This window comes from Mucilaginibacter ginsenosidivorans (genome assembly GCF_007971025.1).
GTDB lineage: Bacteria > Bacteroidota > Bacteroidia > Sphingobacteriales > Sphingobacteriaceae > Mucilaginibacter > Mucilaginibacter ginsenosidivorans.
Genome location: NZ_CP042436.1, coordinates 692059 through 807401, shown reverse-complemented (window position 1 = coordinate 807401; position 115343 = coordinate 692059). Strand labels below are relative to the sequence as shown.

Genomic DNA, 115343 nt, shown 5'->3' with positions numbered 1-115343 from the left:
ATCACTGAAAATCCAGCTATTACGATTAAAGACAGACTCGTCTAATAAATCAAATGTTATAAAGGAAGTCAAGAAAAAACGGTAGTACTACAGCAACTGCTAAATAGCGTAGCCCGACTTTTTGGTTTCTACTAAATATTGTTAAACGTCGAATGAGTTTAAAGCATTGACGAATGATTGAGCACGAATATAATTTCGGGTTAGCTCTGACTTTTAAACCAGTTTGATGAAGAGCAATTAGAAGAAAATGAAAGCCTGCTGTTCTTTCGTCAAGCAGGCCTTACCCCTAACAGTGTTTTAACTAACCAGAGCAACGATAGATATTATCGTTCACTATTTCGGATCGTGTTTTAACCCATTTTACACCGTTTTTTAACGGTATTTGATGTTCCCTATTGCGACCTGCCCTGTGCCTGGCTATCTTTAGGTATGGCTAACCCAATAACATTATTGCCGCAAGACCCTCAAGCTATTGATGAATTACTGGCGGTTACTGAAAAACGTCTTGCCCATTTACGGCAGCGCGTCGAAGAGATTAAACAATTGATGGCAGAAAACAAAGCAACACATCGCCAATTATCTAAATCAACCGCCGCAAAAACTCGTTTGCGATTTGCTTCACAGCCGCCCGTACAACAAGCAGCTCCAGTAGCATCTACCGATTATCGTATTCAAGGGTAACTTCTGCAATGACAATAAAAGACGTACTAACCCGGTTAATCTGGAATGAGATCGGCCCCGAATTAAAGGAAGAATTAGAAGCAGCTAATTGCGTAATGCAAATTGCAGACGACTACGGCGATTACACGTATACAAATCTTACCCCTGAACTGCAAGCCAAGATAGACGCAAAGAAGCAGGAATCATTAGATATGATGGAGCCAGAATCAACCTGAAAATGAGATTAAAGATTGTGTGGTTTATAAGCTGAAAACCAGCCGGAAATTGTTAGCTGACTGAAAGCAAAAATTTCCCGTGCTTTCTTTAAAACTATTTTCCCTCCCTTATCTCTTTCACACCCTGCTGTTATCCTTAACTCATGGAAAAACAGCATCGATTTTTTCCAAATGCATTACGGCTCCACCGACAGACACTTGGGCTCACACAACGCCAGGTGGCAACATTGTTGGACCTGCATGATTCCGTTCCCATCTCACAATGGGAAAAAGGCACGAAGCTTCCCAATGCGATGAACCTCATCAAACTTAGTCTCATTTATCACACGATACCCAATGAGCTATATGACGAACTCTTCCAGGATTTTCGCGAAACACTCCGTCTAAAAGAGTTTGAACAATTTCAAAAGGCCTAGTCAGTGTGGCACACTGAAGTGCGTATTTGGTATGTCCGATAGATAAAGGACAAGATGATGAGAGAGATATTCGAACGAAGCGAAAAAAAATAAAAAACGAGCGACCGAACGATGCAATTAATAGTTAGCATAATCATTTATGAAGCACTTTAAACACTATTCCCACATGTATACCCCCGAACAAATTCAATTGGCCAATGAAATCGCAGAACGGCTGGAAGATCCGGCTGCTCTGACACAATTTTTGCGCTACGCACAAGAATTTCCTCACGATTTTTTACGGCAAGCCCTCAATAAAGCTTGCTCCACACCTGACGCGCAAGTCCTCAAATCGCGTGCTGCCATTTTCGTTAACAGTGTGAACCAATACAAACGATTCGGCGGGTATGGTCATTCTCGGAATTAGCATTGGTACTAGAACCTCAGGGATTGCCATCATCAACAAACGAGGACTGATCGAATGGCGTACCCTTTCATTCAAAAATCCCTGGTCAGCACAAAAGGCTGACGTTATCGTCTCCAGCTATGAACACTATATCAAGCGCCATCGGGTTACCGTGGTGGCGCTCAAGATACCACCCCTGACGCATCAAACGACCGCAATCATGATGCTCCTTGAAAAGCTCGTTGCCCTATTCACCTATCACGGCTGCATGGTGGAATATAAGACTAAAAAAGAGTTGAAAGGTGCGGTACCGCACGCCCGCAATACTAGGCAATTGTTAGAACATGCAGCGCTGTTGTACCCGATGATTGTCCCAAAAGTTTCCAAAGAATTGACGAATCGGAACAAATACCACCACAAAATGGCTGAAGCCGTCTTGGTCGCTCACCATTCACGCTATCGCGACAGTGTCACGCCAGGTTAGTTCTTCTAAACTAATCGTTCCCCCTATAAATTATACCTGCCTCTTGCTATCTTTAGGTAAAGCAAATTCTTTCAACAACTAAACACTTATCAGATGGCAATACAAAAACGAGTTGGCATATGGATACGCGTGAGTACCGATATGCAAGTCAAGGACGATAGTCCCGAGCATCACGAACAACGAGCACGATACTACGCCCAATCGCATGATTGGCAGGTAATGGAGGTGTATCGATTGGATGCTGTGAGTGGGAAATCAGTCATGCAGCATCCCGAGGCACAGCGCATGCTCGCTGACATCAGGAGCGGACATATCACGGGCTTAGTCTTTTCCAAGCTAGCGCGATTGGCCCGGAGCACCAAAGAACTCTTGGAGTTCGCGGAAATTTTCCGCCAAGAGGGCGCGGACCTGGTCTCGCTGTCTGAAAACATCGACACAAGCAGTCCAGCCGGCAGATTGTTTTTCACCATTATTTCCGCAATGGCAGAATGGGAGCGTGAAGAAATAGCCGCCCGCGTCGCCGCATCAGTTCCCATCAGGGCAAAACTTGGCAAATCATTAGGAGGGCAAGCCCCCTTTGGCTACCAGTGGAGCGGCAAAGAATTTGTCGTCAACACGACTGAAGCACCGGTACGAGCACTCATGTATCAACTGTTTCTCCAATTACAGCGCAAAAAGAGTACGGCCCAGGAATTGAATAGGCGCGGCTATCGCACTCGCAATGGCACACAATTTACCGCCACCACCGTTTCTCGATTATTGCGTGACAGCACTGCTAAAGGCGAGCGCCGGGCCAACTATACCCAAACCACCGGCAACAACAAGCAATGGGTGCTGAAACCGCAATCGGAATGGGTTATCATTCCCTGTGAGTCGATTATCTCACCCGAATTGTGGGAGCAATGCAACGGCATCCTCGACAACCAGGAAGCCAAGCGCAGACCACGTGGCCCGAAACCCGTCTATCTCTTATCCGGCTTCGTGAAATGCTCCTGCGGCACCACTATGTATGTCTATCAATCATCGAAAAACTATGCCTGCAAACGCTGCAAAACCCGTATCAGTGTCGCTGATATTGATGAGATATACCAGGTGTATCTCAAAGAGTATCTGAGCGGCATCAACAGAGAAGACTATTTACGACAATCCGACCAGCAATTGCAGGAGAAAAAGCAACTGCTGGAGGTGACGGTAAAGGAGCGGACAAAGCTTGCTAAGCGTATCACCGAACTGGTTGACTTGCGTCTCGACGGCAGCCTCACTAAAGAACGGTACACTGAACAATACACGCCGTTAGAAGAACGGATGCAGCAGTTAGACGTGATTATTCCAGAGCTTGAGGCGGAAATCGACGTGAGAAATATTCAATTGATTTCAAGCGACGTGGTGCTAACAGATGCCAAAACACTTTATGATGAATGGGGTTCTATGAGTCTTGATCAGAAACGCGCAATTGTTGAAGTGATCACGAGCAAAGTGGAAATCACCAAGCAAGACATCACCATCACGCTTGCCTACGCCACCCCTCCTTCGTCTAAATCCAGAGAAAAGGTATCACCACGCCATGGGTTCATGCTCGCGATCAGCATCACATTTGCGGGGTAGTCAACTGAGAATTTGGCACGGGAAACGGTTATACGCCGTTCTTCCAACGGCTGACGCATTACCTCGAGTACCGAACGTTTAAATTCCGGCAATTCATCAAGGAAAAGCACCCCGTTATGTGCCATGGATATTTCACCTGGCTGCGGGTTGCTGCCGCCACCCACCAGGGCAACATCCCTTATAATATAATTGTATCAGTTTTATAAAACACTGATTAAAAGATATTTAACATTTTGAAAATATATCGCGTGTAAGGTTGTTGTATCAGTGATTTCCTTTCCTTGCATAGTTTCTCTTACCTACTTTTGTAACCATCAATAACACTAATCAACAATTAAAGAGCGCTATTTAATTGCTGATTCCGAGGACAAAGAAGAACCCTCGCAAAACCCTACTTCTATTTTTTTAATCAGGTAAAACTTCGTGTAAATAAAAGGAAGTCGCTTGCCACAACTTTAAAAACAATGGAAAAAAAATACGTTCAAGCAAACGCGCAAGTAATTAAAATTAGAAAAGAGTTATTGTCACTGCATCCATTATTAGCTAACATTTACACATATAGTGATGTGTCGGCCGTTGAGGATTTAGCGATAACAATTAAAGAGGTAGGACAACGAGAGCCGGTCATTATTAATCATAATAATCAAATATTGTCAGGAGGCCGAAGATGGATGGCAATAAATCAAATTGATAGCATAGCCGAATTAGATGCAATCGTTATTCATGATAACGGTAAGGACGATGCCTTAAATATTGTTTGCCATAATCAGCAAAGGACGAAGACAAAGGAAGAGCTTGTTAAAGAAGCTGAGATACTGTTACCTCTGTTAATTAAAAGACAGGGACAACGAAATGATTTAAAAAGCAATAACACAACTGATACTTTCAATGTAAAAGGGAAAGACAGATTTGAAGGTGCAGGTAAAATGATAGGTTTATCAGGTTCATCCTTCCGTCAGCTTAGTAATGTCATAGAATTTGAAAAAGAAGCCGAAGAACATAAAGAGCTAAGAATTTTAGATAAGGTCAGAAGTGGCGAAATGTCATTTAGCGTTGGCGATAAACTTGTAAAGAATTACCGAAAATTAAAGAATGAGAGCTGCAACATTGTTACACCATTTTATAAAGATAGCTTGATTGAAGAAAGTGTAAAGTTGTTTAATAAGTCATGTCTAAACATGAATGAGGTTGAGGACAAGAGTGTTCAGGTCGTAATGACCTCAGTGCCATATTACGGCTTACGGAATTACGGAAACGGTGTTGATGGCATTCCGGAGCTGGGTTTGGAATCAACCCCTGAAGAGTTTATCGTTAACCTTGTAAGCCATTTAAAGGATGTTCGCAGGATATTAAAGCAAAGCGGTTCTTTCTTCTTAAATATCGGCGAAACCTACAAGGATAGACAAGCCCTATTGATACCAACTAAATTACTGTTAACACTTTGCCAGGAACAAGGGTGGTATTTGGTTAACGAAATCATTTGGAAAAAGAAAAACCCTATACCACAATCTTTAACTAACAAGTTGCACACGTCTTATGAGAAGATATTTCATTTGGTTAAAGACCCTGATAACTATTTCTATCAAGAATTTAAGATTTGGCATAACAATCCTATCAAACTGGTTAAAGGGCCCGGTTATAGAGATGTAAAAGACGATGGCAATAAAAAAGATGGTAAATGGCTGTTAACCAAGCCTTATAAAAAATTTAAGGATTTCATTGAGGAGCAAAAAGTGCATGACGTTATAGTTGGCAATAATGCCTCCGCTCGTCAAAAAGAATTGCAGCAACTGGATAACACGGTAGATCATCCCGCATTGTTTCCCGATTATTTACCAGTTCTTCCAATACTTACAACATCTAAACCGGGTGACGTTGTTCTCGATCCATTCTCTGGGTCAGGCACCACAGGGCGCGTGGCTTTACTATTGGGAAGAAAGTATATTGGCTACGAATTAAATAAAGAAAATTTTGCCCTAAGCACACTTGACATCAATAAGGCTATTCAGGAAAAATCGGACGGATGTATGACTGAAATATTCCAAATGGCTGCATAAAACAATACCCCGAAAACACTCGCTGCTTCGGGGTATCAACCTAAACCTTATCACAATAGCCACAAGGTTGTGGCTTTGAATATTTAAAAATAGTAAATTTTAAAAATGTGGGGAACTTTTTCACCCTTGGATTCCGCCATTGACGGAAAACTCCTCATAATAGCCTAAACATTAATAATTAAAAACATTCAATCATGCCAGTAGTAAAATCAAAAGAAGACGTAAAAGCAATCTTAGCAACCAAGAGAACAGGCGTTAACAAGCCCGTGCTGTTTGCCGCCGAAATAGAGGCACTTAAGAAAGGTGAAGGACTTTTAATAACCCAGGAGGAATTTACCTTGCGAACCTCAATCCCAGCTTACTACTATGCTAAGTATTCAAAAGGTAAAGAAGTTAAAACTCTTTCTATATCTAAAGTTGATGGTGGCTATCTGCTAACCAAAATTTAGTAATTATCAATACCGGATAAAATAAACTTCCATCTAACGATGGGAGTTTTCGGTAGGCTATAAAGTTTCGTTATTCGCCTCCTTTAGTATCTCCCCAATATTTATCTCCAATCCTTTGCACAGTTCTACTAAATAGAGATATGAGGGGTTAAACTCCCCCCTCTCAAAGCGATGAATTGATTGCCTGTCTTTTCCGATGATCTTTCCCAACTTTTCTAATGACAGTTTCTTTTCTTCACGCACCAGCTTAAACTTCGCTCCTAATTTTATCAGGAGTTCCCTTTCTGCTTCTACATTTTCTTCCTTTCTTTTGGCTGGCATGAACTTCAATGATAGCCATGATGTGGGTAAATAATGTCATCCGTATGATTGACAAGTCGTTTAGATATTTTATGTTTGGTTAAATTTTTAAAATCATGAAAAAGCTAACCTTAATCTTTATTCCATTTTTTTTAATTGCTATTGGCTGTAAAAAAGACGGCACCGGCACACCTACCCAAAACAATCCCCCAACCACAACAAAGACCAATCCAACAGACACAACAACTACACCAGTAAACCCCACACAACCCAAATCATATTCGTTGACAGAAACTTTTGAGAAAGGCACAAAAGATGCTTATGCCCCAGCGAATGTTACGCTTTCTTCCGGTGTATGGTATTTTGATGAAGCCCTTATCGGAAGGACGGACAAAGACATAATAAATGGCAAGGCCTCTGCACGAATGAACTTTGGTCTATGCTGGATAACAATGATGTTTGATGTTAGCGGCCTTAATCAGTTTAGCTTTAAATATTCTCTTGGCATGCCTCATCAAGTGATGATGTCCACTGATGGCGGTAACACTTGGAGCCAATTAAGCAACGAAATTACTACGGGGAATGCGGACACCGGATTTTATACTGCCACCTTTAAAATCACAACGTCTGCCAAAGTTCGTTTCAAGATTGTGCAGCCAACAAATGGCAACAGAGGTAATATTGACGACATTACCTTTGTAGGCAACGGCGACCCCGGCTTTACGCTTAACAATTAAAGAATTAGACATCAATCACCCCAACCTATATTGTAAAAAGGCTTCTGTATAACTACAGGAGCCTTTTTGTTTTGAGATTTATTTTTTCCAAGAAACAATCGAGTGGTTATTGTAGCCAGTTACTAAGTTTAAAGTGATTCGGGTGGTTATAAGACACTTTTTAGACTGAAGCCTTACAATGTATCAACCGAACAAAACGGATTTCTTAGAACCACCCAAATCAAACGGTTTAATAATCTGACCCGAGTATCTCGGAAATGATATAGTGTCTGAATTGCTGAGTGCTCACACTATATCCGTCCACCATAAACGGCGCTTTAATGGATGGTGCTATTTTCGTAATAAATAGGTAGTCGTCTTTCCTTTTAATAAAAGTGTGCAATCTAACGGGATAGTTAACTATCTCCATTTCTGTCCAAAACTTTTCTATTGGGTCTGCTACATTCTGATTACAAGTAATCAGGTCTTGTAACGTTTGTTTCCTTGCTTTCTTAAACATTTTCATTCTCATTTTATTTTATTAGTTCTTTTTTGAACTTGATATTTGGGTATTGGTGCTTGCAATAATTTAACACCATATCGGCATCCTGTTCTTTGACAATCACACAATCATGTATCGGTATTGCGAAATCACACGGTATATTATTCAATATGCCGTCTATCCAAATTTTACTTTCTATACGCTGTAATAATGATCCGCTGTTCTTATAATTTCCACGTTTAATTCCTTTAAGATAAAGAGATACCGTTCTAAAAAGGTTGTGTATCTCAAAGTTTGGAACATAGCCATGGCCATTAATCCAGTGCATAAACAAATCTTTAGCTTCGTTACGCTTATCTTGGTTGGAACCCTGAAAGTTTAACCTGGATGCAACCTCCATATAGAAATCTAAATTGCTTTCAAATATTCGGTTATACTCTGGGTCAACAATTCCTTTTTCTTTAAGGTGGTTATAAAGCAACCGGGGTTGCGAACAAACGGCATCTATGGTATAATAACCTTTAAAGTCTGTTTTGTAATTCTTGATAGCCGTGTGGTGCACACGCCTGCCATAGCTATCTCGTTTAATTTTAATTGGGAACGTTGTTTCCTCTAAACTTTTCTCAATAATTTCATACCACCTGTAAGTTCTATTGGTAATCATATCAACGTTAATTTCGTCGCCGGCTTCAACATTTACGAGAAACCGGTATTTGGCTGTTATGCCCAGTTCTTTGTTATATGCTTTTCGATAAACGGTATTGAAAATATCGTTTTCATCAGTGTAAGCTTTTTTATAATAATCAATGAGTTTCTTTTCTATAAAATATTCCATGATTTTATAGTATCGCTTATTTATAGATGCGAGATAGGCACTTGACACCGGGAAATAACCAAGCGAGTTTTCTAAGTGTTTTTTAGTGAGTAATGCAGCGTATATTTTTAAAGCATTCCTTTTAACGGTGAGGTTAAAGGGCATTTCATTAATAGCCTCTTTAAATTCCTTTGGCAATGTTATTATCATCCATTTTATAATTTTTTATAGTCTATATATTGAAGTGTATAGTCACTTTACCCAGTTATAGGATGGTTCTTCACCTTTGTTTAAAGAATTTAAAAAAGTGAGCAAGAGTATTAATGATAGAGATATATAGATACTCACCGCAACAAAAAAGTCTATACCATTTACCAGTATAGACTTCCTTTAATTTACACGATGTTGTTTCTTGTTAGTTCTTCAAACGTTCCATTCTGATTTGATATTGGTCAATCCAAATTTGTAGCATCCTGATTTGACGTTTTTTAGAGTCCTGTTCAATGGTTAGCTTTTTCCTATTGGTCCTAATCCTGTCATTAAGCATTTGTATTTTATGAATGTTCATTTAATGATGATTCGATTTTATCCAAACCTTTCATCAATTGTTCTTCCATTAAAATAAAAAGCACTTCTTGTTTATATAGGTGTTGGTTTTTGTATTTGATAAAGTCTGCCTTAGCAATTCTCCTCAAATCACGTTGTAGCTTTGACCTATCCATATTTAGCAAATCTTTGATAGTGGAAAAGTCGTAGTAATGATGCTCACCCTCTTTTACTTTGTAAGCTATAATACTCATACTTGTCTTTGATTTTTTTATACTCTAATAAGAGCTTCTCAACCACCTCTTGGTCGGTATCGTCTTCATCATTGGACTGGTCGTCCGAAGACTTTCTATCATCGTCCTTAGAAGCTGTGGCACCGGGGTTAGCAGAATATTTATCAATGATAAATTGGATAAAGTCAGTTTCAATGTTTCTTTTCTTCATTCCCATATAATTAGTTTTTGACCCGATTTAACCGGGTTACTTTATTATATATTGAAATGAAAAAAGTTTAATTGAAACAATGGATTGATTATGGAATAATGCAGTTTACATGCGTTTTTGAATAGGCTATGATATTGATATATTTTTAAAGTCAATCAATTTCATCTGATTTGCCCATGTGTTAATTTATTGTTGTTCAGTCAATTCCAAGTTTTTTATGTATAGCGTGCATTTCCTTTCCAAATTCAATCGTTTCTAATGCCGCTTTTCGCCTGTCTTCTGGTAAGCATTGAATACAAGTTGCATATTGAATGCCTTTGTAATGCTCTTTACATTTTGGACATAATTCCATATTCTTTATATCATAACTAAATGCACATTTTTTACAAGCAGTTATTGTATCAGAGAAGGAAAGATATTTGATGTTATCATCTAAATAAAGTAAAAATGCCTCTTTGCCAATTGTCTCATTGTCTTTGGTTTTTGCCATATTTCTTTGAAACCAATACTTAATATTGGATAAATTAAGCTTGTTTTTCCATTTATCTTTTGAAATAAAACACTTGTCACGAACCTCAATAGCGTCTTCATTTTCATAAAAAATAGCGATGAGTTCCTCCACTGATTTATAAACAGGTTTATCAAATTCGTGTCGGCATACTGCGCAAAGGTATTGTGGAAGTTTTCTTACTCTTTTATTAGGTCGGTTATCTTCACAATTTGGGCACAAAGGAATAGGGACATAATCATAGTCTTTTATTACGTGTTCACTAAATTCAAATTTATCAACAATACTGTTAGAGCCTATGAAAGTTTCAGTATACCTTTTTGTTACTTCTCTTTCGTAGTCATTATATTTTAGGGTGTGAGAAAGATGTTGTAATGTTAAAGTTTCTTTGCTGTCACATATCTCGCATTTGTCTTTAAGGACTTCACTTCGTCTCTTTTTCCAATCATTTGTATGCCATGCCCTTGCCCCTTCTTGAAAATCTTTCCAACATGATTCTTTTGCATATTCTAACGTAACCTCTTCATTAGCCAGCTTTTTCTTTAATTCAATAAGCTCGTTATATGTTAACATATAATTTATTATTAATGTATTTCACTAAAAATAGTTGCCACCGATAATTCTCTCATTCAAATTTTAGATCTAATTCCTCTACATTATCGATGCGATCCAATCTGAACACTCGTTCAGCCATTCTTAAACAACAAAACCCTTGAAGATACTTGTAATCTGCGCCATCCTCTCGTCCTAATAAGATTTTATATTCTTTAATCGTCCGAATGGAAAGAATATCATTTCTGTTTTTATACTTAATCCGAATGTAGTTATGATTAGTGCTAGCATTGGATATTTTTTTCTCTATATCAACCAGTGCTGCATCTTTTGATAACGAGTTTGGGTCTTGTTCCAAATTAAACTCAGGCGCAGAGTGTAATACAAACTTTTCAATTTTTTCATATTTGCTATTATTATCAATTGAAAGTTCAGTAATGCGGTTTAAAACATAATCATAACCTCTTAAAAAATAGTAGCCACTCCGATACGTTATCAATTTGGGCTTAACAAGATATATTTGCTCTTGATTGATAACCCTTAAACAAAAAGCAGAGTTAATTACCTCATTTATTAAGTCTAATAACGTTGGATTTATTGGGTTTACAAGCTTTAAAGCTTCAATAGGAATGACTATTTCTGAGAATTTTTCTTTTAGAGAATTATACCAAAAACACATCACATCTTTCGATGGATGTCTAATTTCCGCTTGCTCAGGTTCCTCATGTTCAATCTTGTTTTTGGGATGCTTCGATTTATGGTCCTTAATGCTTAGGACATGCATTACTGGAGATAAATGGGTAAGTAATGCATTGATAGTGGTATTACTTGCTCCACTATGCAAAGTATTATCTTCCAAACTTAGTGAGGCTTTCCTTTTAGATAATTCATAGTCCATTGTCTTTAAAGTGACCATGGCTCCAGGCTGTAATTCGTCAACAAGTAAATTTGAGTTATCAACTGTTAACTTTCTAACATAGATATGCTTAAATCTTACATATTCAAATGTCTGTAGTTTAGTTGCGAACCAAATACATTTATATTCAAATGAATCAGGACTACCTTCTTCACCTTGCACTTTGTAAATTTCAACTACAGCAAATAGCGGAGGTAAAAATTGCGGCTCTCCGCTTATAACTATAGAGGTTAAATCGTTTAAATATGCGTGTGAGGTTAGGGTTATAATGTCACCCAGGTTAATTACTTCGGTATCCATAATTAAACATACTATAAATATTTTAACAATACTTATATTTGTATAAGTCCTGCAACCTTGAGGATTACAGACAATTAGTATGGGCCGGAAAGTTCATGTAAAAGTGGACTTACTGTTATCTGAAATAGGGTAACAGGGAAGAGATTGCATTGGAAACCATCTATGAGACCAGATATTACCTTGCCTACTACCTCTGCACAGTGCAGAGCCAGTAGTATTGGATGTAGGAACATCATCTTATGGGTGCTTACCGTGTAAGCCTCTAATATACACATTATTGTTTGAACTATCAACATCATTACTGGTTTGGTATGTTTAACCACTGATTTATATATCTTATTGGACAATTACGGTGTGACTCAAAACTGGGTAATGGCCTTATCGCAAGAGTATTATGTTTGTAAACGAAAAATCCGATACACCAAGGGAGCAGGACTTAATTATTGAAAAGCCGAAATGGCTGAAAAATCGTGGTTATCTTCACATAACACCTAAAATCAACGTTAACAAAAAAGAACGGGAGATTATTTCCAAGGTTAAAAGCGAAAAATATGTAGGTAACCATGCATTTTTTCCTTTAATTCACTCAACCATTAAAGAAAGAAAATTCAAAAAACATCCCGAAAATCCTACAAAAAGAGGACATAACTATTACCACAAGGGCGTTTACAAACAAACAGCGAAGCTTCGACCACTACATTACGCTACCCATATTGATGCTTTAATATTTGGCTATTACGGACATCGCCTTTTGGAGTTGTATGAAAAAAAGCTAAAATCAATTGACGAATTATCGGATTGCATAACAGCCTACAGAAAAGTAGCTACGGAAGATAACGCTGAAATAGGTAAGAGCACTATAAATTTTGCAAAAGAAGCATTTAGTGAAATTGAAAAGCGAGCCTGTTCTGAATGTGTTGTTTTAATGTTTGACATTAAAAGCTTCTTTAGCGAGCTTAATCATGAAAAGTTAAAAAGAGCCTGGTGCAAGCTTTTAGATAAAGACCGCCTGCCTAAAGATCATTATAATGTATTTAAAGCTTCCACACAATTTAAATATATTCTGAGAGACGAACTTAGATTAAAGAAATCTACTAATGGAAAAAGGGCAGGGTTTGATGAGCGAATGTTGGCGAAAATTAGAAAAGAGCATGGTATAGAGGCTTTTTTTGAAAATGAAAAGGCCTTTAGGGAAGCTATCAAATCAAAAGAGATAAAAGTCTATAAAAGACAGTTTGTGAAAAATGGTGTTCCCGTTGGCATCCCTCAAGGCCTTCCCCTTAGTGCTATTTTAGCTAATCTTTACCTTCTTGAATTTGATAAGAAAGTTTTTGACTACGTTGTTGAAGAGCATGGCGGTTATTACAGACGTTATTCAGATGATATTTTGATAGTTTGTAAACCAAACCAATCAGATTGCATCAAGAAATTTATTATATCAGAAATAGAGAAAAGTCTTGTATCAATCAGTATAGAAAAAACTGAGATTTATTTGTTCAAACCCTTTCAAATCAGTCCTAATAAGTCAAGAATTGTTTCTATTCAATTATTAAAAGACCAGTGTAAAATTGAAAAACCACTTAGTTATTTGGGATTTGAGTTTTATGGAAATAAGACGCTAATAAAATCGGCTAATATTGGGAAATTTTATAGAAGAATAATTTACTCGGTCAAACGGAAAGCTAGTCGAGCAAAACATATAGCATTAGTGAGCAAATCCCAACCAGTAGTTTTCAAAGGTAGATTGATAAAGTTATATAAGCGTTTGGATTTAGATTCAAATCGTGATACGCTTTTTAAGGTCAAAAGGTTGGTGAAAAATCGTGATGGTGGATTTAATTATAAATCGGTTGAATTAAAACCTAAGGCTGAAACCGAAAAAGATGTAAAGAAGAGTAACTATATATCTTATGTAAATCGTGCGCAACGATTAACTGGCGACCGTAGAATTTATAAACAAATAAATAAAAGACGTTCTATTTTTAATGAGGCTTTAGCAAAACACTTGAAAAAGCATTATTGATCACATTTATTCAAAGTATTGTCTGTAAAACAAAAAGACTGAGTAATTACCCAGTCTTTTTTTATTTAACGCTGTGCTATCCAGCCTTTGTCTGCTAAAAATTGAATGTCCTTGAAAATTATTCCAGTATCTTTCCATTCGTTTTTAAATAATCCAGCCATAGGAATAACACCATCCACAAGTTCTTCGATGCGCACACCGAAATATTTCCCAAATGCAGGAACTAAAAGCACTCCTTTCATTGTGCTGTAATCGGTAAATTTTTTCCCTTTTACAGCGATAAAATCTAATAACAAATACCGTCTGCTTAATTCTATCATCGAGTTATCTATTTTTAAATCGTTACCATCAATTGTAAATACTTCGTATTGTAATACACGTTCAATTTCCTTTTCAACATAGCCCTCTTTTAGCAAATGTTGCTTTGTTTTGTCCAACTGAGCCTCATTAAGCGCCCAGGCATGGATTACTTCTAAAGGTGTAAGATAGCCCAATGATTGGAGTTTACCCCTTAGCTTAATAACCGCAGTCCTTACTTGAAAAAAATCATCGGTATCAGCCATGGCTAATATCTTTTTTAAATCCCCCCACAAGGAACTGAAATATCCAGCGCCATCAATGTATTCAAGAAAGATAGGATTTCCTCTTTTTGTCTTTACATATTCACGAGAAGTTCGGGTTTGGTCTACGTTTTTATGACTTACACTACCGCTATCACCAGCATAGAATTGGCATTGAATGAATATTTTTTGATCCCAGCCCTCAACCTTATAAGGGAGAACAAAATCGTATGCACGAGTTTTGTTTTTGATAGTATCTTCAACTTTCTCGATAACTGTTTCCGCGGTATCCTCGGTTGAAACTTCAACGGTTACCTCTGCTAACTTAGCTGAGGCCTCAACTTCTTTAGTTACTGCCTCTGCTACTAATATGTTTTTGGCATTTTCGCCCTCTGTAGGTAATTCAATTATAATTATATCGGTGTTATTAAAATCAATATTGGGCTTTAGTCCCCATTCTTGCATTCGTTGACGTAATAAGTCCTCCGGCTCGTGGCCACCAGAGGCGCTTACAGATCCGCGAACTTGAAAGATAATCATCGGTTGCAAAAAATCTTTTTCATAACCAAGTTTTTTCATTGCGAAATACGTATTACCAGTAGTCCACAACGATTTGATAAATTGATCCCCGTTTAATATAAAATCTATATATTGTGTCAGAAACTCATATTGTTTTTTAGGAAAATCAGAAAGCTCACAGAATAATTTAGCGATTTTATCGCTTTTAATTTCTCTCGGAATATCCACTTCTGATAATACCTTGGCTGTTTTGGAGCCCGTCACTTTAGGATATCCTGATACACGTGCTACATCTCTCAAAAAAATTGGAAATTGGCACTTGCTATTATTATCAGTTTTTCCTGTTACAAGAAATAGAAAAGTTGCTAATGCTTCTACAATGCCAAGTTTTTCTTTAATAGCAAGACTATCGGTATGAGTAATTATTGCGTCTGCGATTTTTTCAGAATTGATGTCAGTAATAGATGCGAAGTAATTAATTTTCGATCCTATGATTTCGATCAATGAGCAAAGTGAATCCTGAACTTCTTTGTAACGCTCAGACGATCTTATCTCACCAAGTGCGGGAGTAATCCAAAAATCAAATTCTTCAAGCTTTTCACTAAAGGGCAACTGTGGTAAGGTGAGTTTCATGTTTATTTTTAAGGTTCGTAAAATATTCTTTAACAGAGTTTGATAAGCTCTTTGCTAACAATGGAGGAACCGCATTTCCTATTAATCTATACGAATCTTCTACAGATATGCCACTTTCTAAAAATTTAAAATCATCGGGAAAGGATTGTAGCCTTGCACATTCTCTTATTGTAAATGGTCTAACCTTCAATGGATGAGCTAAATATCTTGGGCTATGGAAAACAGTAAGAACAGTTGGACTCGGTTCATTCCAAGATGGTCTTTTGTAAAGGCCGGAGCAGAACATGGCTCCTGTTAAGTCGTATTTGCTATCCCAGGTTCGCAAATATTTTTTTGTGACTAATACATCCAGTTCTTTTTTGCTTATGTCAAGGGTCGTTAAGTCGCTAATCACCTCGATTGATAAAGGATTTCCATTGGGAATGTCCCCATATATTTTCTTTCGACGGTTTTTACCTATAGTTTCAAGTATTTTTCTTTCGCGTTCTGTCGTTTCTCCAAAAACTGATGGAATTTGCCATGTATAAACAGAAGTATCCGAAAATCGCACATTACAAAGTTTTTGACCTTGTTTTATTGATTGAACAATTAGTAAATCATTCTTTTTTAATTTTTCAGTAACCTTATGGTCGGGAAAACTTTCATCCTTTTCTAATAAGTCTTCTATCGCTGCTTTTATTGTTTTAGCAGGTTTTAATGTAGTTTGGTTAAACAGGTCTGAGTGCTCAGTAACATCCCATTCCGTTTTAAATTCACCATTGCGCGTTATTCCATAATGACTTGGATTTGGCCAAGAAAACTTCTGCGTATATGATTTACGGGTCCCTATGAAAATAATTCTCCTCCTGAATTGTGGAACACCATAATTAACGGCATTTAAAATTCGATATTCAACATTGTAACCAATTGCACCAAAGTCGGCTATAATTTTATCGACAAAGCTACCGTTGAAATTTTGAGCCAAGCCGTCTACATTTTCACCAATAAAAATCGCAGGGTTGAGTTGATCCACTGCTTTTAACATCGCCAAATAAAGTTGATTTCGTGGATCATCATTGTTTTTGGGCCCGGCTTTTGAGAAACCTTGACAGGGGAAACCTCCCAATACTATATCGGCTGTTTTAAGTCTCCCTAATTCAATATTGAAGTCTTCAGATGTAACATCTAAAACTTTTGATGGAACCTTTAAATTAAATTGCAAGCATTTAACCGCTGCTGCATCATTATCATAAGCAGCTTTTAACTTAAAAAAATCGTCATGAAAACCCAAGTCCAGACCACCACATCCACTAAATAAACTAACTACTGATACCATTGAACGATTATAGTAAAACACAAATATACTACTTCATGGTTTTGTTTATTGTATTGAAAATGGTCAACAAAAAGTAAACTGATGTCGGAATCAAATCCATACGAAATTATAAAAGGACCAAGATTTAAAGCTTCTAATGGTTTTGAAACAACACCACAGCGTAGTGCTTTGATGTCAAAAATACGGTCAACAAACTCTGTTGCAGAACTATTATTAAGAAAAGCCCTATGGAGTCAAGGAATAAGGTATAGGAAAAATGTCCCCACATTCCCGGGTAAACCAGATATACTAATAAGGAAAAACAGACTGGCTATATTTATCGATGGAGAATTTTGGCATGGTTACGATTGGGATAATAAAAAACAAAAGCTAAAAACTAATAGAGATTTTTGGATTCCTAAAATTGAGCGAAATATGCAGCGAGATAAATCACATAATAAAATATTAGAAACAATGGGTTATACGGTTTTGCGGTTTTGGGAAAAGGATGTAAAAAGAAATACGGAAAGGTGTGTAAATGATATTTTGAAGCTTATAAATCAGTGATTTGTAATGAAAATAAATATTATTAACTTTGACAATAGGGTTCAATAATTTAAAACTCCACATATAACCAAACGCGAACCAAACCTTTTTTCATGAACGATACAAGAAATCTCCTACGTAGATTATTAAAATTATACCCAGTAAAAGTTGTTAAAGAGTATTTTGATCCTGAAAATAGCGGTCAAGCTGACATGATTGATGAAATTGTTGCAAATAATACAGAGGCAGCTATAAAAGCTTTTGCATATAGCAATCATAATCATACAAAACAACATATATTCTTATATCGCTTGAATCAACAGTTTAACATCAATACATTTAATAGACTTGATTTTCCATTTGAAATAGTTAATGAAACAATAACGGACGGCGGTTACCGTTTTAAATTATTACCACTCGTTGATTTTAATGTAGTAATTAAAGCGGTTGATTATGAAGACGCTACAATTAAATTTATACAGCCGGTTACAGTCTACGTAAAAAATCACGATTTAATTATTCAAACGACTATAATGGAAAAGAACATTAGTTCATATTTTCCAGCAAATCAGAGAGTAATTGATGTTAAAAAGGAAAATTCAGAAGATTTCATTATAGACCAGCTATTAAATTATTGGAATAATCAGAATATTGTAAATCAAAATGATGTTAATAGAGGGGTAAAACATCTTTGGGAACATAATCTTATTGATTCAAAATTTGCAAAGTGGAAGAAAGATAGATCTACAACAACTGAGTCAATGGATGAAGAATATACTTTAAAGGAACAATATCCAGATGTATATCAAAATTTGATGAGATCGCCGTTAAACAAAACAGTATTCAAATACAAAGGGGATGATGACGATTTTCCCAAACATTTCACTGCTGACCCATCAAACGGCACCTTGAATTTTGCCACTTATCCAGAAACTCAAAATCAGATCGAAAATGTCATTTCAAAGATTCTATCAAATAATTGAAAAGTCGTTTATTGGGAGGTTCTTGGAGAAACGCATAAACGTCCTGGAACATACTAACCCAGATAGAATTTACGTCGAGAATGTTCGTAGCTTTTACAATATGCCTTTTTGGGCAGCTAAGTTTTTTTGTGAGTTAGCTGTCAAGGAAGGAATATTTAGAAGGCGAATAGGTATAGTATGCCCTAATGATGGAAGAATAATACAGACTATCGATAATCCCTCAGAAATCCCAGAAACGATAACTTGTGTTAATTGTCAACAGCTTGAGATTGATAAATATGAATTTTCAAAATCAGATGTTAAAACTATAATTTATTATCAGTCGCTATTGTAATGGCTTTAGACAAAAAAACAGTAGAAGTATATGATGGATTGACAAATGTTATCCTAAAGTTTCTTTGCGGGTTGGTAGTCATTATCCTTATCACTGTAGTGTTGATTTTATGGATTACAAGCAAAGACCCAAAAGACAATGCCAAATACGCCACAATTGAAAGTGTATTGGGGGTGTTTTTTGGAACCTTGTTAGCTTTTTTCTTCACAACCAAAAAGAAGGCTACCAATCAATCCCGATAATGACTAAAGGAAAACCACCTATTCCTATTTATCTCAGGTAGTAATTTTATTCATGGTTAAATTGACCACAGAAAACTTCCCCACATTCCGCCCAAATATGGGGTGAAACATGGGTTCCTGCCGTATTTTTATTGTCAGATATAAAATACTACAGATGAGAGTTAAATACAATAGAGTTTCGACAATTAGCCAATCAGGTAATCGTTTCACCGCAGATAATGATAATTACGATTTAATTTTACTGGATAAAGTGTCAGGAAGCGTGGCGTTTAAAAATCGTGAGAATGGAGGTAAGTTGGCTCGGATGATTGAAAGCGGACAGGTGAAAGAATTAGTTGTTGAAGAATTTTCAAGACTGGGACGTTCAACTGGAGATTTGGTTTCGGTTTTAGCTTGGTTAGAAGAAAAAGAAGTAAATGTTGTTATCCGGAATGTTGGGCTTCAATCAAGACCTAACGGTGTAAAGAACCCTCTGTGGAATATGGTGTCGTCGCTGATGTCATCAATTTACAGTATGGAGCTGGAGAACATACGTGAACGCACATTAGTTGGTAGAGCGGTATATGTGCAACGGGGTGGTAAACTGGGGCGGCCATCTGGATCATCTGAGAATCAGAAAGCATTTTTAGAAAAACCAAAATCAAAAGAAATTGCAAAAGGTCTAAGAAAAGGTTTAACTATTCGCGAAGTAAGTAAAATCGTTGGTGTTTCTACTAAAACCACTTTGAAAGTTAAAACATTAATGACGGTTTAAATTACTTCCTGTTTTTTACAGGAAGTATCAATTGAGTATTCAATATTTATGCTCGATATTATCTAAAAAACGAGAACCTGTTGTTTGCTCATCCCCTAACCATAAATGTTGCGATAGATTAACTTCGTGAGTTATCTCCCCGGACCTATGTCCATTTGGTTTATAACCGACCTCGACCTTATTGGTCATCTTTAAACCTGTTAATTCATCGAATTTATATTCGATAATGATACGATGCGCTTCCGGATATCTATAGTTTGTCCAAAATAAGCCCCTGTCTAATATTATACGTTTTATAAACGCTCTAATAAAGCTTTGCTTTTGTTCAAACGTTGCTGTTTCCGGTTCGATAAGTTTAAGGTAATTTTTTACGTGAGCTATTAATTTATCCTTACTTCTGTAAACGGAAAGTGCTTTTTCTGCGGTCGCCTTTTTATCTTCATAAATTATAATTTCGTTATCATATTCACTGTTAAGTAATTTAAAGTCTGATTCGCTGATTCTTTCCTCATTAAAATTTCTCAATAACTTCAGTTTTGATTTTTGAATTTCGTCTAAACTTTTATTCGCAAACTCAACATCTGCTAAGTTGTCCTTTATACTTGAATTTCCATTATAGCTATTTTCTTCTTCAAATCGTTCAAAGTGCTTAACTATGGCTTGTTCAATATTTAAGCATTCATTCCAAACCAAATTATTTAGAAAATCTATATCTACTCCTTTATTTCCGCACCATTCATTTTTGTATTTCTGACTTAGACACACATAAGCCTTGTCTTTTAGATCTGCTCTAAGCTTACCGTAAAAAGACTTAAAACACCTACCGCAGACAAGTAAACCTTTTAAAAGAAACTTATTTTTCGTTATCCGATTGGGGTCATTTGAGTTAGGTGGTGATTTGAATTTTTTTCGTTCCGCAAATAACAGTTGCACGCTATCGAATATATTGGGTTCTATGATGATAGGGCAAGGGATTTTTTGGTCATTAAACCGCTTCTCTCCCTTGTATATCGGGTTTTTAAGGATGCTCATTACAACGCTATCTCTCCATTTAAATTCTTTAGGTTGTTTTACTTGCTTATCTTCAATAATTGCTCCATCCTCTATAGTAACTATTCTTTTTTTCCCAATTCTCATTTGGCCGGAAGCCGTGGTATTCCTTTTAGTCGGTATACCCCTGTCATTTAAGTATCCTGCAATAGCGAATGAACCCATGCCACCGATATACAACTCAAAAATGTTTTTAATGACTGTAGCTTCCTTTTCGTTTATATGTAAGACTTTATCAATCCTGTCATATCCATAGGCAACCATGGCCCCGCCTCCAGCATTCTTTCCCTCCGACATGCTTCTTTCAAGTCCACGTTTTACGCGAGCTTTCGTTTGTAAACTTTCATAAGATGCAAAAACACCCTTAATTCGCCCCATCAATTCAATGTTTGGGTCGCTTAAATTAAACTCACCTCCTGGGAAATATATCTTTATGCCAGCCTCCTTTAATTTAGTTATTATATACTGAGGCTCTTCATAGTTAGAATCTCGGCTCCATCGATCTATATCTACTGAATACATTCCACCGATTTTCCTATCTTCAATGTCGTTAAGCATTTTCAACAAGCCTTGTCGATCTTCAATTCCTTTAGTTCCGGATAATCCTGAATCATCATAAAATTCAAAATCCCATCCTAATTCACGGGCAAGTTTTTCACCCCGCATTTTTTGGTCTAAAGCAGAAATGCCTTCTTTTGCTTGTTGTTGTGTGGAAACGCGAATGTATATCGCTAATTTATTGGGAAGAGGTAACTCTATATTCGTTTTTTTGCGTGACATGCTTTATTCAGAAAGGATTGAATTAAAACAAACATACAAAACTGAAACAACTATTTAATAACATCGCTGATAGTATGGTGCGGCGAGCGGAACGGTCTTATCGTGACCAAAGCATCTGTAGTAGAAAGTTTACCTGCCACAGAATGTATCTTGGTAGTCTCAAGCGATTCATACAGGGTCAGGGGTGGCAATATCGATGGCAGCCTGCGCGCCAGCATCGTCTTACCTGCCCCCGGCGGACCGATCAATATCACGTTATGCCCACCGGCGGCGGCTATTTCCAGGGCACGTTTAATGTTTTCTTGTCCCTTTACTTCGCTAAAATCGCTGTCGTAATTACAGAGGCTGTTAAAGAATTCCTCTCGGGTATTTACTATTTCTTGCTGAAGTTGGCCTTCGCCATTGAAAAACCGCGCCACTTCGGTTATATTTTCAACTCCATAAACTTCCAGATCGTTAACTATCGCCGCCTCGCGTGCATTTTGTTTAGGTAATATAAATCCTTTGAAACCATCTTTTCGTGCTTGTATAGCTATCGGCAATGCACCTTTGATCGGCTGAAGGCTGCCGTCGAGCGATAGCTCGCCCATGATGATGTATTTGTCCAGGTCATTCGCTTCCACCTGTCCCGATGCGGCCAGCACAGCGGTAGCGATAGTAAGATCATAGGCCGAACCTTCCTTTTTGATATCGGCAGGCGCCATATTAACTACAACCTGCTGGCGCGGCATACGATAACCTGTATTTTTGAGTGCCGACTCGATACGGAAATAACTCTCCTTGACAGCATTATCAGGCAAACCGACAATAAAGTACTTAGTACCGGCAGCAATATTTACCTCTACCGTAATTGTAATAGCCTGTATACCGAATACTGCGCTGCCGAAAGTTTTAACTAACACCGTGACAAAGTTTAATACGGCGTAAGTTACAGAAATCCGGAAGTTTCCGCAATTGCGCTTACCCGATAGTAAAGATCAAAAAACCACAGATCAGGATCACGTTTACAAGTACTACAACCGACCAGGTGTTTGGGTTGTGCCTGCCAAGCAAACGCATGCGCGCATTGATGTTTTTGAACCATTTATTGTTTAAAAACATGAAATGATTGATCAGCAGCAAAAATGTTGCACCGAATACCAGCGTGGTTTCGGTAAGCGGTGTAGCCGTTATCATCTGCGACCGCAGCATGAGCTGCATGACCAGCAACAGGCATGTTAGGGCGATAATAAGCAAAAAGCTTACGTTGAACAGCGATTTGAAACGGGGTTGATCACCCTGGCCGAAATTTTTGAATGTCCACCTGTAAAGCGATACATAAATGGACTGACATGACTTTAACATAGCGATACGTGTTTAGAGGTTTATCGCTACGAAGCTTTGGGGCTAAGCTTCATAGTGGTTTTGGCTTGTTTATTATAAAACGTATCGCCTTGCGAAAAAGTATATTATTCTGCAATAAGTTTATTTGCCAAACATAATATGATAAACTGTTATAAAAATAGAATAATATACACCATTGGCGTCAATTCCCTTTCTCAAGCTTTATCTCGGCAAGTAAGTTTACATTGGGGTCGAAAATTACATTGGTTGGCGTTCCCTTTACCGGGATCTGCACCGTGGTTAGCTTATTCTTTATTTCAATTTGATGCACTTCGTCACCTATCTGGCACTCAAGGGTAAATTCGTAAAGGTTACTTTGTACCTGCCCCACTTCAATCTCCACCATTTTTTCAGCAGAGTCATAATTCCATTTAGCTGACAGCTGAAGATGACCTGGAGTATACAGCCATTGCTTAAAAAATTGTTCCAGCGGCTGTTCACCGGCTTTTTGCATTACCGCCTGAAAATCGTCGGTATTAGCATTACTGCCATTATACTTTTCATAGTATTCACGTATGCTCTTCCAAAACTTTTCCTCTCCTAGTTTGCGGCGCAGCATGTGTAACACCCACCCGCCTTTTTTATAACTGTTTGGGTTTAACAGTTGCATAAAATCATCCTTTACCGCTGTATCAACAACTGGAGTAAACCGCGTTTTTTCAAACGCAAAAACATCATTTCTGTCGGCTATAAGCCTCTGTTTTAAGATATCTTCACCATATTTATTTTCAAGATAAACATTGGTCATATAAGTCGCAAAGCCCTCGCTTAGCCACAGGTGTACAAAGCTTTTTTCTGTGGCAGCATCGCCAAACCACTGGTGCGCTATTTCATGGGCCATTAGTTCCTCCAGGCTTCTATCGCCTACGGAATTCTCGTAATAAAAAATACAGCCCGCGTTTTCAAGGCCGCCGAACCTTGTTTTGGATTGCACATTTGCTAATTTTTCAAAGGCATAGGGTCCAAATTTTTGTACATAAAAGGGAAGTATCTCTTTTGCATAAGCATAGCCGGCAAAACCTACCTCCTTGTTTTCGGGGTATACATAACTATAAACAGGTACTTTTCCTATATCAGCAACATGGTCTATAGCAAAATCAGCTATGCCGATCACCATAATTTTTGTCGAAAGCGGCTCCGATTCCTTCCAGTGCGTAACTTTCAGGTCGCCGGGTTGGTTTACTTCGCTTACTTTTGCGCCATTTGCAACAACCTGGTAGTGAGCCGGTGCCGTTATAATGAAATCGACCGTTGCTTTATCAGCCGGATCGTCCACACAAGGCATCCAGTTATGTGCGCGGTCGGGCCAGTTATCGCCGAAAAAGCCGCGATGCCCGAACTTATTTTTTGCGATGATCAACCCGTCAGCCGGAATACCCTGGTAAGTGATAATGTAAGTGTGCTTGCTCCCCTCACGCGCCGGCGACAAAATGTTTAACGACTGCTCAGCCTGCTTAAATTCCAGCTGGTTTTTCTTTTCCATTACACTGGTTACTGTCATCCCCTTCCCGCTTTTGTCCGGCCTGGTCAGGTCGAGGTTAAACGATCCCGCCTCCTGCAAAAACCTGACGGTCACTTCGGCCCTGCCATATATCGTATCATTCTGATCATTTACCCGGATAGCGTAACCATAGTGCTGCACATCTATGGTTGCACCTGGTACCTGCGCTTTTACAGGCAGCGAAATTAATAGCGAGAAATATAAGAGATATAAAAACGGCTTGCGCATAAAGGAATATTGAGTAGCCAAAGGTAAATGATTTAGGGAACAAAAAAGCGGCTGCCGCCGCTCTTGAGTTACTTTCGCATATTTCTTATTTCGGCATTCTTCGCATCATATTGGCCATAGCGGCAGGGTTGCTCATCTGCTTCATCACCTTACGCATGTCCTCAAACTGCTTTAGCAGGCGATTCACTTCCTGCATATCAGTCCCCGAACCTTTTGCGATCCGGTTGCGGCGGCTTTGGTTGATCGAATCCGGGTTCTCCTTTTCAAATGGCGTCATCGACTGGATAATAGCCTCGATATTTTTGAAAGCATTATCATCAACTTCAACATTCTTCATCATTTTACCAACGCCTGGTATCATGCCCATCAGGTCCTTCATGTTACCCATTTTCTTGATCTGCTGTATCTGGCTGTAGAAGTCGTTAAAATCAAATTTATTCTTGCGGATCTTCTTTTGCAGTTCGGCCGCCTCTTTCTCGTCAAATTGCTGCTGCGCGCGTTCAACGAGCGATATTACGTCGCCCATACCCAGGATACGCGAAGCCATACGATCCGGGTGGAATACATCAAGTGCTTCCATCTTCTCACCCGTACCAATGAATTTGATAGGCTTATCTACCACCGACTTGATCGATAGCGCCGCACCACCACGGGTATCGCCATCAAGCTTAGTCAGCACCACGCCGGTAAAGTCCAGCCTGTCGTTAAATACTTTGGCGGTATTAACAGCATCCTGGCCTGTCATGGAATCCACCACGAACAATATCTCGTGCGGGTTAACAGCTGCCTTTACCTGTTCTATCTCCACCATCATGGCCTCATCTACCGACAAACGACCCGCTGTATCTACTATTACAACGTTATTACCCTGCTGTTTGGCAAGGGCAACACCTTCTTTTGCTATCGCGATCGGATCTTTCGATTCCAAATTAGCATAAACCGGTATGCCTATTTGCTCACCCAAAACCTTTAGCTGTTCAATGGCCGCAGGGCGGTAAACGTCACCGGCAACCAGTAAGGGTTTTTTATTCTTTTGCGTTTTCAGGAAATTAGCCAGCTTGCCACTGAAAGTGGTTTTACCTGCACCGTTCAACCCTGCTATCAGGATAACGGTAGGTGTAGCCGGAAAATTCAATTCGGCGGTGCTGCCACCCATCAGGGCAGCCAGCTCGTCGTTCATGATCTTGGTCAGCAACTGTCCCGGCGATATGGCAGTCAGCACATTTTGACCAAGCGCTTTCTGCTTTACATCATCGGTAAAAGTTTTGGCGGTTTTATAGTTAACGTCAGCATCCAGAAGGGCCTTGCGGATCTCCTTCATGGTTTCAGCCACGTTTATCTCAGTAATGGTCCCCTGGCCCTTCAGGACCTTGAACGCCCTGTCGAGTTTATCTGAAAGATTTTCAAACATTGTTATTACAAGTAAAATAAGGGTGCAAAGTTAAGATTTTGAAGTGATTTGCTCAATCAAACTTGGGTAAAGCTTATTTGGATTTTCGGATTTGAGTTTCGAGTTTTTTAATAAATGTCTGATAACCGCTGGTCTCCATACTGCTTACCCTGATGATACTGCCACTTTTAAGTTGTAGCTTAACAGTTTCTCCTACTTTCACCCAATCTCTTGTAAATGCACTCCTGCTTATATCGATCTTGTTGTCCTTATGAAATGTCCGCTCTATCTCGGTGAATAAAACTGTCCGCTTCCAAGAAAGCAACGGCCTGGTGATCACAAGTTCTGTTGAAGTCAGGTAGCATATCTTAAATGCGAGAATAAGCCACAAACTGCACAACACAAAAAAGAGGAATCCTCCTAAAATGATCCCGGTAATAATTTCCGACGACTGATCATGCGCGTGGGCGGCGTTCTTAAACATTGGCATCACCAAACTCCCGATAAAACAGAAAAACCCTGCGCTCAACAGATAAATCACCAAATAAACATAAGGAGGTTTGGTTTTATAAACATACTGTTCGGGGGTCATATAGGAATAGCTATTGTTCGGTTTAGAGAAAAATATTCCGCTAAAATACGACAAAGCATCCCTATTAAGGTAAATTTCACGGGAATGTATAAGCTACGCCCATTGATATCCCTTCAGTGGCCTGAGGGTCGTGCGAGGTATTCTTATCATAAAGCAGTGTGGCGTTCATGCTAACGTTGATCAATTTATTAACTTTTGCTGTCAGGGTAGCATCTACGCGGTGCGTGGTATAGGCAAATGGCTGTACATATGGGATAAAAATGGCGTAACGGGCGTTCAAATGCAGATTTTTCATCAGGTCCTTATCCACTGTTGCTACCCCCTGGAATGCCAGCTGGTTATAGAATGTGTGGCCGGGTTTCACACCGTAGTTCTCCGGCAGGTTGTGGTAAATAGTAGTATCGGTTACGAAGGTCTGTTTCGCCGTGCCGGTGCCCAAGCGTATATCGTAATATTTATTGGGCTTGTACTCAAAACCGATGGACTCGGTCAGGTAGCCTGGCGCCATAAAGTTTGAAATGGTAAGTCCCTTCGTCACAGGGTTACCTGCGGCATCAGTATAAGTATACCCTGCGGTAAATTGAGATTCAAAACTTAGCGATCCGAAAAAATACCACTGTTTTGATATTCGCGTTGCCAGTTTGTTATCTAAAAATATACGGTCGTTTGTTTTGCGTGATCCCTGGCCCTTGTTCGCAGCAATGCCATAGATGAGGTTGGTCTCCGTCGTATAGTCGAGCGGCGTTTTGTTGTAATCTGCTTTAAAATCGAAATTTGTCCCCAATGCCACCGAGCTTATCCCACCGGCACTCCAGTTACCGGTAAAAGCCGCCTGGTTAAAGTTGAGTCCCCATACGACACTCTTATGCCAGTAGCTTACCTTGTAATCGAGCAGCTCCACAGGTATTAATTGTTCTGTCACCTGGACAGGTCTTACGTGGCTAGGAAGCGAGTTGCGGGCCGGCTCAAGACGATATTTGTTGAGCAAGTTAGTGTCTGCTTTTAAGGTATCGGTTTTTTGTGCGAAGGCGGACGAGAAAATAAAAGTAAATAGCAATAGTCCAAGACCTGTCTTTAACATAGTGATGCAAATTAAAGCAAAACCCGTTGGTTTTTAAAAGAAAATCCTTTTCTATAACAGGATAATATACATGTTTATTGTCCCCTGTACCACTATTCCCAAAGCCACTTCCGATTGGCGGGATCAGTCTTCTGAAACAGCTTTAGGCGAATCTAATTCGGAATTAGTTTGATGTGACGGTGGCAAGGCATAGGATTTTCTTGATTTCAGGAATCTTCTCAAACTCGTCCGGATATAAACGATAAATTCATATTCGGTATCGTTTGTTACCGTAAAATAGCTTGGCCTGTAGCGATGCATAAACTCAGTAAGGTCCTCGCCATTTAATTTGGTGATATTGCCAACAAATGAGCGGCTGAAGCGATAATCGATCACATTTTGCTCATAATCACCTTGTATCAGCTCCTGCAGGTGTTGCGCGTTCTGCCCGCTTTTACTTAACGAATTGTACAATGCATCCAGGTTAAGCCCTGCCCCGCCACCCGGTGCCGTGCTGAACGGGTCGCTGAAAGCACGGGAACCGTATGCTTTATTATACTCCCTTTTGGTAGCCAGCAAGCGTTGTAACGGTGTGTGAAGCGAATCGCGGATGGTCACTTCTTTCAACATTATCGCCGTGCGCTGCATGTAAATAACCATGCTTTCAGTATTTTTCACCAAAACGGTGTCGGGCAAAAAATCCTCTTTGGTAAACACCAGCTTGTCCCCGATCCGAGCATCTATCTTAAAAGCCCCTTTAAGATCATTGTACCACAGCGCCCCTGTACGCAGGTTCAATATGCCTATTCGGGCCAGGCGTTCCTTCGTATCCTTATCGAATACTATCCCGTCGAGTTGCTTGTCCTGGCCTAGTGCTGTAAACACTTGAATTGCTAATACCGGTAATATCAGCCAAAATTTTTTCTTAAAAAACCTATCTCTCTTACCGGCTTGCATTCGCATTAATTGAATAATTATCCCACTATTTCCCTACCACCAGTTTTTGCCCTATCTTAATATTATTACCGGGCAGGTTGTTTAACGATTTTAGCTGGTCGACGGTTAGTCCAAAACGTCGTGAAATAGAGTATAGTGTATCGCCCTGTGCAACTGTATATGTTTTATTTTGAGTATTTGAGTCAACGGGTGTATCGGTAACAGTCATTTTGGCTACCGTATCCTTCAGCGCAGCTATCGCGTTGGCCTCTATCTGCGGCAGTACGCGATCCTCGCGCTGCTCTTTCTGTACAGGTGTCTCCGGAAGATCATACTGGTCCAGGTTATATTTCTGTATAACGTTGATCAGCAGTTGCGGGTAATTGGGATTAGTGGCGTAACCTGCGGCCTTCAGCCCGTTTGCCCAACCTACATAATCGTTCTTGTCCAGCTTAAATAGATTGGCATATCTCGGCCTTTTCAGGAATTCAGAATGATCGCGGTACGAATCCTCGGCATTGTTATATACCCTGAAGCAGTCGTTGTGATTATCGTCGTCCTTATAATAAGTTTTACCCTGCCATTGACTGTTGCATTTAATGCCAAAATGGTTATTGGCCACACGGGCAAGTTCGCTGTTACCGCTACCCGATTCGAATAATCCCTGCGCCAGCGTAATACTTGCCGGTATACCGTAAAGGTTCATTTCCTGTATAGCAACGGTTTTATAATGATCAATATACTCCAGCGATGTCATTGATCTATAATTAGCAATGGCTTCGCTGTTGTCTTTTTGTACCTGTTGGTTGTTCCGGCGTGCCTCCCGGTTGCTGATAAGATCTTTATGTACAGAGCATGAGCTCAGAAAAATACCTGCAATAAATAAAATGGAAGAGTAAACGATTTTTTGCATGCTCAATAAACCTAAAAATGGAACAGATTATTCCACCCCAAACTTAAGATTTATTAGTCAATTTATGGTGTTGCTGCTGCTAACTGGGCCTGATCAGCGGGGTTTTCGTCGAGAAGGTTGAGCTGGTACTTTTTGATAAGCCCCAAAACCTGGGCGGCCCATTTCCGGCTTGCAGCATACCCGCTGCGCTGAATACCTTTGGCCCAGCCTACATAATCGTAGTGCTTAAGTTCCTGGTTAAGGTGGCTGAATTGCTTGCGTTCGGTCATGATGCGGGCAAAATCCTGGAAAGAATCCATAACCGATTCATACTTTTTGTAAGGTGTAAGCTTTCTCTTTTTTTGCGTGTAAAGGACGTTCATTCCGCTTCCTTTAACACCAAACTGGTTATTGAACTGCTGCGCCAGCAAACTGGTGCCACTGCCTGATTCGTGCATGGCCACTGCAAGTACAATGCTGGCGGGTATACCGCTCTGGTGCATAATGCGGATGGCGTTGTCTTTGAATTTTTCGATGTAGGATGTAGAGGTATTTTGAGCTGAAACTGCGATACAGCTTAGTAAAAGAGCAATAACCAGAATTGTTTTCTTCATAATCTACTTTTTTCGAATGATCATAATGCCGTCGCGTACCGGGAGTATCAATTTTTCCACCCTGGTATCTTTGGCAACGTGATCATTAAGTTCCCGGATCGATCTGGTGTCAGCGTCTGTTTCTTCGCTGTATACCTTACCTTTCCACAAAACATTATCAATTATAATTAGCCCGCCTGATCTTACTTTATCAAATACTAAATTAAAGTAAGATAAATTATTCTTTTTGTCGGCATCGATAAAAACCATATCGAAGCTATCTTCATTTATTTCTACGATAATCTGGGCTGCGGGGCCGAAATGCTGGATTATCTTTTTATCCACATTTGTTGATTTGAAATGTTGGTTAAGCATTTCTTCAAATTCCCTGTCGATCTCTATGGTATGGATCAGGCCATCTTCTGCCAGTCCCTCTGCAAGGCAAATGGTTGAATAGCCGGTAAATGTTCCTATCTCCAGTATACGCCGCGGCTGCATCATTTTGCTCAACATGCTCAGCAACCGGCCCTGGTAATGGCCCGACAACATGTGCGGACGAAGCACCTTCAGGTAAGTATAGCGATTGATTTTTTGCAACTCCGCGGGTTCCGGGTCGCAATGATCTTCGAGGTAGAGCTGAAGGTCATGGGGTAGAATCTCCATGCGGCAAAAGTAAGAAAATTAATTTAATGGAAATTTTGCATCCACGACTGCAATAAAATGGTCGCCGAAATGGTATCTACCAGTTCCTTATTTTGCCTGGCTTTTTTTCCCATGCCGCTTTGAGCGATAGCTGCTGATGCCATTTTAGAAGTGAATCGCTCATCGAGCATTTCTACAGGAATTTCGGGAAAAGTTTTCTTCAGCAGGTTGACAAATCCTTTGACGTGAACGGCCGATTGCGAGGGCGTGTTGTCCATTTGCTTCGGTTCGCCGACAACAAATCGTTCAACGGTCTCGGTTTGCAGGTATTTTTTAAGGTAATCAACAATATCTTTTGGGTGAATGGTATCCAACCCTGTAGCAATGATCTGCATAGGGTCTGTAACCGCTATGCCAATGCGTTTGGTACCGTAATCAAAAGCCATAACTCTCATGCTTTAAGATTTGAAACGTGAGATATGAGATACGAGAGCATAGTCAAAGATACTGGTTAATCTTGTATCCGTTCAATGTAAATTCCGGCCTTGCCGCAGCTATCTCATTTCTCTAATCTCATGTCTAATTACTACCTTGCACCAAATGCAGTTTAAACACATAATAGGGCAGGAAGCTGTAAAGCAAAGATTGATGGCCACGGTAAGGGACAACCGAGTGAGTCATGCGCAATTGTTCCTGGGGCCTGAAGGGTCGGGGAGTTTGGCGCTTGCTGTTGCTTATGCTCAATACCTTTCCTGCGAGGATAAGCAAGACAGAGATTCCTGCAGCGTTTGTTCTTCCTGCCGGAAATATGAAAAACTGGTACACCCCGATCTGCATTTTTCTTACCCCTTTTTCGCCAAAGACAAAAATGACACGGCGCTATCTTTTATCGAGCAATGGCGCGAGGCCTTTTTGGCGAATCCGTACCTGAACCTTGACTTGTGGCGCGGCTACCTGGATGCCGAAAATAAACAAGCCAACATCAATATTGCCGAGTGTCACCAGATCATAAAAAAATTAAGCTTTAAGCCGTTCGAATCGGCTTACAAAGTGCTTATACTCTGGTTGCCCGAATACCTGGAAAAGGAAGGTAATTCGCTGCTGAAGATCATTGAAGAACCACAGCCCAATACTTTGTTTTTATTGGTGGCCCAAAACCAGGACCAGATATTGAATACTATTCTTTCGCGTACGCAACTTGTAAAAATTCCCGCTCTGGCTTACGACGACATTAAACTGGACCTGATGGAAAACCATCATCAAACCGAACTTGCCGCCTCGGAAATAGCTTACCTGAGTAATGGAAACATGACGGAAGCGCTGGCAATGCTAAAGCAATCGGATAAAGGCTTTCACGCTCTTTTTGTGCAGTGGCTAAGGCTTTGCTATGGAAACAAGGGCTCGGAAATAATGGCTTTTGTGGACCAGGCGGCCAAGCTTGGCCGGGAAAATCAAAAGAATTTTTTACGATACGGTATCAGTTTCATCCGCGAATGTTGCCTGTTAATGGCGGGAGCCGGAAGCCTGGTGCATTTACCGCCGCAGGAGCTGGACACAGCTCAAAAAATGACCGGCGTAATGAACACTGCGATGGCCCAGGCCATAAGCGCAGAGCTGGAAAAGGCTCATTACCACGTGGAAAGAAATGCAAATCCGAAAATTCTATTTTTAGATGTATCTTTACAAATTGTTAAAGTTTTAAATTTTAAAACGCTCCCCCTGGGGACTCATTATATACCGAACTAAATTATGGGATGTGGAAGTTGCTCAACGGGTGGTTGTGCCCCCGCTGGCTGCAAAAGTAACGGTTCGTGCCTTACTAATGGTTGCAGCAAATTAGACGTTTACGACTGGCTTTCCGACATGGATATGCCGGCAAACTATAAGCCTTTCGCTATTATCGAGGTTAAATTCAAAGGTTCAAGAAAGGACTTTTTCGTAAATAACGATAATATTTACCTGGAGGCCGGCGAATTGGTAGCTGTTGAAACCGCTACGGGCGGCTACGATGTCGGTCACGTTTCGGTAACCGGCGAACTGGTGCGCATGCAGATGCAAAAACACCGGGTAAAGGAGGAAGACGTTACTAAAAAAATATACAGGAAAGCTACTACAACAGACGTTGAAAAATGGAAGGCCGCTAAAGATCTGGAATGGGAAACCATGCACCGTTCCCGCAAGCTGGCGCTGGAACTGGGTCTGTCCATGAAGATAAGCGATGTTGACTACCAGGGCGATAAAACCAAAGCCACTTTTTATTATACAGCCGAGGGACGTGTTGATTTTCGCGAGCTGATCAAACGTATGGCCGAAGCCTTCAGAATACGTATCGAGATGCGGCAGATTGGGATGCGCCAGGAGGCAAGCCGCCTTGGCGGGATAGGATCCTGCGGCCGCGAACTGTGTTGCTCTACCTGGTTAACTGACTTTAAAACGGTTTCCACATCAGCCGCCAGGTATCAGAATCTTTCTTTAAACACGCTGAAACTGGCCGGTCAGTGCGGCAAGCTGAAATGCTGTCTCAACTACGAACTGGATACTTATATGGATGCCTTAAAAGGCATACCCGATAACGTAAATGTGCTTAAGACCGAAAAGGGCGATGCGCGCCTGCAAAAGACCGATATCTTTAAGAAACTGATGTGGTTTAGCTACCCGATGGAGGATAGCTGGATCCCGCTGGAAATTGACCGGGTAAAGGAAATTCAGCAGCAAAATAAAGACGGTATATTTCCACCCGACCTCGGCGAAATAAAGGAGCTGGAAAGCAAACCTGCTAAAGTATTGGATTATGAGAACGTAGTGGGACAGGATAGCCTCACCCGCCTTGATGAGCGCAATCGTAACAAAAAGAAAAACAAGAACCGAAATAAGAACCAGGGGAACCGTCCGCAGCAACCACAGCCACAGGGAAACGCTGTGAAAGAGCAGCAGCCCAGGCCGGCACAGCAGCAGGTGCGCCAGCCGGATGGCCAGGCAGAAGGGCAGGGTAGCAACAACAACCGGAACAAACGCAGGTTCAGGCCAAATAAGAACAAGCAAAATCGTAATGATAATAAAGGTAACGAAAGCGGCTCGTAAAAAGCTTCTGGTAGCATTGCCCGCAATAATTGTTCTGTTAGCAACAGGCTGCGCCGACCCCAATGCTATTACCGATCAGAATACATCCATCGAAAACCGCAACTGGTCGTACGCAAATACCATCAAAAATGATGTGAAAATAGACGATGCTTCCATCCCCTATAACATTTACATCAACCTGCGGGTGACGGGTGATTATCGTTATTCCAACATTTTTGTACTGCTCAGGCGCAATGGGCCGGGACTGAATTCACTTACCCGCTTCGAACTAAAACTGGCCGAGCCGGACGGTCGCTGGCTGGGGACAGGTTCGGGTAATTTATACAGTTACCAGGTGCCAGTCATTACCAACTACAAATTCCCTGCTAAGGGAACCTATCATTTCCAGATCGAACAAAACATGCGCGATAACCCTTTACACGAAGTGAGTGACGTAGGGTTAAGGGTTGAGAAAGCGCCTGGTAAATAATATCCGTCCTACGAAATTTTTTGTCATCAATCTTCGAAATTTCATACCTTCGTTTTGCTAATATTTTTATCAAATGAGTGTGGCTTTTCTGATCGTTTCTGTTGTTATACTGCTTATTGCTGTTTTCTTTTTCCTGAAAAAACCAAAGACTGCTGAAGGGATATCGGCTGACGAGGTTGCGAAACTGAAGACGGAAAACAATCAACTTCAAATTGGATTGGCTAAGGTTGAAGAAAGGGCCACGGGCCTTGCTGCCGAACGCGATAAAGCTGATCGAACTCTGCAGGAAGAGCGTCTCCGTTTAGAAGAAGTTGTTAATGCGTTAAACCAGGAACTACTTGCCGAGAAAAGCCGTATGGTAAAAGCAGAAGAAGCTTTTAGGGCACAACGGGAGCGCCTGGCGGACCAGGAAAAATCTATACAGGAAATTCAGCAGAAATTTCAATTGGAATTTCAGAATATAGCCAATAAGTTGCTCGACGAAAAATCACAAAAATTTGTGGAGACAAACCGGGCGCATTTGGATATTTTGCTCAACCCATTGAAAGAGAACATCAAAGCTTTCGAAGAAAAGGTAGAGAAGGTATATAACATGGAAGCTGCCGAACGGAACACCTTAAAGGGAGTAATATCGCAGCTGATGGAACTGAATAAATTGATCAGCAACGAGGCCCAAAATTTGACAAAAGCTTTAAAGGGTGACAGTAAAAAACAAGGTAATTGGGGAGAAGTAATACTGGAACGGGTGCTTGAACGTTCAGGCCTGGTTAAGGATCGCGAATACCGTCTCCAAGCTAGCCTTATAACGCCCGAAGGTAATCGTTTACAGCCCGATGTGATAGTTGACCTGCCGGATGAGAAACACCTTATCATCGACGCTAAGGTATCCCTGTTGGCTTACGAACGTCTGGTTAACTGCGAAACAGAAGAAGAGCGTAAATTGTACTCGAAGGCTCATGTGGAATCGATAAGAAATCATGTACTTGGCCTGTCCTCAAAAAACTACCACGACCTGTACCAGATCAACTCTCCCGATTTTGTGTTGCTTTTTGTTCCGATCGAATCCTCTTTCAGCTTCGCCGTACAATTAGATGCGGAGCTATTCAGTTATGCCTGGGAAAAAAAGGTTGTTATTGTGAGCCCGTCTACTTTACTCGCTACGCTGCGCACTATTTCCAGCATCTGGAAACAAGAACGCCAAAATCGCAATGTACTTGAGATTGCCCGCCTTAGCGGCTCTATGTATGATAAATTTGTCGGCTTCGTCGGTGATATGGAAGGCATAGGTAAAAACCTCAAGCAAAGCCAGAATGCCTATGATAGCGCCATCAATAAACTTACTGAAGGCAATGGCAACCTAACCAAAACAGCAGAAAGAATAAAAGGCCTTGGAGCAAAAGCCAACAAACAACTGGATCAGAAATATTTAGACGAAGAATAACCGCAGTCGCTAGTTTATCATCGTATTAGAATTCGTCGTGACAACAGCCTTACCGTCGACATTTAACTTATCGGATGTCACTTTGATGTCGAGGTTAAAATTCCCATTATTTGACAGCGGGAAATTGTCCTTTATACTATAAATCATTTTCCCAAGGCCAGTTCCCGACATACTGATATTCATTGTTTTTATAGCAAAATTCATAGAGAAATTTGGTACCACATCAAAATAAGCTTTCCCGCCTGCAACACTTATCAGCTTATAGGTGATGCTGTAATCCATGTGTATCTTATTCGTGCTATCCTTTCCTATGGGTATATTTAACGGCATGGTTTGTGTAAAAGATTCGCCGGGTTTAAGTCCTTTCTCAGGGAATTTAATTTGCTTCTGGAACAAACTCATCATTTGTTTCATATTCTTTTGGGTCGAGTCGTTTGTCTTTTTTCCTGCAACGGAATCAATCATCATAGACAGGCCGTCCAAGCCTGCCCGTCCGACAATTTTGGCGCTTTTCTCCGATATGTTTGGTGGGATTGGCGCCTGTTTTCCATTTGCTATTACAGACAAACTGTCGACCCTTACCTCCATATTTAAAGGGATCATATTATCGCTGCTTACAGCGCCCGTTTTGGTATCGGCATGCATCCCGAATTGAAAATTAACAGAAACAGGCTGTGTTATACCTTCCGCATTCAGCTTGTCTATTAACGACTGGTCGCCTTTTAATGTCGCATCGATCTTCATGCCCATTGAGACCGCCATTTTATATTCGTGATTGGGCAAATATTTAACTTTAAAAACAATCGCTTTTTGGGCCTTTAGCTGACCAACAGCCAAACACAACAGAGCCAACAGGCATACTTTTTTCATGATAAGATCGATTTTAAATTTTTACCTTTTAAATGCGTTCCAGCCTTGTGCTTTTAATTCGTGAACAGTACCACTTTTTGTAACCAGGTTGCGCCCCGCGGATGCTTCTGTAATATAGCCTATAAAACTTATATCAGCAAGATTTTTCATCTTGTCATAATCGGCTTGCTTTATAGTGAATAGCAATTCATAGTCCTCGCCTCCGCTCAAAGCGCAAACTGTGGGGTCGAGGTTAAATTCCCGGGCAGTTTCATAAGTCATTGGGTCGATGGGTATTTTTTCCTCGTACAAATTGCAGCCTTTGTTGCTTTGGCTGCAGATATGCAGCACTTCAGAGGCCAGTCCGTCGGAAACGTCGATCATGGCGGTTGGCTTTACGCTGATATCCTTTAATAATTCAACGATATCCCTTCGCGCCTCGGGCTTTAACTGGCGCTCTATTATATAATCTTTGCCTTCAAGATCGGGCTGTATGTTGGGGTTTTCAAGATAAACCAGCTTCTCGCGCTCCAGCAACTGTAGCCCTGTATAAGCTCCGCCCAGGTCGCCGGAAACGCAGATCAGATCGCCTTCTTCAGCGCCACTTCTGTATACAATATCCTTTTCATCTGCATAGCCCAGCGCGGTAACGCCGATAACCAACCCCTGTTTTGACGATGTCGTATCGCCGCCAACCAGGTCAACGTTATACTTTTCACAAGCCAGGTAAATCCCTTTGTATAACTCCTCAACTGCTTCTAAGGTAAATTTGCTTGAGATGCCCAAGGACACTGTTACCTGCGTGGCAATGCCATTCATAGCATAAACATCACTGAGGTTTACCTGTATGGCCTTATAACCTAAATGTTTAAGGGGTGTGTAGGCCAGGTCAAAATGGATACCTTCCAGCAACATATCGGTTGATATCAATGCTTTCTTTCCTGCAAAATCGATCACAGCAGCATCATCACCGACACCCTTCAGCGTGCTCTTTTGTTTCAGTTCTATCTGCCTGGTCAGATGGTCTATCAACCCAAACTCGCCTAAGGATTCTATATTGGCTTTTTCGCTATTTTCAAACATAATTATACGGTTACATCCATTTCTTTAATCGGCATCGGACGTAATTCCGCTACAAAAATACGAAAGCTTATTTAAACCAACCATTTAGAATGGTTTGTAACAATTAAATTGAAGTTTACTTTATTAATAGTAAGCTTCAATTTAGCTATGATAAACAGACTATTGTTGCTATCTGCCTTTATATTGCTGAAGATTGCAGCCTGTAAAAAGAACGACAATAATAAGCCACCCATTACACCGGTAACACCTCGCGAACCTACAAAATACACGATAACGGAAGATGACGCAAAAGGAGGTAATAAATCGGTTAGGCCACCGACATGGAGTAATCACAAAGCGTACAGGATGTTATTGATGTGAAAGACCCTGAAAACTAATTTTCTTACACCTATCCTTTAAATAAGGATAGGTGTACTTTTTTTACAAGCCTAACCTGGCCGATATATTAAGCATTCTTTCTATAGGCTTCACGGCCTTTTCAATAATATGTTCCGGAACGGTTATCTCAGGCATTTCATTTTTTATACACAAGTAAAGTTTTTCCAGTGTGTTTCTTTTCATATGCGGACAATCGTTACAGGCGCATTGGTTATTTGGCGGAGCAGGTATAAATATTTTATCCGGATTATCCTTTTGCATCTGGTGAATTATTCCTGACTCGGTAGCTACAATAAATTCCTTTTCAGGGCTTTTGGTAGCATATTTTAACAGTCCTGTTGTCGATCCGATATAGTCAGCCATTTTAAGAATAACATCCTCACATTCAGGATGGGCCAATAATTTAGCATTCGGATGGCGTTCTTTTAATTTTGTTATTTTCTCTCTCGAAAATATCTCGTGAACCATACAGGCTCCGTTCCATAAAACCAAATCCCTCCCTGTTTTCTTCGCAACATAAGCACCCAAATTTTTATCTGGCCCGAAGATGATCTTCTGATCTTTTGGTAAGCTTTCCACAATTTGTACCGCATTGCTGGATGTGCAAACAATATCGCTCAATGCTTTCAGTTCTGCCGTGCAATTCACATAGGTGATGACCAGATGATCGGGGTAATTCTCTTTAAATTTCCTGAACAAATGGGGCGGGCAGCTGTCAGCTAATGAGCACCCTGCTTTTAAGTCGGGTAAAAGGACTTTTTTCTGTGGTGATAATATTTTAGCGGTCTCAGCCATAAAATGAACGCCGGCAAATACAATGATATCTGCATCAGTTTTAGCTGCTTGCTGGGATAACCCAAGACTATCGCCAATATAATCAGCAATATCCTGTATATCGGGTTCCTGGTAATAATGAGCCAAAATAACCGCATTCTTTTGTTTTTTTAATCGTTCTATCTCTTCAAAAAGATCAAGTGTTGGGTCGATGTATTCGTCCACAAATCCTTTTACATTGAGCTCATCTAAGGTATCCATTTCAACAATTCAATTAATAACAATACTTTTTATATAAAGAAAAAAGCTATTGTTATTGGTGTGTTAATTCTGTTTAAAATTAGTGCTGCAAACCAAGCTAAAAGTTATTTGTGACATTTTTTCAACAAATTTTGATACATTTTTAAAATCTATTTAATTGATTTTAAGACTTATCTAATTGCATTAAAATACTTTTAAAAGCTGATATGTTAATAGTTTGAGCGTGTTAAAAATGTTAATTAAGTAAGAAAACAGATGCAAAAATCGCTGATAAAATGGTGTGTAAATCCATCTGAAAGTAACTTTTCAACCATTTAATTATTTATTGATTTTTTACTTACACAAAATTAACAGCTTTTAAAGCGCTTTCTAACATAACCCGTACTTTTACACAACATATACTTAAAAAATGACTAGAACTTGTGATTTCCTGGTGATAGGGTCTGGAATAGCCGGATTAAGTTTTGCACTTAAAGCAGCAAAGCATGGTAAGGTACTGATAGTTACAAAATCAAACGAAGATGAATCGAACACTAAGTATGCCCAGGGGGGCGTTGCTGTAGTTGTTGATAAAAAAGAAGATTCATTTGAAAAACACATAGAAGATACACTGGTTGCCGGTGATGACCTGTGCGATAAGAAAACTGTGGAGATAGTAATAAAGGAGGGACCGGAGCGAATACGAGAAATTATTGATTACGGTACCAACTTTGATAAGACAAATGAAGGGATGTACGACCTTGCAAAAGAGGGCGGCCATTCAGAGTTTCGGGTGTTACATTATAAGGATATTACCGGTTGGGAAATAGAGCGCGCTTTACTTGACCAGGTACATTCTAACCCAAACATTACCATATTAACACATTATTTTGCGGTAGACCTGATAACCCAGCACCACCTGGGGCAGTTTGTAGATAAGTCGACTTCGGACATAAATTGTTATGGCGTTTATGTACTGAATACGATTAATGGGCATGTAGAGAAGATATTATCCAGGGTTACCGTTATGGCGTCTGGCGGGGCAGGGCATATTTATTCTATAACCACCAATCCTACTATTGCCACGGGCGACGGTGTCGCTATGGTTTACCGTGCAAAAGGCAAGGTAAGGAATATGGAATTTATACAGTTTCATCCCACCGCTTTATACAACCCGGGCGAATACCCGTCATTCCTGATATCAGAAGCGGTAAGAGGATTTGGCGGTATATTAAAGCGTACCAACGGCCTGGAGTTTATGCAGGAGTATGACGAGCGTAAATCCCTGGCGCCGCGGGATATTGTGGCCAGGGCGATAGATAATGAGATAAAGAAATCCGGAGAAGACTACGTATATCTTGATATAAGGCATCGCGCCAAAAAGGATATCCTGGCACATTTTCCTAATATCTATGCCAAGTGCCTTGAGATAGGTATTGACATGACCAAGGATATGATACCCGTAGCGCCGGCATGTCACTATATGTGCGGAGGTATCATGGTTGATCATTCCGGCAGATCGTCGATTATGCGTCTTTATGCTTGCGGTGAGTGTTCGTCAACGGGTTTACATGGCGCTAATCGGTTAGCATCCAACTCCTTACTCGAGGCATTGGTATTTGCCCATAGAATATACGAGGATGCTATAAAGACCTTCGGGAATAACGTTATTCCCGAAAATATACCCGACTGGAACGAACATGGGGTGCAGTTGTCCAACGAGGATATCCTGGTTACACATAATATCCGCGAGATGCAGAAACTGATGAGCGATTATGTAGGTATAGTACGTTCCGATTTCAGGCTTGACCGGGCGATGAGGAGGTTGGGGCTGCTTTACGAAGAAACCGAGGATTTTTATAAAAAAACCAAGTTGTCGGTTAAACTTTGCGAGTTGCGAAATTTGATACAGGTGTCTTATATTGTGGTGAAATCGGCCATGTTAAGGAAGGAGAGCCGGGGCCTGCATTATACAACTGATTATAAGGTACATGCTGAGCCGGTACATGATACCGTGTTTTGATTATTTATGGGACTATTTTCAATTTTTAAAAAGAGGAAAGACGAGCCGGAAATAACGATAGTACCATCAGACGGTGTAGTGGCCCTGACAGACGGTATTTTGTTTGAAGATGCGGGTATTTTTCTGAAATGGGGCGTGGATATTGAGGCAGATAAGTTATATGCAAAAAAGGAATTCAGGGCCGACCGGACCATTTATCAATGGGGACAAAAGAAGATATTAAACGGGCTTAGCCTGCCTTTAAAAACAGTATGCTGGAACCATGAACAACATAGTGGCACGAAGTCACTGGAGTCGGTTGAATTTTTAAGTGAAAACGAGGATGCTAAGCATCAATTCCAGGCAATTCGCGACCATCTTGAGACCGTTTTGGGCAAATCCAGGCAAGATGAAGACATGGAACCCGGCGAAGCAGCCCTGGAGTGGCGGATAAAAGCGGTAAAAGTGGTCCTTAACCTATATAATAAAGAGCGGCCGAAAGTAAAATTTGAGATGGGGTGGTGGGTGTAAATAAGAGCGGAAAACGGGATTCGAACCCGCGGCCTTCAGTTTGGGAAACTGATGCTCTACCGACTGAGCTATTTCCGCTTTGGTAAGCCAAACATAGTAAATTCATTCAATAATTCAGTAAACCGATAATTCAATAATTGAAAATATGCCTGTTATCCTGCCCGTGAAAGACAAGAGCCCCGTATGGGGAGAAAACTGTTTTGTTGCCGAAAACTGTACGATCGTTGGCGATGTAATAATGGGCAATAATTGCTCGGTTTGGTTTAATGCGGTTATCAGGGGAGATGTACATTATATCCGGATAGGGGACAATACAAATGTGCAGGATGGAGCCGTTATCCATTGTACTTATCTTAAAGCAGGTACAGAGGTAGGCAATAACGTTTCTATCGGGCACAATGCGCTTGTACACGGCTGCACGCTGAAAGACCATGTATTGATAGGTATGGGAGCTATTGTAATGGATCATGCCGTGGTAGAGGAATTCGTGATCGTTGGAGCAGGCTCTGTCGTGCTGGAGAATACCATTTGCGAATCCGGCTACCTGTATGCCGGTACGCCGGCAAAAAAAATTAAACCACTAAGCCAGGAGCAAAAAGATATGCTGCGGCAATTGCCGCATAACTACATTATGTATTCCGGCTGGTTTAAGGAACAATAGGCTCCTTGGGTATATCCAGCGTCTCCTCCGCATCCCAGTTCGACCGCAGTACGATTTCTTTGCTGTACTGCCAGATATTTTCTGGGTATAACCTTTTTTTTACATTACCGCTGTCCCATTTGCCGTTCTTGTTAGTGTCGTATACAACCCTGATATAGTATTTACCAATGCGGTAATTTTTGTAGCTGAGCGTGGTTTTTTTGGTAACAGGGTCGGTATGTACCACCTTTCTATCCGTATTTAACAACTCAACCACGTAAGCTTTTGAAGTATCCGGGATACTTACTTTTACAGTTAATTGTCCATAGTTTTCGGTTTTGTCGGGTTGGAAAAGCGTTGCAAGCTTTTTGCTTTTGTCGCCGTAAATATCCGTCAATGCACCTTCGTTAAATACCAGTTGATAGCGGCTGTTTTGTTTCCACGGATATTTGAACAATAGCTTGTGAAGGCTTCCGGTATCGCGGACTATTTTGTAATTGGATATATTGACAGAATCTTCGGTCAGGGCGATGAGTGACTGATCAAAGTTTTCCAGCGGCAGGCTCGAAGTAACAATGAGATCATCCGAGGGCCTTAGTTTTCCGTCAGGGCTCGTATTGTATTGCAACTTGATGATCCGCTCGTAGCTTTCTTTTCGCGCCTTACGCAAGGTTACCGTGTCAAAGGGTTTGTTGTTTTGAATCATCGCAACCTTTATCGAATCAAAATCCATAGAACGCATGTAAATGCCTATGGTGTCACGGGTTGGGTTAATGTCTACTATCTTTTGACTATTAAGTGCCGCTGGTTCGATAACCTTAACCGATGGGTTTTCGACCGGCTTATTGAAAGTAAAGAAAAGTTTCCCATCAAGATCGAAACGACGGTCAACAACTCTTAGTTTTTCAGGATCCTGTTTAAACAAGCTGAGATGAATGTTTGAGGTGTCTTTATTCAAATGGATCGCAGCCTTCAAAAAACCGACAAGTTCTTTTTCATTGTCATATATTTTGTTCGGGTTATCTTCTTTCAAGGCATAGATATGATAATCTTCTGCATGGAGGTTATTGAGCGAAAAATTTCCGGACGTATCGGTAGTAGCGAAAATAGAAGGTTTCTTTTTGCCAAAAAGCGTGTCTTGTTTTACCGGGAAAAGCATTACAGTTGCGTCTTTCACTTTTTCCCCGGTTAGCGAATTTTTAACATCACCTGATATACTTAAGGAGTCGATGTGCGGACCGGTAGAAAAAACGTATGTGAAATTCTCAAGTACGTTATTTTCGTTTACGTCGGCGATGGCTTTTCCAAAGTTGATAACGTAGGTAGTGTTTTTTTCAAGCGTATCTTTAAAGTCGACGACGATCGATTTTTTGCTCACTTTAAACGTCGGCGGCTTTTCTTGCGTAGGGCTTATGATAATTTCCTGGAATGGATTCTTAAGATTAAAATATTCGTCGAAGTCGAGACGTATTTGCTTTTCCTTAAAATTCCTGGTCATGTTCGGCGGCGTGGCCTTTAGCAATTTTGGCGGTGTCCGGTCTTTCGGTCCGCCCGCCGGCTTCTGTATGCTTGCGCAGCCGGAAATAAGCAATAGGGTGACGAGAAACGCAAAATTTTTTGTCGAAAAAACAGACTTTTTATTTAACCCCATTTTTAGCCGCTATAAATGATTTTTGTCTTTTTATGAAGATTACCATTCAGAATTAAAAATAATGCGTTTAAAACAATATTTGTAATATATTGATAATCAGTTGTTTATATTTATCTTGAAATGTGTACCATTAAAACCGATATATCCGATGGTGAAACCCCCGAAATTCGGGAAGCCTGGCCTAAGGTCCTTGGTTTTATCTTCATGAGTTTTTCACGGGCCTCTTTTGATAAGGAAACCAGCGATTGATAATTAAACTCAGGGTTGATCTCTTTGTCCTCCATCTTCCTCATTTTTTCTACAATGTCCATTTCCTTCTCAAAATAACTCTCGTATTTGATTTTTATTTCAGCCTGCTCAATTGTTTCCTGGTCGAATTTATTAAGGAGTTCATCAAGAGAGTTGTCAGCTTTCCGGAGGTCGTTCAGTGAAACTTGCGGGCGGCTGATCAGGTTGAACATCTTTACATTTTGAGAAAGCGCGGCAGTGCCAAGCTCTTCAAGCAAAGGACTAGCAGAAGAAGCTTCTATTGATACTTGTTTGGTAAAAGTGACTATCTTATCCGAGTCCTCAATTTTCTTGTTGACTTTATCCATGCGCTCATCGTTTATCAGGCCCAGCTCGTAACCGATAGGAGTTAACCTTATATCGGCGTTGTCCTGCCGGAGGAGCAGGCGGTGCTCGGCCCGCGATGTGAACATGCGATAAGGTTCTTCGGTTCCCTTGGTCACCAGGTCATCTATCAGTACGCCGATATAAGATTCCGAACGCTTCATGATCAGTTCGTGCTTATCGTGAACTTTTTGATGTGCATTAATGCCTGCGATAAATCCCTGCGATGCTGCTTCTTCGTAACCCGTGGTGCCATTGATCTGTCCGGCGAAAAACAGGTTGCTTACGAGCTTTGTTTCGAGTGTCAGGTCAAGTTGTGTAGGAGGGAAGTAATCATATTCGATTGCATACCCGGGCCGGAATATCTTTGCATTTTCAAACCCTGGTATTTGTATGAGTGCGCGGTATTGAACATCTTCCGGGAGAGAAGTTGAGAAGCCGTTCACATATATTTCAACGGTATTGAAACCTTCCGGCTCCACAAATATCTGGTGACGCTCGCGCTCGGCAAAGCGGTTTATTTTATCTTCAATGGAAGGGCAGTATCGCGGGCCAAGTCCTTTAATTCGCCCGGTAAACATCGGCGATTTTTCAAAACCTTCCTTTAAAGTTTCGTGAACTTCGGGGTTGGTATAGGTTATCCAGCAGCACCTTTTTCCGGTCGGCCGTTCAACATCAGTGAAAGAAAAACGACCGGGGTTTTCATCGCCCCATTGTTCTTCCATCACACTATAATTAAGGCTGCGGCCGTCCACCCTGGGCGGCGTGCCCGTCTTCATGCGACCCGATTCAAAGCCCAACTCAACCAGTTGTTCGGTTAGGCCTGTTGCGGCCCGCTCAGCGGTTCGGCCGCCGCCGAAGCGTTTTTCGCCGATATGGATCAATCCATTTAAGAATGTTCCGTTAGTGAGCACTACTGTATCGCATTCTATCTCGATGCCCAGCGAGGTACGCACACCTTTTACAGTATTACCCTTTACTATGAGGGAACTAACCATATCCTGCCAAAAATCGACGTTTGGTGTTTGCTCCAAAGCCAGGCGCCATTCTTCGGCAAAGCGCATGCGGTCGTTTTGCGCACGCGGGCTCCACATGGCAGGGCCCTTCGACAGGTTTAGCATACGGAATTGAATGGTGGTTTTATCAGCAATTATTCCGGAATACCCACCCATAGCATCAATTTCGCGCACTATCTGTCCTTTAGCCACACCGCCCATAGCGGGGTTACAACTCATTTGGGCGATTGTACCCATGTTCATCGTTATCAGCAACACAGACGACCCAAGGTTTGCCGCAGCCGCAGCTGCTTCACAACCCGCGTGCCCAGCGCCAACAACTACGACATCATATTTTTTAAACATTCTTCCTCCATGTTCCACGTGGAACGTACAAAGTTAAATCAATCGGCCGATGTTCCACGTGAAACTTTTAATAATGATAATAGCGCAACAAATGCCCAGATGCCCTCGAGAATTACAAAAGGATAAAACCGGACCATATAAGAGGCATCACAGCATATGCCCGCACCAATAAAATTCATTAGAATATAAGCCTTGCTATCCGCGTTCAATTTTTTATTTAGATTCAGAAAGAACGCAATCAGTAAAATAATAACGCCAATAGATGCAACTATATCCGATATTTTCATTTCTATAATTCGCTAAGTTCCGTCAGCTCCATCCAACGCAGGCTTTTTTCATCAAGCGTGTTTGTCAATTGCTCTATCTGCTTTGCAAGTTCACTTAGCTGATGATGGTCGGTTAATCCTGAGTTCAGTTGGTCTGTCAGTTTTTTTATTTCGATCTCGATATTGGGTATTTCTTTATCCAGGGTTTGCAACTCCTGTTGTTCTTTAAAAGCAAGCAAGCTTTTTTTTGGCTGCAAAGGCTTAGGCCCCTGTTTAGCTGCCGCCTGGTTGCTTTTTGCCTGTTGCTTTTCCTGCTCCTGCTCGTAACGATAGGAGGAGTAGTTCCCATTAAAAATTCGCACCGCACCATTTCCTTCCATAATAAAAAGCTGGTCCGTCAGCTTATCTAAAAGATAACGATCATGCGAAACAAGCATCAACACGCCGGGATAGTTGGTTAAAAACTCCTCCAGTACGTTCAGCGTATCAATATCCAAATCGTTGGTAGGTTCATCCAATATCAGGAAGTTGGGGTTCTTCATTAATATCTGCAGTAGCTGCAGTCGTTTCTTTTCGCCACCGCTCAGGTTAGCTATAAAGCCGTATTGTTTTTTTGGCGGGAAAAGAAATAAGGTGAGCAGGGCGGAGGCCGATATGGTTTTCCCATCCAACATAGTGATAAACTCAGCGACGTTCTTAACCACGTCTATAACGCGATCATCTTCCTTAAAGACAATACCTGATTGGTGGAAATAACCCATAACAGTCGTCTCACCTTTCTCTATTGTTCCTTTATCTGGCGTGATGGTACCTGTTATCAGGTTCAGCAATGTCGACTTACCGCTTCCGTTTTTGCCCGCAAGGCCGATACGGTCCCCTTTTTTAAAGACGTAATTGAAGTTGCTGATAAATGTAGTTCCGCTAAACCCCTTGTTCAGGTGATGGATCTCCATTATTTTATTCCCCTGGCGCGACGTTTTCACGCTCAATTCAACTTTTTCTTTCGGACCGTTATTTTGGGTTTTCTCTTCCAGTTCATAAAAAGCGTTGATGCGCCCCTTTGATTTAGTTCCGCGGGCCTGTGGCTGCCTGCGCATCCATTCCAGCTCCTTGCGGAGCAAGTTCGAATTCTTTTGAAATTGTGCGTCCAGCGTAGCATCCCTATCGGCTTTCTTTTCAAGGTAATAGCCATAGTTACCATGATAGGGGAATACCTTGCCGTTGTCTATCTCCAATATCTCGTTGCAAACATTATCCAGGAAATAGCGGTCGTGCGTAACCATCAGCAATGTTTTATTGCCCTCGGTCATCAACTTTTCCAGCCATTCTATGGTATCTATATCCAGATGATTGGTTGGTTCATCTAAGAGATAAACATCGGGCTCCTCTATCAATAGCCGGGCTAAGGCGAGTCGTTTCTTTTGCCCGCCCGATAAGGTGCTGATGCTTTGATTAAGGTGATGGATATCCAGCCTTCCTAAAATAGTTTTGATCTTGTATTCATAATCCCAGGCGTCGCTATTGCTTATCTCCTCGGTTATTTTATCAATAGCTTTTGTGTTATCAGGTTCATTTTCAAGTAATTCCTCGTATTTCCGGATAAGTTGCTGTTGCCTGTTGTCCGAATGGAAGATATAATCGCTTATTGTATGGCCCTTTTCAAAAGAAGGATCCTGCTCCAGGTAGCCGAGCCGAAGGTCGCGCGCCTGCACAACTTTCCCCTCGGTCGGAAGAAATTGACCGGCAAGCAATTTTAGAAATGTGGATTTCCCCGCGCCGTTGATCCCAACTAATGCGACACGCTGGCCACGGTTGATGCCTACGGTTAGATTTTTAAATAACCAGTGATCGTGGAAGGAATGTCCAAGAGCCTCGGCAGATATATAAGTACTCACGTTAATGATTTTATTTTGTCGGAAGGGTGCACAAATATACCCGCTTCTGTCTTTAATGATTGATTAAACATTGCCCGTGCCACAGTTTGTGCAGGGATGCTCCTGTATTTCTTTAAGCCGCCCACCAATAAAGGATCTATTACTTTCATTACTCCAATGATAAAACGTTCCATGGGCCTTGACTCTTTACGATCGCCTGTCAGAACGCAGGGCTGGTAAATATGAAGGCATTTTAACCCCACCTGTTTAAGATCATCTTCAATTTCGCCTTTTAAACGGGTGTAAAAGTTAGATGATCTTGGATCGGCGCCAATAGAGGATACCAGGTGAAATTGGGTGATATTATTCCGTTTGGCAATTTCTGCCAATTGTAACGGATAGTCATGATCGATCCTTCGGTAAGCCGACTGATCAGCAACTTTACTTTGCGTAGTACCCAGGCACGAGAACACGGCATGCCCATTGATGAGTGTTGAATAATTATCCAACTTGTCAAAATCGATTTCCGCTTGTACAAATTTTTTATGCCGGATAGGTAATTCCCTGCGTACAAGCGCAAGCACCTCCTGGTATTCGGGCCTTTCCAGCACTATGTCCAGCAAATAACTGCCAATTAGTCCGCTTGCTCCAACTATGACCGCTTTATTTGGCATGTTTACCTTAATTTTAGGCAAAAATACGCATAAAGAAATAATGGAATGAAAATTGTGTGTTTAAACATATAATTACTCACATAAACAAGGGGATTTTAAAATGACTAAAATATTTTACCCTGCCAACGAGCGGGGACACAGCGACTTAGGATGGTTACAGTCTGATTTTTCATTCAGCTTTGGCCCATGGTACAACCCTGAAAAAGTGCATTTTGGTATGCTAAGGGTTTTGAACGACGACACCGTTGCAGGGGGAATGGGCTTTGGTATGCACCCGCATGATAACATGGAGATAATTACCGTAATGCTCTCGGGTACCCTTGAGCACAAGGACAGCATGGGAAATGTTGGCCAGATAAAAGCCGGGGAAGTGCAGGTGATGTCGGCAGGTACCGGCATTATGCACTCGGAGTACAATCCTTCAAAAACCGAGGAAGCGAAACTGTTCCAAACCTGGATATTCCCAAGTAAAAGGGATATCAAGCCAAGATACGATCAAAAAAGCTTCACCGACGCAATGAAGCTGAACGAGTTGACAACAGTGGTTTCAGGCGACAAGGATGCAGATACACTGTTCATCAACCAGGATGCTGCTATTTCTTTCGGCGATTTTGAAGCCGGCAAAACGGTACAATACGATATAAAAGTACCCGGCAACGGCGCGTATGTATTGCAGGTTGAAGGCGGATCGGAAGTTGATGGTAGTGTTTTAAACAAAAGGGACGCAATTGGTGTTTATGATACAAGTTCCTTTACCATTGAAACCAAATCGCAGTCCCGTCTGCTAATTATAGAAGTTCCGATGAGATAAAAACAAACTGGCTTGCCGGGTTAAATGTTATTGGGCTTAAAACAATTTGATTTTGAATTGTTTATAACAGGCACTATACGAATAACCAATGACAGACCAGGCATTACCAAAGTGGAAGAGATGGCTTGAAAGCAGCGGCGACCAGGTGATATTTCTGAAAGGATTTTTCAGGAATATGTTCCGGGGCGGGTTCGAATGGTCGGAGTTTGTTCGCCAATGCTACGAGATAGGTTACAAATCATTTACGCTGGTAGGTACTACAGCATTTATAATGGGGTTGGTTTTAGCATTACAGCTGAGGCCAACCCTTGTTGATTTTGGGGCGGAGAGTATGCTGCCCAAAACGCTTGCTGTCTCTATTATCCGCGAAATAGGACCCGTTATTACCGCTATTATTTGCGCCGGTAAAATATCCTCGGGTATAGGCGCCGAATTGGGCAGCATGAAGGTGACAGAGCAGATAGATGCGATGGATATATCCGGCGCCAACCCCATGCAATACCTTGTTGTTACACGAATATTGGCGACAACCTTAATGGTGCCCCTGCTTACGCTATTAGGCGACGTGCTTGGCCTTCTGGGGGGCTTCTTAGCCATCAATATTACAGGCAATGTAAGCTTGTTGCTTTATTTTCATAAATGCGTTGGCTCTATAGATTTCAGCGATTTTCTTCCCGCTTTTATTAAAACCATATTTTTTGGTTTTGTTATTGGCTTTATAGGCTGCTATAAGGGCTATAATTCCAACAAAGGGACCGAGAGTGTAGGACTTGCCGCCAATTCTGCGGTTGTAGCAGCTTCGCTCTGGATATTCGTTATCGACGCCATTGTGGTGCAGATAAGCAGTATTTTGATCTATCATTGATATGGAACACGCGGAGAAACATACCCGGGAACAAAAGAAATCATCCGAAAAAAAGGATGAGGTCGTTATCCATATTAAGGGACTCAAAAAGTCATTCGGTGAACATGAGGTTTTAAAGAACATAAACCTCGATGTAAAACGAGGTGAGAATGTGGTGGTGCTCGGTAAATCGGGTGAAGGAAAATCTGTTACCATCGAATGTATCGTGGGTAAACTTATACCGGATGAAGGAACCCTGACTGTTTTTGGTGAAGAGGTGGCGGAAATGAATGAGCGGCAGTTGAAAGAATTGCGAACCAAAATAGGCTTTTTGTTCCAGGGGGCGGCATTATACGATTCGATGACGGTGCGTGAGAACATGGAATTCCCTTTGACCAGGGTGCTTAAGCTAAAAGACAGGGCAGAAATAGATCAAAGGGTGGAGGATGTGCTTGAAAGTGTGGGTCTTGCTGATGCGGTAGATAAGATGCCCTCAGACCTGTCGGGCGGAATGCGTAAGCGCGCCGGCCTGGCGCGAACGCTGATAGTTAAGCCCGAGATCATGTTGTACGACGAGCCAACCACCGGCCTTGATCCGATAACCTCGCGCGAGATCAGCCAGCTGATCCTGGAGATGCAAAAAAAGTATAAAACTACGTCCATCATCATTACTCACGACATGGAATGCGCAAGCATAACCGCCGACAGGGTTGTGGTTATGGATGAAGGCGAATATATAGCTGAAGGCACGTTCGACAGCCTGAAAAAGTCGAAGGACGAGTTTGTCAGATCATTTTTTTAAAACTACAGTTATGAGAACCACTTCGGGACAAAAAATAAAGATCGGTGGGTTTGTACTGGCAGGCTTGGCCGTGCTGGTAGCCGGTATATTCCTTATAGGGAACAAGAGAGGCTTGTTTTCGACCACGTTCCACGTGCACGGCATGTTCAAAAACGTAAGCGGCCTGCAGGTAGGTAACAATGCCCGCTTTGCCGGTATCAATGTTGGCGTGGTTGAGAATATAGAGATCGTTAACGATACGACGGTTAAGGTGATGTTGTCCTTAGATGATAATGTGAGAAAGTTTATAAAGAAGGACGCAAAATTAAGCATAGGCAGCGATGGATTAATGGGAGATAAATTGGTGGTGATATCGCCTGGTGGCGCTGAAACCAACGAAATGGTCAGGAACGGGGACGAGTTAGCCGCCATTAACCCCATTGATGTAGACAAGATCATAAAGAAAGTGACCGGCATTGCCGATGACGCGGGTAACCTGATAGCTAGTCTTGCCAGTATTGTGGATAAGGTTGATAACGGCAAGGGTAGTATCGGCAGGCTGCTTAATAATGATAAAATGGCCAGGAACCTCGAAGGCACTATAAAACAAGCTCAAAGCACCATGGCCACGGTACACAAAACATCCGGCACGTTGAATGAGGACCTGAAGGCTGCCCAGCATAATTTCCTGCTAAGGGGATTTTTCAAGGACAAGAAAAAGAAACAGGAAAAGGCCCGGCAGGATTCGATCAAAAAAGTAAAAAAGGACTCGATAAAGAGAGTAAAGGCCGCTCAGCGGGATTCGCTAAAAAAGGCCGGCAATTAATTTCTGTAAAAAATAAAAGAGCCGCCTGATCCAGGCCGCTCTTTTTATATTAAATTTTGTCTCGGCGTTAGAGATACTTTGTCAATTCAGGCGAAAGCGGTGTAACTTGTGAACGGAAACGGTGCACCAGTTTACCATTTTCATCGATCAGGAATTTCTCAAAATTCCATTTGATCTCTCCTGTAAAATCAGGGTTCGGCGCTTCGGTCAGGTATTTGAACAATGGATCGATGTCATCGCCTTTTACACTTACCTTTTGGCTCAGCGGGAAAGTAACCCCATAGTTTTTCTGGCAGAACGATTTGATCTCCACAGCGGTCCCAGGCTCCTGTTGTCCAAAATTGTTAGCAGGAAAGCCTACCACAACCACTTTGTCTTTGTATTGGTCGGCTAATTTTTGCAGCTCGGCATACTGTGGCGTAAAGCCGCATTTGGACGCTGTGTTTACGATCAATACTTTTTTGCCCTTGTATTTGGCCAGGGAGAATGCGTCGCCGTCGATACTTTTCAATTTAAAATCGTAAACGGACGAAGGGGCGACAAATAATAAAGCAAATACGAATGCTAATATTTTCATGATTTTAAGAAATTTGGTTTCAGCTTGATATACGGTAAAGTTAGGGCTAATATTCTGGTTTTTTCACTGCCCGAAAGGTAGTACTTATGTAAAATTTCTTATACCTAAATATTGGTCCTCTTTACCTGTCATGATTTTTTTGGCACCTGCCGTTTTGTCTTTATATCCAAGCAAATGCAGGGCACCATGAATAATGACCCGGTGAAGTTCGTTTGTTTCGCCTGTGCCGAACTTTTCGGCATTCTCGCGGATGCGGTCGATAGAAATAAAAATATCACCTTCGATCTTTCCTGGTTTTTGGGAGTTGTCGAAGGTGATAATATCTGTGTAAGTGTCGTGATCCAGGTATTGCTGATTAATGGTCAGCAAATAGCCGTCTGAGCAGAAAATATAATTAAGTTCCCGTAGTTTATAACCTTCGGCAGCTATAGTGGCTTTTATCCATTGCTTTACCTTGAGTTTGTTTTTTAGATCGAAACGGATGTCTTCTTCAAAAAAATTTACAGAGGGCATTATATTTTAAAATGAAGTTCCACTTCATTTCCGGTCGAATTGAATACGCACTGGTCGGCCAGCTGTTTTACGATAAAAACGCCCCTGCCTGTCAGGTTTTCAAGATTTTCAACGGCGGTTGGGTCAGGTAAGTGCTCATAATCGAAGCCCGGTCCCTCATCGGTGATCGTCCATATCACGCGTTTCGGATCCACTTCGGCGTTTACGATCACTTTTTTGCTTTCGTCCAGTTTGTTGCCGTGTACAATAGCATTGATAGCGATCTCGTTAAGACAAGTCATCATATTAGCGAACGTATCTTCACTAACGTTATGTTTGTCAGCAATTTGCTCAATAAGGTTTTCCAGCAACGTTATGCTCTCCGGTTTTGACGGAAGCTGTAAAGTATAAAGTTCACTGGTCTGAACGTTCGCTTCTTGCATACTAATGGGCATTAAGTTGATCAAAGTAAGATTTTATTTTTTGTTTATAATACAAATTAAGTGCCGGAGATACAGTCTTAACTTGTTCGGTTTGTTTTTCATTAAGTTTCTGATAATCCTGTAACGCTTTTATGTATCCCGGAGGCAAATCCTTTCCTGCGTTGCTTTCGCGCTGCTGGTCCTGCTCTTGTTGCCGTTCAGCTTTCTCAGCTTCAAGTAGCCTGGTCTGGATCTGTTGCTGCCTCTTTAGCAGATCATCAGTTATTCGCCTGTTTACGATATCGTTTTCAGTTTGTTCCATTTCTTTTGAAATTTTGTCCAAATTGCCTAAACGACCGGTACCATCTTTATTCTCTTCCTGACTGATCTTATCAAGCGCTTCCCTTATTATTTGCTGCTCGCGAGCCATCCTGGCTAACTGCTGGCTCATGCCGCTTCGCTGACTTTGCGACATATTGCCTTGTTTCTGCAATTGATCGCGCATCTTTTGCATATTCTGGTTCAACTGCTGCTGCATCTTGTTAAGCTGCGACAACGAAGGTTGTTTCGACTTTCCACCACCGCCTTTCGAGTTTTTCATCGAGTTTTGCAACTGCTCCAGTGCTTCATTCAGCATCAGGGCCAGGTTATTCATCGATGTCATGGCATATTGCTGGTTTCGCCCGGCTTCCGGTGTACGGCGATCGCTCAAATTATCCAGCGCCTTGTCGATATGTTCATTGATGCCCGCTATCTCCTGGTTGACAGTCGATTGTATTTGCGGAACCCTTTTGCTCAACGAATATAAACTATCTTCCGCTGTTTTTAAATTATCTTTTATATCTTTTTGTTTTTGTGCTAATATACTATAATTTGGATCGGAAGGAGATGTGTTTTTTAACGTCTCCATTACTTTTTCCTGCTCGAATGAACTGTTAACGAGATTTTTCAATAATTCGCGTAACTGTTGAGCGTCTACATTGTTCTGGCTGTCCTCCTGTTCCTCATTTTTTTGCTGCAACTTGCTGGCTAACTGCTGCATTTGCTTAGAGGCCTGCTGCTGTTGTTCTGAAGCTTTTTGTTTATCGTTCTTTTGTAAGCTTTCAGAACTTTGCTGCATTTGCTCATCTATTTTTTGCTCATCATCTTTTGGATTTTCAAAATCATTTTTCTTTCCTGATGCTTCATCCTGTTTTTGCAGATCGTCCAACGATTTTTTTACATCCTGGAAATCCTGTTTCAGTTTTTCCTGTTGCTGCTGCAATTCCTGCTGACTGGCATCGCTTTGTTTTGCCTGGTCGGCTAATTTTTGCTGCTTTTCCGCAAGCTGATTTAATTGATTGACGCTCTGGTCTAATTTTTGGTCAAATTCCAGTTTTTTGTACAATTCCAATATACGGTCAAGTTCTTTCCGCAGCGACTTGTTGTCCATCTGCATTTTTGAAAGCTGATCGCGTGTTCCGTCTTTTTGCTCTTCGTTCATCAACTCCTGCAACTTCTGAAGCAGGTCGCGCGTTTTCTTATCAAGCACGTTGTTGAAAAGGTTTTCTATCTGTTTTTGCTTTTCCTCCAACTCTTTGGTCTGTTGCTGGTTTTCCCTGCGCTCATATGCATTTTTTTTGTTCTCGGCCTGTATGTCTTTTACCAGGTCATCCAGCTCTTTCTTTTTCTCCAGCAAATCGTCTATTTGTTTTTTCTCATCGAAGGAGAGCGTATTCTTATTCAGCAGCATTTGGTTAAGCTTTTGCGAATCATGCTCTATCTGGCCGGCGAGTTTTATAGCAGACTCCATTTTTTCCTTTACCACTTGTGTGCCTTTATCCAGCTGGTCGTTAACCTGCCTCTGATCGGGGATATTTAATGTGCGTTCCGGAGAACGTACTCTTTTGGGCCCAGTAACGCCATCGTTATCAGCAACTTCGAAATAGTACGAAACCTGGTCTCCGGGCCTGGCGGCAATATCTTTCAGGTTCCAATAGTAAAAGAAATCTGATTGGGTTTGGCCAAGATCGGCCTTTACTGATTTTGAGATCATCCTTTCTTCATTTTTATTTCCAGGGGTACCGATCTTGTAATTAAAAGTGAGCGAACTAAACCCGTGGTCGTCCTGTATCTTACCATCAAAATATAAGGCCTTGCTGCTTACGGAGTCACTTTTTTCGTTAACAGTGATAGCAGGCAGTTCGTCCCGTATGGCGTTGATGCGATATGCTGCGGAATCGCCGCGGTTTACAGCATTGCTGACGGGGGCCAATTTGTATATCGAATTCTTTAAAATCCTTTCGGTGTGCTCAAAAACATCCGTGCCACCCGGGCTTGCCTCGGTGGTTTTGTCGTTGATGCTGAATCCGATCCCATCGGCATTTTGTGTGTGCAGCTGCCATTTTACAATCGTTCCGGCCGGAATGGTTAGGTCGCCGGCGTTGGCTATGGTCTCATTTTTCTTATGCAGATACACTGGGTAAGTCAGTGCTACATCGAAATGAAGCAGCGAAGGTTTTAAACTCACTTTTACTTCGTAGGCCTGCGACTGGAACCCATTTCCAATAAACCGGAACGAGGTGTTTTTTTGAAGGTTGCTGAACTGGTAGTGGAACCGGCTGATATTTTCCTTATCAAGCTTGAATGTGTTGCTGCCCGTTTCAATATAGACATCTGCCGGCAGTTTATCGCCGTCAAGTTTCAGATCAATTTTTAGGTCCTGCCCCTGTATTGCTGATAGAGAATTGTTAAGCAATACAAATTTGAAAGGCGCCACCGGTGCGAAGTATTCGTTATGGCGTATCAGCTTTTTAGTGCTTTCGGTAAGTATGGATGGTGCTGCAAGGGCGATGACGCAAATGATGGCAATAGGAAAGATGATCCATTTCAGATATTTTGTATTCTCGCGGATGTTGACGGCGGATGGAAAACGGACCGGTTTGAGCGTTTCTATCTTTTGATCGATACTGGCGTCGATCAGGGCCCGGCTTTCAGGGCTGTTGTCAGCAAGTTTTTTAAGCTGAAGGGTATTCAGCAGCCTGTCGCTAACATCTGTAAAATGTTTTCCGATGATCTCAGCCGCCTGGTCGTGAGTAATGGTTTTGCCCAACCTGAGCCAGGCCATCAATGACGGAATAACCAGCCACGCTATCAAACCAACATTAAGGATGATGAAGAAATAGAAAAGAAAGGTCCGGAAGGTGGTGTTGAAATCGCCGTAGTATTCACCTACGGTAATGATAACATATGCTGAAAAAAGTCCCGCGCCGAGGAATATCAGGCCCCGTAATAAATTGTTGAGGTAATACTTGCGGATGAAAGTATTGATCTTCCCTATCAACAATTCGTAGTTTTCCGGTGTCCGCATAGCTATCAGGTGCCCAATCCGTCATTAAACGGATAAGGATGATCAAAATTATAACATTTAAATGAGAATTATACAGCCCTAAAAGGCATAAACGGCCTTATATTTGTAAGGTAAACTTATTAGTTTAACTAACTAATTTTTAATATGACTTCAAACCAGGATACACAGCTTGCTACCTCCCTCCGTAATTTACTTACCAGGTTGGTTAAGAAATTACGGAAAGAATCGGTAACCGGCCGGCAACTTTCGCTGACGGAGCGGTCAAGTATGGCGCTGCTACAGGAATATAAGCAACTGCTCCCGAGCGAACTGGCATCGATGGAGAAAATCACTAACCAAAGTATGTCGCAAATATTGGGTCATTTGTCCGGGCTTGGATATGTCAGCCGCAAAGGATCAGAAACAGACAAGCGTAAAGTGCTTATCTCGCTGACACCTGAAGGTGAAAAAATGCTTACCCAAATGCGTAACGAACGCGATGAGTGGCTTGCAAAAGCGATAAAGGAAAGCTGCACGGACGAAGAACAGGAGCTGTTGCGGAGGGCATTGTTGCCCCTAAAAAAATTAGTGGATATGGATTAATAGGAACGGTCTGCAGATCGTTCTGTGTGGAATTTACCAAATGAAAATAACAACGTTTAACGCATTTAAAAGCCGTAATTACCGGCTTTATATTACAGGGCAGTCTGTTTCGCTGATTGGCACATGGATGCAAAAGACAGCGGTAAGCTGGGTCATCTATTCCCTTACCCATTCAACATTTATGCTGGGGCTGACGCTTTTCGCGAGCCAGTTCCCGTCTTTTTTATTTTCGTTGATTGGTGGCGTCGTGTCCGACAGGTATGATCGTTTTAAAGTGCTTTTGGGCACCCAAATAGCATCTATGGTGCAGGCAACCATACTGGCGGTACTCATCCTGCTGGGGCATTACGCCGTTTGGGAGATACTGGCTTTAAGTGTTCTGCTCGGTATTATAAATGCTTTCGATGTGCCGGCAAGGCAGGCACTGGTGTTTGAAATGATAGACGACAAAAAAGATCTGCCGAACGCTTTGGCGCTTAACTCGTCGATGGTCAACCTGTCGCGACTTATAGGTCCGGCAATCGCCGGTTTTGTTTTGGAAACGATGGGCGATGGTACATGCTTCCTGCTCAATGCTTTGAGTTTCCTGGCGGTGATCGGCTCTTTGTTAATGATGCGTTTACCCCAATATACTGCAACTGTCCATGCAAAAAATGTAATTGGCGAATTGAAGGATGGATTTGAATACCTGAAGAAAACGCCTTCGATCGGTTTCGTAATCCTGATGCTGGGACTTATCAGCCTGTTTGTTTTACCTTATAGTACCTTACTGCCGGTATATGCCAAAGATATCTTTAAGGGGACGGCATCTACTTTTGGCGTTCTCGATAGCGTTATAGGGTTAGGCGCCTTTGGTGGGGCCATATTCCTGGCATCGCTCAAAGCCGGGAGCAACCTGAAGAAGATACTGGCTATTAATACGCTTATATTTGGGGCCGGGCTGATCCTTTTCTCGCACGAGGGAAATTACCCGCTGGCGCTGGCGTTTGCAACAGTAGCCGGATTTGGCATGATGTCGCAGATAACGGTAAGCAATACCCTGATACAAACCACGGTAGAACCACACATGCGCGGACGCGTGATAAGCTATTACGCGATGGCATTTTTTGGCATGCAGCCACTCGGCGGATTGTTGATTGGGTCGGTGTCAAAATGGATAGGTACGCCGGATACTATGCTTGCCGAAGGGGCTATTGCCTTGTTGATAGGTGTATTACACTTCAGATTTTTACGCCGGGAGCGGCTAAAAAATCAGCGGCAAATAAATGCAGTTGAAGAACAGGTTTTAGAAATGGCTTCTTAATTAATATCAATTTACCGCGAGCGATTGCTGTTTGACCGAGACCATTGTAGAAGGATCGTCGCCATTAATAAATACTTTTCCTTTTTCCTTGATTACTTTTCCGGTTACAGAAATGAAATGACCATTCACATCCTGGAATGTACTGGCGGGTTGCAATTTAGATTCATCGCTCAACTTTAGAACAACACCCTTTGAAAGATACTTGCTGCCAAAAGTAATGACCCATGTTTTCGATTTGGGTTCCCGCTCGATCTTGTACACATATCCATATGCAGACACTTTTTGCCCCACGTATTTCGAGGCTTCCTGTCCGGGGATGATATTTTGGGACGACGCCCTGAATGCTACAAATAACAGCGCTATAATGAAAATCCTTTTCATATGACTGTAATTTAATTTTTTTGTGGTTAATGTTTGAATAACCCGCCGTGAGATCAAAGTACTTTAAATAAAGTATTTATACGCGTTAATTATCAGAATATTATAACAACTAATTATAATGCAAATCTGATTTAAATGTAGTTAATATACAAACCGTTATATTCTTTTGTTAATAAGTATTTAACTATTAAATCATAAAAGAGTTTTATTTATTTAAAAAATTATATGGTTTGTTTTCAGCGACTTATGGTTCGCGTAAAATAATGCTTAATAATAAATTTATTTGCTCCGGTCAAAACATGCTGATGAATAAAAAAATTTTAGCCAGTTATAAATTTGACAGGTAAAAAGTAATAGCATCATAATAGAGTCAGCTTTTAGAAGAGTATTGTCTGATGAATTGTATCCACCCGAAAAACAAAAGGACTCGCAACTTTTAAGCGGAAAAACAATCGCCCCTGTTTTCTGTCAGGATATTTTGCATACTGGCTGATAACGTAGTTTCTATACATCATTTTACGGCCCGAAAATCAAATAGTCAGTGAAAACACCCCCCCAAATTACCGTGAAAACACCGATTGATTTCCCAAAAGTTAAATTTTAGCTTACTCAGGTAAATAATTATACCCTAACCTTTCTAATAACCTATGCAATTATTTGATAATCAAAACAATGCAGATTCCGTCGTTATTGGGCTGCTTAAGGAATTATCCGTCAATGTAAGATCTGAGGATATTATTGCGGAGCTTGAAAAACATCCAGAGTATCCGAGTATGCTGGCGATAAGTGATGTATTGAACTGGTTTGAAATAGACAATGCCGCGTATCGCATAGAGACAAGTGAGTTAGCCGAAGTGCCGGTGCCTTTTATTGCTCATACCCTTAAAAATGATTTCGTTGTAGTAAGCAAAATATCTGCTGGAGAACTTACTGTATCGGACCATAAACAAAAGAATTATAAAATACCGGTAAAAAACGCCGCCCAGTTTTTCGACGGCGTGGTCCTGGCTGTGCAGCCATCGCTGTCGGGGTACGGCTATCCCCCAAAAAATACATGGAGTGCGATTTTCAAATATAAGGACGTTATTATATATCTACTTGCGGGAATCGTGCTTAGCGGGATACTGCTCAATAATCATTATTTTACCAATTTAAGCTGGCAGGTGGCCCTGCTGACGATAAGTAAAACTACAGGACTGGTTACTTCGATCTTGCTGTTGGTACAGAGTATAGACAAAAATAACCCACTTATACAAACCTTGTGTACCGGCAACGGAAAAAGCGATTGCAACGCTATTCTTTCCTCAAAAGCCGCCAAATTGTTCAGCTGGCTAAGCTGGAGCGAAGTTGGTTTCTTCTACTTTGCCGGCACTTTGCTTGCACTGCTGTTTAGTAATGGTTCGGTAGCATCGCTGCAGGTTCTTGCCTTTTTAAACCTGGTTAGCCTGCCGTATACATTTTATTCCATTTTTTACCAGGCTCGCACAGCAAAACAATGGTGCGTGCTTTGTTGCACCGTCCAGGCCTTGCTTTGGATCGAATTTATTCCCCTGGTTACTTTTCTGAAATCCCCTGTTTTATTACCGGGCGTTAGCCAATGGCTGTCTATTTTGGCATGCCTGGCCTTACCCGTAGCCACATGGATACTTTTGAAACCATTATTACTGAAGGCCCAGCAGCTGAAAACATTAAAACCACAATTGCAAAAGTTTAAATACAATAAGGAACTGTTTGATACCGCCCTGCAAAGCCAGCCCAAATACGCTTTGCCTTCCGATGACTGGAGTATTGTATTGGGTAATGTGGAGGCCGCCACTATCATCACCATGGTAAGTAACCCCTATTGCCCCCCTTGCAGCAAAACCCACCAGGAACTGGACAACTGGCTGGGCAGGCTGGATGATATTCAGCTGCGCATTGTTTTTACCGCCGACAATACGGAGAATGATAACAAAACTCCGGTGGTGCGACATTTGATGGCGCTGAATGAAACCGGTGACAAAGCATTGATAAAACGCGCCCTGCACGATTGGTATGAACAAAAACAAAAGGATTATAACGCCTGGGCCGATGTTTACCCCGTGCAATTGGATGAAAACCAATATTATAAACTTAACGAACAAAAAGCTTGGTGCGAAATGGCGGAGGTAAAAGCTACCCCCACCCTCCTAATTAACGGCTACGTTTTGCCGGCAGATTACCAGGTAGAAGATATTAAATACATGCTGGCGTAGCAGCTTTTAAGATACTTTGCAAGGTAAAGGAGCATGCCTTTTAAAAAGCCGGTTGTACCGTGATACCTAAACTTACATATCTAAATTTTAAACTTATTCTATTACGAAAGAAAAATTAAGCTTAAAAAGCATTAAAAATGTTTTGAGCAGGGGAGAAATGAAAATGATTATGGCGGGAGTGGTGGGGGTAGTTGTCAAGCGACGGCAGTATGTAAAGATGGCACTGTCGTAGCAGGCTATTTCAATTGCAGTGATACAAATGGAGATGACGGTGACGTAGCTTGTGGAAATCATGGTCCTTCAACTTCTTGTGAATGTGATCACCACTAAAAAACGATCAAAACTTACGAGGTTTAATGCCTCGTAAGTTTTGATACGTTAACAATAATAAGCAAGCATGATAAGATTAGCCCTGTTATTGGAACGAACCTAAAAATCCATTTGGGCTATCTTAGCAATTTGGTTTATGATTTAAACAAATCTGTCAACTTTTATATGAAAAAGTTATCGTTGTTATGTATCCTATGTTTGATATTATGTACCCTCAGTCGCGGTCAAACTAACTCTAATAGGCAGTCAAATGCAAGTATTACCCTTATTATAAAAAATTCCCCTGAACAACTGTTTATTTTGCGGAGTAGCCGGCAAGGCTTAGGATACGACATAATTGATTCGGCTATGCTGGGGAAAAATGGAGGAATTGACAGTTTAACATATGATCTGAGTATTGAAGGACGGGAGTGCCACCTAGGTCTGATATTTTCTGAAAAGAAACCGGAACGTTTCATTCCAGTAATTGCACCTGGTGAACATCTGAAAATTACCATTGATTTCAATAAACTGAACGCTATTACATATGATGGGTCAGCACGAACGCGCGAATTTTTACAGTATTGGAATACCATAATGGCAATTGGGCCTAACTATGCTGATTACAAAATTGCACTAAATAACCACAGCAAGGATAGTGTTATACTAAAGCATAAATTAGATTCTATTGATAACCTAAAGCGAACATTTATAAGAAAAACTATTTTCAATACTGATTGTGCGTATGTTGTAGTTTTAGCGTTAATGGAATCGCAGGGGGGGGTAGTAGCTTACACCCAAGAGGAATTCACTAAGCTTAAAGAAAAATTTAAGGACGATAACCCAACGTTACAACAAATCAACATCAACGAAAGGTTGCAAATTCATCCGTTCAATACAAAACCTAAACCTGCCAACGGTACCCATTTAGCAGGCTTTACGTTGCCGGATAAAGATGGCAAACTGGTTAGCCTGTCCCAATTTAAGGGCAAATACGTTCTCGTTGATTTTTGGGCCAGTTGGTGTGCGCCTTGCCGGAAGGAATCTCCTTATCTCAAAAGGGCTTTGCAGCGTTTTGGTAACAATAATTTTGTGATTTTGAGCGTGTCCATCGATAAAAGCCTTGATGATTGGGAAAAAGCAATTATAAAGGATGGCACACAAAGTTTTGTTCATTTGATTGATATTAGAGGAGGAGAAAGTCCCGTCACAAATCAATATAACATTGAGACAATCCCAGGCAACTTTCTTATCGACCCAACCGGAAAAGTGATTGATAAGGACTTAAGAGGTGAAAAGCTGATTGCAAAGATTGCTGAACTTATTCAGGAAAAAAATGGAAAGAAATAACGGGTTTGGAACTGCATAATAATTGAACATTTCAATCTTAATCCATACACCCAAATACTGATATGAAGATCACCGTACCCCTTCCTATAAATATCACGGGCGAAAACACCGGCCTTTATGAACCGTATCGGTTTTACGAGGTAAACCGGCAACAGGTGAAAAAGTTAAAAAACGTGTTCGTCGGAAATTCGGGTTTTTGCCTCAATGGCAAAGGCCTGATCAAAGAATGCCACCATAAGCACCCCCATCAATATGGTGACTATCAAAGCGAAGCCGCGCATTATTACTATGATGTGTCCGATCATCCGGAAAACCTGGTAACACTGGACGATGATAATACTTATTTGGTAATACACCATCCCTGGTATAACTATTATCACTGGGTCTGCGAGTCCCTTTTCAGGCTATGGATGGTAAGGCATCAGCTCGATAAGCTTATTTTAGTACTGCCGGCACGTTATAAACACGCTGATTTTATCATGGGCTCCCTTGAACCATTTCAAATAAAGAACATATACTTTATACCCGATGGCAAAAGCATCTTGGTGAAAAACCTTTGTTTGCCACAAATTAAGCCGGTGTGTGATTCGTACAATGCGCGTCATTTAAAACAAGTCAGCAGTTTTTACAGAAATTATGCATCCTCAAAACCGGAAATTCAGGCAGGCAAAATAGAAAAACTATACGTAAGCCGTCATTTTGCCAATAGAAGAAAAGTAATAAATGAAGCCGATATTTTACCGGTGTTAGAAAAACATGGCTTTATTATCTTTTATCCTGAACACTTTTCGTTCCTTCAGCAGGTTGCCATTTTCGCTAATGTGAAATATTTAGTCGGCGAACATGGTTCCGGTATAACGAATTTGCTGTTTATGCAAAAAGGCACATCGGTATTAGAACTGCATAAGAGCAAAATAAACGACTTTGATCATCCAAGCCCCTTGTTTTGGTATATGGCACATGCCTTGGACATTAACTATTACCACCAGGTTTGTCAAACTTCTGGAAGAGAGGATTATTTTGAAGGCGACTATATTATTGATGCGGATTTACTGGAACGAAATTTAACCTTAATGTTGAATAAAATTTAGCTTTTGACTATGAAACCGGATAAAAGCCTCGCCTTGCTCGTCTGCTACTTCGGTAAACTGCCCTGGTATTTTGACTATTTTGTTTACTCATGCAAATACAACCCAACAGTTGATTTCTTTATTATTACCGACAACATCGATTTTTGCAAACCCTTGCCCAAAAATGTAAACCTGATCTATAAAACGCTTGATGAAATAAGCATCCTGGCTACCGAAAGACTAGGGTTCCCTGTGTGTATATCTTACGGGTACAAACTTTGTGATTTTAAGCCGGCATACGGAATTATATTTTCAGATATACTAAAAGGTTATGATTGGTGGGGCCATATCGACCTTGACATCATCTTCGGCGATATCCGCACTTTTATGACTGATGAACTATTAAGTAGTTACGACCTGGTGAGTGTCAGGCCCGATTGGCTGCCCGGATGTTTTTTGTTATTTAAAAATACGGAAAAAACAAATACCCTTTTTACCCATAGTAAAGACTTTAAAAAAGTCTTCAGCAACGATAAGCATTATTGTTTCGACGAAACCAATTTCGCTCATGACGATTTTACGGATGGCAAATCGTACCTTGATGTCAATACTGAAATTGAGAGTATGATGCATGTGGTAAAAAGATTGGAAGGGGCCGGATACATTAAATCTTATTTTGACCTGCACATTATTGAAGGTGTTCCTGGCAAATTGAAATGGGAAAACGGGAAACTGTACTATCGCGGTAAGTATGAAATACTTTTATACCATTTGATAAGTTTAAAAAAGAGTTATACGCCAAAAAACAACCTGATTAAAATACCAGGTAGCTTCGCCATTAGCCCTTCAAAAATTTATAATATCAAAAACTCCAAAATCGTGGTAGATGGCCTTTAACCTTTATAGACAATTGGACGGTATGGACTGCGGTCCGTCATGCCTGCGTATGGTGGCCAAACATTATGGCCGCAATTTCAATCTGCGCACTTTAAGCGAGCTTTGCGGTTTTAACCGCGAGGGTATATCCTTGCTGGGGCTGAGCGACGCATCCGAAAAGATCGGGTTCCGTTCGCTTGGCGTAAAATTGACTGCCGATCAATTAAAACAGGCCGAGTTACCCTGTATCCTGCATTGGCGCCAAAACCATTTTGTAGTATTATATAAGATCAAAGGTGACAAATATTACCTGGCCGACCCGGCGAGCGGCTTGCAAATGCTGGAAGGGCCTGATTTTAAGCGGGCTTTTGTAAGCGACGAAGATATGGGGGTTGCCCTGCTGCTAAGCCCTACTCCTCAATTTTACGAGCAGGATGACGAAAAAGGGAGCGAGGTGCGCTGGTCGTTCCTGCTGCGTTATCTTATCACCTATCGTAAATTGGTTATACAATTGCTGTTCGGTTTGGGTATAGGCAGCGTACTACAACTAATCACACCATTTTTAACCCAGTCGGTGGTCGATATTGGCATCAACACGCGTAACCTTAATTTCATTTATATTATTCTGATCGCTCAAAGCATGCTCATAATCGGGCGTGTAAGTGTCGAGTTTATCCGCTCGTGGATATTGCTGCATATCAGTACACGGGTTAACATATCAATCCTCACGGATTTTCTCATCAAGCTGATGAAGCTGCCGATGAACTTCTTCGATACTAAAATGACCGGCGATATTATGCAGCGAATGAACGACCAGAAAAAGATAGAAAGCTTTCTGACGGGTTCTACCCTCAGCACCGTTTTTTCTTTGTTCAATCTGCTTGTGTTTTCAGTTGTACTGGCATATTATAACGTCGCTATTTTCTTCGTATTTGTTGTAAGCAGTATATTATACACCAGCTGGATACTCATATTTTTAAAACGCCGCAGGGTGCTCAATTATAAAAGCTTCGAAGTATCGGCCAGGAACCAAAGCAGTATAGTACAATTGGTAAGCGGCATGCAGGAGATAAAGCTAAACAATTGCGAACAGCAAAAACGCTGGGAATGGGAGCATATACAGGCCCGCCTTTTTAAATTCAACGTCAAGAACCTGGCGCTGAACCAGTACCAGCAGGGCGGTTCTACCTTTATTAACGAAGGAACGAACTTACTGATCACCTTTTTAAGTGCTAAAGCAGTTATTGACGGTAATCTTACGCTGGGAGCGATGATGGCTGTGCAGTATATTATCGGGCAACTAAACAGCCCGATACAGCAATTTTTAGGGTTTATACAGGGCTACCAGGATGCTAAGATAAGCCTGGAACGTTTAAACGAGATCCACCAGATGGATGATGAAGAACCAGCGGGCAAGGAATGGAACCACACCCTGCCCGAAAACAGGAGCATCAGCCTAAATGCTGTTACTTTTCGCTATCCCGGCGCCGGTAACGAACCTGTTTTAGAGCATATTGACCTGCACATTTCCCAGGGTAAAACAACAGCCATTGTAGGCATGAGCGGGAGTGGTAAAACGACGATTTTAAAATTACTGCTTAGGTTTTACCTTCCTGAAAAAGGAGAGATAAAGGTTGGCGAGCAATCACTAAATAATATCGGTTTTAAAACCTGGCGTGGCCAGTGCGGGGTAGTAATGCAGGATGGCTTTATTTTTTCGGATTCCATAGAAAGAAACATTGCCGTAGGCGATGATTACCCGGACAAAATAAAACTGCGCCATGCCATTAAAGTAGCTAACATACAGGACTTTATCGACGGGTTGCCTTTGGGCCTGAATACGAGGATAGGTGCCGAGGGTAATGGCATAAGCCAGGGGCAGCGCCAGCGCATACTGATAGCCAGGGCCGTTTATAAAAATCCCGAATACATCTTTTTTGATGAGGCAACCAACGCCCTCGACGCCAATAATGAGCGGGTAATTATGAATAACCTGCAGGAGTTTTTTGCAGGACGAACGGTGATCGTTGTGGCGCACCGCTTAAGTACGGTTAGCCACGCAGACAATATAATTGTACTCGACAAAGGCCGTATCATTGAGCAGGGTACGCATCAGGAGTTGACAGCGCTAAAAGGCGATTATTATAAATTAGTTAAAAACCAATTAGAGTTAGGGACATAATATGCCGGTTTCAGTTATAGAAAATGGTCAGGAGGTTCGCCACACCGACGATATGCAGGACATCATTACAACTGTGCCTTCGTGGATACTTCGTTGGGGTATAACGTTATTTTTTGCCCTGCTGGTTTTATTAGTGGGGCTATCTGCCTTTATCCGTTATCCCGACATCGTAAATGCGTCCTTAACCATTTATTCGCCAAATTCGCCTAAACCAATTGTGGCAAAAATACAGGGGAAACTGGTTAAGTTACTGGTAAAGGAAAATGAGTACGTTGCTGCCGGGCAACCATTGGCTTATATAGAAAGTACAGCTGATCATGGAAAAATATTAAATCTGCTGACAAATCTGAATAGTCTTCAAAAACATGTTTTAGAAAATAAACCGATAAGCAATATACTTTTTAACCAGGCTGACAATTCTCAGTTCGGCGAATTGCAATCGGCCTACCAGGTTTTTTTCCAGGAGTATTTGTTGTACAAATCTTCAATAAACGATGGTTTGGATGTAAAAAAGAAAGCTTATCTTCAAAAAAACCTTGTTGATATCGATAAGCAGGAGCAGCAACTGAATGCACAAAAAAGCATGCAGCAAAAAGATTTTGGTTTAGCAATCGATGAATACGCCATGCATAAAAAACTCGCAAGTGAAAAGGTAGAAACACCAGCGGAGTTGCGGCAGCAAGAAAGTAAATACCTTGCGAAGAAAGCGCCGTTAATACAGACAGAATCCGCTTTAATTAGCTTAAATAACGATTATTTAGCCAAGCAAAAGGAAATATTGGAGCTGGATAATGAAATTGAACAGGAAAAGTTCAAGTTTATTCAGGCACTTAATAGCCTGATAAGCCAGGTGGAAGATTGGAAAAGTAAATATGTTTTAACGGCATCCCAGCCCGGGAAATTAGCTTTTGCCAACATTGTTCAGGAAAATGAAGTAATTAACGCAAATCAGCAGATATTTTACATTAATCCGGAGAATGAGCAATTTTTTGGCCAAATGGCGATACCACAAAATAGTATGGGTAAGGTAAAAGAAGGGCAGCAGGTATTGATCAAGCTGCATAGTTACCCGTTCGAAGAATACGGCATGTTAAGGGGGCGCATTAGCAATATTTCTGATATACCCTACAAAGACAGCGTATTTTTATCAAGGGTTGATTTTAAGATCAATAAAACATCGGATATGAAACGATCCATCCACCTAAAGCAGGGGATGCTGGCTGACGCTGAAATTGTTACACAGGATGCAACCATCTTACAAAGGATCAGTAGAAACATCATTAAGGTTATTAACAATAAGTAGTTACTATGCCAACTGAACTTCAAATACCTATTTCAGTTAATAGCAGTTCTAATTCGGAAAATTCGCGGGACAGGGACTATTAGGTACCGAGGGGGTGGGCCGAATTGCTAAATCATTAAGGTAAAGAAACAGACAACTGGTCGGTGGACTAACATAAGATTTATATAATTGAACAAAGTCTTACAGGAAGTTTATCATGTGACTTTTACATGAAATCTAACTTGCATATATTTGCGTCATCAACATGTATGTACTTTGTTGTGTCACCGGACATGTTGATGGAGTTTATCAAATAGAATTTTAACTAAGCCTGCCCTCGCAACATGCTGATAAAGTGCAGTAAATGGTTTAGATGAATGGGATAAACACCACTTTCGGGATGTAGCGTAGCCCGGTATCGCGCCAGCATGGGGTGCTGGAGGTCGGAAGTTCGAATCTTCTCATCCCGACTTTATGTCGGATGGCCTTATGGAGAAATTCATAAGGCTTTTTTTATATCGCGCGCCCAAACGTTATAGATCAAGCCTGGCTGAATTTGACCCGGTATTCCCACGGTGTTATACCGGCTATTTTCTTAAATACCATGCGGAACGCTTTGACATCAGTATAGCCAACATCGTACATAATCTCGCTGATATTTTTCCTGCCAGATTCAAGGCCCCTTTTTGCAGCCTCAATTTTCACACGCTGGATATAATCCACGGGAGAAATTTTTGTTGCACGCTTAAATCGCCGCGAAAAATTTACCCGGTTCATCGCGCAGCGATCTGCAAGAAAATCGACAGTTAGTTTCTCTTCTATATTATGTTCGATGTATTCCTGGATTGCCCTGATCTCTGTATCAGGATGTTCCTTTAGTCCCTCAAATACTATAAAAGGCGATTGGGAACTACGTTCGATGTCGATTTGGAGCACCTTGGCACAGTATAAGGCTGCCTCCCGGCCGTTGTATTTTTCAACCAGGTATAGTACCAGGTTAAGGCTCGATGTTGCACCACCTGCTGTATACAGGCCTTTATGGTCGGTTATGATCTTGTTTGTGGCCAGTTTATGGTCGGGGAAAAAGCTTCGGAACTGCGCTTCGGCCTTCCAGTGTGTCGCGCACGATTGACCCTTAAGCAGTCCGGTGGCGGCTAGCAGAAATGCCCCTGTACACAAGCTCGCAACTTCTGCCCCTGCTTTATATTGCCTGGCCACCCAGTCCAGCGCATCGCGGCTATTGCTGATCGCAAAATCATTCCGGCTGTCAAAACTCGGCAAAATAATAAGGTCGGTTTTATTTATTGCGGCTACGTCCTTCAAACCCTGGAAGGAAAAAAAGGTATTTAATAATTTCTGTTGCAGGTTTACCCCGGCCAGCTGGATATCATAGTAAGGCTGTTCACCCTTGTTCACATAAAACTCGTTAGCTTTTTGAAAAACCTCGATGGCCCCGAATAGGCAGCTGGGTTTAAGTTCGCCGTCGGCCATTAGAAATGTCACTTGTTTCATACTGCAAGTTACAGCAACAATTTTGCACAAACAACCCCTTAAGTTGTTAAATGTACACCCCTTTCGGGGGTAAATTAACCTTTAGGTTTGCTTTGGTTAAACATATTTATAAAAATAAAACTCATGGGAAAAATAGTTAGTCTGATCAACACCACGCCGGATGGATTCGTGGATAGTCAATACGTTATTGCCGATGCCGAATTTCACGAATTTGTACACGGGCTTTTGGCAGACAGCAGCACAGTAGCCTTTGGTAAAAATAGTTTCGCGTTGTTCCAAACCATATGGCCGGCGATCCTGGAAAAAGAAGGTCAGCCTGAATCACAGTTAAGAATGGCCAGGGAGCTTACGGATATGCCCAAGGCGGTTTATTCTTCAACGCTAAAAACCACTACCTGGAGCAATTCTTCGATCGTCAACACAATTGATGTCAACAAGATGAACACATTTAAAAAAGAGGGACAAAAGGGCCTTTTAACCATTGGGAGCCCCGGTCTTGTTGCTGCGCTAACCCAAATGAAACTGGTAGATGACTATTATTTTTGCATTCAGCCGGTTATTGCAGGCAGTGGAAGCGTACGATTTTTTGATAAGATAAGCCTGGATGCGCGTCGGCCCCTGAAATTTGTGGACAGTAAGTTGTTAAGATCGGGGGTTATGATCATCCATTATCAACGCGCTATTTGAAAAGCCAAGCCCCGATCGGACAAGAGTTTTGCGCAAGTTGGATTTGAGGCGCATACAACAACGGAGGCCTGCAGGCAAAAAAGATAGTTAAGTACCAACCTGATATTGATATCATTGAAAGCCTCCGGCCAAAAGCCCGGGGGCTTTTGTGTTAGATCGAGCGCAAAGGCTAATATCAATTGTTAATTAATGTTAAATTATATGTTTTAACACTCAAAAAGGTGTTTTTCATGTAAACTTCAGAATCTGAACGTAATATTGCTGTATCTGGATGTATGGCTGTAAGGTATTTGGCCATTTTTCTACTATAAGGGTATGGCCGAAAAAGCTGCATTTAAAAGAACATGCAAATTAATGGGCAACCGTTTCGAGTTAACGGTGGTATCAGATAATGAGGCGTGGGCCAATCAGAAAATTGATGTCGGCATTGCCGAGATACAAAGGATAGAGCGACTGCTAACTACCTTCAGCGATGACAGCGAAACAAACCGGGTAAACAATAATGCCTGCATTAAGCCCGTTAAGGTGAGCGGTGAAACATTCGATCTTATCAGGCGCTCGATCAGAATTTCGGAGATAACCCAGGGAGCGTTTGATATTACTTACGGTTCTATAGACAAACGGCTATGGAACTTCGATCAGAACATGACCTCGCTGCCTGACAGGGAAACAGCGAAAAAAATGATAAGGCTGATCAACTATCGCAATGTAGTACTGGATGCTGAAAAAAGCACTGTTTATTTGCGAGAAAAAGGAATGCGGATAGGTTTTGGTGGCATAGGAAAAGGCTACGCCGCGGAAAGAGCAAAACAAATATTGCGTGAACAGGGTGTAGAAAGTGGAGTGGTGAATGCTTCCGGTGACCTGACGGCGTGGGGCCTTCAACCAAATGGCAGGCAATGGACGGTAGGTATAGCCAACCCCGATCTGCCAGAAGGTGTTTTTTCATACATGTCTATTACTGGGCTGGCGGTAGCAACATCAGGTAATTACGAAAAGTTTGTGATGATTGACGGTAAGAAATATTCGCATACCATTAATCCGCGGACCGGGCTGCCTGTAACGGGTATAAAAAGTGTGACGATTATTACAACTAATGCCGAAATAGCTGACGCTATGGCCACGCCGGTGATGATAATGGGAATAGGGACAGGTTTAGATATGATAAACCAGATAAAAGATATTGAAGCGGTGATCATAGATGACCACGACCGGATGTACACGTCAAAGAACATAAATATAAAATAATACCCCTTAAATATGACAACCAGAATAGCAAGACTTACAGGATGCCTTTTAATTGTAATAGGTGCATCATCCTGTGTTCATTTGAAAGAATACCAAAAGAACAGGATCAATGATTCGGAAATGGCGTTGAGCAACCGGAAGGTGGAAAAAAACGAATTAAATTTTCAATCGTACCGCGAAGCGGCTTCAGGAGCAAACGCGGGCAAAACAGGTGGCGGATGCGGATGCAATTAATATTCCTCACAGAAAAAAGTAAAAGATCATGAGGAAAGTATATTTATCCGTTTTAGGATTTGCACTGGTATGCCGGCTGAATGCTCACGCCCAAACCACACAGGATACTTTAAGCAAGACCAAGGCGCCAAGTTTATATACGCCGGTCGATCAGCCTTCGGAAAACACGTATAATCCACAGGCATTGCATGTGGACGAGATCAACCTGGTATCAAGTTATTATTTACAGAATGGGAACCACTCCGCAGTTACAGGAGGTATAGGTACAGAACATGTCACGGACATATCTAACGGTATCGATCTGAAATTGCTTTGGGGCGATCCGAAAGTATTGACAAACTCGTTAACGTTTGGCCTTGGCATTGATCATCACACGTCGGCCTCGTCGGCCTATGTGAACCTGAGTGGCGCATCCAAACAGGGCGGAAGCCGGGTATACCCATCAATTGACTGGACAAAGGAAAATATAAAAAAAGGCAGCAGCTTCGGCTTAGGTGCGTATTATTCGGGCGAATACAATTATAAGTCGTTGGGAGCCGATCTGCATTTTTCGCAAAAAACTGCGGACAGAATGGGCGAGTTCAGCGCGAAGATACAGGCATATTTCGACCACGTGACGCTGATATATCCGTCAGAGTTTGTACCGACATCAACAACTACCGAAGACATAGTAGTAACCAACGCAAGCAGTAGCGGCGGCCACGGCGGAAGAGCAAATATACCCACAAGCCCAAGGAACACTTACACGGCATCCCTCAGCTATTCGCAGATCATCAATTCGAGGATGCAGATCATGTTCCTGGTTGATGGAGTGACACAAAATGGTTACCTGAGCCTTCCTTTTCACCGGGTTTATTTTAATACAGGGAAAGATACGATCGAAAGACTTCCATCGACGAGGTTTAAGCTGCCGGTTGGTTTCAGGCTGAACTACTTTGTTGGGGATAATATCATCGTCCGAACGTATTACAGGTACTACCTCGACAGCTGGGGGATACGATCGAACACGGCTTATGTTGAGGTTCCGGTCAAGATCACGCCATTTTTATCGGTATCGCCGTTTTACAGGTATTACAACCAATCGGCGGCGAAGTATTTTGCGCCGTACGGTGTTCACGATCAAGCAGATGAATACTATACCAGCAACTACGAATATGCGAAGTTTACGAGCAACTTTTTCGGGGTTGGTTTCAGGGTAGCTCCGCCGAAAGGGGTGTTCGGGTGGCAAAACCTGCACGACCTGGAGTTGCGTTACGGGCATTACTCGCAGAATACCAACCTGGTATCGGATGTGGTGTCGCTGAGTCTTAGTTTTAAATAAATAATGGTTCTACAATAAAAGAAAAACGATATGAAAGTGTTAGCCATATTTTTTATGATGTTTTTGCCGGGGGCAAACTGGATGGGCGATTTTGACGCTGCTAAAACGGAAGCGAGCCACGAACATAAATTGATCCTGATCAATTTTTCAGGGTCGGATTGGTGCGGGCCATGTATCCGGTTGCGGTCGGAAATACTTGAATCGGCAACGTTCGTAAACTATGCATCGAACCACCTGGTGCTGGTACGTGCTGATTTCCCCAGGCAAAAGAAAAACCAGCTGCCCAAGGACCAGGTAAAGCGTAATGAGGCGTTGGCTGATAAGTATAATAGCGACGGGAAATTCCCGTATACATTATTGGTTGATGAACATGGCAAGATTCTCAGGACGTGGGATGGTTTTCCTAACGAAACGCCCGATCAGTTTGTGTCTGATATTAGCAACATCCAAATGGATCAATAGCAAACTCTCTATTATAGAAATATGGGCCACCTTTTAAAAGGTGGCCTTTTTTATAACTCGTCAATTGGATTAGCGGTTTTCAATTGCTGTATGATCATATCAGCCCTTTGGATGGCCTGCTCAAATGTAGCCGTAACATTGGCCTTTCCTATTTTGAAAAGCAGCCGCGACTTTTGTAATTCATTAGTAACCTGCTGATAATTTACTTCAGCTAATATAACCTTGCCTCCCCTTTTTGATGTTTCCTCGTTAATGTCGGTTAGTACCCTTATACCAGTACTGTCAATGATCGGTACGTTGCGCATCCTGATGATCAGCAAAGGTTTATGTTTGTCGATCAGCCGTATCGCCTCCTTAAATTTCCAGGCGGCGCCAAAAAAAAGCGGGCCGTTGATCTCAAAAATTGCCACTTCTTCCGGCAGATTGTATGCGGCATCTTGTTCCGGGGTATCATCATTAGAGTCGCCCGCTTGCAGCACCGACGTCGACTGTACCATTTTGCGCAGAAAAAGGAATGCGGCCAGTATCATACCAATCTCGATTGCTACGGTCAGGTCGATAAATATGGTTAGGGCAAACGTGGTCAACAAAATAGTTATATCGCTTTTAGGCCCCCTGAGTACATACCTGAAACTGTCAACCTCGCTCATGTTCCAGGCCACCACCATTAATATTCCGGCAAGTGTCGGCATTGGAATAAGCGCTGCCCATTTCCCAAAGAACATCATGATAAATAATAAAGTGAGCGCATGTACAATACCTGCAACAGGTGTGCGTGCGCCGTTTTTTATATTCGTGGCCGTACGGGCTATGGCGCCGGTAGCCGGGATGCCGCCAAAAGCAGACGAACAAATATTTGCGATCCCCTGTGCAATTAGCTCGGTATTTGAGCGATGGTTACCGCCGATCATACTGTCTGCAACAACAGCAGATAATAACGATTCGATACTGCCGAGCAGGGCTATGGTAAAAGCCGGCCGGATAAGATGCTGTATGGTGGCAAAGCTTATACCCGGCAGCACAGGTTGTGGTAAAGTAGAAGGGATGGCGCCAAAACGGCTGCCGATGGTTTCAACAGGAAGATGAAACAGGCTAACCGCCAATGTTGTGATCAAAATGGCAACAAGCGAACCCGGTACTTTTCCGGTTACCCGTGGCCATACCAGTATGGCGATACAGCTAAAAATGCCAATCCCGATAGCGTACAAGTTCACCGTTGAAAAATGATGACCGTATGCGATCCATTTGCTAATGAAATCGGCCGGTACGCTACCCATTTTTAACCCGAAGAGATCTTTAATCTGTGAAGAAAAAATAATGACGGCAATACCCGAAGTGAAACCAACGATCAATGGATAAGGGATAAATTTAATAGCGCTACCCAAACGGGCAAAGCCCATAATAATAAGCAGCAGTCCCGCCATAAAAGTGGCTATAATGAGCCCATTTATACCATATTGTTGGACAATACCATACACCACCACAATGAAAGCGCCGGTTGGGCCGCCTATCTGCACACGGCTGCCGCCAAGCACGGAAATAATAAAGCCAGCGATGATAGCAGTAAAAAAGCCCTTCTCGGGTGTAACGCCCGATGCAATGGCGAAGGCAATAGCCAATGGAATGGCCACAATGCCGACTATAACGCCTGCAATGGTATCCTTGTAGAATTGCTGCCGCGAATAATTACGGAGTGTATCAATGATCTTGGGTCTGAATACGGCCATTTAATTTATAGTTTTATGCACACTTTTTCAAAATTACAAGCGTACCAAAAGCAATGTTATGATTAGAGATCAGCCAGAAAAGTGATCTATATCATTTTTTAAAATAATACTGTTATACTTAGTGGCTTGTCAGTTGAAATAATTGTTGTTTTTTCTTATTATTTTAGTTGTATAAAATCCCGAAAGCATATGACCGTAGGCGAAATAATGGCCGAATTGCAGGCGAACGGCAATGACGGCATTAAGAAGATACTGCTTAAACACGGCGTTAAAGAGCCTTTTTTTGGTGTCAAAGTGGAGTTTTTAAAGACAATACAAAAGCGGGTGAAGCACGATTACCAGCTGGCCAAAGACTTGTTTGATACCGGTAACGCAGATGCCATGTATCTGGCCGGACTGATAGCTGATGATGCCAGGATGACAAAGGCAGATCTCCAAAATTGGATTGAAAAAGCCTTATCCAATAATATAAACGAATACACCGTGCCTTGGGTTGCTGCAGAAGGCAAACACGGTTATGAACTTGGCATGGAGTGGATCGATTCGAGTATCGAGCATATTGCAGCGGCGGGGTGGGCTACCTTAAGCAACTGGATAGCCTTGAAGCCGGATAACGAGTTGGATATTGAAGAGCTGAAGGCACTTTTGGACAGGGTTGAAAAAACCATCCATACCTCGCCCAACCAGGTACGGTCGACCATGAACGGGTTTGTAATGGCGGCAGGTATTTATGTTTTATCTTTAACGGCAGATGCCAACCAGGCGGCAAAACGAATCGGCGATGTGATGGTTGATAAAGGCGATACCGCTTGCAAAGTACCTGATGCGGTTACTTATATCCAGAAGGCGAAGGACAAAGGCAACCTCGGCAAAAAGAAAAAGACGGTGAAGTGTTGAATAAATTTACTGATCGTCTGTCGCTTCCCTGGTAATGGTGATCTTATAGGAATAGATATTAACGCCGTTCGAGATAGAGACTTGAGCGGTGTATTCGAGCTTTCCGGTATGTTTGTCCTTGCTTGCCTTCAGTTTGCCGCCTGTATATAAATAACCCTCGTTATTGATGCCATCATGAATAATACCTCCGTTGCTGAGGTATATTACCCGCACAATACCATCCCTCACTTTCAATTTCAGGTCGCTGTAGGTTGCGCTGATAGAGCTGGCATAGTTGAAGTAATCTACATTTCCATAGTAATGGCCATCAGGAAGCGTCTTGATGGTAGTGTCGGCGGACTTAACGCAAGTACGGGCGAATACATTTGTATTGAAAAATACAAGGAACAGGCCCGGAATAAGGAGATATTTTTTCACCCTGAAATATAACCGCACTAAAAATTGTAAACAATCAAGGTCTTTCCATTTTTGAAAAGACCGATCAATGTAAACAAATATAAATAAAGTCAATGCTTATTATTGCCGTTAAGGCTCTCCCAGCTTATGGCACCGAATAGCAGGTCCAATCCTTTGTTGGATAGTTCGAAATTTCCGTATTCTGTCCTGGTCACCAGTTCCTTGTCGGTTACAAAGGTAATTGCAGCAGCTATGTCAATATTTTCGACGGGCGCGCCTAAAAAATTTTTTTCCTTTATATCTTGAAGCAGGGCTATAATTGTTGTTTCTTTTAACGTTGAATTTTGCAGGGTCATACATTAGGGCTTAAACTTTTTAGGGATTTTTCATCGATGCAAGCCGCGAGATTTTGCTCGATCTTTTGAGTTACTTCATAAAATAAGGAAAGGTCGTGGTTGGAAATGCCATTTTTAGAAAGCTGATCGATATGCATTACTTTCTGCGAGATAAGGGGCGCCATTTCTCTGCCCCGGGCTGACAGCGAAACGTAATGTTGCCTCCTGTCGTCGGGGTTTACCTCGATATCGACAAGCTGGGCTTTATTGAGAGTTAGCAGCAGGTGAACTATCCGGGATTTATCTACTTTGAGCAGTTCGGCCAGCTTATTCTGTGTAACCGGTGCTTTCTGGGCCGAAAGGATAAGAATGGCTGCGAAGCAGGCATCTGATTCGAATACCGGTATTTCGCAGGATAAAAGTCTCGAATATAATTTACTTATACGCCGCAGGTTTTGCGACAACAGTTGTAAAGAGTGCATAAAAAATTCTTTTTGATGATGTTATTCGTTTGGGTAGCTCTTTTAAGCCAGGTGAATAACCATCAAACTCTGATTATGCGATTGGAAAGATAGCAGTATCGCTGGTCGGGAAGATGCCGGACAGAGCAGGGTCTGATCAACGTGTAGAGGCGCAGATTACCTGTTTTAAATACTGGGGGCATAGCGGAATCCTTGTAAACCTTTTTGAATTCCTTAAATGTTTTTTTGTTATTAACCGTGTATTTCTCGGTCAGGCTTACTGTTGTATAATTTTCAGATTTCCTTTTGAATATTGAATTTGGGTTGTGGTGGCCGGCGCGCGCGTGGGCATTCGGAACAAAAAAAAGGTGGGTTGTAGCCACCGCAAAATAAACCGCCACAAGCAGCAGTACGTGCCAGCTTCCGAAAACCGATGCCTTGCCAGGGTTTGTAGTACGCATATCTATCTGACTATAAAAATCGGAAAAACTTATGTAAAAAAGAACTTTCTCGTCATTATTTTTAACTCTCTGTTAATGGATTGTCAAACATTTAACATAAATCTATTAAAAGATGACACGAAAGTTCGCTGTACCCGCATTCAATATATCTTTACCTGGTAAACCGACCTGAATTATGGCAACCAACGAAACCTTCAAATTTACCGGCCAGGACGCTGAGAATTACGACTATTACATGGGGCCGATAATTTTTGAACCTTACGGCCGTTACCTGGCTGCGCAAATAGACGCTGCCAGTGTGAGTTCGGCGCTGGAAATAGCTTGCGGCACGGGCAGGGTAACACGCCATATTCGAAAAGCTTTAGCACCTTACGCCAAACTCGTAGCATCCGATCTGAGTGCAGATATGCTGGCCATTGCCAAGCGCGAATTGAACAACAACGGTATCGAATTCAGGGTGGAGGATGCGCAGAACCTCTCGTTTCCTAATAATACGTTCGACCTGGTAGTATGCCAGTTCGGGATGATGTTCCTGCCGGATAAGCCTAGGGGGTTTGCCGAGATATACCGGGTACTTAAGCCGGGAGGCAGGTTTATGTATTTCACATGGGACGACACATTGAACATACCACTATATAAAATACTCATCAACGAGACGGTGGTACCGAATTTTGAAGGTGAAGACACCACTCGTTTCTTTACGCCGTTTTCCTTGTATGAGACCGCCAAGCTTGAAGCTTTTTTAACAGATGCAGGCTTCCATAACGTTCGGGCAAATCATGTTGCGCTTAAATCGGGGCCGTCAACAGTGGAGAATTTGATCGATGCTTTTTTCCTTAAACACCGGCTTGGCAGAGAAGTAGCAACTGTTGACCCTGCCCTGCCCGTGCAGCTCGCCGGTAAAATGGAGAAGGAATTTATACATCAGTTTGGAACGGGTGAGGTACGGTGCGATCTTTCGGCCTTTTTAACCACGGGGATAAAGTAAATTTGTCCCGCAATATAATTTTACCGCTCACGTATTAAAATTACGGTTCAATTCGTTTATTTGCGCCTTGAGCATACCTGAACTTTTAAAACTTTTCTATCGTTTAAAGGTTGAGTTTAAGTGACTAAGCATGAGCGCCGCAGATCCTTTTTTCCGGTAATGAGAACGATTACCGACAAATATCACCGCCTTAAGGAGGAGGACAGGCATCCTAACCCTCTTTTCGATATCAAAGATGTTTCGAAGAGGACCTACCAGTTGGGTATAGCCGCCCTGTTAGCAGGCGTTGGCCTTTCGGTTTATAGTTCGTATCTCGGCTTATACGCCTCATCAATTGTAGTGGCTTCGTTTTGCTTTGCGATACTGCTGGTGATGCTGATGAAATATAACGGTCACATTGGTAATCTCACCATTTTTGTGATCTCGATAGTTTGTGGGCTGCTTATAGCAAATACTTTTGTTGAAGGGCTGCAAACGGAAGACTATCTTTATTTTTTCCCTATACTGGTTGCAGTGCCGATCATCGTCGATCTGAAGCAAACGCAATACAGGGAGTCGGTCACTTACATTTCTATTATTGTACTCTCGTTTATCATTTGCGTCGCCATTGGCCGGAATATCCACCCATTTGAGGAAATAACGGCTTTCCAGGTCCGCAGGATATCATTTGTGAACAGGATAACGGCAATTGCTTCGACCATTGTTTTCGCTGTAGCATATCTTTTTTTTGAGAAAAAATATATTAATGAGCTTGTCGACCAGAGCAACCGCGTGATAGAAGCCCGCACGCGTTTTTTAGCCACAATGGGGCACGAATTGCGCACACCGCTTAACGGCATCATTGGTGTTGTGAATTTGCTTAAGCAGGAAAAGGACCCCGAGCGGCAGGAGGAGTACTTCCAGATACTGAAGTACTGTTCTGACCACATGCTGCACCAGGTGAATAATATTCTGGATTTTAACAAAATAGAAGCCAATAAACTGGAGATACACCCCAGCGAACTGAACCTGCACCAGCTGCTAAATAACGTGGGCATGCCTTTCAATGCGCTTTTCCACGAAAAAGGGCTGAAGTTAGTTACGGAGATCGATCCCCGGCTTGATGTAGCGGTTATGGCTGATGACGTGCGGCTGATACAAATATTCAATAACCTGTTATCCAATGCACTTAAGTTTACCGATGCGGGTCACGTAACGCTGGCCGCGGTTTGCAAGAACAAAACGGTTAGGGGTATTGAGGTGAGCTTTACAGTTGCAGATACGGGCATGGGGATAGCTAAAGGCGACCAGCAAAAGATTTTTGAAAGTTTTGGACAGATATATCACGAGGATACAAAAAAAGTAACAGGAACCGGTTTGGGTCTCACCATTTGCGCGCGTTTGCTGCAATTGATGGATAGCGAATTAAAAGTTGTAAGTACCGAGGGAAAAGGCAGCAAGTTCAGTTTCGATGTGAAATTTGACCTCGCCGGAAATGACAAGAGATCCCCGCAAAAGCAACCGGGCGAAGAGCCTAACCTGGATGGTGTGCGCCTGCTGCTGGCTGAAGACAACCAACTGAATATGATGGTTGCAAAAAAGATACTTACCGGGTATAAAGCTGAGGTGGTGCCGGTGTACAACGGGCTCGAAGCTATTGAGGCGCTGCAAAAGGACAGCTCGTTCGATATTATCCTTATGGACCTCGAGATGCCGGTAATGAGCGGTTTCGAGGCCATTTTTCAAATAAAGAGTCATTATCCAGCTATCCCTGTCATTGCTTTCACTGCGTCGCTGGTTGACCAGAACATGATGAAGGACCTGGTAGCCACCGGCTTTGCCGATGTGATGTTAAAACCTTTTCAACCCCAGCAGCTCCTGTCGGATATCCGCAGGCACTTGCCTCAGTCGCCGGTTCCGGTCGCCTGATATTTTCATAATAACTAAATAACTATTATATTAGTTGTTCTTTTGCTAATAAATATTTTAGAATGCACATTTTTATCACGTCTTTTTCGACGCGCATCAATACTTGCACGCTAAAGGCGCTGCGTGTCTTTTTCATTGTAGCTATAATTTTATCGGGTTGTAAAAAAGACAAGAAGCCTGTTGTTACAACAGACCCACCGGCTGATATCTATATGACTTTTGAACAGGCTAACAACCAGGGAAAAATACACGAGTATGTTATTTGCAAATTGCAAGGTGATACCCTGAACGGGGTACTATCGTCATTACAGGATACCACCAAATTGCTGGCGCCGAGCTTTATTGTTGCTGACGGCAGTACGCTCAAGGTAAACGGCATAGTACAAAAAAGCGGTGTTACGATTAATGATTTTAAAAAGCCCGTTACTTATACTTTAACAAGGGCTGATGGAACCAATAAAAATTATACGGTTAACATTACCAGGTATTCAGGCCTGCCCATTTTTTATCTGACCACGGCGTCGCCTGTTGTATCGAAGGATAATTATGTTACAGGGACGCTTAAAGTGGATGTAAATGATTCGCCCTACCAACAAGACGTAACCAGCATTGACCTTCAAATAAAAGGCAGGGGAAATTCGACCTGGGATATGCCCAAGAAACCTTATCGCCTGAAATTCAATAAAAAAACCGGGATGCTCGGATTCCCTGCAGCAAAAAATTGGGTTTTGCTTGCCAACTACGCCGATAAAACCCTGATGCGAAATGCGATAGCATTTGAAATGGGCAAACAATTTGGCGCAGATTTTACCCCCTCAGGAAGATTTGTTGAAGTGGTAATGAATGGCGAATACATCGGCAATTATTATATGACGCAACAGGTGGAAGTGGACCCGAACAGGATAAATATCACCGATATAAAGACAACTGATAACACCGGCGATGCGGTAACCGGCGGCTATCTGCTGGAACTGGACCAGCGGCTTGGCGAGGTGAATTATTTTTACACAACTCATGGTTTGCCCATCAACCTGAATACACCGGACAATACTACGACCGATCAGTTCAATTACATCAAGCAATATATCCAGGATACAGAGGATGCTATTTTTGCAGCAAATTTTGCCGATCCCGTTAACGGCTACGCAAAATATATCAATGTCGATTCGTTCATCGATTGGTACCTGGTTAAGGAGATCATGAAGGACAACGACGCTAAAGACTACAGCAGCATCTACTATTATAAAGACCGAAACGGGAAACTAGGTATGGGGCCGCTTTGGGACTTCGACCTTGCTGCCGGCAATACCAATTACAGCGATTGCCAGTACCCCACTGGTTGGTGGATCATGAATTCGACGTGGTTTCAAAGGCTTTTCCAGGACCCTGCCTTTAAGGCGAAGGTCAAGGCAAAATGGAACGAACTTAAAGGACAGAAGTTGCCCGGTATTCTAACTTTTATTGATCAGACAGCCAAGCAACTTGATCTTTCACAAGGCTATAATTTTCAGCGTTGGGATATCCTGCATATCTATGTGTGGCCAAATCCGGTCGTTACCGGGTCCTACCTGAACGAAGTGAAATATACCCGCGACTGGCTTTCGCAGCGGATAAACTGGATGGACCAGCAGATAAGCACATGGTAGCGTTCACCTGCTTTTTTTCAAAAAAGGCTCGTTTAGCAGGAAAAGAAGAAAATTATCCGGGTTGGCAATGATCTTGTCGTGCTCGTGCAGGCTGTGAATATAAGCCAGCCTGTTTTGTTGCAGCATTTTTGGCGTCAACAGGCTTTCCTCTGTACTGATGTAAGTGAGCTTCGCGGTGTCAAGCTGTCTCATCATGTCTTTTGTTTCCCCGTCTGTGCCACCGTGGTCGGTATAAATATCTATGAAGCGATGCGCTTTATCCGCCTTTATCCATGCCACATATTTTTCCGTTTCTGCATAAAGGGAATCGAACAGGATAGCTTCGTCAATTGACATTTGCCCGTTTTGAATGATACGCGCCATAACCCGGTAGGCGCCGCTATGGCCCGCCAGCAGAATATGGCCCGGAACTGTGCTTTTTCCGACCAGGTGCTTTGACCGTAAGCCCTCCATTACATCAGCAACGAGCGATTTGAACATCCCGGGATATTCTAATTTGCCACCATAACTATCCGGTGCGTTTTTGGCTGTTTCCGCTAAAACCAAAACGGCATTCAGGTGTGATGCAAGGAATTGCCGTGTAAGCTGGTAGTGTTCGGCTGCCGTATCCACATTATTGAACCAGCCATGAAACAAGAAAATAATATCCACCGATCTTTGGGCATCCAGGTCTTTAGGAGCGATGATCAGCACTGTGCTGTCGTTATAATGCCCGGAAGCTGCATAAAGCACCTTATTGTATATATGCCCCTTCGCCCGGCCCGTATCGGGGAATGAGGTATGTGCCGATGTGATATGAAAAATGACCGCATCTTTTTCGGACTGAGCAAAACAATTACTCGGGCCGGCGGCCAGCAATACAATGAACGCTAAAAGAATAAGTGATCTCATACGACGGATATATCACCGAATTTACGGTTTCATTTGCTGGTAATATAGTGCAAGGCTATAAAATGCTTCCTTGGGTTGCCATTTTAATCCTTTGTAGCCTTCATCCGGTTCATTAACGGGTTTTACTATGCCAAAACTAGCCAGGTCGAGATCAAACCGGGGATTGGCATCGTACTTATACATAGGGTTTATAAAAGTGAACACAAAAGCAGCATAAACCTTTTCCTGCTTAATCAGATCAAGCGTTTCGGTAATGTAATTGGCCTGTACGCTTTCGTCCCGTAGATAGGCGTCCTTTACAATTTGCTTTTCACCCACCATTTCGGTTATGGCCCATCCCATTGGACCCTTATCTTCGGCACCTTTATAGGCGCAGCAACCAAATTCCATCACCACAACAGGCTTGTTGTATTTATAGTAGGCTTCTAATTGTTTATTATAAAATGCCCGGTTATAAGCGGCACGATAATGATCGATCCCGATCAGATCGAACAAGTCCCAATTGATCTTTTCCCACGTACCTGAGGCGTATGTTACCTGCCCCTTAAAATAGGTTCTTATCTGTTGCGTGGTTTCTTTCAGGTAAATATTTAGTTTACGGTAGATGCCCGCCCTCAATCCCAGCAGGTTAAGGATAAGCCCCACCGGGTTGAACATTTTGCCCAGCCTTTCGTAAATGGTCTCACCCTTCATAAAACCTTTAAGAAATATAGAATATTCAAATCCGGTCACGAAAATGATATTACCATATATAAGCCGCAGGTTTTCGGCTGCAATGGCACATTCTACCAGGTGTTGCGCGGCTTCGGCCGGTGCTGCATCAATATGAGCGGGTGTGAGCCAAACCTGCAGACCCAGCTGCAGGGCAAATTCTGCTGCTTTTGCCAGCCGGTAAGTATCATATCCTGTGATCTTAACAGCATCGCAATGCAGGTCATTTTTGATGATCTCCAGTTCTCTTTTTATTGTCGCCTCGTCAAAATCTGGTCGGCTTAATTCGTCTTTCCTGTAAAAAGTACCTATATCATAGTTTATCCCGCGTAGCATAAAAACCCCATACCTCTCTAATCCTATAAAAACTCTGAAGAGTTGTAAATATTATTTAACAGTACCTGCTGCAATTTTCGAGCCGGAAGTGTCTGGTGGGAATTTTAAACTGTCAATAGCAGTAGTTTTTGCGGTTCTGATTTGCTGTAGTGCCAGGTAAGTTTTCTCCCAGTCTATTTTGTATTCCTTATGCTCGTTAGACTTGGTCGTGGTATCAGGTTTGTTATAATAAGCAAGAATATTTTGGCGCAACGGAACGGTGAGGTTTTTGAATTTCTTTTCCTGTAATTGGATAAGTATCTGGCTGTAAGTCTGATCGGCTATAGCATACTCACCCGGTGTCGTTGGCATTCCGGTGTCAAAATTTATGTCCCTTAAACTAAGGTCTTCGTGCCGGAGAAGTTTTTGCAGGTCCTGCCGGTAACAGACCATTACAGTATCAAAGCTTTTAATGAATAACTTTTCGCCTTCCGGCCCCGGCGTTGTAAATTTCAGGGCTTTTAAAGGACCGACTTTCGGAAGTATTTTTATTATAAAAGCAGTGATCCTTGTCCTTAGATTTGGTCGCTCACGGTCACGTCCATAATCGTGAAAATATTCTTTTCTTTTTATTCTTGCATGAAACTTCCGGCTGTTCATAGCAGGGTTTGCTTTCATTATCTCAGCCTTTTTCATGGACCAGGCGGTGCGCGTAAGCCCGGGCAATAACGTTCTGACGGACCAGCGAAAGGTCGAAATCGTCAGATCCAGTTTGCCATTAAAAACATCGTCAAGATCCAATCCGTACGTCATTAAAAAAGCGCGTTCCAATAAGGGTTTTGAGACATTAAACCCAATAAAATCGTGATATTCCTGTGATGCATAATTGCCACGCGCCACTTGAAGTACATCAAAGCCAAATTCCATCCGGCTATGATAAATAGGTGCCTGCTCGTATGTAACAAGCTTGCCGAATTTTTTTCCGATAACAGGATACACTATAGGTTCGGCGACATTGGTAGCAAGTGAATGCCCGTATTCGTCGGTTAAATAATGAGAAAGTGCGCCGAGCGCAAGGGCATACTCGTTGATGTTTTTTGATTGGCCGATGAGGTTCGTTATAAAATCGCCGGTACGAACATAGTGCGCAAGATTGGTGAAATAGACGCTACCAAAAGGAAAATACCCCAAATCGGGCATAAGGCTGCCACCATAGGCATACGAATGCGCAACACGGAGCTCATCTTCGGTCGCGTTTGGATATTTTTCTTTGAGTAATGGTACTAACGACGGTTTCCAGCTTGCATCTATTATGGCAAGGTGAGCAAATACGGAGTATGCTTTTGAAGAGATCGGTAAGATAATTCCCAGAGAAACCGTGAGTAATAAATATCTTAAAAAACACTGAAGTTTCATTAATCAGTAAGTTTAGTTTATAGGTAACTCGGTGTGTATAAATGTTAGAAAGCTTAATATTGTTTTGAATGTCGATAACATTTTACAATTGATTACATTTAAAACGTGATAAAAGCATTCAGCTATGAAATTCCCGCGGATAGTTTTAGCATTATTTATGGTCTCTGTTTTATCGACCTCGTATAAACCCCAAAAAAATGATTACCCGGTATATAACGGGAACGATCTCGGTGTCAACTGGTCGCCGGAGCAAACCGTTTTTAAGATATGGGCGCCGACCGCTGCTGCGGTAAAACTAAGGTTGTATGCGGCGGGGGACGGAGGTAAACCTTTACAGACCATCAATTTGAGCAGAGCTAAAGACGGCGTTTGGGAAACTACGGTAAAAGAAAACCTTAAGAACCAGTATTATACTTTCCAGGCCAGTATTAATGGCCGGTGGCTAAAAGAGCGACCGGATATTTATGCAAAAGCGGTGGGCGTGAACGGCCAACGCGGCATGGTCGCCGACCTGGCATCGACCAATCCGAAAGGCTGGGCGCTGGATAAAAAGCCCGGGCAAAAGAACTTCACCGATATTATGATATACGAATTACATGTTCGCGATCTGTCTATGGATCCTAATTCGGGTATAACGCACAAAGGTAAGTTTTTAGGATTGGCCGAAACTAAAACCAAATCGCCGGACGGAACGTCGACGGGGCTGGACCATATCAAATCGCTTGGGGTAACACACATACATCTACTGCCCTCGTTCGACTACAATTCGGTGGATGAGACTAAGCCCGAAGCAAACCAGTATAACTGGGGTTATGACCCGCTTAATTACAATGTTCCGGAAGGCAGCTATTCGACAGATGCTTTCGATGGAAATGTGCGTATACGCGAGTTTAAAAAAATGGTGCAAACCCTGCATGCAAACGGCTTGCGTGTGATATTGGATGTGGTGTATAACCATACCAGCGACACCGCATCCAACTTTAACCAGTTTGTGCCGGGCTATTTTTACCGGCATACAGAAAAGGGCGCCTATTCAAATGCTACGGCTTGCGGCAATGAGACGGCATCGGAAAAGGCGATGATGCGTAAGTACATGATCGAATCGGTTGTATATTGGGCAAAGGAATATCACTTGGACGGTTTCCGGTTCGACCTGATGGGTGTGCACGACATTGAAACGATGAACGACATCAGCGCTGCGCTGCATAAAATAGACCCAACAATATTTATTTACGGCGAAGGCTGGACGGCCGGCAACAGCCCCCTGCCAGAGGACCTGCGCGCAGTAAAAAAGAATGCATACAAACTTGATAAAATAGCCGTTTTCAACGACGATATGCGTGACGGCATCAAAGGTGGCTGGAGCGATGTGAAATCAAAGGGTTTTGTGAGCGGCGCTCAGGACGCTGCCGAGAGTGTAAAATTCGGGATAGTGGGATCGGTGAAACATCCGCAGGTGGATTATAGCAAAGTGAATTATTCTAAAGCCCCCTGGGCGGCTGAACCCTATCAAACCATCAATTATGTCTCGTGTCACGATGATAATACCCTTTGGGACCGACTGAAAATATCCAACCCCGACGCTTCAGAAAAGGATCTTATCAAAATGGATAAATTGGCTAACACCATCGTTTTTACGTCGCAAGGGGTTGCATTTATGCATGCAGGAGCCGAAATGCTCCGGACCAAGAAAGGGATTCCTAATTCTTATAACAGCCCCGATGCCATTAACGAACTTGACTGGAGCAGGAAATCGAAATACAAGGATGTTTTCAACTATTATAAGACACTAATTGCTCTTAGAAAACATCATCCTGCCTTCAGGATGCCATCGGCAAAAATGATACGGGAACACCTGAAATTTATGGAAACAGCTGACCCGGATATGATTGCTTATCAAATCAGCGGCAACGCAAACGGGGATACCTGGAAAAATATTTTGGTGATATTTAACGGGAGCTTGTCGGACGGGCGGATTAATATACCTGAAGGGCGCTGGCGGCTTGTGATAGACGGAAAAACTATAAACGAGAAGAGCATGAAGGCTATTGGCGGCGGGCAGATAACAGTACCTGCCACAAGTGCCTGGCTGCTTTATGAACTGTAAACAGATTGAGCCTAAATTAATTAGGTTCAATACATACTTTTGTTACATTTGGAGGGAGTAATTTAGCTGCAAATAATGGATAACATCAATATCAAGGTGCTGGCCAAGAAACTTAATTTGTCCACATCGACCATTTCCAGGGCCTTTAGCGGAAGCACTGATATTAACAAGGATACCCGTGAACGGATACTTGCTTTCGCCAAAGAGCATAATTTCCTGCCAAACCATTATGCAGCCAACCTTAGGGATAAAAAAACCCGGACCCTGGCTGTTATTGTACCAGAAATAGCTAACGATTTTTTTGCCCAGGCCATAAACGGAATTGAAGAGGTAGCCCGAAAAAAGGGTTTTTACATCCTTTTGTATCGCACCGATGATGTTTTTGAAAAAGAAGTATCCTTTGTGAACTACCTGAATAACGGGAAGGTTGATGGTATCATTATGTCGGTGTCGGGCGAGGCAAATGATCACAATTACCTGAAGACCCTTGCTAAAAAGAACATTCCTGTAGTATTTTTCGATCGTGTTTACGAAGATATTGATGTATCCAAAGTTACTACGAACGACTACGAAAGCAGTTTTGAAGCTACAGAACACCTGATAAGCACTGGTTGCAAGCGAATAGCATACCTGGTAGTAAACAAAAGCATTTCCATTGGTAAGGTACGCATGCAGGGCTATGCTGATGCCCTGGCGAAACATGGTATGGTTTTCAATGATGAATTGGTGGTGGATTGCAGCCAGGATGAGAAGATCAATTATTCTATCATCAAAAACGCATTGGAAGACTTAAAGCCCGATGGCATTTTTAGTTCTGTTGAACGTTTGGCGGTTGCCGCGTATTACGTGTGCAATGATATGAATATATCGATACCTGGCGACCTGAAAGTAGTGAGTTTTTCGAGCCTGCAGATCGCACCGTTGCTTGGCCTTTCAACCGTTACGCAACCCGCTTATGAAATGGGTATCAAGGCTGCGACACTTCTATTTGATGAACTTGATAAGAAGGGCCAGCATGTGTTTAAGAAAACACACGTATTGAAATCGAAACTTTTTGTCAGGAAATCATCCGCAATATAAACAGTGCACAATTACCCCCCTTGGCCATTATCATCAAATTTTTTGATCGGTACGATTTCAGCTGAGCTATTGCCGTTTAGCTATAAATAAATTACGCTATTCCCAACACTACATCAATCCCTTATCGTGAAGTTCTTTACGTCGCTCCCGTTCTAATTTTTTCAGGGCGCGCTTTTCCTGGCGTATCTGTTTTTTGGTTTTGCCAGCGGTATCTACCCCCAGCTCTTCTTTTTTTGTAGTATCCTTTCTGCCGAACAGGCGTTGAAAGAAATTTGGCTTTTTCTCGGGCTGGGGTTGCTCCTGCAAGCCAAGCCCTATCGGGGTATCGTCGTCGTCGTTTGTCTGCTGCATCAGGCTATCGGCTACAGCCGTAGGTACCGGCGCTATTTCCTGTCGCAGGCTTTCTTTTAAACGTACATTTGCATAACCGTAACCTGTGCTGTCAGGCTCCGTCCAGCCATGGCCGGCCATTAATTTGCCTATCAGGTTGTAGTAGCCCTGCAGGCTTGGCCTTAGGCTTCCATCGGGCAGGAAGGAATATAACCCCGTTTTTGGGTGCGGCAATATGCTTGCCAGGTAAATGCCTTCGCCCAGGGTCAGTTCCGAGGGTGACTTGCCGAAATAATAACGCGACGCCTCACCAATTCCATAAACGTTCCTACCCCACTCCGCTACGTTGAAATAAACCTCCAGCATGCGATCCTTGCTCATAATATTATCGTTCTCGATTAGCCATACGATCAATATCTCCTCTATCTTCCTTGCGAGGGTTTTTTCCCTGCTTAAAAAGGTGTTTTTGATCAACTGCATCGAAATGGTGCTGCCACCGCGGGTGAACTTCTTTTTCTTAAAGTCGGTAGCTATAGAACGCCTTATGGATTCTATCACGAAACCTTTATTGGTGTAAAATGACGGGTCCTCAGAAGTCATGCAGGCATAACGCACATTGGGGGATATTTGACTAAGCGGTGTAAAATCAGGATTCTGCGGCCCTATAATGCGGGCGGGCATAGGCTTCCCTTTTTCGTAAGGAACATAGGTAAACACCCTGTTCAACTTGCTCAAATCGGTTTTGCCGTATTTTGTGATATGGAAACCCTGTTTGTCCAGCGCCGATTCGAATTGCACCTGGTCGGGGTTCGAAGTATCAAGGAAAAGGTGAAGATGATATTTTAATTTCCCTACTACTTTGATACCCTCCAGGGATTCAAACAGACCTCCCGGCGAAGCATCAAACACATCCTGCGCATCGAGCCAGTCTGTATTTATTTTCACGGTAAATATCTTAACCGGGTTAAGCTGGTATTTTAAATAGGGCTTTATGGTGATCTTTTTAAGATGTATGAGCGAAGTGCTGTCCAGCGAAACATAATTTTTCCCGACGAATACATTTGCATCTATTGAACCGTCCGGCACCACGATGTCGCTTGATGAAAGAGCCTGGTGGTTCACCACCAAATTCCTGACGGCCCAGTAACCATATATTTTTGTAATACCGTCGCTATTCTCCACCTTTTGTAAGCGGGTGGTAACGGTATCAAAATTAACCTTAAGGTGGAAACGTTTTTCGATAACCGGGAGTTCAACCTTTTTGCCATCGGCATAAAGGCTTACATCAATATCCTTATCGGAGGGGTGCATTTTGCCGGCAAAATGCCAGGTTGCTGTATCATCAACTTTAATGGTCGAGCTCAGTTTGCCGTTTTTGATCTGCGCTGTTTGCGCGAGCATTTTTACACCGGCACTGTCATCTTTAAAGGTGATGAGAAAATTTTTCAGGTCGAGATTATCCGGGATCTTATATAGTACCTGCTTCATCAGGTTGTTGGCAACAACAGACAGATCGATCTTGGTTTTAACCGTCGTATCTTTTTTCTTACGGAACAGGAAGTCAAAATTCTTAACGCCCTTAATGCTTGTCAGGTTTAGGTGGCCGTCATCCAGCACCACATCGGATAGTTTTACCTTGCCGAATATCAATGGCATTAGCCTTACACTGACGTCGAATCTTTTGATATTAAGCAGGCTGTCGCGTTGCTCGGGTACAACGGTAATATCCGAAAAGGAGACGGTGGCCAGCCCGGTGAACCGCGCTGAACCGATCTTAACGTCGAGGTTATAATCTTTTTTTGCTTTGGCCTGTGCGCTGGCGATCTCTTTCCGCAGGATAGCTTCGCGTTTGGAGTATGCTATGTAACCACCAATAGAGAAGAGAACGATCAGAACAATAACTATGATGCCGGTTACCCGGATATATTTTGGCAGAGGGCGTTTCATCAGGTAATTTTATCCAAAGCTAAATTAAATCTTATCCGATACAAACGCGGGTATAGTTAAAATGTTTATTGGCAGGTAATACTTAATTCTAAGATCAGGTTAATCTGCAAAAAAATCGCTGAAGAACAATCTGTTCATTTTATCATTACGCTGACACTCAATAGCCCTCGATTTAGTATTTTTGTAGTTGCTATGACAATAACCACCGAACAAGTATTACAAGCGCTGGGCAATGTGGAAGAGCCGGACCTGAAAAAGGACCTGGTGACGCTGAACATGATCCAGGACATCAGGATAGACGGTAATAAGCTAAGCTTTTCCGTTATCCTTACCACACCGGCCTGCCCGTTGAAAGCGATGATCGAAAATGCATGCCGAAACGCCATAAGTTATTTTATCAGTAAGGAAGTAGAGGTGAGTATCAACATGACATCGCATGTTACCACCCAAAAGAACACAGGCGTTCCGGGGGTGAAAAATATCATAGCGGTGGCGTCGGGGAAAGGCGGCGTAGGCAAATCTACGGTCGCGGTGAACCTGGCCCTGGGCCTGGCGCATGCAGGTGCTAAAGTAGGCCTGATCGACGCGGATATTTACGGGCCCTCGCTGCCTATCATGTTCGGCCTGGAAGGTGCACGCCCTAAAGCCAGCCAGCTGGAGGGAAAGACACGCATTGAACCAATTGAGAAATACGGAATTAAATTACTATCGATAGGATTCTTTACTGATCCCAACCAGCCCGTTCCATGGCGGGGGCCTATGGTTTCGACCGCAGTAAAGCAATTATTTAACGATGCCGACTGGGGCGAACTGGATTATTTGGTAGTCGACCTGCCGCCGGGCACGGGGGATATTCATATCACGGTGTCGCAAAGCTTCCCGGTTACCGGTGCGGTCATCGTTACCACGCCGCAAAACGTAGCGTTGGCTGATGCCAAAAAAGGCATTGGCATGTTTATGATGAGCGCTATTAATGTGCCGCTGCTGGGTATAGTAGAGAATATGAGCTATTTTACGCCTGCCGAATTGCCGGATAACCGCTATTATATTTTCGGCCAGGGCGGGGGGCAAAAGCTGGCTTCGCAGTTAGAGGTGCCGTTTTTGGGCGAGATACCGCTGGTAAAAAGTATAAGTGAATCGGGCGATGCAGGGATGCCGGTGATACTGGATGACGCCAACCCGATGAGCAAAGCTTTTTTGGATATGGCCAAACGCGTAGCACAACAGGTGGCCATCGCTAACGCAACAGCCAATGGTAAAGCACCGGTTTTGCCCTGATACTGCTTTGATTATTCAGACTGGAGTCTCGTGCGACCGGTTGAGGCTGATTAATGAGAATTTGCAAATAATTAGTAATTTTACTTTATAAATTAGTAAAAATGAGTTTGATAGAACAGGTAGAGGCAGCCCTTGATACGATCCGTCCGTACCTGGAGACTGATGGCGGGAATGTTTCGGTAGAGGAGATAACTCCCGAAAATGTGGTTAAATTGAAATATTTAGGTGCTTGTGGTAATTGCCCGATGAGCATTATGACACTGAAGGCGGGTATTGAAGAAGCTATAAAAAAGGCCGTGCCGGAAATAACAGGTGTTGAAGCAATAAATCTGACCGACATTGACGACCCTAATGCTGTGCTCCCTGCAAATTTGCAATAATTGTTAAGTATTGTTAAATTACAAGGCTATTTGCGGCAATAAATTATTTTTGTTTGGTAATTTGAAACCATTTTAAGGCGGACAGGTATAAATAACAAAGAGATCAATTATAAATGAAGTACCTTATCGGCATATTGTTCCTGTTAGTTTCTGTAGGCGCCATGGCCCAGCAGAAGGAAAAGCCATTGGTGCAGTTCAGCGGCGTCGTGCATAATGCTGATAGTACCAAATCGATAGTGCCTTACGTAACCATCACCAATAAATCTTTTAATAATCAAACTTTTGTATCCAGCTACAACGGCTACTTTTCATTTGTGGCACATGAGCAGGATACATTGGTTTTTACCAGCATAGGCTTCGCGGCTACCACGGTAGTTATCCCTGCCAATTTGCCGGCTAAAAGTTACACCACACAGGTAAATATTAAACCTCAAATAGTGAATTTACCGACATTCCGGGTATTCCCCTGGGCCACTACTGATGAGTTTAAGAAGGATTTCCTGAACATGAAACTGGCCGATGACGACCTGGAAATAGCACGCAAGAACATCTCTCACATTACCATAGCGGCATCAGGAAATACGCTGCCAAGGGATGGTGGCGAAATGCAGGCCGGTTATGCACAGCAAGAGCATAATAACATTGTGAACTCGCACTCGACTGTAAACCCATTATTGAGCCCGATAGCCTGGGGTACGCTCATCAACCAGATAGCCGCGGGGGATAAAAGCAGGCAGAACAACGGGAATTAGGTCATACACCGACTTAAGACTGCTGACTAAGAGCTTCAGACTTAAATTAACGCCCTTTCTTAGCGGCAGGGAATTTCATTTTATAATCCACGTCGACAATACCCTGGATATGTCGTTCAGTTTCTTCTCGATGAGGCGCCTGCGCAGCGGGCTTAATTTATCGGTAAAGAGCTTACCTTCAATGTGGTCATATTCATGCTGTATGATGCGGGCCGCCATGCCTTTGAAGGTTTCTTCGTGGTGCTTCCAGTTTTCGTCGTAGTAAGATATCTGAATCACCGGTTTGCGGTAAACGTCTTCCCGAATGTCGGGGATGCTGAGGCAGCCCTCATTAAAACCCCATTCTTCGCCAGTTTCTTCCAGTATCTGCGCGTTAATAAAAGCTTTTTTGAAATCGTTCAGTTCCGGCTCCTCATCGCCAAATGGCGTTGCATCCACAATAAAAAGACGCATAGATAAACCTACCTGCGGGGCGGCCAGGCCAACACCGCGCGCGCCATACATGGTCTCGAACATATCATTTACCAGGCCCTGAATATGCGGATATTCGGCCGGTTCAATGGCAGTCGCTTTTTTTCTTAATACCGGGTCGCCGTAGGCAATGATGGGCATCTTCATTGTACAAAAATACAGCTTTATTGCTTAGGCTCAAAGACCAGAGTGGTCAGCCTATTATCAAAAATTTCGTTACTTATCTCCAGAACCTGCTCTGCCGTAACCATTTCTATCTTGCCAAATATCTGCTCCAGCGTATCCACATAACCGAAATCAAGCAGGCTTTTGGCCATGGAAATGATGAGACCTATCCGATTCTCTTCGGCTAAGGCTATTTGTCCGATGAACTTTTGTTTGGCCTGGTGCAATTGCAGTGTGCCGAGTTTTTGATCGCGCAGTTTTTTTAATTCTTTATGGACCAGTTTATCGGCCTTTGCTGCCTTTTCAGCATCGGTACCGAAATAGATGGAAAAAATGCCGGCATCTGAAAGCGGGGTGTAGTTAGATTCAATGGTATAGGCAATGCCGTATTTCTCGCGTATTTCCAGGTTCAGGCGGTTACTCATGCCGATGCCGCCGAGCAGGTTGTTCAATAACAGGAGGCCTGTTTTATGATGATGCGCGGCAGGATAGGCCCGGTTGCCGATGATGCAGTGGGTTTGGCTTATGGGTCGCGCAAGGCTAACCTTTTCGCCCTCCTGATCAGCTGGCTGGCTGCGGTGCTTTTGGGCCTGATTTGCCGGGACATCACCGAAATACTTTTCACAAAGCTTAACCAGCTTATTAAAATCATGGTCGCCGATAACCGCAAAAACCATTTCGGAGGTATTGTAGTTATCTGCCATGAATTGGCTGATATCCATTTTGTTCAGGGCAGCAACCGACCCTGGGGTACCTAAAATATTCTTACCTAAAGCGTGGTCCTTAAAAAGCAGTTCCTCAAAATCGTCCTGTATAGCTTCTTCCGGCTGATCGAGATAGGAGGCGATCTCATCCAGTATAACTCCGCGTTCTTTTTCTAACTCTTCCTGCGGGAAGGTGGAATGAAACAGGATGTCTTCAAACAGGTCCACCGTCCGCTCCAGGTGCTGTCTCAATAGCGACGCATGTACACAGGTATATTCCTTGGTGGTGTAGGCATTCAGGTCGGCGCCTACGAGTTCCAGGCGGTTCAATATCTGGTTGGTACTGCGGCGTTCGGTTTCCTTAAATAAAAGGTGCTCGATAAAATGCGCCAGGCCCTCTTTACCCGCGGGTTCATCGCGCGAACCGGCATTCACCACGAAACAGCAGTGGGTAATGGCGGACGGGAAGGGCTTATGTAAAATCCTGATACCGTTGGCTAAGGTATGGACCTGGTAATCGATCATGAGGGGCAAAGATATAGGTTTTAGTCCGAATGTCAGAAGATCGGAAAGTCTGGAATAGGTGCTCGGTTGTTTGCATGATTTTCAGATCGGAACAGGTGTTCTATTCGGGGGTATTTTCACACCCCGTCGGCTAGCTTCTTCATCTTCTCTAAACAGGTCTTCGCTACGGTTAAAGCATCCTGTTTGTAGTAGGCCGTGTTGAATAATTCGGCTGAAAGGATGAGTGGTTCATCATGCCGTTTCAGCGTTTTGAGGATGCGTTTGATCGGCGCCACGCCATCACCTGGATAAATACGGTCTGCGTCGGTGATAATGTCGGCGGCCAGGGTCGCAGGATAATCATTCATGTGGAGGATATCGACGTGCGCCGGATTTAACAGTGAAAGCATATCCAGCGGGGTTTTCCCCCGGTACAGGTGAAAAACATCCAGCAGGATATTGGCTTTTTTATGGCCACTTTCCATAGCAATGTAGGTTACTTCACTCACGCGGTCGAGCTTTTTCTGGAAGCCCCATAGTTCGAGTATGGGCAGTACGCCTGTTTCGTCGCCCATTTCCAGTACGGCGCGATAGCGTTTCGCCATCGTATCGAGACTGGTCGCGGGATTTTCCGGCAGGCCCTTGCCGGTTGCTGCTATGCGCTTGCAGCCCAGTTGCGCCACCATGTCCATTTCCTTTTTCATCTGTTCTATTGCCTTTTTACGCTTTTGGTCATCGTCAACTATCCATTCGGCGAAAGCGATGCAATTCTCGACCGTCAGGCCAAGTGCATCCAGGCGTGTTTTAACCTCTGTCAACGTGCCGCCATGTTTTAAGTAATCGTGCAGGCTGTCTATCCATATTTCGACATGACAGAAACCGGCTTTTGAGGCTACTTCGAGTTCTTTCATAAACCCTAAATTTTGCCCGCGAATAGTGGACATATTAAGACTGAAGACGAAAGGCGCCGGGTTCACTTTTGCAGATGAGGCGTCTGCCTTTGGAACGACCGATGCACCGGCTGCCAGGCCAATGAACTGTAAAGCGGCCCGGCGGTTAATGATTGTTTTGGACATGATGGTTAAATGTAAGAAAAGCCTGCGATTTTAACTCGTAAGTCTGCCTGTCTGCGGGCGCCTGTAGTTAAGCGCAGGTAGCGGTATCTGGGCGCTGCAGAAATTTCCCGTTTTAATGTCGTTCTAATATTGTTAATTGCACAGAATATATACATTTACGGCATGAAAACCGCAGTTGCCGACCTGAATTTTGAATTGCTGATCCCTTATGACCGGCTGGAGGCCCGTATAAAAGAACTGGCCCACGAGATCAGTACCGATTTTAAAGGTCGTAATCCGGTAGTGGCAGGGATACTGACCGGCAGCTTTTTATTCGTCGCCGACATGGTGAAGAACCTGGAGATCCCTGTGGAAGTGACATTTACCAAACTGGCCTCCTACTTTGGCGGTACATCAAGCACCCGCCGGATACGGGACGACTTCGACCTGACCATTGACGTTAAGGGCCGCGATATTATCCTGGTGGAGGATATTGTTGATACGGGTAACACACTGCATTACCTGATTGATAAGCTGAAAGTGCGCGAGCCCGCTTCTATTACGGTATGTACGCTGCTGCTGAAACCCGAGGCCATAGAAATTTCTATTGAAGAGTTGAAATATGTCGGCTTCCAGATACCTAATGAATTTGTGGTTGGCTACGGACTTGATTACAAGGAACAGGGACGGGGCTTGATGGGAATCTATAGGAAGGTCAATAATTGAGTTTTTTATCCTCTGGTCACTAACCAAATTAACCACTTAACTCAATCCAACTTAATCAACCAATATTCATCTTAAGGTTTTCATCAGTTCTGTTGTCGCTTCGAGCCCCATAATGCATTTGCTTAGCAGGGCGGAGGCACTTATCTGGTCGTCGGAATAATTATGAATCCGGCTCAATAATTTGATTGCTTTCTGGTAGTTGGTAAGCGCATTTGATACGACAGTTTTGTTGTAATTGCCAGAAGCCACGGCCGAGCCGGTATCGTCTATCGACTTGTTATAGGACGTCACCGCAGCGTTATACTCATCTATAGCGGCATTGGAGCAGGTAACAGCCAGGTTGTAATAATGATAAGCGTAGTCGCCTATGGCCGGGTAAAAGCTATAGGCATTGTCGGCCTCTTTCAGCTCCTGTGCATCTTTATCCAGTTTTTCAAATGTTGCTATGCTATCGGCATAATTATAATATTTCAACGTGTCGCGCAACATGGAGTTGTAACTGTCGGATCGGATAAACGCGTTCATGGGAATAGGATGGCTGAGCAGCTGCCATTTCGGATCGGCAGGTAAATGCTTTTCGACAAAAGCCTCGGGCGAGATAAATACCTGCGAGGTATCAGGCTGCATATAGTAATGTAAGCCACCGGCCTCGTAACGTAAATACCCGCTGCTCCAGGTAAGGTCCATTAGCCGGTACTGGTTGTCGAGCCATACGACGTTCCAGGCATGGTTGGCTTTGCTAAAGGCTTCGCCGGGCCGGTAGTTGAAAGCCTTGGCATAACCCCTGATGATATAACACTTGATACCCGCTGCGTCACACATGGCTTTGAACAGTTCGGAATAGTCCTGGCAAACCCCTTTTTTAGTTCGCAACGTTCCGTTTATACCGTCGGTGTTATAAACATCCTGCAGAAATCCGGAAATGTCGTAGCTGATATTCAGCATGATCCAGTAAGAGAATACCTTCACAATTTCCCGCTGGCCCGAGGCCGGCTGTTCAAGATACGCGACCAGCTTCCCCAGGTCCATGGTAACATCGGCGGGGGTATTTCGGGCATGATCGTACAGTCTTTTATCAGTCGTATCGGTGATTCGATAAGCATATACAAAGGAATTTTGAATAACAGCGAAAAGGATCAGTATGAGCGCCTTGCTTCTCATCATAACCAGGGTTAGGGGGTACATTGGTTATATAAATATAAACAAATGTTAAGTTTTTCGCAAGCAGCATGCCTGCATTATTTCTCAGCGAAGCCGGAAACTTTGGACCCGGTTTATTTCTTTTGCGCCTTATTCGTATTTTGCATCTGACCAAAGCGGCTTTTTTTGCCGGCAACCTGATGACCCATTCGTTACCCTATTTGCTTTTCCTGCTTGCTGCCGGCGTGGCTGTCATCGTTTTGATGACGACAAAATTAAGGGTGCCGGCATTTTTTGCGCTGCTTGCGGCATGCTTGCTGGTAGGCACTGGTATACAATTTCCGCTGACACAAACTGTGGATGTGATGAAGACCGGCTTCGGCAACATTATGAAGTCGCTGGGATTAATTATCGCACTGGGTACAACGCTTGGCGTGTTGCTGGAATATACAGGAAGCACCACGGTGATGGCATCGGCACTATTGAAACTGCTTGGTAACCAACTGGCACCCCTGGCTATGAGTATTACGGGCTTTGTGGTCGGCCTGCCGATATTTTGTGATTCGGGCTATATCGTGTTAAGTGGCCTTAATAGATCGATGGCCAAAAGGACCGGTATTTCGGTGGCCACCATGTCGGTTTCTCTGGCTACCGGGCTTTATGCTATTCATTGCCTGGTGCCGCCCCACCCCGGGGCATCCGCTGCCGCTACCGCTATCGGGGTCGATTTTGGCAGGCTCATACTGGTGGGCGTTTTAGTAGCCTTGCCGGCAATGGTCGTCGGCAATTTGTGGGCGCGATACGCCGGAAAAGGATCAATTGAGGTTGAAGACGACGAAATGGATGAAGCAACTGATGTGGATGCACTGCCATCGTTGCTGAAAGCTTGCCTGCCGGTTTTCGTGCCGATCATATTGATAGCCCTGAAGTCGTTTATGATAGCGGGCAATAAAACAAGCGGATGGCTGAGTTTGGCAAATGCATTAGGCGACCCGTCGATAGCCCTGTTGGTGGGGGTGCTGCTGGCGTTTAATTGCAAGCGGAAATGGACAAAGGCCGAACTTCACACATTGCTGCATAACTCTGTGGAAAAGGCAGGCGGGATATTGATGATCATCGGTATGGGCGGCGCCTTTGGTGCAATACTCGCCGCTACGAAGATAGGCGAACATTTCGGGCAGTCGGTGGCGCTGGGGAGCATGGGTATCTTTTTCCCGTTCCTGCTTACCTCGGTTTTGAAAACGGCACAGGGCTCGTCAACCGTGGCAATCATTACAGCCTCGTCGCTGGTGCTGCCATTGTTACCCGCACTGGGTTTGGATAACGAAACCGGGAAACTGTTATGTGTGCTGGCGATGGGTGCAGGATCGATGATGATATCGCATGCCAATGATGCTTACTTTTGGGTGATAGCCAAATTCTCGGGTCTCGGTATGAAGGCCATGCTGCGTGTTTATTCCGTTGCCAGCCTGCTGATGGGGCTGACGACCCTGGCGATGGTTTATTTATTATCGAAGATATTATAAAATGCATATCCTTATAGCTCCAAATGCGTTTAAAAATAGCCTTGATGCCGCGCAAGTGGCTTTGGCTATAGAAGAAGGCTTAAAGCAAAGCAGGCTGGACTGTACAACCGAATGCTTTCCCATAGCCGACGGCGGCGACGGTACGGGCGGTCTTATTGTTGAAAGATGCAAGGGTAAAACGGTAAAGCAAAGCGTTCGCGATCCGCTTGGGAGGGAGATAGCCTCATCTTTCGGTTTGATCGGCGATGGAAAAGCGGCAGTGATCGAAATGGCGGATGCCTCGGGTTTGAGGTTGTTAAAGAAGGAGCAGCTTGACCCCATGTGGGCCTCTTCTTACGGGACCGGTGAGCTGATCAAAGCGGCGCTGGATAAAACGGTAAAAAGGATAATTATCGCGATGGGCGGCTCGGCGACGGTAGACGGCGGCTGCGGGATATTGAGCGCGCTGGGAATAAAGTTTTTGGATGATGCGGGCAGGGAATTAATAGCCAGGCCGAAGGAATTGGCAAAAATGGCCAGGATAGATGCTTCCGGTATTGATGACCGCATATTAAATTGCGAAGTAGTGATATTGTGTGATGTGGATAATACGTTACTCGGCACACAGGGTGCGGCGGCAGTATTCGGCCCGCAGAAAGGGGCAACACCGGGTGAAGTTGAATTACTGGATTCTTTCCTGGCGAATTTTGCGGCGATCTCCAAAACGCAAACAGGGACCGACATGGTTGCGATCAAACATGGCGGAGTAGCGGGCGGGGCTACGGCCGGATTGTATACCTGGCTGAATGCGAAGCTGGTAAACGGCATCGAATATTTCCTGGAACTAATAGGCTTTGATGAAGCTTTAAAGCGCAGCGACCTGGTGATCACCGGCGAAGGCAGCATCGACAGGCAGACCTTACAGGGCAAGGGCCCATATGGTGTGGCAGTGAAGGCTAAAGCATTGAACTTGCCTGTTGTCGCGTTGGCGGGCAATGTATCGGCGGAAGGAGATGAAGAATTAAAGCGTTATTTTGATGAACTAATATGCATCAACGAAGAGGGCTTCGACATTGCGGAAGCAATAAAAAATACAAGGGGAAACCTCATTAGGTCGGCAATCTCAGTCGGCAATTCGATCGCTTCAAAAATCATCTGAAAAGCAAGTGAAGGCTTCAAAATCTGCACTATTAATCGGTTCATTCACTTTAAGGCGCGACCATCATAATGTTAATCATTAACTGCCTTCCTGATTATTCTTGTTATTCGTAACCGTAGTGCAAACGCGGACAATTAGATGGCTAAACATCTATCAATTACCTGAAATTGAGCGCGTTAATACACCCTACGCTATCCCGTAGAATTACGCTGCAATACGCGTAAAAGCCACGTCATTAAAGCCATTTTATATCCGAAATTTTACATCATAATAAACCTGTCACTTTTTGTACTAAAGGAAAAAGCAGAAAATCCTTAAAAAAAGAGTAAGCGACCAGGTTGCCGAAAAGGGTAAACAGAGTAGGCGTAAAATTAAATCAATTCGTTATGGCCAAGAGAGAAGAAAAGAGCCCCGTAATTATCAGGATACCCAAAGGCTCGGAAAAAACAGCTGAAAATTTAAGACTTTACCTTGTAAACAATGAGGGGGAAGTAATTGAATCCGCATCGCTGAAAGGCGGCGAGGTTAAGCTGAAAACAAGTTCGCAGAATATTAAGGCAAACGCCAAAGTGTACATAGCGCCCGAGCTGCCGGCGGAAACCAGGGAAATAACGATCAACGAAAAAAGACTGATCAATATGGGCGCCTGGCAACCTTCGTTCCGGCTGCCGCCCAATAATATTTTCCAAATACCTTTTTTTCCTCCTTTCCCGTTCCCGCTTCCTTTTGGATGGTGCAATATTACCGGCATAGTTACCAAAACGTTCCAGGTAAACGGCGCGCCCGAAGTTTTGCCTCTTTGCGATGCCAAGGTGCATATTTGCGATGTGGAGCGTATCTGGTTTATCATTAACCGCATACCTGATGCTGTTTTGAACGACCTGAGGCACAGGCTGCAGGAGGTTATCAAGTTTCCCATACCCATTCCCGACCCTGGTCCGGAGCGGAACATCAACGTCAGCAGGCTCGCACAGGTGGCCGCACCTTTGACACAGGCGAGGGAACTGAAAATAGACCTGCCCGCCCGCCCTGAACTTCCGGTACATGTGCAGAACGCAGTGTTGACCGGCTCTATTGAATCGTTCCGCACATCGATCGTTAAAAATTTCGGACTTTACCATCCTTACCTCTGCTGGTGGCCCTGGTTCTGGCCCTGGTTTTATGATTGCGAGGAAATAGCCACAGTAACCACCGACTGTAACGGCCGCTTCGATTACAACATGCTTTACTTCCTTAACAACCATCCCAATGTATACGTTTGGGTTGAAGTGTTGATAAACGGCTGTTGGGTTACGGTCTACCGCCCATGGATATCCTGCCATACATACTGGAACTACGCCTGTGGCACCGAGATCAATATTTCGGTTACCAATCCTGATATTTTGCCTTGTACCTGTCATGGCGATAGTATCGACGACGATCATGTATGGATAGAAAACGTAAATTACGGAACGAGCATCCGCAGTATACAGCAATCTTCGGTGCCAAGTGGTCACCTTGATAACGCAGTTGGCTTGACAGCTTATGGCGGGTATGGAAATATAAGTCCCTTTGCCAAAACCTTCCCTTTTGTGGTGCAGTTTGGCGATGGACTGAATGCCATGGGTGTTACCCATTACCGGTGGAGCTACCAGCAGAAGATGAATGCCTATCTTACCGCTGTTTCGGACACCAGGCATATCATAGGCGGCGACCTGTCCAAATCGTACAATCACTGGATACAGGTGTCGCCTACCGACTGGGAGAACCTGCCCGGGAGCGTTACTCTGGGACCATTCCTTGACCCATCCAGCCGTGTGATGTATAAAGTACCACACATGGACGCAGCTGTGGACTCAGGAGTTCCCGGCGCATTCTGGAACGCGGATACTGCTTCGGTTAATATCAGTACCAACGGCTGGAACCCGGGACTTTATGAGTTTACCCTGGAACTGCTGGATAACAACGGCAACGTGGTGCCGCTGAACGTCAACCCGTTCAAGGTTAACCGCTTAGGTACAGACCCCACGCCCGTGCCGCCTGGCCTTAATACGATAGATGCGGATGGCCTTCCCGAAAACTACGTGATCAAAAATATCATTGGCAAAACTATCGGGTTTAAATTCCTGATGCGTGTTGACAATGATTATTGCTATGCGGGCATTTCGGATGCACTGGTTGACGGACGGACCACCGATACCGAATGTGGTACCGGCTATTATGACGACAAGAATACCGATAACGTCGACCTGTATTTCCAGGCCGGGCATCCGCATAATTTTGCCGTGTACAGCTTCAATGTTTACAAGGGCAACAGCGGCACCCTGGGGTTTGCGGCATCGTCCGGAACTTCGGCAAATGCGAACAACGTTATCCCGCCTGCTATGGTAACCGCGGGAAATAACGGTTATGACATTAGCCTGGTGGATATTCCTGTACCTACACCACCGCTGCCCGCTAATCCCGTTCACCCGGTTTCGCACATGGACCAATACCATAAAACCATACCGGTGAGCGATATGCTTGGTACTTGTACCATGGCCGCTTTCTCGGAGAATTTAACTGTTACGGCAACGCAAACCAATGGCAGCACTACCCTGCTTGGGTTTGATGCAGGTTATGTAGCAGCTATAGCAATTGCGCCTAATTCTTAGGCGTTGATAAAAGATCGATCCCTGCCTCTGTTCGTAAGAATGGGGCAGGGATTTTTGGTAGTCGCCGGTTGTCCGATTTTGGTTAAAACAGGTTATTTAGGGACGAAAAAGCGTCAACTTGAGGCCGAAAAGGAGCAACTTCAGGCAAGTTTGCGCCTGTTTTTTGCACGAAAGAGACAGTTTAAGACATCGTGTTGTTTTTTAAAGCAGTATTACTGCCGGCGAGAACAAGAACGCCCTTAATAAACTCAAATTGCAACGGGTTCGGCTATATCAGTCAATAGTTCCACGGCGTCGTCAATGGAGTTTACGTTCTCAACGCTGATGCGCAGGGTACTTTTAACCTCCTTTAAATTGGTTCGGCGGGGGTTAGATTGAACAAATGACAACACCTGCCTGAACATATCCGTTTCAAAGTATGGCGATTGCTGGCTGGCTATAAAATAACCACGCAGGACATTCTTTTTCAATGATATCTTTTCAAAACCAATAGCACGGCCCAGCCATTGCAGGCGCATTGTATTTAGCATGTCGCGCACCTGGGGCGGCACCGGCCCGAAGCGGTCATGAAGTTGTTGTTCAAATGCCTGCAGCTCGACTTCGTTTTCCAGTTTGGACAGCTCGGTATACAGGTTATAGCGCTCACCGATATTGGTCACATACTCGTCCGGGATAAGGAGTTCCATATCCGTATCGATCTGGGTGAAAGATATATAAGGGCGGGGTTTATCATCTGTGAACAAACCCTTGAACTCGTCTTCTTTCAGCTCCTGTATGGCTTCGTCGAGGATCTTATGGTACATCTCAAAACCTATCTCGGCAATAAAGCCGCTCTGTTCGGCGCCCAGCAGGTTACCGCTGCCGCGGATGTCCAGGTCGCGCATGGCAACGTTAAAGCCACTGCCCAGGTCAGAGAATTCTTCTATGGCGCTCAGCCGTTTCCGGGCCTCTGAAGTAAGGGTTGATAAAGGCGGACTTAACAAGTAACAATAAGCTTTCTTGTTGCTCCGGCCCACGCGGCCGCGCATCTGGTGCAGGTCGCTGAGCCCGAACATGTGGGCATGGTTGATGATGATGGTATTTGCGTTGGGTATATCCAAACCCGCTTCGATAATGGTAGTAGCCACCAGCACGTCATATTCGCCGTTAACGAATTTGAGCATTACGTCTTCCAGTTCATCGCCTTCCAGTTGGCCGTGCGCAATGCCCACCCGAGCCTTCGGCACCAGCTTATGGATAAGCCCGCCAAGCTGCATCAGGTCGGCAACACGGTTATGGATAAAGAAAACCTGCCCGTTGCGCTCTATTTCGTGTTCGATGGATTCTTTGATCAGCGTATCGTTAAATACATGGAGCTCGGTAACTACGGGCTGCCGGTTAGGCGGTGGAGTGGATATGATGGAAAGATCGCGCGCGCCCATCAGTGAGAAATGCAATGTGCGCGGGATGGGCGTAGCTGTGAGTGTCAGCGTATCCACATTGGCCCGCATGGCCTTCAATTTCTCTTTGGTGGTCACGCCGAATTTCTGTTCTTCGTCTATGATCATCAGGCCAAGGTCCTTAAACTTAACGTCCTTGCTCACCAGCCGGTGCGTGCCGATGATGATATCTACTTTGCCATCCTTCAGTTTCTCAAGGGTGTCCTTGATCTGCCGACTGGATTTGAAGCGGTTCACATAATCAATATTAACAGGGAAACCCTTAAGGCGGTCGGAAAATGTTTTATAATGCTGCGCCGCCAGGATAGTGGTTGGTACCAGGATAGCCACCTGCTTGCTGTCGGCAACAGCTTTAAAAGCCGCCCTCACAGCAACTTCGGTCTTCCCAAAACCAACGTCGCCGCAAATAAGGCGATCCATCGGGTGCGGCGATTCCATATCGCGCTTAAAATCGGCCGTAGCTTTTTCCTGGTCCGGGGTATCCTCGTAAATAAACGACGCCTCCAGTTCAGTTTGCAAATAACTATCGGGGCTAAATGCGTTGCCCTCCTTGGCCTTGCGCAAAGCGTAAAGCTTGATCAGGTCGCGGGCTATGTCTTTAACTTTTTTTTTTGTGGTTTTCTTCAGGCGCTCCCAGGTGTCGGTACCCAGCTTGTTCATTTTGGGAACGGTACCCTCTTTGCCGCTGTATTTGGATATGCGGTTAAGCGAATTGATGTTTACGTATAACAAATCGTTGTCGGCATAGATCAGGCGGATCATCTCCTGCATTTTGCCATTCACTTCCACTTTCTCCAGCCCGGCATATTTACCGATACCATGATCGATATGGGTAACATAGTCACCGGGTTTCAATTCGCGCAGCTCTTTCAATGTAATGGCCTGCGAGCGCTGATAACCTTTGCGTAGCTTGTATTTATAGTAGCGGTCGAATATCTGGTGATCGGTATAGCAGGCGATCTTTTGCTCACGGTCCACAAATCCTTCGCGCAGCGCGATACTTACCGGGGTAAACTTTACGGTTTTGTCCAGGTCGTCTAAAATGGCATAAAGCCGTTCAACCTGCCGGGCCGAATCGGTAACGATAAAGTTTTCGATCTTATCGGCTTCGTTGTTTTTAAAGTTATGGATAAGCAGCGTAAAATCTTTATTGAACGATGGCTGGGGCCGCATATCGAAATCAACGCTTTTGCTATCCTGGTAAAAGAACTGTTTACCAAATTCAACTACAGGAAAATCGTGCAGCTGGTCGGCTATTAGTTTTTCGTCGGTAAAACCAAATTTGGGGTCTATCCAATCCGGGTTCTTTTGCTTTTCATCCGCCGATAAAGCCTTCCATAGTTCAACGGCCTTTTTATAGCCGCTTTTAATAATATCCAGGGTAAACTGAACATCTTTTATCCAAAGCTGGGTGCCCGGCTCAACATATTCTAACAGGGAAATGTTATTCTCCGTCAAAAACTTCGACTGCACATTGGGAACGATAGTAATGCTTTTTACCTGTTCGACTGAGAGCTGGCTCTCTATCTCGAATGTCCGGATGGATTCTATCAGGTCGCCAAAAAACTCGACGCGGTAAGGCAGATCGTGCGAGAAGGAAAAGATATCGACAATACCACCCCGGATAGAGAACTGCCCCGGCTCGTACACAAATTCAACACGCTCAAAATCATAATCGACCAGGAACTCGTTGATAAAATCGATACTCAGTTTGTTATTAATAGCAATTTCGAGGGTATTCTTTTCAAGCGAGGCGCGGTCTATCACCTTTTCTGCCAGGGCCTCGGGATAGGTAACAATGAGTTTACCAAACTCTGATGAGTGGTTCAGTTCGTTCAAAACCTCGGCACGCGCCAAAACATTGCTGCTGTCGGGCTGGGTAAATTCAAATGCTTTGCGATACGATGAGGGGAAGATCAGCACTTCTTTGCCCGTCAGGTTTTCCAGGTCGGCCTGGAAATAAGAGGCCTCTTCCCTGTCGGGAAGCACGAATACCATATGCGGGTGCTGCAAAAAATACAAAGCTACCGCCACCGCCGCATCGCCCGACCCGACCAAACCACGTAACTGAACCCTGGGATCTTTTCCGGCGTTCAGCGCCTGCGCCAAAGCCGTTACCCGTTCATCAGCCTTGTAACGCTCTAAGATATCACGGATATTCAAACCGCCGCAAATATAGCAAAAAAGCTGCTGTACATTTAAACCGGCAACCTTTCGCCGCAAAAACAGGTAGTTAATAAAAACAAACCCTGCTGAAATTCACTTTTATGGATATTGTAATTTACTCTAAATAATCACGTATATTTATATAACCATTTGGTCACCTAACACTATCGCTGCACGGTTATCCTCTGCGGCGGACCCTTTAAAGCAAATAAATTATGAAAAACGCAATCGTACCCGGACTAATTATTGGACTATTAAGTGGCGTGTGGCTTTTTATTATGCACGCAATGGGCCTAACCTTTAGCAATGATACTGTAAACCCGATCGAATTTGTTTCTGTGCTGATACCCATTATCGGGTTATACTATGGCGTAAAAGTTTACTGTTATAAAGAACTGGAGGGGCAAATGAATTTTTTTGAAGGGCTGGTACACTGTTTTAAGATATTGATCGTCGCCGGGATATTCGTCGTTTTCATAGGTATTATCTATATCAATTATATCGATTTCGGAGCGGTTAACTGGAAGGATTTTTCGGGCCGTATATTTGCCGCGTTGCTTATCGGGGTTTTATCGTCTCTGGCGGTATCTTTGCTGGTAATGACCAAAGGCAAAAAAGTTGATTAAGCGGCTATTCAGCAAATATTTCGAGTTAGTTTTTTGGATCGCGGCAATCGCAGCCCTCGCTTTTGCTGATCCGGCAGGGCCGGCACATTTCAGCTTATGCCCTTTTAAAGCATTAGGTTTTACGTGGTGCCCGGGCTGCGGCTTAGGGCATTCTATTGCCTGGTTATTTCACGGCAATATAACCAACTCGTGGCATGCTCACTGGCTGGGTATACCGGCGCTTGGTATTATTTTTTACCGAATTTATAGTTTGGTAAGGCTCAGGTTCTTCGATCAAAATGCGCTTTTAATTAAATAATATATTTCGCCGCCATATTTCCGCCGCTCACCGGATAGATGACAGATTTTGCCAGTTTTGTATTGCCGGATATAATCTCCTATATTAGTTTTACATCAACTTTAAAACTCATCATCATGGATATGTACCAAAATAATCCCTACATGGCTCTTCCCGGTGTAACACCCGAAGAATTGGGATATATACAGCAGGCCCTGGCCCAGTTGACCGAAAGCCAGCAGAAGTTTTTCTACATGAGCTATACCAGCAAAAGGAAGAATTCCCAGGATATACTGATTTTCACACTCATCGGGTTTTTTGGGGTAGCGGGGATACATCGGTTTGTACTAGGTCAAACAGTAATGGGCCTTCTTTACTTGTTTACTTTCGGGTTTTGCTGGATTGGAACTATAGTTGATTTGGTAAACAACAAATCGCTGACACTGGAATACAACCAGAAAATGGTTTACGAAAGTTTCCAAATGGCCAAAATGGCAAGCTAAAGCCATACGCTGAACATTACTATAGAATACCTGGCACAATAAGCAATTGCTATGAGTACCGGGTTTTTTGCCGTTACCTCAAACAGCCCGGCATGCCTTAAGCGATGCTATAAAAGTGGATTTAAGCTATATTTGTGTAATTGTAAAAGCAATGCAGCTCCCTCCATCGCCGGCCTGGTCTTTTTGCATCAAACATTACCTGTTTTTGAAATGCAGTTACCGTAAGCCACTACGCCTTTTTTCCGACGGGAACACGGGAATGGTTTTTGTAACCGGCGGGCAGCTTATAATCCGAAAGAAAGACAGCCAATTTGTTGAGCCCTTACCGGCAGCCTTCATTTACGGGCAATTGGGCGATTACCTGGATATTATTAGCGAGGATGAAACGGAATTGCTGATCGTTGTTTTTCAGCCTTACGGATTCTTCAGCCTATGTGGTATCCCGGCAGAGGAACTGAAGGCGCAGATCATTGACGCAAATTTAATATTCGGCCGGCAAAGCTATTCGGTCAATGACGCTTTGAGTTCAGCAGGATCATACCCCAAAGCCATCGCTACCATAGAGGGGTATTTTAAAAGCCTTTTTAAAGATTCCGGAGCAGACGCGAACCAGTTGAGAACAATTGTCAATGCAGTTATGCAGGTAAAAGGACAGCTGACGGTGAACGAATTGGTAAACATGACAGGCTATACAGAACGCCGTCTCGAGCGCATTTTTGACCAGGCTATAGGAACATCGCCCGTCAAATATTTACAAATCGTAAGATTGCATCATTTTTTATCGCTTATCCGGTCTTCGGGTAAAAAAGACTCACTGACTATCGCCGGGCTGGAATCCGGTTATTACGATCAGGCGCATTTAATACGCAATTTTAAGCAGATAACGGGGCTCACACCCACACAATACAGGTCGGCGGCGCGTACGCTGGCGGTTAACCTGGTAATCGTTAATTAGCTTTTGATTGCTATATTTAGTCGGTTTTGTCGGGAATGTACAATTCAGGCGTTTTTTTGACGGCTACCTTTGAAGAAAAAACAAAAATGAAAAACCTGAAGATCGCTACCGCCCAATTCGAGACTAAGAGCGCCGATAAGGCGTACAATCTTTCTGTTATCGAAAGGCTTACCGCTGAAGCTGCGGCAAATGGGGCTGATATTGTTAGTTTCCACGAATGTTCCATAACCGGGTATAGTTTTGCGCGGCACCTGGATAAAAGTCAAATGCTCGATATAGCTGAGTTTGTTCCGGATGGGCCAAGCGTACAGAAACTGATAGACATAGCCCGAAAATACGATATTACCGTACTCGCCGGCTTGTTTGAAAAAGACGCGGATAATAAACTTTACAAAACACAGGTTTGTGCTGATAAGAACGGACTGGTTGCTAAATACCATAAACTGCACCCTTTTATCAACCCCCACCTGACACCCGGCGACCAGTATGTGGTATTCGATCTTTACGGATGGAAATGCAGCATTTTGATCTGCTATGATAATAATATCATCGAAAACGTCCGGGCGGTAAAATTATTAGGGGCCGATATCGTTTTTATGCCGCATGTTACCATGTGCACGCCGTCTACCCGTCCGGGTGCGGGCTTTGTCGACCCTAAATTGTGGGAGAACAGGTATGCGGATCCGACTACTTTAAGGCAGGAGTTTGATGGATTGAAGGGCCGGGCCTGGCTGATGAAATGGTTGCCGGCGAGGGCGTACGATAATGCGATATATGCGGTGTTCTCGAATCCCATCGGTATGGACGACGACCAGTTGAAAAATGGTTGTTCGATGATCGTCGATCCTTTTGGTGACATCGTTGCCGAATGCCGCAGTTTTGAGAACGAGATCGTTATAGCGACCATTGTTCCGGAAAAGCTGACAGATGCGGGTGGTTACCGGTACATTAAAGCCCGAAGGCCGGAGCTTTATGGCGGTATCATCGCGCAGCCGCATCAACCGGAGCAGAAGGTGGTTTGGATGAATACTTAAAAATATAATCAATTGACTCATACTTTATGAAACACACGCTTGCCTTTATCCTGGTAGTTTTAAGCTTAACAACAAACGCTCAAAAAAATGACGGGTATGTGCCACCAACCGATACTGCCGTACAGCATAAGCTGGCGCAATGGCAGGACCTGAAATTCGGGCTGTTTATGCACTGGGGCCCTTACAGCGAATGGGGTGTGGTTGAAAGCTGGAGCATTTGCCCCGAGGATGAAGGATGGACGCAGCGCAAAGGCCCTTACAGCGCCGACTATAATACTTATGTAAAGGCCTACGAAAACCTGCAAACGACCTTTAACCCTACGCACTTCGACCCGGACAAATGGGTAAAGGCGGCAAAGGACGCCGGTATGAAGTATGTCGTGTTCACTACCAAGCATCATGACGGATTTTGCATGTTCGATACCAAACAGACGGATTATAAAGTGACCAGTCCTAAAACGCCATTTTCATCCAATCCGAAAAGTAATGTGGCCCTTGAAATATTCAACGCGTTCAGGAAGGAACATTTTATGACCGGAGCCTATTTTTCAAAACCCGACTGGCATAGCCCTTATTACTGGTGGCCGTATTTTCCCCCGAAGGACAGGAACGTAAATTACGACCCGGCCAAACACCCGGATAAATGGCAGCAATTTAAAGATTATACCTACAACCAGATACAGGAGCTGATGACCGGTTACGGGAAAATGGATATCCTGTGGCTTGATGGCGGCTGGGTTAGACCGCTGAAAACCGTTGACAGAAGTGTCGACTGGCAGCAGGGTATCAAATTTGACCAGGACATTGATATGCCTAAAATAGCGGCAATGGCTCGTGCCAGGCAGCCCGGGTTGATCGTGGTGGACCGCACCGTAACCGGACCGTACGAAAATTATACTACGCCCGAGCAGCAGGTGCCCGCAGAGCCGCTGAGTCATCCCTGGGAAACCTGTATGACAATGGGCAACTCATGGAGCTACGTTCCTGGCGATCATTATAAACCGTCGTTGCAAATTGTTCAGTTGCTCATCAAGATCGTGTCGCGGGGTGGTAATTTCCTGATGAATATCGGTCCGGGGCCGGATGGTGACTGGGACCCGGAAGCTTACAAGCGCCTGGCCGATATAGGCAAATGGATAAAGATCAACGGCGAAGGCATCTACGCGTCCAAAGCGGTTGCGCCCTATTCGGCAGGTGATATATTCTTTACGCAAACCAACGGCGGGAGCGATGAATACGCTTTTTTATTGTCAAAAAACAATGATGTAGCCTTTGAACCGGTTGTTAAAATACCGACCGGAAACGACAGGAAAGTTAAAAAGATAGCTCTGCTGGGGATCAGGCAAAAACTGAGATGGAAACAGGAAGGTGGAGATATCCTGGTGACGATACCAAAATCAATGCAAAGCAATAACGGCCTGCAATATGCAGCGGCATTTAAGTTGACCTATTAAAAAGCGAATGTTGATATTAGTAATTTAGCCTTATGAAACTATCGCTGCTGACCGCCTACCTTGAAAGCCTGGCTCCTTTGAATTACCAGGAGGATTATGACAATTCCGGCCTTATCGTCGGTCACCCTGACAAAGAAGTGCACCAGGCGTTATTGTCGCTCGATTGTACCGAGGCTATTGTGGAAGAGGCCATAGCAAAACAGTGCGAGGTCATCATTTCACATCACCCCATAGTTTTCCGCGGATTGAAAAGATTTAACGGAAAAACTTACGTAGAGCGTGTGGTTGAAAAGGCCATCAAAAACAACATTGCCATCTACGCCATTCACACCAACCTGGATAACGTGATGGAGGGAGTGAATGCGAAGATATGCGAGATGCTGGAGTTGAAGAATTGCCGCATACTGTCGCCAAAAAATGGCTTGCTGAAAAAGCTGGTTACTTATGTGCCCGTGGAAAAAGCCGAGCAGGTAAGAAACGCCCTTTTTCACGCCGGGGCGGGAAATATAGGCGACTATAGTGAGTGCAGTTTTAACGCTGAAGGTACGGGAACTTTTAAAGGCGGCGAAGATACTAATCCCTATGTAGGCGAACCAGGCAAACGGCATTACGAAAACGAGGTGAGGATTGAGACCGTGTATCCTGCGCCTATAGAAAGTAAGTTACTCATGGCACTGTTCCTGGCTCACCCTTACGAGGAAGTAGCTTATGACTTATATAATTTAACTAATCAGCACCAGCAGATAGGTTCGGGTATGATAGGTGAATTGGACGAAGAAATGAGCGGCGAGGAGTTCCTGTTTGTTATTAAGCAAAGCATGGATGCAAAGGTCATCAGGCATACGGCGTTAACCGGCAAACCGGTAAAGCGCGTAGCAGTGTGCGGTGGTGCCGGAAGCTTCCTGCTGAAGCATGCCATATCGGCAGGGGCCGACTTTTTTGTCACCGCCGATTACAAATATCATGAGTTTTTTGACGCCGAGGGAAAGCTGGTTATAGCCGATATCGGACATTTTGAAAGTGAGCAATTTACGGCTCAATTATTGTATGATATTATTCAGAAAAAATTTCCTAACTTTGCCGTCCGTTTAACAGAGATTAATACAAACCCCGTCAAATATTTTATTTAATGGAACAAACCGTAGAACAGAAGCTGAAAGCTTTATACGAACTACAAACCATCCACACCAAGATTGACAAGATACGCCAGGTAAGAGGTGAACTGCCTATGGAAGTTGCCGACCTGGAAGATGATGTAGAAGGATTGGAAACACGCATTCAGAAAATAAAAAATGAGCTGGATGATTTAGAAGATGATATTGTGACCCGCAAAAACCTGATAAGGGATGCACAGGCCAACATCAAAAAATACGAAGCACAGCTTAACGAAGTAAAGAATAACCGTGAGTACGATGCCATCTCGAAAGAGATAGAGATACAGGGACTTGACATACAGGTAAGCGAAAAGAAGATCAAAGAATTTGGTTACGAGATAACAACCAAAACCCAGATATACGAAAAAGCGCTTGCCGATTTGGAAGGCCGCCGTGCTGACCTTGATGCTAAAAAAGCTGAGCTTGGCACCATTACTTCGGAAACTGAAAAGGAAGAGAACGAGCTGAACTCGGAAGCTGACAAAGCTGCTGCAGGTATCGAGGAACGTTTGCTGATCGCTTACAACCGTTTGCGCGGTAACGCAAAGAATGGTTTGGCTGTAGTAACTATCCAGCGCGATTCGTGCTCAGGTTGCTTCAATCAGATCCCGCCTCAGCGCCAGTCGGACATCCGCCAACGCAAAAAAATCATTGTTTGCGAACATTGCGGCCGTATTTTGGTTGATGAGCAGATGGCTTTGGAAGTAGAGACTGCGTAAAGTCAACGTCCCTCAAGGGAGTTATAGAAATTTAATAAGCGCCTTAATAGGGCGCTTTTTGTTTGATATTAAAACAGGCTTGTCTGCCTCCCGTTCTTCGGCACAAACAAACTATAATCAAATGGCGGCATTTCCCTGCCGGCCATAAAGCGGTTGGTAGCCATCCTAAACATTTGATGGATTGATTCAGCTACCTTGCCATCGCCGCCCATGCGGCGGCCAAATTCGCTGTCGTTCAGCTTGCCTTCGTGGCAGGCCCTGATCATGTTCAACACCTTTTCGGCCCTGTCCGGGAAAGCTTTGTGTATCCAGTCCGTGAATATCTCGGCTATGCTGCCATTGAGCCTCACAATGGTAAAGCCGGCAGCTCTTGCTCCCCGGTCGGCGGCAGCTTTAATAATTGCCGGTATCTCGTTGCTGTTCAACCCCGGGATAATAGGCGCTGCCATTACCCGCACCGGCACGCCTATCTCAGTCAGCTTTTGAATCACTGCCAGGCGGCCGGAGGCAGTCACGGTGCGTGGTTCTAGTTTCTGCCTTATCTGCTCGTTAAGCGATGTAATAGAGATATTGGCGTGCACGAGGTTTAGTTTACCCAGTTCGCTCAAAATGTCCAGGTCACGCAGAATGACGTTGTTTTTGGTAATGATGCTTACCGGGTTACGGTACCGAAGGAAAATTTCCAGCAGCGAGCGGGTAATTTTCAGCTTGCGTTCCATCGGCTGGTAGCAATCCGTATTGCCTGACAACAGGATAGCAACCGGCTCATAATTTTTTTTGTTAAAGTACTGCTCCAGCAATTCTGCTGCGTTACGCTTTACAATAATTTTCCGTTCAAAATCAAGCCCGGCGCTAAAGCCGTAGTATTCGTGCGTGTTACGTGCGTAGCAATAGATGCAGCCGTGTTCGCAACCCTGGTAAGGGTTGATGGAATACATATGGCTGAGATCGGGACTGTTCGATTCGCTTACTATCTTTTTCGGCGTTTCCTCGAATATTTGGGTAGCCGAGTTTTCGAGCAAAGGCTCGTCGAGCCCCTCTA

General features: G+C 43.1%; 108 protein-coding genes, 2 tRNA genes and 3 pseudogenes (2 of these 113 only partly in view). 62 read left to right on the top strand and 51 right to left on the bottom strand.

All coding sequences use genetic code 11. From position 1 onward, the window contains the following. The 7 genes from FRZ54_RS03755 to FRZ54_RS03725 form a co-directional block, all read left to right on the top strand. Nucleotides 1–85 carry the 3' portion of a hypothetical protein gene (locus tag FRZ54_RS03755; protein WP_147030311.1) on the top strand. The gene continues 608 nt to the left of window position 1, outside the view, so only the last 85 of its 693 coding nucleotides appear in the window; the start codon falls outside the window, past its left edge; the stop codon is at nucleotides 83–85. 344 nt (nucleotides 86–429) lie between these two features. Then, nucleotides 430–681, top strand: a complete 252-nt coding sequence (locus tag FRZ54_RS03750; RefSeq protein WP_147030310.1) for a hypothetical protein — start codon at nucleotides 430–432, stop codon at nucleotides 679–681. Between the two features lie 8 nt (nucleotides 682–689). Then, nucleotides 690–896 (top strand): hypothetical protein, encoded by a 207-nt coding sequence (locus FRZ54_RS03745; protein WP_147030309.1) that lies wholly within the window; start codon nucleotides 690–692, stop codon nucleotides 894–896. Nucleotides 897–1039: 143 nt separating this feature from the next. Continuing rightward, the gene (locus tag FRZ54_RS03740) at nucleotides 1040–1312 is read left to right on the top strand and encodes a helix-turn-helix domain-containing protein (protein WP_147030308.1); all 273 of its coding nucleotides are present in this window, start codon (nucleotides 1040–1042) and stop codon (nucleotides 1310–1312) included. Between the two features lie 166 nt (nucleotides 1313–1478). After that, complete coding sequence (locus FRZ54_RS03735; protein WP_147030307.1) at nucleotides 1479–1718, top strand: hypothetical protein; 240 nt, start codon at nucleotides 1479–1481, stop codon at nucleotides 1716–1718. Continuing rightward, nucleotides 1699–2181, top strand: a complete 483-nt coding sequence (locus tag FRZ54_RS03730; RefSeq protein ID WP_147030306.1) for a hypothetical protein — start codon at nucleotides 1699–1701, stop codon at nucleotides 2179–2181. The genes FRZ54_RS03735 and FRZ54_RS03730 overlap by 20 nt, the downstream gene beginning before the upstream one ends. A gap of 93 nt (nucleotides 2182–2274) precedes the next feature. Then, a complete protein-coding gene (locus tag FRZ54_RS03725; RefSeq protein ID WP_147030305.1) occupies nucleotides 2275–3786 on the top strand; it encodes a recombinase family protein in 1512 nt (503 codons plus the stop codon). On the opposite strand, the pseudogene FRZ54_RS03720 reads toward FRZ54_RS03725, so the two are convergent. Then, nucleotides 3747–3977: pseudogene (locus FRZ54_RS03720) on the bottom strand (ATP-binding protein); the annotation flags it as partial. The gene FRZ54_RS03725 and the pseudogene FRZ54_RS03720 sit on opposite strands and share 40 nt — an antisense overlap. Nucleotides 3978–4250: 273 nt before the next feature. On the opposite strand from FRZ54_RS03720, the gene FRZ54_RS03715 reads away from it, so the two are divergent. Beyond that, a complete protein-coding gene (locus FRZ54_RS03715) occupies nucleotides 4251–5843 on the top strand; it encodes a DNA methyltransferase (RefSeq protein ID WP_147030304.1) in 1593 nt (530 codons plus the stop codon). A gap of 194 nt (nucleotides 5844–6037) precedes the next feature. Next, nucleotides 6038–6292, top strand: coding sequence for a hypothetical protein (locus tag FRZ54_RS03710; RefSeq protein WP_147030303.1), 255 nt, complete (start codon nucleotides 6038–6040; stop codon nucleotides 6290–6292). A 57-nt stretch (nucleotides 6293–6349) separates the two neighbouring features. Here FRZ54_RS03710 and FRZ54_RS03705 read toward each other — a convergent pair whose 3' ends face one another. Continuing rightward, on the bottom strand, nucleotides 6350–6613 hold the full coding sequence (locus FRZ54_RS03705) for a helix-turn-helix domain-containing protein (protein WP_147030302.1): 264 nt from the start codon (nucleotides 6611–6613) through the stop codon (nucleotides 6350–6352). A 95-nt stretch (nucleotides 6614–6708) separates the two neighbouring features. On the opposite strand from FRZ54_RS03705, the gene FRZ54_RS03700 reads away from it, so the two are divergent. Continuing rightward, nucleotides 6709–7329, top strand: a complete 621-nt coding sequence (locus tag FRZ54_RS03700) for a hypothetical protein (RefSeq protein WP_147030301.1) — start codon at nucleotides 6709–6711, stop codon at nucleotides 7327–7329. Nucleotides 7330–7841: 512 nt separating this feature from the next. On the opposite strand, the gene FRZ54_RS03695 is transcribed toward FRZ54_RS03700, so the two are convergent. The 5 genes from FRZ54_RS03695 to FRZ54_RS03675 form a co-directional block, all read right to left on the bottom strand. Continuing rightward, nucleotides 7842–8822 (bottom strand): hypothetical protein, encoded by a 981-nt coding sequence (locus tag FRZ54_RS03695; RefSeq protein ID WP_147030300.1) that lies wholly within the window; start codon nucleotides 8820–8822, stop codon nucleotides 7842–7844. A gap of 356 nt (nucleotides 8823–9178) precedes the next feature. Continuing rightward, entirely contained in the window at nucleotides 9179–9424 is a 246-nt protein-coding gene (locus FRZ54_RS03690) for a hypothetical protein (RefSeq protein WP_147030299.1), read from the bottom strand. Next, complete coding sequence (locus tag FRZ54_RS03685; protein WP_147030298.1) at nucleotides 9390–9614, bottom strand: hypothetical protein; 225 nt, start codon at nucleotides 9612–9614, stop codon at nucleotides 9390–9392. The genes FRZ54_RS03690 and FRZ54_RS03685 overlap by 35 nt, the downstream gene beginning before the upstream one ends. A gap of 196 nt (nucleotides 9615–9810) precedes the next feature. Then, nucleotides 9811–10695 (bottom strand): hypothetical protein, encoded by an 885-nt coding sequence (locus tag FRZ54_RS03680; RefSeq protein WP_147030297.1) that lies wholly within the window; start codon nucleotides 10693–10695, stop codon nucleotides 9811–9813. Nucleotides 10696–10747: 52 nt separating this feature from the next. Beyond that, a complete protein-coding gene (locus tag FRZ54_RS03675; RefSeq protein WP_147030296.1) occupies nucleotides 10748–11890 on the bottom strand; it encodes a WYL domain-containing protein in 1143 nt (380 codons plus the stop codon). Nucleotides 11891–12284: 394 nt separating this feature from the next. Here FRZ54_RS03675 and FRZ54_RS03670 point away from each other — a divergent pair, with 394 nt between their 5' ends. Beyond that, nucleotides 12285–13913, top strand: coding sequence for a reverse transcriptase domain-containing protein (locus FRZ54_RS03670; RefSeq protein ID WP_147030295.1), 1629 nt, complete (start codon nucleotides 12285–12287; stop codon nucleotides 13911–13913). Nucleotides 13914–13978: 65 nt separating this feature from the next. Here FRZ54_RS03670 and FRZ54_RS03665 read toward each other — a convergent pair whose 3' ends face one another. Together FRZ54_RS03665 and FRZ54_RS03660 are read right to left on the bottom strand one after the other, a co-directional pair. Then, nucleotides 13979–15625, bottom strand: coding sequence for a hypothetical protein (locus FRZ54_RS03665; RefSeq protein ID WP_147030294.1), 1647 nt, complete (start codon nucleotides 15623–15625; stop codon nucleotides 13979–13981). Further along, on the bottom strand, nucleotides 15594–16940 hold the full coding sequence (locus FRZ54_RS03660; protein WP_147030293.1) for a DNA cytosine methyltransferase: 1347 nt from the start codon (nucleotides 16938–16940) through the stop codon (nucleotides 15594–15596). Before FRZ54_RS03660 ends, FRZ54_RS03665 begins: the two co-directional genes overlap by 32 nt. Before the next feature lie 81 nt (nucleotides 16941–17021). Between FRZ54_RS03660 and FRZ54_RS03655 the strand changes: the two genes are divergently transcribed. From FRZ54_RS03655 to FRZ54_RS03640, 4 genes are all read left to right on the top strand, one after another. After that, nucleotides 17022–17486 carry a very short patch repair endonuclease gene (locus FRZ54_RS03655; protein ID WP_147030292.1) on the top strand — a complete coding sequence of 155 codons (465 nt, stop codon included), beginning with the start codon at nucleotides 17022–17024 and terminating at the stop codon, nucleotides 17484–17486. Nucleotides 17487–17578: 92 nt separating this feature from the next. Beyond that, on the top strand, nucleotides 17579–18448 hold the full coding sequence (locus tag FRZ54_RS03650; RefSeq protein ID WP_147030291.1) for a hypothetical protein: 870 nt from the start codon (nucleotides 17579–17581) through the stop codon (nucleotides 18446–18448). Nucleotides 18449–18781: 333 nt separating this feature from the next. After that, nucleotides 18782–19024: a hypothetical protein gene (locus FRZ54_RS03645; protein WP_147030290.1), complete on the top strand. Its 243-nt coding sequence runs from the start codon at nucleotides 18782–18784 to the stop codon at nucleotides 19022–19024. 154 nt (nucleotides 19025–19178) lie between these two features. Continuing rightward, complete coding sequence (locus FRZ54_RS03640) at nucleotides 19179–19778, top strand: recombinase family protein (protein ID WP_187359735.1); 600 nt, start codon at nucleotides 19179–19181, stop codon at nucleotides 19776–19778. A gap of 39 nt (nucleotides 19779–19817) precedes the next feature. On the opposite strand, the gene FRZ54_RS03635 is transcribed toward FRZ54_RS03640, so the two are convergent. The 12 genes and pseudogenes from FRZ54_RS03635 to ruvX all read right to left on the bottom strand — a co-directional run bounded on the left by FRZ54_RS03635 (nucleotide 19818) and on the right by ruvX (nucleotide 31280). Beyond that, nucleotides 19818–21608, bottom strand: a complete 1791-nt coding sequence (locus FRZ54_RS03635; protein WP_147030288.1) for a recombinase family protein — start codon at nucleotides 21606–21608, stop codon at nucleotides 19818–19820. Nucleotides 21609–21667: 59 nt separating this feature from the next. Beyond that, a pseudogene (locus FRZ54_RS03630) lies at nucleotides 21668–22510 on the bottom strand (YifB family Mg chelatase-like AAA ATPase); the annotation flags it as partial. 58 nt (nucleotides 22511–22568) lie between these two features. Further along, the gene (locus tag FRZ54_RS03625; protein ID WP_147030287.1) at nucleotides 22569–22952 is read right to left on the bottom strand and encodes a hypothetical protein; all 384 of its coding nucleotides are present in this window, start codon (nucleotides 22950–22952) and stop codon (nucleotides 22569–22571) included. 181 nt (nucleotides 22953–23133) lie between these two features. Then, nucleotides 23134–24720: a M1 family metallopeptidase gene (locus tag FRZ54_RS03620; protein WP_147030286.1), complete on the bottom strand. Its 1587-nt coding sequence runs from the start codon at nucleotides 24718–24720 to the stop codon at nucleotides 23134–23136. Between the two features lie 85 nt (nucleotides 24721–24805). Further along, nucleotides 24806–26131, bottom strand: coding sequence for a signal recognition particle protein (gene ffh, locus FRZ54_RS03615; protein WP_147030285.1), 1326 nt, complete (start codon nucleotides 26129–26131; stop codon nucleotides 24806–24808). A 73-nt stretch (nucleotides 26132–26204) separates the two neighbouring features. Further along, nucleotides 26205–26702 (bottom strand): hypothetical protein, encoded by a 498-nt coding sequence (locus FRZ54_RS03610; RefSeq protein WP_147030284.1) that lies wholly within the window; start codon nucleotides 26700–26702, stop codon nucleotides 26205–26207. Between the two features lie 76 nt (nucleotides 26703–26778). Then, nucleotides 26779–27783 carry a DUF3078 domain-containing protein gene (locus FRZ54_RS03605; protein ID WP_147030283.1) on the bottom strand — a complete coding sequence of 335 codons (1005 nt, stop codon included), beginning with the start codon at nucleotides 27781–27783 and terminating at the stop codon, nucleotides 26779–26781. A 123-nt stretch (nucleotides 27784–27906) separates the two neighbouring features. Then, nucleotides 27907–28647: a hypothetical protein gene (locus FRZ54_RS03600; protein ID WP_147030282.1), complete on the bottom strand. Its 741-nt coding sequence runs from the start codon at nucleotides 28645–28647 to the stop codon at nucleotides 27907–27909. A gap of 97 nt (nucleotides 28648–28744) precedes the next feature. Beyond that, the gene (locus FRZ54_RS03595) at nucleotides 28745–29611 is read right to left on the bottom strand and encodes a glucosaminidase domain-containing protein (RefSeq protein WP_147030281.1); all 867 of its coding nucleotides are present in this window, start codon (nucleotides 29609–29611) and stop codon (nucleotides 28745–28747) included. 62 nt (nucleotides 29612–29673) lie between these two features. Next, on the bottom strand, nucleotides 29674–30204 hold the full coding sequence (locus FRZ54_RS03590; RefSeq protein WP_147030280.1) for a glucosaminidase domain-containing protein: 531 nt from the start codon (nucleotides 30202–30204) through the stop codon (nucleotides 29674–29676). 3 nt (nucleotides 30205–30207) lie between these two features. Further along, nucleotides 30208–30846 carry an O-methyltransferase gene (locus FRZ54_RS03585; RefSeq protein WP_147030279.1) on the bottom strand — a complete coding sequence of 213 codons (639 nt, stop codon included), beginning with the start codon at nucleotides 30844–30846 and terminating at the stop codon, nucleotides 30208–30210. A 23-nt stretch (nucleotides 30847–30869) separates the two neighbouring features. Then, the gene (gene ruvX / locus FRZ54_RS03580; protein ID WP_147030278.1) at nucleotides 30870–31280 is read right to left on the bottom strand and encodes a Holliday junction resolvase RuvX; all 411 of its coding nucleotides are present in this window, start codon (nucleotides 31278–31280) and stop codon (nucleotides 30870–30872) included. Nucleotides 31281–31425: 145 nt separating this feature from the next. Here ruvX and FRZ54_RS03575 point away from each other — a divergent pair, with 145 nt between their 5' ends. The 4 genes from FRZ54_RS03575 to rmuC all read left to right on the top strand — a co-directional run bounded on the left by FRZ54_RS03575 (nucleotide 31426) and on the right by rmuC (nucleotide 35816). After that, entirely contained in the window at nucleotides 31426–32571 is a 1146-nt protein-coding gene (locus tag FRZ54_RS03575; protein ID WP_147030277.1) for a DNA polymerase III subunit, read from the top strand. Between the two features lie 3 nt (nucleotides 32572–32574). After that, nucleotides 32575–33906: a PSP1 domain-containing protein gene (locus FRZ54_RS03570; RefSeq protein ID WP_147030276.1), complete on the top strand. Its 1332-nt coding sequence runs from the start codon at nucleotides 32575–32577 to the stop codon at nucleotides 33904–33906. Beyond that, nucleotides 33875–34375, top strand: coding sequence for a gliding motility lipoprotein GldH (locus tag FRZ54_RS03565; RefSeq protein WP_147030275.1), 501 nt, complete (start codon nucleotides 33875–33877; stop codon nucleotides 34373–34375). Before FRZ54_RS03570 ends, FRZ54_RS03565 begins: the two co-directional genes overlap by 32 nt. A 73-nt stretch (nucleotides 34376–34448) precedes the next feature. Next, entirely contained in the window at nucleotides 34449–35816 is a 1368-nt protein-coding gene (gene rmuC, locus FRZ54_RS03560) for a DNA recombination protein RmuC (protein ID WP_147030274.1), read from the top strand. 9 nt (nucleotides 35817–35825) lie between these two features. On the opposite strand, the gene FRZ54_RS03555 is transcribed toward rmuC, so the two are convergent. Both FRZ54_RS03555 and thiL read right to left on the bottom strand, forming a co-directional pair. Continuing rightward, on the bottom strand, nucleotides 35826–36686 hold the full coding sequence (locus tag FRZ54_RS03555) for a hypothetical protein (protein WP_147030273.1): 861 nt from the start codon (nucleotides 36684–36686) through the stop codon (nucleotides 35826–35828). A 21-nt stretch (nucleotides 36687–36707) separates the two neighbouring features. Continuing rightward, nucleotides 36708–37748, bottom strand: a complete 1041-nt coding sequence (thiL, locus tag FRZ54_RS03550) for a thiamine-phosphate kinase (RefSeq protein WP_147030272.1) — start codon at nucleotides 37746–37748, stop codon at nucleotides 36708–36710. A 147-nt stretch (nucleotides 37749–37895) separates the two neighbouring features. Between thiL and FRZ54_RS03545 the strand changes: the two genes are divergently transcribed. Then, nucleotides 37896–38108: a hypothetical protein gene (locus tag FRZ54_RS03545; RefSeq protein WP_147030271.1), complete on the top strand. Its 213-nt coding sequence runs from the start codon at nucleotides 37896–37898 to the stop codon at nucleotides 38106–38108. A 60-nt stretch (nucleotides 38109–38168) separates the two neighbouring features. On the opposite strand, the gene nadA is transcribed toward FRZ54_RS03545, so the two are convergent. Next, entirely contained in the window at nucleotides 38169–39161 is a 993-nt protein-coding gene (gene nadA, locus FRZ54_RS03540) for a quinolinate synthase NadA (protein WP_147030270.1), read from the bottom strand. A 409-nt stretch (nucleotides 39162–39570) separates the two neighbouring features. Between nadA and nadB the strand changes: the two genes are divergently transcribed. Both nadB and FRZ54_RS03530 read left to right on the top strand, forming a co-directional pair. Then, complete coding sequence (nadB, locus tag FRZ54_RS03535; RefSeq protein ID WP_147030269.1) at nucleotides 39571–41163, top strand: L-aspartate oxidase; 1593 nt, start codon at nucleotides 39571–39573, stop codon at nucleotides 41161–41163. Between the two features lie 6 nt (nucleotides 41164–41169). Then, nucleotides 41170–41673 carry a hypothetical protein gene (locus FRZ54_RS03530; protein WP_147030268.1) on the top strand — a complete coding sequence of 168 codons (504 nt, stop codon included), beginning with the start codon at nucleotides 41170–41172 and terminating at the stop codon, nucleotides 41671–41673. A 5-nt stretch (nucleotides 41674–41678) separates the two neighbouring features. Here FRZ54_RS03530 and FRZ54_RS03525 read toward each other — a convergent pair. Beyond that, nucleotides 41679–41751: transfer RNA gene (locus FRZ54_RS03525), tRNA-Gly, on the bottom strand. A 67-nt stretch (nucleotides 41752–41818) separates the two neighbouring features. On the opposite strand from FRZ54_RS03525, the gene FRZ54_RS03520 reads away from it, so the two are divergent. Next, nucleotides 41819–42334, top strand: coding sequence for a gamma carbonic anhydrase family protein (locus tag FRZ54_RS03520; protein WP_147030267.1), 516 nt, complete (start codon nucleotides 41819–41821; stop codon nucleotides 42332–42334). On the opposite strand, the gene FRZ54_RS03515 is transcribed toward FRZ54_RS03520, so the two are convergent. From FRZ54_RS03515 to FRZ54_RS03495, 5 genes are all read right to left on the bottom strand, one after another. Then, complete coding sequence (locus FRZ54_RS03515; RefSeq protein WP_147030266.1) at nucleotides 42321–43964, bottom strand: Ig-like domain-containing protein; 1644 nt, start codon at nucleotides 43962–43964, stop codon at nucleotides 42321–42323. The genes FRZ54_RS03520 and FRZ54_RS03515 overlap by 14 nt on opposite strands. Before the next feature lie 110 nt (nucleotides 43965–44074). Continuing rightward, nucleotides 44075–45937, bottom strand: a complete 1863-nt coding sequence (gene mnmG / locus FRZ54_RS03510) for a tRNA uridine-5-carboxymethylaminomethyl(34) synthesis enzyme MnmG (RefSeq protein WP_147030265.1) — start codon at nucleotides 45935–45937, stop codon at nucleotides 44075–44077. Between the two features lie 38 nt (nucleotides 45938–45975). Next, a complete protein-coding gene (locus FRZ54_RS25020; RefSeq protein WP_147030264.1) occupies nucleotides 45976–46224 on the bottom strand; it encodes a CBU_0592 family membrane protein in 249 nt (82 codons plus the stop codon). Between the two features lie 2 nt (nucleotides 46225–46226). Then, nucleotides 46227–48098, bottom strand: a complete 1872-nt coding sequence (locus FRZ54_RS03500; RefSeq protein WP_147030263.1) for an ABC-F family ATP-binding cassette domain-containing protein — start codon at nucleotides 48096–48098, stop codon at nucleotides 46227–46229. Beyond that, the gene (locus FRZ54_RS03495; RefSeq protein ID WP_147030262.1) at nucleotides 48095–48751 is read right to left on the bottom strand and encodes an NAD-dependent epimerase/dehydratase family protein; all 657 of its coding nucleotides are present in this window, start codon (nucleotides 48749–48751) and stop codon (nucleotides 48095–48097) included. The genes FRZ54_RS03500 and FRZ54_RS03495 overlap by 4 nt, the downstream gene beginning before the upstream one ends. Nucleotides 48752–48851: 100 nt before the next feature. Here FRZ54_RS03495 and FRZ54_RS03490 point away from each other — a divergent pair, with 100 nt between their 5' ends. The 4 genes from FRZ54_RS03490 to FRZ54_RS03475 all read left to right on the top strand — a co-directional run bounded on the left by FRZ54_RS03490 (nucleotide 48852) and on the right by FRZ54_RS03475 (nucleotide 52013). Further along, nucleotides 48852–49562, top strand: a complete 711-nt coding sequence (locus tag FRZ54_RS03490; RefSeq protein WP_147030261.1) for a pirin family protein — start codon at nucleotides 48852–48854, stop codon at nucleotides 49560–49562. 88 nt (nucleotides 49563–49650) lie between these two features. Next, nucleotides 49651–50427 (top strand): MlaE family ABC transporter permease, encoded by a 777-nt coding sequence (locus FRZ54_RS03485; RefSeq protein WP_147030260.1) that lies wholly within the window; start codon nucleotides 49651–49653, stop codon nucleotides 50425–50427. A 1-nt stretch (nucleotide 50428) separates the two neighbouring features. Then, nucleotides 50429–51208: an ABC transporter ATP-binding protein gene (locus FRZ54_RS03480; RefSeq protein WP_147030259.1), complete on the top strand. Its 780-nt coding sequence runs from the start codon at nucleotides 50429–50431 to the stop codon at nucleotides 51206–51208. A gap of 10 nt (nucleotides 51209–51218) precedes the next feature. Further along, nucleotides 51219–52013, top strand: a complete 795-nt coding sequence (locus FRZ54_RS03475; protein WP_147030258.1) for an MlaD family protein — start codon at nucleotides 51219–51221, stop codon at nucleotides 52011–52013. 67 nt (nucleotides 52014–52080) lie between these two features. Here the strand turns inward: FRZ54_RS03475 and FRZ54_RS03470 are convergent, their stop codons facing one another. The 4 genes from FRZ54_RS03470 to FRZ54_RS03455 form a co-directional block, all read right to left on the bottom strand. Continuing rightward, nucleotides 52081–52590: a glutathione peroxidase gene (locus FRZ54_RS03470; RefSeq protein WP_147030257.1), complete on the bottom strand. Its 510-nt coding sequence runs from the start codon at nucleotides 52588–52590 to the stop codon at nucleotides 52081–52083. Nucleotides 52591–52674: 84 nt separating this feature from the next. Then, nucleotides 52675–53103: an rRNA maturation RNase YbeY gene (ybeY, locus tag FRZ54_RS03465; RefSeq protein WP_147030256.1), complete on the bottom strand. Its 429-nt coding sequence runs from the start codon at nucleotides 53101–53103 to the stop codon at nucleotides 52675–52677. Then, the gene (locus FRZ54_RS03460) at nucleotides 53103–53525 is read right to left on the bottom strand and encodes an ATP-binding protein (protein ID WP_147030255.1); all 423 of its coding nucleotides are present in this window, start codon (nucleotides 53523–53525) and stop codon (nucleotides 53103–53105) included. Before FRZ54_RS03460 ends, ybeY begins: the two co-directional genes overlap by 1 nt. Before the next feature lies 1 nt (nucleotide 53526). Then, nucleotides 53527–56853: a DUF4175 family protein gene (locus FRZ54_RS03455; protein ID WP_147030254.1), complete on the bottom strand. Its 3327-nt coding sequence runs from the start codon at nucleotides 56851–56853 to the stop codon at nucleotides 53527–53529. A 144-nt stretch (nucleotides 56854–56997) separates the two neighbouring features. Here FRZ54_RS03455 and FRZ54_RS03450 point away from each other — a divergent pair, with 144 nt between their 5' ends. Continuing rightward, nucleotides 56998–57435: a MarR family winged helix-turn-helix transcriptional regulator gene (locus tag FRZ54_RS03450; RefSeq protein WP_147030253.1), complete on the top strand. Its 438-nt coding sequence runs from the start codon at nucleotides 56998–57000 to the stop codon at nucleotides 57433–57435. Nucleotides 57436–57475: 40 nt separating this feature from the next. Next, nucleotides 57476–58738: an MFS transporter gene (locus tag FRZ54_RS03445; protein WP_147030252.1), complete on the top strand. Its 1263-nt coding sequence runs from the start codon at nucleotides 57476–57478 to the stop codon at nucleotides 58736–58738. A gap of 6 nt (nucleotides 58739–58744) precedes the next feature. Here the strand turns inward: FRZ54_RS03445 and FRZ54_RS03440 are convergent, their stop codons facing one another. Then, complete coding sequence (locus FRZ54_RS03440) at nucleotides 58745–59119, bottom strand: hypothetical protein (protein WP_147030251.1); 375 nt, start codon at nucleotides 59117–59119, stop codon at nucleotides 58745–58747. A gap of 647 nt (nucleotides 59120–59766) precedes the next feature. On the opposite strand from FRZ54_RS03440, the gene FRZ54_RS03435 reads away from it, so the two are divergent. The 7 genes from FRZ54_RS03435 to FRZ54_RS03405 all read left to right on the top strand — a co-directional run bounded on the left by FRZ54_RS03435 (nucleotide 59767) and on the right by FRZ54_RS03405 (nucleotide 68892). Continuing rightward, complete coding sequence (locus FRZ54_RS03435) at nucleotides 59767–61353, top strand: vitamin K epoxide reductase family protein (RefSeq protein ID WP_147030250.1); 1587 nt, start codon at nucleotides 59767–59769, stop codon at nucleotides 61351–61353. Nucleotides 61354–61848: 495 nt separating this feature from the next. Next, on the top strand, nucleotides 61849–63012 hold the full coding sequence (locus tag FRZ54_RS03430; RefSeq protein WP_147030249.1) for a TlpA family protein disulfide reductase: 1164 nt from the start codon (nucleotides 61849–61851) through the stop codon (nucleotides 63010–63012). Between the two features lie 62 nt (nucleotides 63013–63074). After that, nucleotides 63075–64103: a glycosyltransferase family 61 protein gene (locus tag FRZ54_RS03425; protein WP_147030248.1), complete on the top strand. Its 1029-nt coding sequence runs from the start codon at nucleotides 63075–63077 to the stop codon at nucleotides 64101–64103. Nucleotides 64104–64112: 9 nt separating this feature from the next. Then, nucleotides 64113–64979, top strand: coding sequence for a DUF6625 family protein (locus FRZ54_RS03420; protein ID WP_147030247.1), 867 nt, complete (start codon nucleotides 64113–64115; stop codon nucleotides 64977–64979). Beyond that, nucleotides 64969–67140, top strand: a complete 2172-nt coding sequence (locus FRZ54_RS03415) for a peptidase domain-containing ABC transporter (protein WP_147030246.1) — start codon at nucleotides 64969–64971, stop codon at nucleotides 67138–67140. The genes FRZ54_RS03420 and FRZ54_RS03415 overlap by 11 nt, the downstream gene beginning before the upstream one ends. Nucleotide 67141: 1 nt before the next feature. Further along, complete coding sequence (locus FRZ54_RS03410) at nucleotides 67142–68443, top strand: HlyD family secretion protein (protein ID WP_147030245.1); 1302 nt, start codon at nucleotides 67142–67144, stop codon at nucleotides 68441–68443. Nucleotides 68444–68818: 375 nt separating this feature from the next. Next, nucleotides 68819–68892 (top strand) — tRNA-Pro (locus FRZ54_RS03405). 70 nt (nucleotides 68893–68962) lie between these two features. On the opposite strand, the gene FRZ54_RS03400 is transcribed toward FRZ54_RS03405, so the two are convergent. Beyond that, complete coding sequence (locus FRZ54_RS03400; RefSeq protein ID WP_147030244.1) at nucleotides 68963–69934, bottom strand: GlxA family transcriptional regulator; 972 nt, start codon at nucleotides 69932–69934, stop codon at nucleotides 68963–68965. Nucleotides 69935–70057: 123 nt separating this feature from the next. On the opposite strand from FRZ54_RS03400, the gene FRZ54_RS03395 reads away from it, so the two are divergent. The 5 genes from FRZ54_RS03395 (at nucleotide 70058) to FRZ54_RS03375 (ending at nucleotide 73886) form a co-directional block, all read left to right on the top strand. Then, nucleotides 70058–70621, top strand: coding sequence for a dihydrofolate reductase family protein (locus tag FRZ54_RS03395; protein WP_147030243.1), 564 nt, complete (start codon nucleotides 70058–70060; stop codon nucleotides 70619–70621). Between the two features lie 315 nt (nucleotides 70622–70936). Next, nucleotides 70937–71869 (top strand): FAD:protein FMN transferase, encoded by a 933-nt coding sequence (locus FRZ54_RS03390; protein WP_147030242.1) that lies wholly within the window; start codon nucleotides 70937–70939, stop codon nucleotides 71867–71869. A 12-nt stretch (nucleotides 71870–71881) separates the two neighbouring features. Then, the gene (locus tag FRZ54_RS03385; protein WP_147030241.1) at nucleotides 71882–72103 is read left to right on the top strand and encodes a DUF4266 domain-containing protein; all 222 of its coding nucleotides are present in this window, start codon (nucleotides 71882–71884) and stop codon (nucleotides 72101–72103) included. 28 nt (nucleotides 72104–72131) lie between these two features. Next, nucleotides 72132–73424 (top strand): DUF3570 domain-containing protein, encoded by a 1293-nt coding sequence (locus FRZ54_RS03380; RefSeq protein ID WP_147030240.1) that lies wholly within the window; start codon nucleotides 72132–72134, stop codon nucleotides 73422–73424. Between the two features lie 30 nt (nucleotides 73425–73454). After that, nucleotides 73455–73886, top strand: coding sequence for a thioredoxin family protein (locus tag FRZ54_RS03375; RefSeq protein ID WP_147030239.1), 432 nt, complete (start codon nucleotides 73455–73457; stop codon nucleotides 73884–73886). A 50-nt stretch (nucleotides 73887–73936) separates the two neighbouring features. Here the strand turns inward: FRZ54_RS03375 and FRZ54_RS03370 are convergent, their stop codons facing one another. Then, nucleotides 73937–75613 (bottom strand): SulP family inorganic anion transporter, encoded by a 1677-nt coding sequence (locus tag FRZ54_RS03370; RefSeq protein WP_147030238.1) that lies wholly within the window; start codon nucleotides 75611–75613, stop codon nucleotides 73937–73939. 189 nt (nucleotides 75614–75802) lie between these two features. On the opposite strand from FRZ54_RS03370, the gene FRZ54_RS03365 reads away from it, so the two are divergent. Beyond that, nucleotides 75803–76510: a DNA alkylation repair protein gene (locus tag FRZ54_RS03365; RefSeq protein ID WP_147030237.1), complete on the top strand. Its 708-nt coding sequence runs from the start codon at nucleotides 75803–75805 to the stop codon at nucleotides 76508–76510. A gap of 6 nt (nucleotides 76511–76516) precedes the next feature. Here FRZ54_RS03365 and FRZ54_RS03360 read toward each other — a convergent pair whose 3' ends face one another. The 4 genes from FRZ54_RS03360 to FRZ54_RS03345 form a co-directional block, all read right to left on the bottom strand. After that, complete coding sequence (locus FRZ54_RS03360; RefSeq protein ID WP_147030236.1) at nucleotides 76517–76927, bottom strand: hypothetical protein; 411 nt, start codon at nucleotides 76925–76927, stop codon at nucleotides 76517–76519. A gap of 89 nt (nucleotides 76928–77016) precedes the next feature. Continuing rightward, nucleotides 77017–77262, bottom strand: coding sequence for a Rossmann-fold NAD(P)-binding domain-containing protein (locus tag FRZ54_RS03355; protein WP_147030235.1), 246 nt, complete (start codon nucleotides 77260–77262; stop codon nucleotides 77017–77019). After that, the gene (locus FRZ54_RS03350) at nucleotides 77259–77723 is read right to left on the bottom strand and encodes a MarR family winged helix-turn-helix transcriptional regulator (protein ID WP_147030234.1); all 465 of its coding nucleotides are present in this window, start codon (nucleotides 77721–77723) and stop codon (nucleotides 77259–77261) included. Before FRZ54_RS03350 ends, FRZ54_RS03355 begins: the two co-directional genes overlap by 4 nt. Before the next feature lie 62 nt (nucleotides 77724–77785). Continuing rightward, a complete protein-coding gene (locus FRZ54_RS03345) occupies nucleotides 77786–78163 on the bottom strand; it encodes a hypothetical protein (RefSeq protein ID WP_147030233.1) in 378 nt (125 codons plus the stop codon). A gap of 175 nt (nucleotides 78164–78338) precedes the next feature. Here FRZ54_RS03345 and FRZ54_RS03340 point away from each other — a divergent pair, with 175 nt between their 5' ends. From FRZ54_RS03340 to FRZ54_RS03330, 3 genes are all read left to right on the top strand, one after another. Then, entirely contained in the window at nucleotides 78339–79151 is an 813-nt protein-coding gene (locus FRZ54_RS03340) for a class I SAM-dependent methyltransferase (RefSeq protein WP_147030232.1), read from the top strand. Between the two features lie 159 nt (nucleotides 79152–79310). After that, nucleotides 79311–81059 (top strand): ATP-binding response regulator, encoded by a 1749-nt coding sequence (locus tag FRZ54_RS03335; RefSeq protein ID WP_147030231.1) that lies wholly within the window; start codon nucleotides 79311–79313, stop codon nucleotides 81057–81059. Between the two features lie 62 nt (nucleotides 81060–81121). Beyond that, entirely contained in the window at nucleotides 81122–82705 is a 1584-nt protein-coding gene (locus FRZ54_RS03330; RefSeq protein WP_147030230.1) for a CotH kinase family protein, read from the top strand. 3 nt (nucleotides 82706–82708) lie between these two features. On the opposite strand, the gene FRZ54_RS03325 is transcribed toward FRZ54_RS03330, so the two are convergent. From FRZ54_RS03325 to FRZ54_RS03315, 3 genes are read right to left on the bottom strand one after another with little or no spacing between them, the layout of a single operon-like run. After that, the gene (locus tag FRZ54_RS03325) at nucleotides 82709–83596 is read right to left on the bottom strand and encodes a hypothetical protein (RefSeq protein WP_147030229.1); all 888 of its coding nucleotides are present in this window, start codon (nucleotides 83594–83596) and stop codon (nucleotides 82709–82711) included. Nucleotides 83597–83617: 21 nt separating this feature from the next. Then, nucleotides 83618–84643, bottom strand: a complete 1026-nt coding sequence (locus tag FRZ54_RS03320) for a glycoside hydrolase family 113 (RefSeq protein WP_147030228.1) — start codon at nucleotides 84641–84643, stop codon at nucleotides 83618–83620. A gap of 51 nt (nucleotides 84644–84694) precedes the next feature. Next, nucleotides 84695–86038, bottom strand: coding sequence for a zinc dependent phospholipase C family protein (locus FRZ54_RS03315; RefSeq protein ID WP_147030227.1), 1344 nt, complete (start codon nucleotides 86036–86038; stop codon nucleotides 84695–84697). 124 nt (nucleotides 86039–86162) lie between these two features. On the opposite strand from FRZ54_RS03315, the gene pulA reads away from it, so the two are divergent. Further along, nucleotides 86163–88145 carry a type I pullulanase gene (gene pulA / locus FRZ54_RS03310; RefSeq protein ID WP_147030226.1) on the top strand — a complete coding sequence of 661 codons (1983 nt, stop codon included), beginning with the start codon at nucleotides 86163–86165 and terminating at the stop codon, nucleotides 88143–88145. Between the two features lie 75 nt (nucleotides 88146–88220). After that, nucleotides 88221–89225 carry a LacI family DNA-binding transcriptional regulator gene (locus tag FRZ54_RS03305; protein ID WP_147030225.1) on the top strand — a complete coding sequence of 335 codons (1005 nt, stop codon included), beginning with the start codon at nucleotides 88221–88223 and terminating at the stop codon, nucleotides 89223–89225. Nucleotides 89226–89333: 108 nt separating this feature from the next. Here FRZ54_RS03305 and FRZ54_RS03300 read toward each other — a convergent pair whose 3' ends face one another. After that, entirely contained in the window at nucleotides 89334–91502 is a 2169-nt protein-coding gene (locus FRZ54_RS03300) for a biosynthetic peptidoglycan transglycosylase (RefSeq protein ID WP_147030224.1), read from the bottom strand. A gap of 192 nt (nucleotides 91503–91694) precedes the next feature. Between FRZ54_RS03300 and FRZ54_RS03295 the strand changes: the two genes are divergently transcribed. From FRZ54_RS03295 to FRZ54_RS03285, 3 genes are all read left to right on the top strand, one after another. After that, nucleotides 91695–92780, top strand: a complete 1086-nt coding sequence (locus tag FRZ54_RS03295) for an Mrp/NBP35 family ATP-binding protein (protein WP_147030223.1) — start codon at nucleotides 91695–91697, stop codon at nucleotides 92778–92780. A gap of 101 nt (nucleotides 92781–92881) precedes the next feature. Then, on the top strand, nucleotides 92882–93160 hold the full coding sequence (locus FRZ54_RS03290) for a NifU family protein (protein WP_147030222.1): 279 nt from the start codon (nucleotides 92882–92884) through the stop codon (nucleotides 93158–93160). Nucleotides 93161–93273: 113 nt separating this feature from the next. Next, nucleotides 93274–93912, top strand: a complete 639-nt coding sequence (locus FRZ54_RS03285) for a hypothetical protein (protein ID WP_147030221.1) — start codon at nucleotides 93274–93276, stop codon at nucleotides 93910–93912. A gap of 46 nt (nucleotides 93913–93958) precedes the next feature. Here the strand turns inward: FRZ54_RS03285 and def are convergent. The 3 genes and pseudogenes from def to FRZ54_RS03270 all read right to left on the bottom strand — a co-directional run bounded on the left by def (nucleotide 93959) and on the right by FRZ54_RS03270 (nucleotide 96832). After that, nucleotides 93959–94530, bottom strand: a pseudogene (gene def / locus FRZ54_RS03280) (peptide deformylase). 17 nt (nucleotides 94531–94547) lie between these two features. Beyond that, the gene (locus FRZ54_RS03275; RefSeq protein WP_187359826.1) at nucleotides 94548–95774 is read right to left on the bottom strand and encodes a M16 family metallopeptidase; all 1227 of its coding nucleotides are present in this window, start codon (nucleotides 95772–95774) and stop codon (nucleotides 94548–94550) included. Nucleotides 95775–95893: 119 nt separating this feature from the next. Then, nucleotides 95894–96832, bottom strand: coding sequence for a sugar phosphate isomerase/epimerase family protein (locus FRZ54_RS03270; RefSeq protein WP_147030219.1), 939 nt, complete (start codon nucleotides 96830–96832; stop codon nucleotides 95894–95896). 162 nt (nucleotides 96833–96994) lie between these two features. On the opposite strand from FRZ54_RS03270, the gene hpt reads away from it, so the two are divergent. Then, complete coding sequence (gene hpt / locus FRZ54_RS03265; RefSeq protein ID WP_147030218.1) at nucleotides 96995–97537, top strand: hypoxanthine phosphoribosyltransferase; 543 nt, start codon at nucleotides 96995–96997, stop codon at nucleotides 97535–97537. A 66-nt stretch (nucleotides 97538–97603) separates the two neighbouring features. Here hpt and FRZ54_RS03260 read toward each other — a convergent pair whose 3' ends face one another. After that, nucleotides 97604–98701 carry a transglutaminase domain-containing protein gene (locus tag FRZ54_RS03260; protein ID WP_187359734.1) on the bottom strand — a complete coding sequence of 366 codons (1098 nt, stop codon included), beginning with the start codon at nucleotides 98699–98701 and terminating at the stop codon, nucleotides 97604–97606. Nucleotides 98702–98766: 65 nt separating this feature from the next. Here FRZ54_RS03260 and FRZ54_RS03255 point away from each other — a divergent pair, with 65 nt between their 5' ends. From FRZ54_RS03255 to FRZ54_RS03245, 3 genes are all read left to right on the top strand, one after another. Beyond that, nucleotides 98767–100203 (top strand): GntP family permease, encoded by a 1437-nt coding sequence (locus FRZ54_RS03255; protein ID WP_228462611.1) that lies wholly within the window; start codon nucleotides 98767–98769, stop codon nucleotides 100201–100203. A gap of 1 nt (nucleotide 100204) precedes the next feature. Then, entirely contained in the window at nucleotides 100205–101341 is a 1137-nt protein-coding gene (locus tag FRZ54_RS03250; RefSeq protein WP_147030216.1) for a glycerate kinase, read from the top strand. A 386-nt stretch (nucleotides 101342–101727) separates the two neighbouring features. After that, nucleotides 101728–103974 (top strand): hypothetical protein, encoded by a 2247-nt coding sequence (locus tag FRZ54_RS03245; protein ID WP_147030215.1) that lies wholly within the window; start codon nucleotides 101728–101730, stop codon nucleotides 103972–103974. A 248-nt stretch (nucleotides 103975–104222) separates the two neighbouring features. Here the strand turns inward: FRZ54_RS03245 and mfd are convergent, their stop codons facing one another. Continuing rightward, nucleotides 104223–107576, bottom strand: coding sequence for a transcription-repair coupling factor (gene mfd / locus FRZ54_RS03240; RefSeq protein WP_147034405.1), 3354 nt, complete (start codon nucleotides 107574–107576; stop codon nucleotides 104223–104225). Between the two features lie 218 nt (nucleotides 107577–107794). Between mfd and FRZ54_RS03235 the strand changes: the two genes are divergently transcribed. From FRZ54_RS03235 to FRZ54_RS03200, 8 genes are all read left to right on the top strand, one after another. After that, nucleotides 107795–108205 (top strand): DUF4199 domain-containing protein, encoded by a 411-nt coding sequence (locus tag FRZ54_RS03235; RefSeq protein WP_147030214.1) that lies wholly within the window; start codon nucleotides 107795–107797, stop codon nucleotides 108203–108205. Then, nucleotides 108198–108503, top strand: a complete 306-nt coding sequence (locus FRZ54_RS03230; protein ID WP_228462610.1) for a DUF2752 domain-containing protein — start codon at nucleotides 108198–108200, stop codon at nucleotides 108501–108503. Before FRZ54_RS03235 ends, FRZ54_RS03230 begins: the two co-directional genes overlap by 8 nt. A gap of 116 nt (nucleotides 108504–108619) precedes the next feature. Beyond that, a complete protein-coding gene (locus tag FRZ54_RS03225; protein WP_147030213.1) occupies nucleotides 108620–108985 on the top strand; it encodes a TM2 domain-containing protein in 366 nt (121 codons plus the stop codon). A 151-nt stretch (nucleotides 108986–109136) separates the two neighbouring features. Further along, on the top strand, nucleotides 109137–109940 hold the full coding sequence (locus FRZ54_RS03220) for a helix-turn-helix domain-containing protein (RefSeq protein ID WP_147030212.1): 804 nt from the start codon (nucleotides 109137–109139) through the stop codon (nucleotides 109938–109940). A gap of 86 nt (nucleotides 109941–110026) precedes the next feature. Continuing rightward, nucleotides 110027–110974, top strand: a complete 948-nt coding sequence (locus tag FRZ54_RS03215) for a nitrilase family protein (protein WP_147030211.1) — start codon at nucleotides 110027–110029, stop codon at nucleotides 110972–110974. A 26-nt stretch (nucleotides 110975–111000) separates the two neighbouring features. Beyond that, nucleotides 111001–112428, top strand: a complete 1428-nt coding sequence (locus FRZ54_RS03210) for an alpha-L-fucosidase (protein ID WP_147030210.1) — start codon at nucleotides 111001–111003, stop codon at nucleotides 112426–112428. A gap of 32 nt (nucleotides 112429–112460) precedes the next feature. Further along, nucleotides 112461–113558 (top strand): Nif3-like dinuclear metal center hexameric protein, encoded by a 1098-nt coding sequence (locus FRZ54_RS03205; RefSeq protein ID WP_147030209.1) that lies wholly within the window; start codon nucleotides 112461–112463, stop codon nucleotides 113556–113558. Then, complete coding sequence (locus FRZ54_RS03200; protein ID WP_147030208.1) at nucleotides 113558–114301, top strand: zinc ribbon domain-containing protein; 744 nt, start codon at nucleotides 113558–113560, stop codon at nucleotides 114299–114301. The genes FRZ54_RS03205 and FRZ54_RS03200 overlap by 1 nt, the downstream gene beginning before the upstream one ends. A gap of 68 nt (nucleotides 114302–114369) precedes the next feature. Here the strand turns inward: FRZ54_RS03200 and FRZ54_RS03195 are convergent, their stop codons facing one another. Continuing rightward, nucleotides 114370–115343: the 3' portion of a PA0069 family radical SAM protein gene (locus FRZ54_RS03195; protein WP_147030207.1), read on the bottom strand. Its footprint extends 97 nt past the window's final position; the window shows 974 of its 1071 coding nt (coding positions 98–1071); the start codon falls outside the window, past its right edge — the gene reads right to left on this strand; the stop codon is at nucleotides 114370–114372.

Bases quoted from the DNA above. Each gene is read 5' to 3' on its own strand.
- FRZ54_RS03475 (WP_147030258.1), top strand. From the start codon at position 51,219: ATGAGAACCACTTCGGGACAAAAAATAAAGATCGGTGGGTTTGTACTG.
- FRZ54_RS03460 (WP_147030255.1), bottom strand. From the start codon at position 53,525: ATGCAAGAAGCGAACGTTCAGACCAGTGAACTTTATACTTTACAGCTT.
- FRZ54_RS03225 (WP_147030213.1), top strand. From the start codon at position 108,620: ATGGATATGTACCAAAATAATCCCTACATGGCTCTTCCCGGTGTAACA.
- FRZ54_RS03750 (WP_147030310.1), top strand. From the start codon at position 430: ATGGCTAACCCAATAACATTATTGCCGCAAGACCCTCAAGCTATTGAT.
- FRZ54_RS03300 (WP_147030224.1), bottom strand. From the start codon at position 91,502: ATGAAACGCCCTCTGCCAAAATATATCCGGGTAACCGGCATCATAGTT.
- FRZ54_RS03450 (WP_147030253.1), top strand. From the start codon at position 56,998: ATGACTTCAAACCAGGATACACAGCTTGCTACCTCCCTCCGTAATTTA.
- FRZ54_RS03425 (WP_147030248.1), top strand. From the start codon at position 63,075: ATGAAGATCACCGTACCCCTTCCTATAAATATCACGGGCGAAAACACC.
- FRZ54_RS03445 (WP_147030252.1), top strand. From the start codon at position 57,476: ATGAAAATAACAACGTTTAACGCATTTAAAAGCCGTAATTACCGGCTT.
- FRZ54_RS03640 (WP_187359735.1), top strand. From the start codon at position 19,179: ATGAGAGTTAAATACAATAGAGTTTCGACAATTAGCCAATCAGGTAAT.
- FRZ54_RS03730 (WP_147030306.1), top strand. From the start codon at position 1,699: ATGGTCATTCTCGGAATTAGCATTGGTACTAGAACCTCAGGGATTGCC.
- FRZ54_RS03660 (WP_147030293.1), bottom strand. From the start codon at position 16,940: ATGGTATCAGTAGTTAGTTTATTTAGTGGATGTGGTGGTCTGGACTTG.
- FRZ54_RS03250 (WP_147030216.1), top strand. From the start codon at position 100,205: ATGCATATCCTTATAGCTCCAAATGCGTTTAAAAATAGCCTTGATGCC.
- FRZ54_RS03715 (WP_147030304.1), top strand. From the start codon at position 4,251: ATGGAAAAAAAATACGTTCAAGCAAACGCGCAAGTAATTAAAATTAGA.
- FRZ54_RS25020 (WP_147030264.1), bottom strand. From the start codon at position 46,224: ATGAAAATATCGGATATAGTTGCATCTATTGGCGTTATTATTTTACTG.
- FRZ54_RS03620 (WP_147030286.1), bottom strand. From the start codon at position 24,720: ATGCGCAAGCCGTTTTTATATCTCTTATATTTCTCGCTATTAATTTCG.
- FRZ54_RS03610 (WP_147030284.1), bottom strand. From the start codon at position 26,702: ATGACCCCCGAACAGTATGTTTATAAAACCAAACCTCCTTATGTTTAT.
- FRZ54_RS03385 (WP_147030241.1), top strand. From the start codon at position 71,882: ATGACAACCAGAATAGCAAGACTTACAGGATGCCTTTTAATTGTAATA.
- FRZ54_RS03470 (WP_147030257.1), bottom strand. From the start codon at position 52,590: ATGAAAATATTAGCATTCGTATTTGCTTTATTATTTGTCGCCCCTTCG.
- FRZ54_RS03495 (WP_147030262.1), bottom strand. From the start codon at position 48,751: ATGCCAAATAAAGCGGTCATAGTTGGAGCAAGCGGACTAATTGGCAGT.
- FRZ54_RS03285 (WP_147030221.1), top strand. From the start codon at position 93,274: ATGAAGTACCTTATCGGCATATTGTTCCTGTTAGTTTCTGTAGGCGCC.
- mnmG (WP_147030265.1), bottom strand. From the start codon at position 45,937: ATGTTTAAAAAATATGATGTCGTAGTTGTTGGCGCTGGGCACGCGGGT.
- FRZ54_RS03735 (WP_147030307.1), top strand. From the start codon at position 1,479: ATGTATACCCCCGAACAAATTCAATTGGCCAATGAAATCGCAGAACGG.
- FRZ54_RS03200 (WP_147030208.1), top strand. From the start codon at position 113,558: ATGGAACAAACCGTAGAACAGAAGCTGAAAGCTTTATACGAACTACAA.
- nadB (WP_147030269.1), top strand. From the start codon at position 39,571: ATGACTAGAACTTGTGATTTCCTGGTGATAGGGTCTGGAATAGCCGGA.
- FRZ54_RS03705 (WP_147030302.1), bottom strand. From the start codon at position 6,613: ATGCCAGCCAAAAGAAAGGAAGAAAATGTAGAAGCAGAAAGGGAACTC.
- FRZ54_RS03570 (WP_147030276.1), top strand. From the start codon at position 32,575: ATGGGATGTGGAAGTTGCTCAACGGGTGGTTGTGCCCCCGCTGGCTGC.
- FRZ54_RS03260 (WP_187359734.1), bottom strand. From the start codon at position 98,701: ATGATGAGAAGCAAGGCGCTCATACTGATCCTTTTCGCTGTTATTCAA.
- FRZ54_RS03650 (WP_147030291.1), top strand. From the start codon at position 17,579: ATGAACGATACAAGAAATCTCCTACGTAGATTATTAAAATTATACCCA.
- FRZ54_RS03235 (WP_147030214.1), top strand. From the start codon at position 107,795: ATGAAAAACGCAATCGTACCCGGACTAATTATTGGACTATTAAGTGGC.
- FRZ54_RS03210 (WP_147030210.1), top strand. From the start codon at position 111,001: ATGAAACACACGCTTGCCTTTATCCTGGTAGTTTTAAGCTTAACAACA.
- FRZ54_RS03670 (WP_147030295.1), top strand. From the start codon at position 12,285: ATGTTTGTAAACGAAAAATCCGATACACCAAGGGAGCAGGACTTAATT.
- ffh (WP_147030285.1), bottom strand. From the start codon at position 26,131: ATGTTTGAAAATCTTTCAGATAAACTCGACAGGGCGTTCAAGGTCCTG.
- FRZ54_RS03380 (WP_147030240.1), top strand. From the start codon at position 72,132: ATGAGGAAAGTATATTTATCCGTTTTAGGATTTGCACTGGTATGCCGG.
- FRZ54_RS03340 (WP_147030232.1), top strand. From the start codon at position 78,339: ATGGCAACCAACGAAACCTTCAAATTTACCGGCCAGGACGCTGAGAAT.
- FRZ54_RS03335 (WP_147030231.1), top strand. From the start codon at position 79,311: ATGAGAACGATTACCGACAAATATCACCGCCTTAAGGAGGAGGACAGG.
- nadA (WP_147030270.1), bottom strand. From the start codon at position 39,161: ATGGATACCTTAGATGAGCTCAATGTAAAAGGATTTGTGGACGAATAC.
- FRZ54_RS03480 (WP_147030259.1), top strand. From the start codon at position 50,429: ATGGAACACGCGGAGAAACATACCCGGGAACAAAAGAAATCATCCGAA.
- FRZ54_RS03625 (WP_147030287.1), bottom strand. From the start codon at position 22,952: ATGTTAAAGTCATGTCAGTCCATTTATGTATCGCTTTACAGGTGGACA.
- FRZ54_RS03395 (WP_147030243.1), top strand. From the start codon at position 70,058: ATGGGAAAAATAGTTAGTCTGATCAACACCACGCCGGATGGATTCGTG.
- FRZ54_RS03400 (WP_147030244.1), bottom strand. From the start codon at position 69,934: ATGAAACAAGTGACATTTCTAATGGCCGACGGCGAACTTAAACCCAGC.
- FRZ54_RS03565 (WP_147030275.1), top strand. From the start codon at position 33,875: ATGATAATAAAGGTAACGAAAGCGGCTCGTAAAAAGCTTCTGGTAGCA.
- FRZ54_RS03700 (WP_147030301.1), top strand. From the start codon at position 6,709: ATGAAAAAGCTAACCTTAATCTTTATTCCATTTTTTTTAATTGCTATT.
- FRZ54_RS03740 (WP_147030308.1), top strand. From the start codon at position 1,040: ATGGAAAAACAGCATCGATTTTTTCCAAATGCATTACGGCTCCACCGA.
- FRZ54_RS03745 (WP_147030309.1), top strand. From the start codon at position 690: ATGACAATAAAAGACGTACTAACCCGGTTAATCTGGAATGAGATCGGC.
- FRZ54_RS03355 (WP_147030235.1), bottom strand. From the start codon at position 77,262: ATGACCCTGCAAAATTCAACGTTAAAAGAAACAACAATTATAGCCCTG.
- FRZ54_RS03305 (WP_147030225.1), top strand. From the start codon at position 88,221: ATGGATAACATCAATATCAAGGTGCTGGCCAAGAAACTTAATTTGTCC.
- FRZ54_RS03420 (WP_147030247.1), top strand. From the start codon at position 64,113: ATGAAACCGGATAAAAGCCTCGCCTTGCTCGTCTGCTACTTCGGTAAA.
- FRZ54_RS03530 (WP_147030268.1), top strand. From the start codon at position 41,170: ATGGGACTATTTTCAATTTTTAAAAAGAGGAAAGACGAGCCGGAAATA.
- FRZ54_RS03205 (WP_147030209.1), top strand. From the start codon at position 112,461: ATGAAACTATCGCTGCTGACCGCCTACCTTGAAAGCCTGGCTCCTTTG.
- FRZ54_RS03375 (WP_147030239.1), top strand. From the start codon at position 73,455: ATGAAAGTGTTAGCCATATTTTTTATGATGTTTTTGCCGGGGGCAAAC.
- FRZ54_RS03515 (WP_147030266.1), bottom strand. From the start codon at position 43,964: ATGGGGTTAAATAAAAAGTCTGTTTTTTCGACAAAAAATTTTGCGTTT.
- FRZ54_RS03435 (WP_147030250.1), top strand. From the start codon at position 59,767: ATGCAATTATTTGATAATCAAAACAATGCAGATTCCGTCGTTATTGGG.
- FRZ54_RS03665 (WP_147030294.1), bottom strand. From the start codon at position 15,625: ATGAAACTCACCTTACCACAGTTGCCCTTTAGTGAAAAGCTTGAAGAA.
- FRZ54_RS03410 (WP_147030245.1), top strand. From the start codon at position 67,142: ATGCCGGTTTCAGTTATAGAAAATGGTCAGGAGGTTCGCCACACCGAC.
- FRZ54_RS03370 (WP_147030238.1), bottom strand. From the start codon at position 75,613: ATGGCCGTATTCAGACCCAAGATCATTGATACACTCCGTAATTATTCG.
- FRZ54_RS03645 (WP_147030290.1), top strand. From the start codon at position 18,782: ATGGCTTTAGACAAAAAAACAGTAGAAGTATATGATGGATTGACAAAT.
- FRZ54_RS03245 (WP_147030215.1), top strand. From the start codon at position 101,728: ATGGCCAAGAGAGAAGAAAAGAGCCCCGTAATTATCAGGATACCCAAA.
- FRZ54_RS03490 (WP_147030261.1), top strand. From the start codon at position 48,852: ATGACTAAAATATTTTACCCTGCCAACGAGCGGGGACACAGCGACTTA.
- FRZ54_RS03255 (WP_228462611.1), top strand. From the start codon at position 98,767: ATGCCTGCATTATTTCTCAGCGAAGCCGGAAACTTTGGACCCGGTTTA.
- FRZ54_RS03485 (WP_147030260.1), top strand. From the start codon at position 49,651: ATGACAGACCAGGCATTACCAAAGTGGAAGAGATGGCTTGAAAGCAGC.
- FRZ54_RS03440 (WP_147030251.1), bottom strand. From the start codon at position 59,119: ATGAAAAGGATTTTCATTATAGCGCTGTTATTTGTAGCATTCAGGGCG.
- FRZ54_RS03655 (WP_147030292.1), top strand. From the start codon at position 17,022: ATGTCGGAATCAAATCCATACGAAATTATAAAAGGACCAAGATTTAAA.
- FRZ54_RS03290 (WP_147030222.1), top strand. From the start codon at position 92,882: ATGAGTTTGATAGAACAGGTAGAGGCAGCCCTTGATACGATCCGTCCG.
- FRZ54_RS03575 (WP_147030277.1), top strand. From the start codon at position 31,426: ATGCAGTTTAAACACATAATAGGGCAGGAAGCTGTAAAGCAAAGATTG.
- FRZ54_RS03520 (WP_147030267.1), top strand. From the start codon at position 41,819: ATGCCTGTTATCCTGCCCGTGAAAGACAAGAGCCCCGTATGGGGAGAA.
- FRZ54_RS03345 (WP_147030233.1), bottom strand. From the start codon at position 78,163: ATGCGTACTACAAACCCTGGCAAGGCATCGGTTTTCGGAAGCTGGCAC.
- FRZ54_RS03320 (WP_147030228.1), bottom strand. From the start codon at position 84,643: ATGCTACGCGGGATAAACTATGATATAGGTACTTTTTACAGGAAAGAC.
- FRZ54_RS03350 (WP_147030234.1), bottom strand. From the start codon at position 77,723: ATGCACTCTTTACAACTGTTGTCGCAAAACCTGCGGCGTATAAGTAAA.
- FRZ54_RS03390 (WP_147030242.1), top strand. From the start codon at position 70,937: ATGGCCGAAAAAGCTGCATTTAAAAGAACATGCAAATTAATGGGCAAC.
- FRZ54_RS03455 (WP_147030254.1), bottom strand. From the start codon at position 56,853: ATGCGGACACCGGAAAACTACGAATTGTTGATAGGGAAGATCAATACT.
- FRZ54_RS03690 (WP_147030299.1), bottom strand. From the start codon at position 9,424: ATGAGTATTATAGCTTACAAAGTAAAAGAGGGTGAGCATCATTACTAC.
- FRZ54_RS03710 (WP_147030303.1), top strand. From the start codon at position 6,038: ATGCCAGTAGTAAAATCAAAAGAAGACGTAAAAGCAATCTTAGCAACC.
- pulA (WP_147030226.1), top strand. From the start codon at position 86,163: ATGAAATTCCCGCGGATAGTTTTAGCATTATTTATGGTCTCTGTTTTA.
- thiL (WP_147030272.1), bottom strand. From the start codon at position 37,748: ATGTTTGAAAATAGCGAAAAAGCCAATATAGAATCCTTAGGCGAGTTT.
- rmuC (WP_147030274.1), top strand. From the start codon at position 34,449: ATGAGTGTGGCTTTTCTGATCGTTTCTGTTGTTATACTGCTTATTGCT.
- FRZ54_RS03315 (WP_147030227.1), bottom strand. From the start codon at position 86,038: ATGAAACTTCAGTGTTTTTTAAGATATTTATTACTCACGGTTTCTCTG.
- FRZ54_RS03295 (WP_147030223.1), top strand. From the start codon at position 91,695: ATGACAATAACCACCGAACAAGTATTACAAGCGCTGGGCAATGTGGAA.
- FRZ54_RS03270 (WP_147030219.1), bottom strand. From the start codon at position 96,832: ATGTCCAAAACAATCATTAACCGCCGGGCCGCTTTACAGTTCATTGGC.
- FRZ54_RS03365 (WP_147030237.1), top strand. From the start codon at position 75,803: ATGACCGTAGGCGAAATAATGGCCGAATTGCAGGCGAACGGCAATGAC.
- FRZ54_RS03590 (WP_147030280.1), bottom strand. From the start codon at position 30,204: ATGAAGAAAACAATTCTGGTTATTGCTCTTTTACTAAGCTGTATCGCA.
- FRZ54_RS03585 (WP_147030279.1), bottom strand. From the start codon at position 30,846: ATGGAGATTCTACCCCATGACCTTCAGCTCTACCTCGAAGATCATTGC.
- FRZ54_RS03330 (WP_147030230.1), top strand. From the start codon at position 81,122: ATGCACATTTTTATCACGTCTTTTTCGACGCGCATCAATACTTGCACG.
- FRZ54_RS03215 (WP_147030211.1), top strand. From the start codon at position 110,027: ATGAAAAACCTGAAGATCGCTACCGCCCAATTCGAGACTAAGAGCGCC.
- FRZ54_RS03220 (WP_147030212.1), top strand. From the start codon at position 109,137: ATGCAGCTCCCTCCATCGCCGGCCTGGTCTTTTTGCATCAAACATTAC.
- FRZ54_RS03415 (WP_147030246.1), top strand. From the start codon at position 64,969: ATGGCCTTTAACCTTTATAGACAATTGGACGGTATGGACTGCGGTCCG.
- FRZ54_RS03430 (WP_147030249.1), top strand. From the start codon at position 61,849: ATGAAAAAGTTATCGTTGTTATGTATCCTATGTTTGATATTATGTACC.
- FRZ54_RS03680 (WP_147030297.1), bottom strand. From the start codon at position 10,695: ATGTTAACATATAACGAGCTTATTGAATTAAAGAAAAAGCTGGCTAAT.
- ybeY (WP_147030256.1), bottom strand. From the start codon at position 53,103: ATGCCCTCTGTAAATTTTTTTGAAGAAGACATCCGTTTCGATCTAAAA.
- FRZ54_RS03675 (WP_147030296.1), bottom strand. From the start codon at position 11,890: ATGGATACCGAAGTAATTAACCTGGGTGACATTATAACCCTAACCTCA.
- hpt (WP_147030218.1), top strand. From the start codon at position 96,995: ATGAAAACCGCAGTTGCCGACCTGAATTTTGAATTGCTGATCCCTTAT.
- FRZ54_RS03685 (WP_147030298.1), bottom strand. From the start codon at position 9,614: ATGAAGAAAAGAAACATTGAAACTGACTTTATCCAATTTATCATTGAT.
- FRZ54_RS03545 (WP_147030271.1), top strand. From the start codon at position 37,896: ATGATAAACAGACTATTGTTGCTATCTGCCTTTATATTGCTGAAGATT.
- ruvX (WP_147030278.1), bottom strand. From the start codon at position 31,280: ATGAGAGTTATGGCTTTTGATTACGGTACCAAACGCATTGGCATAGCG.
- FRZ54_RS03325 (WP_147030229.1), bottom strand. From the start codon at position 83,596: ATGAGATCACTTATTCTTTTAGCGTTCATTGTATTGCTGGCCGCCGGC.
- FRZ54_RS03595 (WP_147030281.1), bottom strand. From the start codon at position 29,611: ATGCAAAAAATCGTTTACTCTTCCATTTTATTTATTGCAGGTATTTTT.
- FRZ54_RS03635 (WP_147030288.1), bottom strand. From the start codon at position 21,608: ATGTCACGCAAAAAAACGAATATAGAGTTACCTCTTCCCAATAAATTA.
- FRZ54_RS03725 (WP_147030305.1), top strand. From the start codon at position 2,275: ATGGCAATACAAAAACGAGTTGGCATATGGATACGCGTGAGTACCGAT.
- FRZ54_RS03605 (WP_147030283.1), bottom strand. From the start codon at position 27,783: ATGTTAAAGACAGGTCTTGGACTATTGCTATTTACTTTTATTTTCTCG.
- FRZ54_RS03555 (WP_147030273.1), bottom strand. From the start codon at position 36,686: ATGAAAAAAGTATGCCTGTTGGCTCTGTTGTGTTTGGCTGTTGGTCAG.